Raw genomic sequence first — 85,291 nt, forward strand, 5'->3', positions numbered from 1 at the left:
GTGGGTGCTGCTGGCCGGCGCCGTGCAGGCCCTGTGCTTCGCCCCCGGCCCTCTGCCAGCCTGGAGCCTGCCCTTTGTGCAGATCGCCAGTCTGGCCATCCTGGCCGCCCATGTCTGGGGGGCCGCAGGACCGCGGCAGGCGGCGGCCTACGGCTGGCTGTTCGGGGTGGCCCAGTTCACCATCGGGGTGTACTGGCTGACCATCAGCATGCATCAGTTCGGCGGGCTGGCCCTGCCGCTGGCCATCGGCGCGCTGCTGCTGTTCGCCGCCGCCATGGCGCTGTACGCCGCAGGCGCCTGCGCGGTAAGCGCATGGCTGTGCGCGGCCCACAGAAACCCAGAGCAAACCGCCGGGCGGCAGATCTTGAACGCCGTCGCCTGGGCCTGCGCCTGGACCCTGTTCGAGTGGCTGCGCGGCACTTTGTTTACCGGTTTCACCTGGCTGAACGCAGGCTACGCGCATGCGGAAGGCATGTTCGCCGCCTGGGCGCCCTTTGTCGGCGTCTACGGCGTGGCATGGCTGTCCGCCTTTGCCGCCGGGGCCATCGCACTGATGGCGCGCGCCAAAGACACCCCTCCTTATGATCGCAGCGCGGCGGCCACGATCGCACTGGCGCTGCTGACCGGCCTGCTGGGCATCGCCTGGACTCACATCGATTGGTCGCACGCTCAGGGCGACCCCCTGTTGGTCCGCCTGGTGCAGCCCGCCACGCCGCAGTCGGAGAAATTCGATCCGACCAGTTTCGCGGCCACGCAGAACCATGTCCTGCGGCTGGCGGGCCTGCCTGCCAAGACTCCTCAGGACCAACCGGCGCTGATCATCCTGCCCGAAACCGTGATACCGATCTTCCAGGATCAGGCGCCGCCGGCGGTCTGGCAACCCTGGCTGGATCTGGCTCAGCGGATGAACGCCAGCCTGCTCCTGGGCTTGCCGCTGCACGAGCGTACCGCTGCAGGCGACCGCTACACCAATGGCGCCACCGTGATCAGCCCCGCAGACCGCCAACCGCCCTTGAGTCCTGGGCAATGGCGCTACGAGAAACACCATCTGGTCCCCTTCGGGGAGTTCATTCCGCCCGGCTTTCGCTGGTTCGTCCAGGCGCTGCAAATTCCACTGGGGGATTTTGACCAGGGGTCGCTACGCCAGCCGCCGCTCTCTTTGCACGGCCAATCTCTGGCACTGAACATCTGCTACGAAGATATTTTCGGCGAGGAGATCGCCACGGCGGTGGCGCCAGGCGCAGACGGCGCTCCCGGCGCCAGCATCCTGGTCAACCTGAGCAACCTGGCGTGGTTCGGCAACACCTGGGCCTTGCGCCAGCATCTGTGGATCGCCCGCATGCGGGCGCTGGAAACCGCGCGGCCCGTGATCCGCGCCACGAATACCGGCATGACCGCCGCCATCGACCCGAACGGCCAAGTGCGAGGCATGCTGGAGTCCGCCACCCCCGGCGTGATGGACGTGGAAATCCAGGGCGCCCAAGGGCTGACGCCCTATGTGCGCTGGGGCAACAACCCTATTCTGATCTGGACGCTGCTGGGCCTGCTGCTGGCTTGGCGCTACCGCCGCCCCGCCCGCGCAAACTGATTCAGACCTGCGCCGCTTTGGCGTCGCGCAGGTGCCGTTCGAAACTGTCCTGATCCAGGGGTTCGCCCAGCCAGAAACCCTGCCCGGCATCACACCCGATGTTGCGCAGCATGTTGTATTGCGCCTGATTGGCGATGCCCTCGGCAATGACGCGCATGCCCAGGCGATGCGCCAACGCCACCACGGATTCGCACACCAGCCGGGCGGCTTCGTTGTCGGACACCTGCTCGGTGACCTCGCGTTCCAGCTTCAGGGTCTCGAACAGCAAGTCACGAGACGCCAGCAACGCCGGCATCCCGACGGAGACCGCCCCGACGCTGAACCGCATGCCCAGACGATGCAGATCCTGCAGCCGGCTACGCACCAGCGGGCTGAGATTCATCAGCAGATGCTCGTTGAATTCCAGCGACAGGCAATCGGCAGGCAGGTTCTGGGCGCCCAACAGGTCCAGCACATTTTCCAGTCCGGACTGCGCCAGACTGAACTGGCCGGGCGACACATTCACGGTCAGGCGCAAATCGGGCGCCAGGTCCTGGTGCCAACGCCCCAACTGCTGAATGGATTCGCGAAACACCCAATCGCCCAGCGGCTGCATGAGCTGGCGTTCTTCGATGAAAGGGATGAAATCCATGGGCGCAATCACGCCAAAGGTCGGATGCCGCCAGCGCAGCAGGACTTCGGCCTGGATGAGTCGCCCAGTGCGGAAAGAGTAGATCGGCTGGTACAGCAGGAAGAACTGACCGGCTTCGATGGCGTCGGGCAGCGTCACCAACAAATCATGCTGCATGCGCGCCCGGTCCCGCATGGATTGGTCGAAATACTGATAGCCGTTGCGCCCGGCCGCCTTGGCCTGATACATGGCCATATCGACGTGCCGCATCAGCATTTCCGCGTTATCCGCATCCGCCGGATACACGGCAACCCCCAGGCTGGCGGAAATCTGGACCATGCTGCCCGCCAGCGGATAGGGTTCCGTGATGCAGTCCAGCAGGCGTTGGCACAAAACGTCCAGCTGCGGCCTGTCCAACTGCGTGCCGCCGGCTTTGTCCGCGACCAGAATCACGAATTCATCCCCGCCCAGGCGAGCGATGAAATGGCGGTCCTCGGTGCCGCGCCGCAGGCGCTCGGCAACTTCCACCAGCAAATGATCGCCCATTTCGTGTCCCATGGAATCATTGACCTCTTTGAACAGGTCCAGATCCAGGAACAGCAGGGCCACGGATTGCCCCTTGCGGTCCGCCTCATCCACCGACGCTTTCAGGTGTTCATGGAAATACTGGCGATTGGGCAAACTGGTCAGCGGGTCGTGGTGCGCCTGGTTCCAGATGGCGGTTTCCACCTGCTTTTTCTGCGTCACGTCGCTGAGCATCACGACGCGGCAATTGACCGAGCCGTCATGATTCCAGGCCGTATCCAGCACCACGCGCTGGGCGTATTCCTCGCCCGATTTGCGTTGCAGCCAGTATTCGCCTTCCCAGCGCCCCTTGGTATTGATGGCATGCCACATCTGATCGTAAAAATCCCGGTTATGGCGGCCGGGGCGCAGCAAGGTCAGCAATTCGCCGGCGACCTCGTCGGGCCAGTAACCCGTCATGCGGGAATACGCCGGATTGACGTCGATGATGACGCCGGTGGCATCGGTGATCGCAATGGCTTCGCTGCTGTTCTCGTAGGCGATGGCAGCCAGCTGGGCGGATGATTCGGCCTGCTTGCTTTCGGTGATGTCCTGCACCAGACCGATAATGGCGGCATCCTCGCCCGTTCCCACCAGCGTGATGAACGTTTCAATGTCGAACAGCGAGCCGTCCTTGCGGCGGCCATGACGCTCGAACCGCAAGGTCGAGACTTTCTGGCTGCGGCCGGATTTCAAGGCCTCGTCCACCAGATAGCGTTCCCTGGGGGCGATGATGGACAGCAGCGTCAGGTGTCCGATCATTTCGTCGGGCTGATACCCGAAGATATCGGCCATTTTCTGGCTGACGAAACTGAAGCGGTCATGGGCGATCAGGAAAATCCCCACCAGGGCGTTGGATGCCAGCCCCTGAAAAATGATTTCGGATCGCTGCAGGCCTTCCCGGTCCTCGCGCATCTGAGTCAGCAGTTTATGGATATGCTGGGCGCCCGCGTTATAGGCGCGACCGATTTCGATCAGTTCGTCAACCCCGGCAGGCACCACACGGGTGGTGTAATCGCCGCGCAACAGATCCCGTGACGCGCGGCGCAATACCCGCAACGGCAACAACACGCCGCGACGCACCAACAGAAACCCCGCGATCAGCAAGCCAAGATCCAGCATCACCAGGATCACCAACCACTTCAGCACCTGGGTTTTGGCATCATGCAGCACCGGCATTAACGCATCTGCAGCCGTATCGAGCGAGTTCAGCAGCGCGGCGGCATTATCCGCGATCCACTGCCGCTGGACGGCATGCGGAAAATCCCGCTTTTCGGCAAGGGTGTCTCCCCAGGCGTAGGAATCCAGCATCACCGCCTGCAAACGGCCCCGCAACACCACCCAGTCACGTTGAATTTTGGGCAGCGCCTGACGGACCAGCGGCTGATCCAGCGCTTCGATCTCGCGATCCCCCACGACGCCGCCCTGCCCCAGCGCCCGCAGGGCCAAGTCCATGGCATCGATTTCTTTGCTGATCTGCGCAGTCTGCGGCAGGCCGCCATCCGACAGCCGCATCGCCCGTACGGCCAGCAGCTGACTATAGGTACGCATGCTGCCCAGCGTCGCCGACTGGTCGAGCGCGGCATCGTAGCGCGACATGAGCGAATACACCAAAGCAGCATTGCCCAACACAAAGGCCAGCATCAGAATGCAAAATGCGGCTGCCAGCGACCTGAGCCCGAATAAGGCGTGGCCGGCAGACGCTGCTGGTTTTAAAAATCGTGGGCGCATGCGATCCTGGTGATTAAGGAATAGTGTCCTTTTTGTCGCCGCAAGGGATATTCCCCTGATGCCACCAAGCATGTTACCGGATATACCAACAAAGACAATTGAACAAAAGCTGGTTTCCTGACGGGAAATTAGGCTTTTGGATGTGATTTAAAAATAAAAAACCCTGCAAACATCCGTTTGCAGGGTTTTCGTATTTTTTGGCGGAGCGGACGGGACTCGAACCCGCGACCCCCGGCGTGACAGGCCGGTATTCTAACCAACTGAACTACCGCTCCGCAGCGGTGCCAGATAATCTGGCGTCCCCTAGGGGATTCGAACCCCTGTACCCACCGTGAAAGGGTGGTGTCCTAGGCCTCTAGACGAAGGGGACAGGACATTCGTTTATTGAAGAAGTTTGGTGGAGGTAAGCGGGATCGAACCGCTGACCTCTTGCATGCCATGCAAGCGCTCTCCCAGCTGAGCTATACCCCCAAAACAAGGTCTTCATCAACGAAGAAGCGAGATTATGCATGAAAATTTTCAAGTGTGCAAGCCGTGCTGATTTTTTTGTAGATGAGATGCCAACACCGCCAGAACGGTCGCCGTCAGGTGCCGCACATCGTCAGGCGGCATCACGAAAGCCGGTGTCAGATACACGGTGCGCCCCAAGGGCCGAACCCACACACCGGCTTGCAAAAAAGCCTCGCATAAAGCGGCACGGTCGGGCGCATGGTGCAGCTCGACCGCGCCAATCGCACCTTTCACGCGCACTGCCCGCACACCCGGCAAGTCACGACATGCGCCCAAGCCTTCGTTCAGCAGCGTCTCGATCGCCTCCACCTGCGCCAGCCTGGGTTCACTGTCGAATAGATCCAGCGAAGCATGGGCGGCCGCGCAGGCCAGCGCATTGCCCATATATGTCGGCCCATGCATCAAGGCATGCGAGGCATCATCGGACCAGAAAGCCTCGAACACGCGCTGGCTGGCAATCGTCGCCGCCAGGGGCAGCGTCCCGCCGGTCAGCGCCTTGGACAGAGTCAGGATGTCCGGGCGCACATCTGCCTGTTGAAAAGCGAACAGCGAGCCGGTGCGCCCGAAGCCGGTAAAGATCTCATCGAAGATCAGCAGGATGTCGTGCCGGTCCGCCACTCGGCGCAAGCGCCGCAAGACCTGGGGATCGTGCATCTGCATGCCCGCGGCCCCCTGCACCAGGGGTTCGATCAACACAGCAGCCACCCGATCCTGCTGGCGCTGCAGCGCATCATCCAGCAGAGCTTCACTTTGATCATCCTGCGGCAGCGGCAGCATGTCCTGGGCGGGCAACACAGCGCCAAACGCGGCATGCATGCCGATATCGGGATCGCACACGGCCATCGTGCCCAAGGTATCGCCGTGATATCCGCCCCGAAAGGACAAGATACGCCGCCGCTGCGACTCGCCCCGATTCAGCCAGTACTGAATCGCCATCTTCATCGCCACTTCGACGCTGACCGAACCAGATTCGGTGAAAAACACTCTGTCCAACCCGGCCCCCAGCCGCTCGCACAGCCGCTGCGCCAGCGTCAAGGCCGGTTCGTGCACCAGGCCGCCGAACATGATGTGAGGCATGCGTTCCAGCTGCTGCCGGACCGACTCGGCAATGTGGGGATGGTTATACCCGTGACAGGCAGTCCACCAGGAAGCCAGGCCATCAATCAGGACGCGGCCATCAGCCAGATAGATCCGGCAACCCTGGGTGGCCTGAACAGGAACCGGCAAGGCGGCGGTTTTCATCTGGGTATAAGGCAGCCAGATATGCGGATAGCCCTGATCCATCCAGGGCACGGAGGGGAGTGTCATATTTTGTTTCCACTGTGCGGCAGTGCGCCGAAGACCCGACATAGATGATCGAAGCGGGACGATGGAGCCTGTTGGTTTGAATTGTCATTAACTTTCATTTGTCGCTATTTTGTATCTATCTTCACTCAATTCCACTTTTTATCGTTCAAATTGATATTATCGCTTCCCACTGAACTATGTGCCGAAAGACCGGCCCCGCCCTGTCATGGACCCATTCGAGCCGCTTTACCAAGACGCTTTGCGCCGAATGGAACACCTGTCCCGTCGACGCACGCTAAGCACATGCGACACGGACCAGCGCGGCGACAGCGCCCAGGCCATCCTGAATTTCAGCAGCAACGACTATCTGGGACTGGCCTCACATCCTGCTCTGACGACTCGAGCCCGCGACTATGCCCAGCGCTACGGCGCCGGATCAACCGCCTCGCGCCTGATCTGCGGCACCCGCGACCACACGCTGGCGATTGAAGCAAAACTCGCGCACGCCAAAGGCGCCGAGGCCGCCCTGCTGTTCTCATCCGGCTGGCAAGCCAATGCCGCCGTCCTGCCGGCGCTGCTGCGGCTGCTGGGCCGCAACACCCAGGTCTATGTCGATCGCCTGGCGCATGCCAGCCTGCATCAGGGCTGCCGAGCAGCAGGCATTCAGGAAATCCGCTTTCGCCATCAGGACCTGGATCATCTGGAACATCTGATCCAGGCGCGCGATGACCGCGCCTCACACCGGATCATCGTGACGGAAAGCGTTTTCAGCATGGATGGCGACCTGTGCGACGTGCCCGGCCTGACGGCCATCGCCGAGCGATACGGCGCTTTTCTGTACCTGGACGAGGCGCATGCCACCGGCGTTCTGGGACCTGGCGGGATGGGGCTGTCCGGACTGGTCCCCGGTCGGGTCCACCTGGCCATGGGGACGTTCAGCAAGGCGCTGGGCGGCTTTGGCGCCTACGTGGCCGGCTCGCGGGCGTTGTGCGATTACTTGATCAACACCTGCTCGGGCTTCATTCACACCACCGCCTTGCCGCCCGCGGTTCTGGGCGCCATTGACGCCGCCCTGGATCTGGTTCCCGGCCTGCAGACCGAACGCGACCGGCTAGCGGCCCACGGCAAGCGTCTGCGGGCCGCTCTGCAGGACATGGGCATGGACACCGGCGCCTCCAGCACACACATCGTGCCGCTGATCCTCGGCGACGAGCAACGCGCCCTGACTTTCAGCCGCCGGCTGCACGCCCAAGGCATGCTGACCACGGCCATTCGCCCCCCCACGGTGCCGGTCGGCACCAGCCGTCTGCGCATCGCGCTGAGCGCGGCCCACACCGACGCCGATATCGATGCCTTGATCCTGGCCATTTCCGAAACCCATGAGGCCGTCGCATGAACCCAAGTCCGTCACCCGCCGCCAACGTTGCAGCAAGGCGTCAATGCGGCCACCGGCAGACCCGGCGCCTTGCGCAACGATTCGATGCCGCCGCCCCCGAATATGAACGATACGCCGGCGTACAGCCCGCCGTGGCGGACCATCTGCTGGCCTGCATCACGGAACAAACACTGCCGCCCGCGCCCCGCATCCTGGAAATCGGCTGTGGAACCGGCCTCCTGAGCAGGAAGCTGGCCGCGCGATTTCCCGACGCCACATGGACCATCACGGACCTGGCCCCGGCCATGCTCGAACAAGCCCGGCGATCTTTGCGACTGAATCAGGGCGCCCGGTTCCTGATCATGGACGGCGAACACCCCGAACCAAGCCTGGCCGATCCGGGGTTCGATCTGATCTGTTCGAGTATGGTCGTGCAATGGTTCAGCGCCCCCGCGCAAGGCATGGCCCGGCTGGCTGGCCTGCTGGCGCCCGGCGGTTGCCTGGCCGTCGCCGTCCCGGTCGAGGGCACCTGGACGGAATGGCGCGCTGCACATCGATCCCTAGGCCTGAGACCCGCCATGATTCCCTTGCCCTCCGCCGCCTGCCTGCAAGCGCCCCATGCCGCCTTTCAGGCGACCGTCCATACGCAGCGCTATATCGAAGCCTGCGACAGCGGCCTGGACTTCCTGCGGCGACTGCGCGGCATCGGCGCCACCGCCCCTCGCCCTGGCAGCCAGCCCATGACCGTGTCGCAGCTGCGACGCGTCTGCGCGGCATTCGAACAAGCAGGCGCGCAATCCTCATACCGGATTGCCTTCAGCCTGTGGCGCCGCCACGGCGCCGCGCGGCGTGCCGAGGAGACGCTCTGATGCGCAGCCATTCTGCCGCGCCACCGGCCCCAGGCGCCTTTGTGACGGGCACGGATACCGATGTCGGCAAGACTCTGGTATCCGCCATCCTGGTGAAAGCCTGGCAGGCCGACTATTGGAAACCCTATCAGACAGGGGTAGCCGATGCCTGCAGTGACACCGACACCGTCGCTGCCTTGCTGGGACCAGGCGGGCACACCCTGCACCCCCCGGCCTGCATCCTGCAGGCGCCGCTGGCGCCTTGGGCGGCGGCGCGCCTGGAAGGCGTCGCACTGAATGCCGCCGATCTGCGCCTGCCGCGCACGCAGGCGCCGCTGGTGGTCGAAGGGGCCGGCGGGCTTTACGTGCCCATCGATGAGCGGCACATGATGCTGGATCTGGCCGCCCGCCTGGGCCTGCCCCTCGTTCTGGTCACGCGCAGCACCCTGGGGACGATCAATCACACCCTGCTCAGCCTGCAGGCCTTGGCTGCACGCCAACTGCCCGTCATGGGGGTGATCATGAATGGCCCCCTGTCGCCCGGCAACCGCAAAGCGCTGGAACACTTTGGCCACACACGCATCCTGGCGGAAATTCCCCCGCTCCCCCGAGTGGATGCCGCCGCCATCGCCCGGATGGCGGCCGGCATCCCGCCACTGGCATCGATTCTGCCGTCTCCGCCGCCGTGCCGATCCCAGCCCGACGGCATTACAAAAAATTACACCTCAGCGCATCCACTCCCGGCGCAAGGCTTTTCGAATCACAAAAGCATTTAATGTTCTTTTGGTCAACAGATGAGCGAGATTAATAGAAATTGACATGAATTAAAGGCCATTTGAATATTTGTCATTCTCTTGATCCCGCCCTACCATCCCCGCTGTCGTTTCTTTTCCATCATTGCCATGTCTGCTTGTCTGCGCCACGAAACCCTTGATCCTGCCTGGTCCGTCCAGGCCATTCTGGATCTGTTCGAGCTACCCTTCAACGACCTGCTGCTGCAGGCCCAGACGGTGCACCGCCAGCACCATCCGGCCAACGCCGTGCAGCAATCCAGCCTGCTGTCGATCAAGACCGGCGCCTGCCCGGAAGACTGCGCCTACTGTCCGCAATCGTCCCGCTATGCAACTGCGGTGGAACAAGCCCCGCTGATGCCGCTGCCGCAAGTGCTGGCGGCAGCGCGACAGGCACAGGAAGCAGGCGCGCAACGGTTCTGCATGGGCGCGGCCTGGCGATCCCCCACGGAACGCCAGTTGGACGATGTGATCGAACACGTGCAAGCGGTCAAGGCGCTGGGCATGGAAACCTGCGTGACGCTGGGCATGCTCAAGCCCGGTCAGGCCGAACGCCTGAAGGCCGCCGGCCTGGACTACTACAACCACAACCTGGACACCTCGCCCGACTACTATGGCGAGATCATCCATACCCGGACTTATGACGACCGCCTGCAGACACTGCAGCGCGTGCGCGACGCCGGTCTGAAAGTCTGCTGCGGAGGCATCGTCGGCCTGGGGGAATCCCGCGAGGTCCGCGCCGGCCTGATCGCCGCGCTATCCAGCTTGAACCCCTACCCGGAATCCGTGCCGATCAATCAGTTGGTCAAAGTCCCCGGCACGCCGCTGGCTGACGCGCCCGACCTCGACCCTCTGGAATTCGTGCGCACCATCGCCGTGACCCGCATCGTCATGCCGAAAACGGTGGTGCGCTTGTCTGCCGGACGAGAATCCATGCATGACAGCACTCAGGCGCTGTGCTTCATGGCCGGCGCCAATTCGGTCTTTCACGGCGAACAGCTGCTGACCACGCCCAATCCGCAGACGCAGGCCGACGCCAGCCTGTTTCATCGCCTGGGCCTGAAACCCATGCCCCAGGCTGCCGAAGCCCATCTCGCCTAAGCCGCCATGCATACTCTGATCCTCAGCATCTCTTTCAGCGTACTGGTGTCGGTCTTCCTGAAACTCGCCCGGCGTTGTCAGGTGCGCGTCGACCAAGCCATCGCCATGAACTACGTCACGGCCTGCGCATTGTGCCTCTGGCTGCTGCGCCCACCCCTGGAATCACTGGGGCGGCAGACGCCATCGGGCTGGGTCCTGCTGGTGCTGCTGGGCGTGCTGCTGCCCGCCGTCTTCCTGATCATGGCAGCCGCCGTGCGCCAGGCGGGGATCGTGCTGAGCGATACCGCGCAGCGCCTGTCCCTGATCATTCCGGTGCTGGCGGCCTTCCTGGTGTTCCACGAAGCCCTGTCCGGCACAAAGGGCCTGGGCATCCTGCTGGCCCTGGGCGCCCTGGCCTGTCTGCTGCGACGCCCTGTCGCGCAGGATGCGGGCGCCACCCCCGGCGCACCGCCCCCGCCGGCCATGCCGTCCGGCGAACCCATTCAGACAGGCCGCCGGATCTGGCTGCCGCTGCTGGGTGTCTGGGCGGGTTACGGCCTGATCGACATCCTGTTCAAACAGATGGCCCGCACCGGGTCCGGCTTCACCAGCACACTGCTGCTGAGCTTCAGCCTGGCCGGCGTCCTGATGGGCTTATGGCTGCTGATCCGCCGCACGCAATGGCATGCCCGCAGCCTGGCATCCGGCGTTCTGCTGGGCGCGCTGAATTTCGGCAACATCTATTTCTACATCCGCGCCCATCAGACCTACCCGGAAAACCCCACGCTGGTATTCGCCGCCATGAACATCGGCGTGATTTCCATCGGCGCGCTGGTCGGCGCCGGTCTGTTCCGCGAACGCTTAAGCCGGACCAACCTGGCCGGCATCGGCTTGGCGCTGGCCGCCATCGTGCTGCTGTTCCCCCGCTGACGCCGCAAACGGCTCGTCTGCCGGTCGGGCGGGTGCATCGTCCGCCGGCAAGGTATCGTCCACCACGGGGTCGTGCGAAATATCATGCTGAATGTCGACACGGGGATCCAGCACCGCCATGACGTGGGCATTCTGCAGGGTATCCGCCATGGGGACGAACTGTGTGGGCGCATCGGGGCTGACGTGGGTGCCCTTGACCCGCTGTTCCCGGATGAACAGCACCAGCACGGCGGAACAGGCGGACACGAAGACAAAATACACATCGCTGCCCCAGACACGCATCAACAAGCCCGCCAGCAGCGGCCCCAGGCAGGCCCCCACCCCGTACACCATATAGAGCAAGGCGCTTAGGCCCACACGCCGTTCGGGGTCGACATTATCATTGGCAAAGGACGTGCCCATCGGGTACAGCGTGAACTGCACAATACCCAGGATCACGGAAAACGCCACCAGCGCCGGATAAGGAAACTGCAGCCAGCCCCAAAGGGGGATGCCCAGCGCCACCAGAATCAAGGCCCCGACACGAATCAGCTTGACCCGGCTGGTGCGGTCCGCCAGCCATCCCAGCGGCCACTGAAAGATCAGCCCCGCAGCCAGAGATGCAGCCAGAAAAATCCCCACCTGGTGGTTGTCCATGCCGTGCTGCAAGCCGTACACCGGCGCCAGACCATAAAAGGCCCCATTGAGCATGCCGGCAATAAACAGCACCGTCAGGGACATGGGCACACGGTTCATGTAGTAACGCAAAGCCAGCGGCGCAGGCACTTGCAGGGCCGGGTGCAGGCGCCGCGTCAGCGTGATCGGAATCAGGCTGAGCACGCTGCAGATTGCCACGAACACCAGGGGCTGGTAATTCAGGTCCGGGAACAGCCCCAGGGCCAGCTGCCCCAGGACGGTGCCCAAACAGGTGGCCACCATGTAAAAGGCAAAGACCGTCCCGCGAGCGGCATTTTCCGTCTGTTCATTGAGCCAGCTTTCGATGGCGACGAACAGACACACCATGGAAACGCCCGCCACGAAACGCAATGCCAGCCAGAACCACAGGTCGTGGATCAAAATCATGATCAGGACGGTGATCGTGGTCAGGCCGGCGCAGGCCGCATAGGTGCGAATATGACCGACCTGGATGATCAGCCGATAGCCGAAACGCGCCCCCAGGACCAGGCCCAGATAATAGGACGCGATCATGGCGCCCACCCAGACTTCGGACACCGACTGCGCCGTCAGCCGCAGTCCCAGATAGGTGTTGAACAGCCCCGAACTGAGCAACAGGATCAGAGTTGCCAGATACAGGGAAAAGAAGGCGCCGATTGTCTTGGCCATGGAAAAACCCGTTCAGGACCGGGCCGAATATCGGCAGCAGCCTGGATGAAATATCCGATATGATAGAACGATGAATACGATCGAAGTATCGCCCAGTCTGACTCATCTGGATGAAAACGGCCAGGTCCGAATGGTCGACGTCGGCGCCAAGGCCGCCACGGCCCGCACCGCCATCGCCGAAGGCCGCGTCCGGCTCAGCCCGCACGCCTGGCATCTGTTGTCCGCCCAGGACAACGCCAAAGGCGAAGTCCTGAATACCGCCCGCATTGCCGGCATCCTGGCCGCCAAACGCTGCGCTGAACTGATCCCGCTGTGCCACAGCCTGCCGCTCAGCTTCGTGGGCGTGGATTTCAGCGCCGACGACGCCAGCCACACCCTGACGGTTCGCAGCACCTGCCGCACCAACCACCAGACCGGCGTCGAAATGGAAGCCATGACCGCCTGCACGGTGGCGGCCCTGACCGTCTACGATATGTGCAAGGCCGCCGACAAAGGCATCGTCATCGAACAGGTCCGGCTGGTCTACAAATCCGGAGGTAAAAGCGGTGAATGGCGCAACGATTAAGGTCCTGTATTTCGCTCAGGTCGCCGAACACCTGGGCATCCGCCAGGAAACCCAGGCGCTGGACGCCCCGATCCAGGCTGGCGTCTGGCTGGACGCCCTGGCGACGCGCTGCCCGGCGCTGGGCGCGGCCAGCAGCCTGAAACTGGCCATCAACCAAGAACACGCCAGCCGGCAGGACACCATCCGGCCAGGCGATGAAATCGCGGTCTTCAACCCCGTCACCGGCGGTTGACCCGCGCGGCAGGGCTCTCGGCATGGTACTGATTCAAACTGAACGCTTCGACGTAGCCGCCCTGATCGACCGGCTGCAAGCCCGCACGGCGGGACAGGCGGGCGCCCTGGTGCATTTCCTGGGCACCGTGCGCGACTACAGCCCCGAATCCAATTCCCGCAGCCTGTTCCTGGAACACTATCCAGGCATGTGCGAACGCGAAATCCAGGCGCTGTGTGATCGCGCCAAACAACGCTGGGATATTCTGGACACGCTGGTGGTGCACCGCGTCGGCGAGCTGCCGCTGGGCGACCCCATCGTCTTTGTCGGGGTGGCCAGCGCGCACCGGGGCGAGGCCTTTCGCGCCTGTGAATACATCATCGACACCCTGAAAACCCAGGCCCCCTTCTGGAAGCGCGAAACGCTGGCCGACGGGCAGGCATTCTGGGTGCAGCAACAAGACGCCGACGCCCGTAAAACCGCACTGTGGGAGACTCCCTCCACGCCATGAAAGCCGATCCGACCCAACCCCCCGTCAGCCTGCGCTGCGCCATCCTGACCGTTTCCAGTCGCCGACAGGCCAAGGACGACACCAGCGGCGATTATCTGGATGCCGCTCTGCGGGACGCCGGTCACACAGTGCAGGCGCGCAGCCTATGTCCGGATGACCGTTACCAGATCCGCAAGATCCTCAGCGACTGGATCGCCGACCCCGACGTCCAGGTGATCCTGTGCAACGGCGGCACGGGCTTTTCCCACCGCAAATCCACCATCGCCGCCGTGACGCCCCTGCTGGATCAGGTGGTGCCCGGCTTCGGAGAACTGTTCCGCCACCTGTCCTGGCTGGATATCGGGGCCTCGTCCCTGCAGTCCGACGCTCTGGGCGGCACCGCCAACCAGACGCTGGTGTTCTGCCTGCCAGGGTCCACCGGCGCCTGCCGTCTGGCCTGGGAAAAAATCCTGCTGCCACAGCTCGACAGCCGCCAGCCGCCCTGCAATTTCGCCAGCGCCTACCGCGCCCACACCCCGGACTGACCATGCTGGATTTCGACACGGCTCAAGCCCAACTGGCGGCACGCACCCGCACTCCCGAACAACAGGACACCCTGCCACTGGCGGCGCTATCCGGTCGCGTCCTGGCTACCGACGTGCTGGCCACGCTGGACCTGCCGCCCGCCGACAACAGCGCCATGGACGGCTATGCCGTGCGGGCGGCGGACACCGCTGCGGCCCCGGCCACCCTGCCCATCCAGCAACGCTGCTTTGCCGGACAAGCACCCCAGGCCCTGCTGCCGGGCCAGGCAATCCGCCTGTTCACCGGCAGTCTGATCCCCGCTGGCGCCGACACGGTCGTCATGCAGGAAGACTGTCACGAAGACACCCGCGGCGTCACGTTTCCAGCGCCGGTCCCGGCTGGCCGGCATATCCGCCGCCGCGGCGAGGACATGCGCCAAGGCAGTCGCGTGCTGGCCCAAGGCGACCTGCTGGATGCGGCGCGGATCGCAATCCTGGCCGCCCAGGGCATCGCCCAGGCACCCGTCTATGCACAGCTGAAAGTCGGCATCCTGACCACCGGCGACGAGCTGATCCCGCCGGGCCAGCCGCTGCAGCCAGCCGCCATCTACAATTCCAACGCCCCCATGCTGGCCAGCCTGTGTCAGGGCCTGCAGACTGCGCCGGTGCAACTGCGCCATGCCCGCGACGAGGCCGACGCCACCGAAGCCGCCCTGCTTGAACTCAGCCGCAGCTGCGATCTGGTGCTAAGCGTTGGCGGGGCATCCGTGGGCGAAAAAGATCTGGTCAAACCCGCCATCGAATCCCTGGGCGGCAGCCTGGATCTGTGGCGGGTGCGCATGAAACCCGGCAAACCGGTCGCTCTGGCCGATCTGAACGGCAAACCCGTCGTCTGCCTGCCCGGCAATCCGGTGTCGGCCTTTGCGGTCTTCACCCTGCTGGTCAGCCCTCTGATCCGGGGCTTGCAGGGCCGCAAGCAGATCCTGCCACCCGTGCGGTATGGCGTCCTGCACACCGACTGCACACTGGGCAGCGACCGCGACGACTTCATCCGCATCCAGGCTGCGCTGACGCCGTCGGGAGAAACCCTCCTGACGCCGCACACGCAGCAAAGTTCGGGGGTGCTCAGCAGCCTGGCGTGGGCCGATGGATTGGCGCGCATTCCGGCCGGCAGCCAATTATCATCGGGCGCCGGCGTTACCTGGTACGCTCTGTCGGACTGGCTACGCTAAGCGCGTTGGCGCTGACAGGACACGCTGGCGGGCATCAGCCCGCGGCGGGACCATGGCCCCGACGCATCCAGCGATCCCAGTCCTGAGGCGTATTCAGATTGACCAAACAATCCTCGCCTGAAAAATCGACCGGCTGAGCGCCGCAATCCTGCAGCCAGGCCTGTACCTGGCGCCGGCCCGATTGCACAAAATCCCGCAGACCGCCCGCCAAGGAAGCATGCGCCACCAGGCACAAGGGATGCGGTCCATCCGGCGTGCGCGCGTAGGCGGGATGATCCGGGGTGGCGGCGGCAGTCAGGCGCGCCAGCAGATCCGGCGGCCAGCGCAACACGTCCACCGGCAGGATGAACAACCAAGGGGAAGACGCCTGCTGCAAGCCGGCCAGCACGCCAGCCAAAGGGCCGCTGTGCGACAGATCGGCGGCATCGGGTACCACATGGCCGTAGACGGCATAGGCCTCGCTGTGGCGATTGGCGCTGATATGGAGATGGGCGACGCCCTGGTCCTGCATGTACTGGCAGACCCAGGCCACCAGTGGTCGGCCCCGCCAGTTCCGCAGGCCTTTGTCGACATCCGGCATGGCGGATGTGCGCATGCGAAAGGACTGGCCGCCCGCCAGAATCAGGCCATCGATCCGCCCGGCTGTGGTGGGTTGCGCTGTATCAGCCAGAAGCCCGGCGGCTGCCGGAGCGCCCGCCGGGTCTGCGCTAGCCACCGATATAGCTCATTTCGATTTTGTGGTCGCGGTGGGCCTGGCCGCGCCGTTCGGAATATCGGTCGCCACGCACCTGCCAAATGCCGGCCAGGCGGTCGGCCAGCGCCTGATGATCGGCGCCCGAACGCAGCAAGGCCCGCAGATCGTGGCCCTGTTCGGCGAACAGACAGGTGAACAGCCGCCCTTCCGGCGACAGACGCAAGCGCGTGCAATCGCCGCAAAACGGCTGGGATACGCTGGTGATCAGGCCGATTTCCCCCGCCCCATCGCCATAGGCCCAACGGCTGGCGACCTCGCCGCGATAGTTGGCCCCGACCGGCTGCAAGGGGAATTCGCCCGAAATCAGGCGCACGATATCGGCCCCGGTGACGACTTCATCCATCCGCCAGCCATTGGTATTGCCGACGTCCATGTATTCGATGAAACGCAGCACATGCCCCGTACCCCGGAAATACCGGGCCATCGGCAGAATCTGAGCATCGTTCATGCCCCGGCGCACGACCATATTGACCTTGACCGGCCCCAGGCCCGCCTGGGCGGCGGCTTCGATGCCCTCGAGCACGGTGGCGACCGCCACACGGCTGTCGCTCATGCGCTCGAACAAGGCGTCATCCAGCGCATCCAGACTGACCGTGACGCGGTTCAGACCCGCCCGCGCCAGCGCATCGGCTTTTTTGGCCAATAGCGTGCCGTTGGTCGTGAGCGTGAGTTCGGGTGGCTGCCCATCTGGGGTGCGCAACTGCGCCAGCATGGCGATCAGGACTTCGATCTGTTTGCGCAGCAAGGGTTCGCCGCCGGTCAGACGGATTTTACGCACCCCTTGCGACAGCGCCACGGCGGCGACCTGAGTGATTTCCTCGAAGGAGAGCAAGGCGCTGGCGGGCAGGAATACATGATCCGCGCCGAAAATCTCGCGCGGCATGCAGTAGGTACAACGAAAATTACAGCGATCCGTAACCGAGATCCGCATATCCCGCAAAGGCCGCCCGTAGGTGTCGAGCACGGCCTCGCCAGGCGCCAATACTGGCGCCCGGTGAGCGGGGTCTTGGGTCTGATGGAAAATGACGCGGCTCATGACGGACACGCGACTAATCGTTTTCCTTGACGCGATAGACCAACGTGGCGACCTTTGCCAGGCCGAGGACTTTGACGGTGACGCTGCCCAACAGCAGACGCGACAAGCCGCTGCGACCATGGCTACCGATGAAGATCAGGTCGCAATCGAGTTCTTTTGCAGCATGGACGATGCCGTCGGCCACATTGAAATTGGACACGGCCTTGCTCGTGGCCTTGACCCCGGCCGTGGCGGCGCGATCCAGCACCTGCTGCAGGTACTTTTGCGCCTGCTCGGCCGCCGTGCGGTCGTAGTCTTCGTCCGTGATGGCATAGGCCGCAGCCATGCCATCGAACCCAACCGTCGCAGCAAAAGGCTGCGTGACGTGCAGCGCAACGACTTCGGCCCCGATAGTGCGAGCAAAGCAGACACCCTTGTTGGCCGCCTGGGCCGAAAGCTTGGAGCCGTCTGTAGGGATCAGGATTTTCTTGAACATATTCAGATCATCCAAAAAACTGAACAGGAGACTTCAGCATACCTGCTAGGCAGCTGAAAGGACAGTCGTATCAGCCCTGAGATTGATGTGACGCAGATTCTTTCGCTGCCTGAAATAATGTGGTGCAACGCCCGCCGGAGCGGCAAAAAGCCAACACCGGACCGGGGAGTTCCTGCAACAGATGGGAAAAATCCGCCACGTCGGCAGCCGTGATGGCGCCGCTGACCACCGGCTGATAGCGCGCCTGCAGCCCCGCTGCCTGCGCCGCCTGCAACACATCCGCCGACAGCGGCTGGCCGGGGCCGTCCTCGCCGTCAGGGCGATTGATGATGACGGATTTGAAACCCGCATCGGCCAGCGCCTGCATATCGGCTGGCTGCAATTGTCCGGCCACGGCAAAATCGGGGGCCAGGGATTGATAAGACACGCTCATGAGGGCTCCTTGCAGGGGTCTGTCCCTGCGATCGTCAAATGATGGTCGGCCAGCCGCTGCGCCATGCGCGCACTCGACAGCACGGCATATTCCGCCTGGCGCTGATCGCTCAGGGCATCGCGCGCATCCGTCCCCTGCGCGGGATGGCACATCAGCACATCGCCGTCCCGGGCCTGCGCCAGCCAACGCGACATCCAGGTTTCATAGGCAGAGACGCCGCCTGTGAAATCATACACGCCCAGAAATCCGGGATTCTGGATCAGACCGGCGGCCTGAACCCGACGACGCAGCCCGGCTGCCCCCAGACCGGCGATCACCCGCGCTTTGACACGCAACCGCCAGGGCAGGCCCGCCAGACGGGGACGACCGGTATCGCGGATCCAGGGTGTCGCAGCCCTGTCCTTCAATGCCTGCAGCAGCAGATCGCGCACGCCAGGCAATTGGTGCACATGCTGGTGACCATCGACATAATCCGGCAAACGGCCCGTCAGGTTCTGGAAACCGTCCAGCTGACGGCTAATCTCGGTGCGCACCTGATCCAGCGGCAGGCGGCGCAGATAGGCGGACTGGATCAGCGATTTCAACGGCTGGCAAAACCCCCGTTGACCAAAAGATTCCGTCAGGTTCAGATGCAGGCCGACCTGCAGATGGGTTGCCAGCAAGGCCGGCAAATTGTGCGCCGCGCTGGGGCCATCGACCAGCAGGCTGGTGGCCGACAGGCGACCCAGACCGGCGAGACCAAGGACGCCGGCATCCACGGTGGCGTTCATCCCGAAATCGTCGGCGCACACTACAATGCGGCGGTACTCGGAAGCGGGGCTGGCGCTTGGGCGTTCAGGATTCATGTTCAAAAAACTCTACACCCAGATCGGCTGGTTCGTCATTGTAGGCTGCGCGGCGGCGGCGACCCATTGGGCCGTCGCCGTCGCCTGCGTCGCCTGGGGCGGGCTGGCGCCTTTGCTGGCCAATGTGGCGGGCTGGCTGGTCGCCTTCGGCGTCTCGTTCGCTGGTCATTATCGCCTGACGTTCCGGCATCAGCACGCGCCTCTGCTGCGGTCCGCCCTGCGCTTTTTCCTGGTGTCGGCCTTGGGCTTCGCCGTCAATGAAGCCACCTACGCCGCACTGCTGGAAATCACGCCGATCCGCTATGACATCCTGCTGGCGTTGGTGCTGATCGGCATCGCCGGCATGACCTTCATTCTGGGGCGCTACTGGGCGTTTCAGCACAGCCGTTGACCGCATCCCCCGCCGCCAGCCGCCACAGTCCCATGCCACGCGTCTGCGCCACCGGCGCCTGCCCGGCCAGCGCCGGCAGGCGATGAGCCTCGTCGACCCACGCCATCAGCCAGGTGGTCGGATGGTCCGGGCGGCATAGAAAATCCTGCAAGCGCGAGGGCAGCCACAGGACATCCGCCCCGTGGTCCGGCATGAACAGGGCCGCATCGGCCAATTCGCGGCGCCAATCGTCGCCCCGCATCACATCGGGATCATCCCAGTTCGTCACGGCGACAATGGGAGACCGCCAGCCTGCATACATGGGCAGGTCGTACGCATACTGATTGAACATGACCAGCTGGTCGCCTGGCTCTGCGGACTGCGCCAGCACCTGCGCCAGCGGTTTGGAACTACGCTGCGGCGCCAACAGCAGGGCCACGACCGCTACCAGACAGATGCCGGCGGCGATCAGCGCATGCCGCACCAGACTGCGGCGCACGTTCGGCGCGGTTTCTTCCTTGCGCTGTTCGAAGGTTTCCTGAATGAACCAGGCCAGCGGCGGCAACGCAGCGATCACGTAGCCGACGAGCTTCGACGTAGGAATGGAGAAAAACACCAGCACAACCGCCAGCCACGACAGCATCAGACCGCGCAGCACCCGGCGATCCACCTGTTCCGCTCGGTTGGTCGGCGGCACGAAACTGGTGTGCAGGGGTCCATGCAGATGCAGCCAACGCCACAACTGGATCGACCAGGGCAGCGTCAAGCCCAGGATGACGGGCAGGTAGAACCAGAAGGGGTGTGGGTTGTTAAAACCGGTTTCCAGGAAACGCTGGAAATGTTGGTAGACGATGTAATAGTCAAAGAAGCCCGGATAGCGCATCTGCATGGCGACCATCCAGGGCAGGACCAGCGCCAGGAACAGCAGGATGCCGGGCCACCACAGCAAGCGTCCCATGGCCCGGTAGCGGCGCCGGCCCAGCAGCCAGAAAAACAGCACGCCCCCCGGCAGCACGACGCCGATCAGGCCCTTGGCCAGGAACCCGGCGGCAGCCAGCACATACATGCCCAGCACGGCGATGCGATCGGGGCGCTGCTGTTCGTGACGGAACACCGCATCGGCCCCGGCCATGACCGTCAGGCTGATCAGGGCGCCCACCAGCATATCCAGATTGGCGTAGTGCGCCGCGCCGAACAGAAAGGGTTGCACCGCCAGGATCAACACCGTACGGGTGGCGGCGGACAGCCGCGCATACCGGCGCAAAAAGGCATAGAACACCGTCACCGTCACGGTAGCGGCCAGGACCGAGACCAGACGGCCCGCCCAAGCATTGTCCCCGAACACCGCCAGCGCCCCGGCTGTCAGCCAATAGAACAGGGGCGGCTTATGAAAAAACGGCATGCCGTCCAGGCGCGGCGTCAGGTAATCGCCCGACACCAGCATGTGCCAGGCCACGCCTACATAACGCCCCTCGTCGGGCAGCAGCAGGGGATAGGCCCAGGTCGTCGCAGCCAGCCAGATGAACACGCAGGCCGCCACCCAACCCCAGGTCGCCCTGGCCTGCATGCACTGCCAGCCGTTTTCGCAGACGTCCATCACACGATGGCCTGCGCGGCAGATCTTGGCAACGGCGTTCATACGATCGATTCCGGCGGCACGTTGGATGGTTCCCGGCCTGCTTGCGCGGCAGACGCCGGATCCGAACGCAAGCCATTGCCAACCCGCTCGCGCAATAGATAAATGGGCCGTCCTTTCACTTCGGTGAAGATGCGCGCTATGTATTCGCCCACTACGCCCAGGGACATCAGGTTGACGCCGGAAAAGAACAGCACCGCCGTAATCAGCGTGGCCCAGCCGCGCACCGGATCGCCGAACAGCACATACGTGACGACGATCACCAGGCCGTAGAGAAAAGCCGCCATCGACAGGCAGGCACCCACCAAGCTCAGTACGCGCAGCGGCCAGGTCGTGAAGGCCGTGAGGCCGTCCACGGCAAAACGCAGCAGCTTCAAAGGATGAAACCGGCTGACGCCATGCCGACGCTGGGACGGTGTATAAGACATGGGTTCGGACTCGAACCCCACCCAGGCGAACAGGCCCTTCATGAAGCGGTCGCGCTCGGGCAGGCTGAGTAAAGCCTCGACCACCACCCGATCCATCAAGCGGAAATCACCGGCGTTGGGCGGCACGGTACGACCGTCGGAAGTCCGCATCAACGCATAAAACAGACGCGAACCGATCCGTTTGAAGGGGCTTTCATCCTGCCGCGTCGCCCGTACGGCATAGACCATCTGCACCCCCTCGCGCCAGCGATCCAGCATGGCCGGCACCATCTGCGGGGGATGCTGCATATCGGCATCCAGGCAGACGATGACATTGCCCTGAGCCGCTTCCAGGCCCGCCGTCAGCGCGGCTTCTTTGCCGAAATTGCGCGACAGGCGCAAATAAACGATTTGCGGATGCAGACTGCACCAGTGCCGCAACAGATCGGGTGTGCCGTCCGTGCTGCCATCATCGACCACGATGATTTCCAGGGCATCCACCCGGGATTCCAGTGTTGCCAGCAATTCGGGCAGCAAAATGCCCAGATTGGCCTGTTCATTCAGGCACGGCACAACGCACGACAGAGAGACTGGCTGAGGCATGGGGAATCAGATCGATGAGAACGGGCAATTCAGGCAATTGCCGCCAGGATGCTGATGATAACTGAAGCCCCGTCGGACAGGCCACTGTATCGACCAGCAAAAACCCTACAGTGCCCTTTGATCTGGGCGACTCTGCTTTACGCCCACCCATAAAGATTCCTATAATAGGTACCTTTAAAAATTCATGGACTGCGAGACCTGCATGGACGACGCCTTTGTCTGTACGGAAGATGACATCGTCACCCTCGTCCATCACTTCTACCGGCGCGTGCGCCAGGACGATGTGCTGGGGCCGATCTTCGATGCACACATCGACGACTGGGACGAACACCTGGAACGCATGGTGCGCTTCTGGTCTTCGTTGTTGCGCCGCAGCGGCACGTACAGCGGCACCCCTATGCCGCACCACATTGCGCTGCCGGGCCTGAACGGCCCCATGTTCGTCCGCTGGCTGGATCTGTTCCGGGATACGCTGGGCGAATTCGATAATCCGGCCTTCGTCCAACAGGCCCAGGATTTCGCTCACCGCATCGCCCGCAGCCTCTGGTACGGCTACCAGATCAATCACACCCCAGATCAACCCATCATGGAGTTCGATACCCATGTCTCGCCTGATGAACATTGAAGAAAGCCCGGCAGCGGCTCCGGCAGGTCCTTCCATGGCTGCTTTCCTGGCCTTGGGCTTTCGGCCTCTATACATCGCCGGCGCCGGCTGGGCGTTGATTTCCATCGCGCTCTGGATCTTCACCCCGCAACTGCTGGGCGAGCCCATGACGCTGGTCGCCTGGCATGCGCACGAGATGCTCTGGGGCTTCATCATCACCATTGCAGTGGGCTTCCTGTTGACCGCCAGCGCCACCTGGACAGGCTTCAATCCAATACAGGGCAAACCGCTCGCGGCGCTGTGCATTCTGTGGTGCATCGCCCGTATCGGTTTCCTGCTGGGCGGCCTGACGGGGTTCTGGATCGCTGCTGCGGCGGAACTGCTGTTCTTCCTGGCATCAGCCGTCGCGCTGGCGCGCGTCATGTTCAAAGGCCGCAGCCGACGCAACTACGGACTGCCCGCCCTGATTTTGATGCTGGGCGTCGCTGACCTGCTGTACTTGCTGGCCGTCCTGCAGGGCAACTATCTGGTGCTGATGGAACGCTTCTCTCTGGGATTGATCGGCATGGCGACCGTGGCGCTGCTGATCGCCCGTCGCGTGATTCCGTTCTTTGCCATGCGCATGGTCCAGGGTTTGCAGATTCCCATGCTGGTGCGTTCCGGCCACGCGCAGATGATCTTCAGCGTCCTGGCCCTGCTGGCCGGCGCACTGGCGCAGCTCACCCATACCCCCATGACGCCCGGCAGCGGTCCCCATGCCCTGCCCCTGATCATGGCGGCCAGCCTGGCCATCACCGGGATCATCAGCCTGGGCCAGCTGGCGTACTGGAAACCACTGGCCGTGCTGCGCAAGCCCATGCTGTGGATCCTGTATCTGGGCTACGCCTTTCTGGGCATCGGCCTGCTGGCCGCCGCCTGGCTATTCAGCAATCTGTTCGATCCCGCCATCCTGCGCGGCGTCCTGATCCGTAGCGCTACGTATGTGCACTTGATCGGCCTGGGGGGTTTCTGCATCCTGATCATCGGCATGCTGAACCGCACGGCTCTGGGCCACCTGGGGCGCCCCCTGGCGCTGGATCGCAGCATGCTGGCCGGACACTGGCTGATGGTCGCCGCGGTCGTCCTGCGCCTGGCCGCTTTGTGGCCGTCGACGGCCAGCCTGCACCTGCTGCATCTGGCGGCGCTGGCCTGGATCCTGTCACTGGGCCTGTATCTGTGGCGCTTCGTCCCGATGCTGATCCGCCCGCGCCCGGACAAACCCGCGCCGGTCGCCACGCCCAAAAAGGCAGCGGCAGCCCCTGCCGCTCAGGCCCGCTAATCATCGGACGCCCGCAACCATGCGCCTGACCAATATGAGCGACTACGCGGTGCGGCTGCTGATGTATCTCAGCGGCCACCGCGACCGCCTGTGCACCATCGCGGAAATCGCCCAGTTCTACGGCATTTCCGAACCGCACCTGATGAAAATCACGCACCGGCTGGCCCAGCATGGCTGGATACGCACGGTGCGCGGCAAAAACGGCGGCATGGAACTGGCCCACGAACCGCAGGACATCACGCTGGGCGCCTTGATCCGGGACATGGAAAACGACCTGGCCCTGGTCGAATGCATGGGGGCGGAAAACCACTGCATCCTGACCGGCCACTGCGGCCTGAAACCCGTGATCGCCGGCGCCCTGAAAGCATTCATGGATCATCTGGACAGCCACACCCTGGCCGACGTGCTGCCCCCGCCCCCTCTGGCGGGCTCTGCCGCGCAAGCGGTGCGAATCACCCCGCCGCCAACCCGCAAGATCGCCGGCGTCCGCTGATCCCCTGACTCGTCCGAACAGCGCAGCGCGGGGCCTTCATTGCACCAGCGGCGAGTCCGACCCCTGCATGGGAATGCCCTGTATCTGCGCCGATCCGACCAGCTGCTGCAGATACTGGTGGACCGCCCGCCGGTAGCTGGATTCCTCCAGCCAGGCGGCCAAGCGGTCCTGCACCTCTGAAAACGGCACCGCGCGGCCTTCGGCCTTGCGGCCTGTACGCACGATGTGAAAGCCGAAACGGGTCTCGACCAGTTCCCCGGCCAGCGTGTGTTCGGGCATGGCGAACACGGCCTTTTCGAATTCCGGCACCATCTCGCCGCGCGTCAGTTCACCCAGAGCGCCGCCTTCGGCCCCGGATGGGCAATTGGAATATTCCCGTGCGTACTGGGCGAACTGCCCCAGGCCTTTGCGGTGCAGTTCCGCCAAATGCAGATTGGCGCGTGCGCGCAGCTTCTGCACATCCAGGCCCGCCGTCGCCTGGAACAGAATGTGCCAGACCTCGATCAGATCGCCCTCGCGGAATTCCTCGGGGTGCTGTTCGTAATAGCGCCGACAACTGGCCTCGTCGGCCTGCGGGGTGCGCACGTCTTCGGCCAGCACCGCCGCCAGCAGGGCCTCGGCGGAATCGGCGTTCACGCCCAGTTCGGCGCCGCGCTGACGGATCAGCTCGCGCAGCACCAGTTCCTGCCCCGCCGCCAGGCGGGGATTGGTTTCCTGTTCGTGGCTGGGGACTTCGGCCAGAATGTCCGATTCGGTAATGACAACGTCATTGACAGTGATCATGATGTGCCCTTAGCGACGCGGACGGACCAGTTGCCACGGGCGCACCAGATAGGTGACCGAGGCGAAGCCCGACCAGACGTGCACCAGCCGCGTGAACGGAAAGATCACGAACAGCGTCATGCCCAGCACCATGTGCAAACGATAGACCGCCGGGACGCCTTCCATGGCGCCGACGGCCCCTGAACGAAAGGTGATGATGCGCTGCGCCCATTCACCCAACTGGACCATGACGGCGCCATCCGTGTGATGCACCGACGTGAACAGCGTCGCCAATCCCACGATCAGCACCAGCAAAATCCATAACAGGGTCACCCAGTCGGACACGGTGGAGTTATGCATGATGCGGATTTCCGACCAGCGACGGTGGATCAGCAACAGCAGGCCGATCAGGCAGATCACACCCAGGATGGCGCCGCCGATGATCGCCAGCAGCTGCTTGTTCTGCGTGCTGAGCCCCAAGGCGTGATACACCGCCGGCGGCGTCAACAGGCCGACCAGATGGGTGAAGAACAGGGAAATGATGCCGATGTGAAACAGGTTGCTGCCCCAGCGCAGCGACCCCGTGCGCAGCATCTGGCTGGAATCGCTTTTCCAGGTGTACTGCTCGCGTTCAAAGCGCACCAGGCTACCCAGCAGGAACACGGTCAGCGCAATATAGGGGTACACCCCGAAGAAAAACAGATCGAGCGTCTCTTTCATGATGGTCTCCTCAGGCCTGGCTGCCGTTGGGGTGGCTGGCCCGCGAACGGGGCGGATGGAACACAAGAGGTTGCGACTGATTGCCCTGGCGGCCCATCAGCAGCGGTTCGGTGCCATCGGCTTGCGGACCGAAGGTGATCATGGTTTCTTCCATTTCGCCTTCCGGCACGTCGGGCAGGACCTCGGGTTGCACGGTCGTCATGGTGCGCAACTGGGCGAACGCGCAGGCATAGGGGCTGTCGGATTCGCCCAGCTTGTCGCCCAGGCGGGCCAGCACGTGGATGGCATCCCCCAGCAGTTCTTCGGCTGCCTGGGGCGGAATCTGCCCCAGGAATTCCAGGAACAGCGGCACATAATCGGGCAGTTCGGTCGAAGCCGGTTCCAGGCCGTGTTTGCGGTATTCCTGCTGCAGATCGACCATGGCCTGGCCGCGGTCGCGGGATTCGCCATGCACGTGCTCGAACAGATGCAAGGAATGGGCGGCCCGCCGGTCGAACGTGGCCACGTAGTCCTCCTGCAGATCGATCAGGTCGTCGTAGCTTTCCAGAAAGGTGAACAAGGGGTCCAGCCGGGCCCGCACGGGCGTCGGCAGCGCAGCGGACAATTCCGGCAAGGCATCCAGCCAGTCCTGCTCGGGATAGCTGAGCAGGGCCGACAGGACGGAAAACACCGGCATATCCTGGGCAGTCAATGTGTGCGTCATGATCTCTCCTACGCCGTTCTGGCCGGATCCAGAAACACCACGGACGGCTTGCGCTTGCCGCGCGGCTTGCCGAACAACGATCCCTCGGAACTGCCGCCGGAACAACCATTGCCGAACGTAAAGCCGCAGCTGCCGCGCATCTCGAAGGCATTTTCAGCGCTTTCGCGATGCGCCGTGGGGATGACGAAGCGGTCTTCGTAATTGGCGATGGCCAGATAGCGGTGCATGTCCTCGACCTGATGCAGCGTCAGCCCCACCTGGTCCAGGATGTCGTGCCGTTCCTGGCGATCCACCGACCGCGCCCGCATGAAGGCGCGCATGGCCAGCATGCGTTCCAGCGCGACCTCGACGGGCGCCTCGTCGCCGGCCGTCAGCAGATTGGCCAGATAGCGCAGCGGAATCCGCAGCGATTTGACGTCGGGGATTTCACCAAAGGCGCCGATCTGGCCGCTGTTGGCCGCCGACTGAATGGGCGAAAGCGGCGGCACATACCAGACCATGGGCAGCGTGCGGTATTCCGGATGCAGCGGGAAGGCGATCTTCCAGTCCACCGCCATCTTGTAGACCGGCGAATTGCAGGCCGCATCCAGCCAGTTTTCGGGAATGCCGTCGGCCAGGGCCTGGCGGCGGACCTCGGGATCGTGCGGGTCCAGGAACAGATCCAGCTGAGCCTGATAGAGATCCTTTTCATTGGGCACGCTGGCGGCGGCCTCGATGCCGTCGGCGTCGTACAGCAGCACGCCCAGATAGCGGATGCGCCCGACGCAGGTTTCGGAACAGACCGTGGGCTGGCCGGCTTCGATGCGGGGATAGCAGAAGATGCACTTTTCCGCCTTGCCGGATTTCCAGTTGTAGTAGATTTTTTTATAGGGGCAGCCGGAAATGCACATGCGCCAGCCCCGGCATTTGTCCTGATCGATCAGCACGATGCCGTCCTCGGCCCGCTTGTAGATCGACCCCGACGGGCAGCTGGCCACGCAGGTGGGGTTCAGGCAGTGCTCGCACAGGCGCGGCAGGTACATCATGAAGGTATTTTCAAACTGCCCGTAGATGTCTTTCTGCACCGCCTCGAAGTTGTAGTCCTGGGACCGCTTGGCGAATTCACCCCCCAGGATTTCTTCCCAGTTCGGACCCCACTCGATCTTTTCCATGCGCTGGCCGGTGATCAGCGAACGCGGTCGGGCCACGGGCGGCGTCTTGCGTTCCGGGGCCTTTTGCAGATAGTCGTAATCGTAGGTGAAGGGTTCGTAGTAATCGTCGATCTGCGGCAGATTGGGGTTGGAAAAGATGCGTGACAGCAGCTTTAATTTGCCCCCCTGACGCGGCTCGATACGGCCATTGGCCTTGCGGTTCCAGCCGCCGTTCCAGCGGTCCTGGTTTTCCCAGTCTTTGGGGTAGCCCACGCCCGGTTTGGTTTCGACGTTGTTGAACCAGGCATATTCCATGCCCTCGCGAGACGTCCAGACGTTCTTGCAGGTGATAGAACAGGTGTGGCAGCCGATGCATTTGTCCAGATTCAGGACCATGGCGACTTGTGCGCGGATTTTCATGGGTGCGACTCCTTTCAGGCCTGCGTCTGGGCGGACACTTCGTGTGTTTCGTCCATCCAGTCGATTTTCTTCATTTTGCGGACCACGACGAACTCATCGCGGTTCGAGCCCACCGTCCCGTAATAGTTGAAGCCGTAGGACAACTGCGCATAGCCGCCGATCATGTGGGTGGGCTTGACGACCGTGCGCGTGACCGAATTGTGGATCCCGCCGCGCTTGCCGGTGATTTCCGACCCCGGTACGTTCACGATTTTTTCCTGAGCGTGATACATCATGGTCATGCCTTCGGGCACGCGCTGACTGACCACGGCCCGCGCCACCAGCGCGCCGTTGACGTTGAAGACCTCGATCCAGTCGTTGTCCACGATGCCGGCCTTGGCGGCATCGATTTCCGACATCCAGACGATGGGGCCGCCGCGCGACAGCGTCAGCATGATCAGATTGTCGGAATAGGTGGAGTGAATCCCCCATTTCTGGTGCGGCGTGATGAAATTCAGGACCACGTGCGGTTCGCCATTGCTGAATTGCTTGTCCAGCATGGGTTTGATGGTCTTGGTATCCACCGGCGGACGGTAGACGCACAGGGATTCGCCGAAATCCCGCATCCAGGGGTGATCCTGGTAGAGTTCCTGCCGCCCCGTCAGGGTGCGCCAGGGGATCAGTTCATGCACGTTGGTGTAGCCGGCGCTGTAGCTGACCTTGTCGGATTCGATGCCCGACCAGGTGGGCGAAGTCAGGATCTTGCGCGGCTGCGCCTGGATGTCGCGGAAGCGGATCTTTTCATGCTCGCTGGATCGGATCAGATGGGTATGATCGCGCCCGGTGATCTTCGACAGGGCCTCCCAGGCCTTCAGGGCCACGTGACCATTGGTTTCCGGCGCCAGGGTCAGGATGGTCTCGCAAGCATCGATGTCCGTGAAGATGCGCGGCTGGCCCTGGCCGACGCCGGGTTCACGCTCGCGGTAATTCAGTTTGCCCAGAAATTCGACTTCTTCCTTGGTGTCCCAGGAAATGCCCTTGCCGCCGTTGCCCAGCTTTTCAGCCAGCGGCCCCAGGGTGGTGAAGCGCTCGTAGACATGCTTGTAGTCGCGGTTGACCACCATCAGATTGGGCATGGTCTTGCCGGGGATCAGATCGCATTCGCCCTTGTGCCATTCGCGCACGGCATAGGGGTCGGTGAGTTCACCCGGTGAGTCGTGTTGCATGGGCTGCAGCACCAGGTCTTCATCGGGCAGATCGGCATCGGCGGCCAATTCGGAGAATTTCTTCGCCAGATTTTTGTAGATTTCCCAATCGCTGCGCGATTCCCAGATCGGGTCCACCGCCGCCGACAGCGGGTGGATGAAGGGATGCATGTCCGACGTATTCAAGTCGTTCTTTTCGTACCAGGTGGCCGTGGGCAGCACGATGTCGGAATAGACACAGGTGGTGGACATGCGGAAGTCCAGCGTCACCAGCAGATCGAGCTTGCCTTCGGGGGCATCGTCACGCCAGGCGACCTCTTGGGGTTTGCTTTCACCCATTTCCCCGAGGTCCTTGCCCTGCACGCCGTGCTGGGTGCCCAGCAGATGCTTCAGGAAGTATTCATGCCCCTTGCCCGACGATCCCAGGATATTGGAGCGCCAGATGAACAGGTTGCGCGGGAAGTTGTCGGGATTATCGGGGTCCTCGCAGGCGAATTTCAGTTTGCCATCGCGCAGGCCCTGCACGGCGTATTCCTTGGGGTCCATGCCGGCGGCCTGCGCATCGCGCACCACCTGCAGCGGATTGGTCTGCAATTGCGGCGCCGTGGGCAGCCAGCCCATGCGCTCGGCCTTCACGTTCATGTCGATCAGGCTGCCCTGATATTTCGAGGCATCGGCCAGCGGCGACAGCAGTTCGGAGACCTGCAGTTTTTCGTAGCGCCACTGATCAGAGTGCGCATAGAAGAACGAAGTGCCGTTCATGTGCCGGGGCGGGCGCAGCCAGTCCAGGGCGAAGGTCAGCATGGTCCACCCTGTCTGGGGACGCAATTTTTCCTGGCCCACGTAGTGGCACCAGCCGCCGCCCGACTGGCCCACGCAGCCGCACATCGACACCAGATTGATGATGCCCCGGTACGCCATGTCCATGTGATACCAGTGATTCAGGCCGGCGCCCAGAATCACCATGGACTTGCCTTCGGTCTTGTCGGCATTGTCCGCAAACTGGCGCGCCACCGTGATGACCTGTTCACGCGGCACACCGGTGATGCGTTCCTGCCAGGCCGGGGTATAAGGCACATCGTCATCGTAGGACGAGGCGGCATTGTCGCCGCCCAGGCCGCGATCGATCCCGTAGTTGGCCACGAACAGGTCGAATACCGTAGCAACCAGGACTTCGCCTTCGGCGGTCTGCACCCGTTTCACGGGCAGATTGCGCACCAGGACCTCGTCGTGATCCGTGCCCTTGAAGTAATCGTGAGGCACCCCGCCGAAATACGGAAAAGCCACCGGCACGACTTCGTCATGAGACGTCAGCAGGCTCAGGCGCGGCTGCACGTCATGGCCCCGCGCGTCCTTCAGTTCCAGGTTCCATTTGCCGGCGTCCTCGCCGTCTTTCTGGCCCCAACGAAAGCCGATGGACCCCTGCGGCACGATGAACTCACCGGTCTGCTCGTCGCAGGCGACGGTCTTCCATTCGGGGTTGTTCTGCTGACCCAGGCGATCGGAAAAATCCGCTGCCCGCAGCTTGCGATCCGGCACATAGCGGTCGCCCTGGCGCACCAGGCGCACCAGAAACGGCATGTCCGTGTACTGGCGGCAATAGCGGTCGAAATAGGCGCTTTTGCCTGCCAGGTGAAATTCTTTCAGAACCACGTGGCCCATGGCCAGCGCCAGGGCCGCATCGGTGCCCTGTTTCGGGTGCATCCACAGATCGCCGAATTTCGCGCCTTCGGCGTAGTCCGGAAAGACGGACACGACCTTGGCCCCGCGATACCGCGCCTCGACCATGAAGTGGGCGTCGGGCGTGCGCGTCTGCGGCACGTTCGAGCCCCACAGCATGATGAAAGTGGAGTTGTACCAATCGGCGGATTCACTGACGTCGGTCTGCTCGCCCCAGGTTTGCGGGCTGGACGGCGGCAGATCGCAGTACCAGTCGTAGAAGCTGAGCAGGGACCCGCCCAGCAGCGACAGATAGCGGCTGCCCGAGGCATACGACACCATGGACATGGCCGGAATCGGCGAGAAACCGGCGATGCGGTCCGGGCCGTGGCGCTTGATGGTGTGGATGTTGGCGGCGGCGATGATCTCATTGACCTCGTCCCAGTTGGAACGCACGAAACCACCCAGGCCGCGCACGGACTTATAGGCTTTGGATTTGTCGGGATCGGTGACGATGGCTTCCCAGGCCTGGACGGCGCCCATCGATTTGCGCTGTTCGCGCCACATCCGGGCCAGACGCCCGCGCAGCATGGGGTATTTCACCCGATTGGCGCTGTACAGATACCAGGAAAAAGTCGCCCCGCGCGGACAGCCGCGCGGCTCGTGGTTGGGCATGTCCGGTCGGGTGCGGGGATAGTCGGTTTGCTGCGTTTCCCAGGTGACGATGCCGCCTTTCACGTAGATCTTCCAGGAACAGGACCCCGTGCAGTTCACCCCGTGGGTAGAGCGCACGATCTTGTCGTGCTGCCAGCGATTGCGGTAGGCGTCTTCCCAGGTACGATCCTCGTGCACCACATTGCCATGCCCCTGGGAAAAGGGTTCTTTCGGACGAGAAAAATATTTCAGGCGATCGATGAAATGGCTCACGATGATTGCTCCGTTGGAAAGCGTTCGAAAAGGCGCCGCTCAGCGGCGCGGCCCGGACTGCAGGGCGGAATATCGATGGGCATCAGCACGGGATCTCCGCACGGCGCCGCGAGTAATACCACCAGGTGACGGCAATGGAAACGGCATAGAACACGACAAAGAACACCAGCGCCGCATTGGGCGAGCCTGTCAGGTCGAAGGACGTGCCGAAGCTCTTGGGGATGAAGAATCCGCCGTAAGCCCCCATGGCGCCGCTAAAGCCCAGGACGGCGGCGGATTCCTTCGCGCCTTCAGAGTCGGCCTGCGCCGATTGGCCGCCTGCGTGGCGGCGCTGCGCCAGTGTGGTGAAGATGACGGGGATCATGGCAAACGTTGAGCCATTGCCGATGCCGGTCAGGAAGAACAGGAACAGGAAAGCCAGCAGGAAACCCAGGAAGCTGCCGCCAGAGCCGCTTCCCGGCAGGGAAGCCATCACCCCCAGGACGCCCAGGATCATCCAGAAGAACGTCCAGAATGTGACCCTGGCGCCGCCCAGACGATCGGACAGCCAGCCCCCGAACGGTCGGGCCATCGCGCCGACCAGCGGCCCCAGCCACGCATATTGCAAAGGCCGGATGTCGGGGTACAGGTATTTGATCAGCAAGGGGAAACCGGCTGAAAAGCCGATGAAAGACCCGAAAGTGCCCAGATACAGAAAGCACATGATCCAGTTGTGCTTGCGCTGGAAGATGACTGCCTGTTCGCGGAAGGACGCCTTGGCATCCGCGATGTCGTGCATACCCACCCAGGCCAGCATGGAAACGATGATGATGAAGGGCGCCCAGATGAAGGCGGCATTCTGGGCCCAGACCTCGACCGGACCGCCATGCGTGCCGGACAACTGCGCCACCTGGGGGTCGCCGGCCCACGGCCCGAGAATGCCCATGGTGATCACCAACGGCGCCAGGAACTGCACCGAGGACACCCCCAGATTGCCCAGCCCCGCATTCAGCCCCAGGGCGGAACCCTTGCGTTCCTTGGGGAAGAAGAAACTGATGTTGGACATGGACGAGGAAAAATTACCGCCTCCCAGACCGCACAGCAACGCCAGCATCAGCATCGTGGAATATGGCGTGGAAGGGTCCTGAACGGCCAGCCCCACCCCGATGGTAGGCAGCAGCAGGCTGGCGGTGGTCAGAGCCGTCCAGCGCCGACCGCCGAACACCGGCACCATGAAGGAATAGAAAATGCGCAGCGTCGCGCCGGACAGCGCCGGCAGCGCCGCCAGCCAGAACAGTTCGTTTTCGGTGTAGTCGAACCCGAGATTGGGCAGGTTGACCGCAACGACGCTCCACATTTGCCAGACCGCAAAGGCCAGGAACAGCGCGGGAATCGAGATCCACAGATTGACGTTGGCAATGGCGCGGCCTTCGTGCGCCCAGAAAGCCTGGTCTTCAGGTGTCCAGACGGTCAGCAGGCGACCGCGACGGCGTGGATTGGCATCATCAGGCACGGTGCTCATGCAGGGGACTCCTGTAACAAGGACCCTTTACGATAAGCCCCATGATTGACAGGGGTAATGATCTGAATCAACCTCGCCGAAACTTCCGGCCGGCGCCCCTACATCCAACAACCGCGGCGCCAGGAAGGGTGAGCAGATCCTGCACGGGCAGGGTCTCGTGATCTGACTGAAGGACGGCCCCAGTATAAGTGCCTGAGCGGCAGAAGACCACCTTCCGCGCAAGGACATCGCCAGAAAAAAGGCCGCCCCTAGGGGCGGCCCTGCTGCGCTGCGCGAACAGGCCGATGGGCTTATTTGCGGCTTTTCATAGGACACGTGTTGACGCCCAGCAGCTGATAGAGCGGGCAAGAGCCGAACACGCCGGTCAGCAGCGGCACCACGCCCAGCCACCCCCACCAGCCCACGGTATTGCTGGCCGCCAGGGCGATCAGGACGATTCCAAGCAGCACACGCAACACACGATCAATACCGCCGACATTCGTTTTCATAAGGTCTCCAGACAATGGAAAGACTGTGGATCAAGGGCAGAAGATGTCCTTAAGCGTGGCGACGAGCTTGGCTACGCTGGGATCTTCGATACGGTAGTACAGCGTCTGCGCCTCGCGCCGGTAAGCGACAAGGCCCTTTTCGCGCATTCTGGCCAGATGCTGCGATAGCGCGGACGGGCTCAAAGGCACTTTGTCATTCAACGCCCCCACGCTCATTTCGCCTTCGGAGATCAATAGACACAGGACCAGCAAGCGTTGGGGATTGCCCACCGCCCGCAACAAGGCAGCCGCCTGTCCGGCACTATCCTGCAATCGCCCGAGATCGGATTTGCGCTGGATCATGAATTCAAGAAAAAGTCCGCACTTTAATTTAGAAAACCATTAATTTAGTATAATCTAAATTAAAGGACTTGGGAACACTCGAGCAACGGCACCGTGCCGGGTGGCCCCTCCATTGCACTCATTCGATATCAGGAGCTCTTCCATGACCGTATCGTCATACAAACAACTCACCCAGACGCTCTCCAGCAATCTCGCACCACTGCGCAAGACCCAGGCAGACCTGATGAAAGGCTTCAACGAGATGGGCGCCGCCGCGATGGCCGGCGGTTCGCTGGACCCAAAAACCAAAGAATTGATCGCCCTGGCCGTGGGCGTGGCCGCGCGCTGCGATGGCTGCATCGGATTTCATACCAAGGCCTTGGCGCGGCTGGGCGCTTCAACCGAGGAAGTCCATGAAGCGCTGGGCGTCGCCATCTACATGGGCGGCGGGCCGGCGGCGATGTACGCCGCCAATGCCGTGGCGGCGTTTCAGGAGTTCACGGCTCCGGTTCCCGCCTGAACGCAGCGCGGAAAGCCCGCGTGCGACAAGTCCCCCGCGACAGAGACGTGGGGGGCGTGACACAAGCCGCCGAAATCAGACGCGATCGCAGCGGATGGTGATGGGGTGGCGGCGCAAGCCTTCGACGACCTGGTCGGTGACTTCACCGTCGACATCGGTGATGGCGTAGCCGATCTTGCCGCGGGTCTGCAATTGCTGGCTGACGATGTTCAGCCCGAATTCACCCATCAGATTGCTGAGCGCCCCCATGGCCCCCGGCACGTTCTGGTGAATATGGATGATGCGGGCGGCGCCGGCCTGCTCGTGATAGGCGATTTCCGGGAAATTGACCGTGCCCTTGGTCGTGCCGCTGCTGATGAAACGCTTCAGCTTTTCGGCGACCTCGCGACCGATGTTTTCCTGGGATTCCTGGGTGCTGCCGCCGATGTGCGGGGTCAAGATGACGTTGTCCATGCCGCGCAGCGGGCTGTCCAGGGCTTCGTCGCGGCTTTTCGGTTCGGTCGGAAACACGTCGATGGCCGCGCCCGACAGATGGCCGGACTTCAGAGCGCGCTGCAGCGCCGGGATATCCACCACCGAACCGCGCGAGGCATTGATCAGGATGCTGCCCGGCTTCATGGCGGCGATGGCATCCGCGTCGATCAGATTGGCGGTGTCCTTGCCGCCTGGCACGTGCAGCGTCACCACATCGGCCTGAGCCAGGAATTTCTTCAGAGTGCTGGTGGCATGCGCATTGCCCAGAGGCAGCTTGGCCTCGATGTCGTGATACAGAACCCGCATGCCGAAGGATTCCGCCAGGATGCCGACCTGCGATCCGATATTGCCGTAGCCGACGATGCCCAAGGTCTTGCCGCGGGCCTCGTAGGCGCCGTCGGCGGTCTTGTCCCAGAAGCCGGCATGCACCCGCGCATTCTTTTCGGGGATCTTGCGCAGCAACAGGATGGCTTCGCCCAACACCAGTTCGGCTACCGAACGGGTGTTGGAATACGGCGCATTGAAGACCGGAATCCCGCGCAGGGCCGCCGTGTCCAGATCGACCTGATTGGTGCCGATGCAAAAGCAGCCGATGGCCCGCAGATCCGGCAGCTCGGACAGAATGCCCTGATCGAGATGGGTCCGGGAGCGGATCCCGGCGACATGCACCCCCTGCAAGGCGTCACGCAAGGCGTCGCCCGTGAGCGCGCCAGGGTAAGTGATGACTTCGTCAAACCCGGCGGCGACGAAGACTTCCTTGGCGCTGGCATGAATGTTTTCGAACAGGACGATGCGTGCCATCTTGATCCTTCTCAAGCAGTGAAAACGTCCATTGTGCGGTATTTCTGAGTCCGCGTCAGGGTCATCCCTAATGAAAGCAGGGTCAAATCAGGCCGATTATGTCGGTATCCTGTCCTTAACGGCATATGCTTATGCTCGATCTGGCTGGATCTTAGCCATACAAAGAAAAAATACACCCGTTTTTCAACGTCGTCACCCCCGTCATCACCATTCTGTCCTGCAAGGTGGTTCTTACGATGGTCACGTTTCCCGCCGGCGATCCCCCGCCCCCGCCCCCGCCACTGCGATTTCACCGCAGGACCCGCACCGCGCGCGACGCCGACGACCACGCGCACAACCTCAGCCAGTGGGAACAAAGCTACGACCAGTTTTCCTCCGGCTCCTTCCAGGGCCAGCTGACTGAATTGTGGCTGCCGCGCCTGCAGCTGTTCCAGGAATCCGCCAATCAAGCCCTGCACCAATCGTGCGCAGCCTGGTCGGATTCCTTATGGTTCGGCTTGCCCGCGCCCCACCCGGCCATATCCCGCCTGGACGCTCAACCCATCCCTGGCCACACCCTGCTGTTTCGTCCCGGCGCGCGCCAGTTCGAGCTCTGCACTCCCCAGGATTACGATATTTTCGGCATTGTGGTGGATCAGGATCTGCTGCGCGAACACCTGACCCCTCTGGACGAAGACGCCTGCGACCGGTTGGGCGAAGGCGGCACCCTGACGCTGTCGCCCGCGCTATACCAGCACATGATCCACACCCTGGGGCAGGCTTTGTTCGCCCCCCAGTCGGCCCACACCGCGCCGACCGCAGACGAGCTGCAAGAAACCGTGCTGGACTTGCTCTGCACCGCCATGACCCAGGGAAACCGGCCCACGCCGGACCCGCATTATTCCCGTATCCGGCATAACCGCCAGATCGTGCAACAAGCACGGGAATTGGTGCTGGCTCAGGCCAGCCACCGGCTGTCGATCACCGACATCTGCCGCCAACTGCACGTCAGCCGACGCACCTTGCAGTACAGCTTCCAGGCCGTGGTCGGGCTGTCTCCCTTGGCCTATCTGCGCATCTTGAAGCTCAACCAGGTCCGCCGACGGTTGCATAATACGCAGGACTTCTCCAGCCGCGTCACCCAGGTCGCCACGACATGGGGCTTCGAACACCTGGGCCAGTTTTCCCAAGACTACAGACGTCTGTTCGGGGAATGCCCTTCCGCCACCCTGAAGCACATTCCGGGGTAAGGCACGCGCCACCCCACCCCCTGAGGCACCGGGGATAACCCTGGTTTTGCCGAAATCCGATAAGGCATTGCCGATTCTTGATAAGGCAGTGCCGTTTTCAGATAGGCACCTCGCCTGGCACGCGCAATCATAGACCTCACCAATCAGCGGCAGCGGCCCAACAGCAGGCTGCCTCAGGAGGAGGAGCGTGCCACACATCATCAAGCTGTACGTGCGCTGGGTAGACCGGATCAACCGCGTCATCGGGCGCTTCGCCATGCACTTCGTGCTCGTCATGATGTTCGGCTTTCTGTATTCGGCCTTCATGCGCATGGCGTTCAACGTCTATTTCAACTGGATGATGGAAAGCGCCCAGTTTCTGCTGTCGGCCTACTACCTGCTGGGCGGCGGCTATTCCATGCAGCTCGACTCCCACGTCCGCATGGATCTGCTCTATTCACGCTGGGGGCCGCGCACGCGCGCCTGCATCGACATTGTCACGATCTGGCTGGTGGTGATCTTTCTGGTGTTTCTGCTGCTGGGCGGCATTTCCAGCACCGAATACGCCCTGGTCAACGACCAGCGCAACTACACCGCCTGGGCACCTCCGTTAGCGCCCATCAAGATCATCATGACCTTCGGCATCTTCATGATGCTGCTGCAGACCCTGGCGACATTCTTCCGGGATCTGGCCACTGCGCTTGGGAAATCCATCGAATGAGCCACGAACTGATCACCCTCACGATGTTTTCATCCCTGCTGGTCCTGATGACCACCGGCCAGCGGGTCTACGGAGTCGTCGGCTTCATCGGCGCTACGGCGGCCTATTTTCTCTGGGGCGGCAACGACATCGAAATGCCGTTCAACGCCACCTTCACGGTGCTGAACTGGTTTGCCCTGCTGACCTTGCCCTTGTTCGTCTTCATGGGTTTCATGCTGTCGGAATCAGGCTTGGCCGACAAGCTGTACCGCATGTTCCACGTCTGGATGGGCCCCCTGCCCGGTGGCCTGGGCATCGGCACCATCGGCCTGATGGTGCTGATTTCCGCCATGAACGGACTGAGCGTGGCCGGCATGGCGATCGGCGCCAGCGTCGCCCTGCCCCAGATGATGCAGCGCGGCTACGACAAGGTCATGGTCACCGGCGTGATCCAGGCCGGCAGTTCACTGGGGATCCTGATTCCCCCCAGCATCGTGCTGGTGCTGTACGCCATGATCGCCCGCCAGCCGGTGCTGCAGCTTTGGATCGCCGGCATTCTGCCGGGCCTGTTGATGGCTGCGCTGTTCACCATCTACATCTACATCCGCTGCCGCATGAACCCGGAACTCGGGCCGCCGCTTTCCGCAGCCGAACGCAAGGCCGAAGAACCGGAAAAATGGCGGCTGCTGGGCGAAGGCATCCTGCCGGTCGTGATCTTCGCCGTCATGATGGGATGCTTCATGACGGGCGTCACCAGCCTGGTCGAAACATCCGCCTTGGGCGCCGGGCTGGCCACGATCGCCGCCGCATTCAAGGGGCGTCTGAACGGCCAGGTCATGGAAGCCTGCCTGCGCCAGACGCTCAGCGTGAGTTGCATGTTCATGTGGATCATCCTGGCTGCGCTCTGCTTTGGCGCGGTCTACGACGGCCTGGGCGCCATCAAGGCCATCGAGAAACTGTTCCTGAACGACATGGGCCTGGACCGCTGGACCATCCTGATCATCATGATGCTGTCCTTCATCGTGCTAGGCATGTTCCTGGACGACACCGCCATGCTGGTGATCGTCGCGCCCTTGTATATCCCGCTGGTCAAAACACTGGGCTTCAGCCCGATCTGGTTCGGCATTCTGTACACCATCACCTGCCAGCTGGCCTACATCATCCCGCCCTTTGGCTACAACCTATTCCTGATGCGGGCCATGGCGCCGCCGGAAATCACCATCATCGACATCTACAAATCGATCGTGCCGTTCGCCTTCCTGATGATGCTCACCCTGGCCATCATCATGATCTTCCCGGAAATCGCCCTGTGGCTGCCGGATATGTATTCAAACCGCGCCCGCTAGGCCCCAAAAGCCTGCATCTGTAAAAACACGGGGCGGCACGGCGCGGCGTGCCCTCCACCCAAGCGGAGGTCAGAGACAATGACTCAAAGACGTGAATTCCTGAAACTGGCAGGAGGCGCCGCCCTGGGGGCCGGCGCTATCGCGGCGCCTGCCATCGTACGCGCGGACGCCCCGATCAAATGGCGGCTGCAGACCTATGCGGGCCCGGCCTTGGCGGCCCATGTCATCAAACCATCCATCGATGCCTTCAATAAGGCCGCCAATGGACAGATGGAAATCGAACTGTACACCGCCGACCAGCTGGTGCCCCAGGGCGAGCTGTTTCGCGCCGTGCAAAAGGGCACCATCGACGCGGCGCAAAGCGACGACGATTCCATGGCGGCGCCGGTGGACGTGGCCATCTTCGCCGCGTATTTCCCCCTGGCCTCGCGCTACAGTCTGGACGTGCCTGCGCTCTGGAACTGGTACGGCCTGAACGATATCTGGAAAGAAGCCTACAGCCAGGTCGAAAACGTCACGTGGCTGGGCACGGGCGCCTGGGATCCCTGCAATATGGCGACCACGAAACCGATCAAGTCGCTGAACGACCTGAAGGGCCTGCGCCTGTATACCTTTCCGACAGGCGGTCGGTTCCTGTCGCGGCTAGGCGTGGTGCCCGTCACCCTGCCCTACGAAGACGTGCAGGTGGCGCTGCAAACAGGCGAACTGGATGGGGTGTGCTGGTCCGGCATCACCGAGGTCTACACCGTGGGTTGGGCCGACGTCACCAAATACTATCTGACCAACAACGTCTCGGGCGCCTGGGCGGGGTCCTACATCGCCAACACCGAGAAATGGAATGCGGTGCCCGAGCACCTGAAAACCCTGTTCCAACTGTGCATGGACAGCTCGCACTACTACCGCCAGCACTGGTACTGGTGGGGCGAGGCCCATTACCGCACTCAGGGCGGCAAACTGGAACTGACCACCATTCCCGAATCGGAATGGAAGGCGGTTGAAACCGAAGCCCACAAATTCTGGGATGAGATCGCTCAGAAAAGCCCCCGTGACGCCAAGGTCGTGGGCATCCTGAAGCAATATGCGGAAATCATGGACAAGGCCGGCCCTCCGTACCGATTCGCCTGATTCTGATTGGCAGGTCCGGGGGGTGTGCCCTGCATCGCCCCCCGATTCATCGACGCGGCACAAAGGTGCAATATGCAAGAACGTACCCTCCAGACCATCGACGACGCCATCGCCCTGGTCAAGCAAAGCAGTCTGTCCCACATCAAACTGGGGCTCTCCGACATTGACGGCGTCATCCGCGGCAAGTACATGCGCAAGGATAAATTCATCAGCGCTCTGCAATCCGGCTTTGCTTTCTGCGATGTCGTGATGGGCTGGGATTCGAACGACCAGCTCTATGACAACACAACGTTCACCGGTTGGCATACCGCTTACCCGGACGCCGCCGCCCGCATCGACCCCAGCACCTGCCGCCGGCTGCCGCTGGAACGCAACGCCCAGGGCGAAGACATGCTGTTCTTCATCGCCGAACTGGACGGCGCCGCCGCCGAGGTCTGCCCTCGGCGCCTATTGCATCGCATCATCCAGCGCGCCGCCGATCTGGGATTCGATGCCCATGCCGCGCTGGAATATGAATTCTTCATGTTCGACGAAACCCCGGATTCGATCCGTGAAAAGCAATATCGCAACCTGAAGAACTGGACACCCGGCAATTTCGGTTATTCGGTCCTGCGCAGCACCGTCCACGCCGACTTCTACGAAGAACTGATGGATCTGTGCGAGAACATGGATATTCCCATCGAAAGTCTGCACACCGAAACCGGCCCTGGCGTACTGGAAGCCGCCATTGCCGTGGACCGCATCGACCATGCCGCCGACAAGGGCTTTCTATTCAAGACCTTCACCAAAGCCCTGGCCGAGCAACAGGGGCTGATGGCAACGTTCATGGCGAAATGGTCGCATCACTGCGCCGGACAAAGCGGCCACATCCACCTGTCTCTGACCGACCGCAAGACCGGCGTCAATGTCTTTCACGACCCGAAGGCGGATCATTTCATGAGCCCCCTGCACCGGCACTTTGCGGCGGGCCTGCAGACCTATATGCCCGAGCTGATGGCCATGTACGCCCAGACCATCAACAGCTACACCCGTCTGGTGCCGGGCTATTGGGCGCCGCTGGAAGCCAGCCTGGGCATCGAAAACCGCACCACGGCGCTGCGCGTGATTCCCGGCGGGCCCAAAGCCCAGCGCATCGAAGTCCGCATCGGCTCCGCCGACGCCAATCCCTATATCGCCCTGGCAGCCGCTCTCGGATCGGGCCTGCTTGGAATCGAACAGAAGCTGGAACCCTCCTTCACGTCGGGCAATGCCTATACCCAGGAATTCCCCGACGCGATCAAATTCCCCCAGACACTCTGGGAGGCCGCCCAGCGCCTGCGCCGCTCGCAGGCGGCCCGCTCGCTGTTTGGCGATACCTTCGTGGACCACATGGCGGCCACCCGCGAATGGGAAGAGCGGAAATTCAGGGAATACGTAACCGACTGGGAACTCCAGCGCTATTTTGAAATCATCTGACTATCAGGACAGGCGTTCATCATGAGCGAACTCATCACCATCAGCCCGATCGACGGGCAAGAACTGCTGCGCCGGCCTCATGCCACTGCGGCGGATCTCGATCGCATCACCCAGGCCGCCAGACGAGCCCAACGCGACTGGGCCCGCCAGCCGCTTGCGGTGCGTGTGGATAGGCTGGAACAAGCCATCAGCACCGTGGTCGCACGCACCGAGACCTTCGCCAAGGCCATCACGGAACAGATGGGCCGCCCCATCAGCCAGGCCCCCGGTGAGCTGCGCGGTTTTGCCGAGCGTGGACGCCATATGCTGTCCGTGGCGGCAGAGGCCCTGGCGTCGCGTGATCTGCCAGAGCAAGACAATCTGCACCGGTCCATCGTGCGCGAGCCCGTCGGCGTCGTGCTGACCATCGCCCCCTGGAACTACCCGCTGCTGACAGCCGTCAACAGCATCGTGCCGGCACTGGCCGCCGGCAATGCCGTGATCCTCAAACATTCGGACCAGACGCCCCTGTGCGCCGAACAATTGGTCCAGGCCTTTGGCGATGCCGGGCTGCCCGCCGGTCTGTTCCAATACATTCACGCCACGCATGACACCATCCGCGCGCTGATCCAGTCACCCGCCATCGACTATGTGGCCTTCACCGGATCGGTGCGCGGGGGCGCCGCCGTGGAAGAAGCCGCGGCGGGCCGCTTCATCGGCCGGGGGCTGGAATTGGGCGGTAACGACCCGGCATATGTGCGCGCCGATGCCGATCTGACGCAGGCCGTCGACACCCTGGTCGATGGCGCTTTTTTCAATTCCGGGCAGTCTTGCTGCGGCATTCAGCGCATCTACGTCCACCAATCCCATTACCGGGCCTTCGTCGACCAAGCCGTCGCGCTGACGGAACAATACCGCCTGGGCGATCCTCTGGACCCGAACATCAATCTGGGGCCGGTCGTGCGCTTGCGAGCCGCCGAAGAAATCCGCACCGTGCTGGCCCGGTCCATCGAGATGGGCGCCCGCGACTGCGTGGACCCAGGACGATTTCCCATGGCGCTGCCCGGCAGCACCTATCTGGCGCCCAGCATCCTGACGCAGGTCAACCACGAGATGCCGGTCATGAACGAAGAATGCTTCGGCCCGGTGGTCGGCATCATGCCCGTGGCATCCGATGAGCAAGCCGTGGCGCTGATGAACGATTGCCGCTATGGCCTGACGGCGGCGATCTTCACCCAGGACATCGAAGCGGCCCGCCATCTGGGATCACAGATCGAAACCGGGACGCTGTTCATGAATCGCTGCGATTACCTGGACCCGGCCTTAGCCTGGACCGGCGTGAAAAACACCGGCCACGGCATCTCGCTATCCGTTTACGGCTATCACATGCTGACGCGTGTGAAGTCCTACCACCTGCGCACGCTATAGGAATGCCCGTCATGAACAAGCTGACTGCCAACTGGAACTACCCCACGGCCATCAAAGCCGGCCCAGGGCGCATCCGCGAACTGCCGCAACACTGCCGGGCGCTGGGCATGCACCGCCCCATGCTGATCACCGACCCCGGCCTGGCCGGCCTGGACATCGTCACCCAGGCCGTGCAATCCTGCCGGGATGCCGGCCTGGTCTGCGGCCTGTTTTCCCACATCAAAGGCAACCCCACCGGCCAGAACGTCAGCGATGGCGTGACGGCCTTTCATTCCGGCGCCCATGACGGCGTCATCGCCTTTGGCGGCGGCTCGGCGCTGGATGCGGCCAAGGCCATTGCGCTGATGGCCGGACAGAACCGGCCTCTGTGGGATTTCGAGGACATCGGCGACAACTACACCCGCGTCAATGTCGACGGCATGGCCCCTGTCGTGGCGGTGCCCACGACGGCGGGCACCGGCTCCGAGGTCGGTCGCGCATCGGTCATCACCGACGACCAGGCTCACGTCAAACGCATCATCTTCCATGCCCGCATGCTGCCGGCCATCGTCATCCTGGATGCCGAACTGACCACCGCCCTGCCCGCCCGCCTGACGGCGGCAACCGGCATGGATGCGCTGTCTCATAACCTGGAAGCCCTGTGCTCGCCGGTTCTCCATCCCATGGCGACCGGCATCGGCATGGAAGGCAGCCGCCTGGTGCATCACTATCTGAAGCGCGCCGTGGACGACGGCACCGATCTGGAAGCCCGCCATTTCATGCTGGTGGCGTCCAGCATGGGCGCGACCGCCTTCCAGAAGGGGCTGGGCGCCATGCACGCGCTGGCCCACCCCCTGGGGGCGCTGTACGATGCCCATCACGGCATGCTCAATGCCATTCTGATGCCCTATGTGCTCAAAGCCAACCAGGCCGTGATCACCGACACCATGACCCTGCTGGCCCGCTATCTGGGCCTGGACAAACCCGGCTTTGCCGCCACCCTGGACTGGGTGCTGAACCTGCGTGAATCCATCCACATTCCGCATGGCTTGGCCGACATCGGCATCCCTGCCGAAGCCGTGGGCAAAGTGGGCGCCATGGCCGTGCTGGATGGCTCTGCCGCCACCAATCCGATTCCTTTCACGCCCGCCCAATACGATGCGATCCTGAGCGACGCGATTCAGGGCAAACTCTGACCATGGCCCGCATCGGCGTCCTGGGGTTTCTGCACGAAACCAATACCTTCGCCCCCGGCCCGACCGAATTGGCACGCTTCATCGAAGCCGATGCCTGGCCCGGTCTGGTCGAGGGCCAGGCGCTGCTGGACGCCACCGGCGCCATGAATCTGGCGGTCAGCGGCTTTGTCGCTGCCATGCGGGATACCGGCCACATCCTGGCGCCGCTGCTCTGGTGTTCCGCCAACCCTTCCGGCCCCGTGGCGGACGCGGCGTTCGACACCATCGTGTCGCGCATGGAAACCCTGCTGCGCCAGGCAGGCCCGCTGGACGCGCTGTTCCTGGATCTGCACGGATCGATGGTGACGGAACACCTGGACGACGCCGAAGGCGAACTGCTGCAGCGGCTGCGGCGCATCACCGGCCCCGCCATCCCGTACGTTGCCGCGCTGGACTTTCATGCCATCATCACCCAGGCCATGGTCGACCAGACCCAGGCGATGGTGGCCTATCACAGCTATCCCCACGTGGACATGGCTGACACGGGCGCCAGGGCAGCCCGCATGATGCAACGCCTGCTGGCCGGCGAATCCTTTCACGCCGCCTGGCAAAAACTGGATTTCCTGGTGTCCATGCCCTGGCAAAGCACCCTGGGCGACGAGCCTGCCGGCAAGATCATGGCCCAGGCCAGGGCGCTGGAAACCCTGGATCGCCCCGAAGTCCAGTTCATTCCCGGTTTCCCCAATTCGGACACCCCCGAATCCGGGCCGGCCATCCTGGCGTATGCCAGCACGCCCGCTCGGGCCCAGGCGGGCGTACAAGCGCTGGCCCAGCGGGTCTCCGGCCTGCAGCAGGCGTTCAGCGGCACCCTGCATACGCCGGATCAAGCGCTGCAAATCGCCCGCACACACGCCAGTCTGCGCTACATCCTGGCGGATACCCAAGACAACCCCGGCGGAGGCGCAGCAGGGGATACCACCGGCATCCTGCACGCGCTGCTGGATCAACAGCTATCCGGCGCTGCCGTGGCGCTGCTCTGCGATGCACCATTCGCGCTGGCCGCCCATCAGGCCGGCACCGGCTCGACGATCCGCCTGCCACTGGGGGGCCGCAGCACACCGGGCGATCCGCCGGTAGAAGGAGATTTCGAGATCCTGGCCCTGGGCGACGGGAAATTCGTCGGCACTGGCCCGTTTTATCAAGGCTGCCGCATGGAATTGGGCCTGATGGCGCGTGCGCGGATTCAAGGCGTCGACGTCCTGGTTTCCAGCCGCAAACAGCAGGCAGCCGATCAAGCCATGTTCCGCCATCTGGGCGCCGATCCCCAGGATTACCGCATCCTGGTGCTGAAAAGCTCAGTTCACTTCCGGGCCGATTTCAGCGCCCTGGCGGATCACATCCTGATGGTGAAAGCCCCTGGCGCCAACACCGCAGACCTGCGCGAACTGCGCTATACCCGGCTGCGCCCCGGGGTTACGATCCTGTAAGGCAATGCAGCGCTTGCTGATGCAAACGGGCATTGGTGGCGGCCACCACTCGACCGTCGGACTGCGCCGTCAGCGCCCGCCCCTGCCAATCGCTGATGACGCCCCCTGCCTCCTGAATGACCGGGATCAGCGGCAGATAGTCATAAGGCATCAGATTCGTCTCCACGACCAGGTCGACATGCCCGCTGGCCAACAGGGCGTAGGCATAACAATCACCGCCGAAGCGGCGCAAATACACGGCCTTGCTCAGGCGCTCAAAGTCTTGATGGTCGGCGGCCCCGAACAAATCCGGCGACGTCGCCTGCAGCACCGCCTGCGCCAGATCCGTCACCGCCCGGGTGCGGCAGCGTTCGCCATTCATCCAGCAGCCGCGACCGCGCACCGCGACCCAGCGCTCGGCGGTATAGGGGATGTCGATGATCCCCAGCAAGGGCTGCTGCTCGTGCAGCACCGCCAGCAGACAGCCCCACAAGGGATTGCCGGTGATGAAACTGCGGGTGCCGTCGATCGGGTCGATCGACCACAGGACGGCGGCATCCGCAGCCTGCACGCCAAATTCCTCGCCCAGCACGCCATGATCGGGATAACGGCGCGCGATTTCACGACGCAGGAATTCTTCGACCCCGCGATCCGCCACCGTCACCGGACTGGCATCCGCCTTGACCTCGATATCCGGGTGATGGCGAAACCAGCGCAGGGCAATCGATCTGGCCTGACCCGCCAGGCTCTGGGCAAAATCGAGGACCTCATCCGTCCAGGGCGGCACCACTGATGACATCGGCATGACAGGCTCCCGAAACCATGAATAGGACATCGCTGCAAAAGAATTCTGAAGGCTATTGCATGTTTTTGCAAATTTCCACAAAATAACAACTCAGGCGCTCCGGCACGTTATTCGTAGGACCGCAGTACGCCATGCATCGCCGTAGCGACTCCCAATGATCCGGCATCAGACCGGTTCCCCACGACCGCAGGAGACACGCATGCAACGATTTACACACAACGTCCTGGCCGCAGCCGTCGCTCTCGTCGGCGCCAGTCTGATCCAGACCGCCCACGCCAAATCCCTGACCATCTATACCGCCCTGGAAGACGACGAAGTCACCGACTACATGGGCGCCGCCAAGGCCGCCATGCCCGACGTGGAATTCCATGTCCTGCGCCTGTCGACCGGAGACATGGCCGCCCGCTTGCTGGCGGAAATTAAAAACCCCCGTGCCGATGTCATCTGGGGCTTTGCCGTCACCAATATGCTGGACCCCCGGATTCACGGCGAACTGATGCAATACGAACCCGTCGCCGCCAAAAAACTGCCTGCCATCTATCGCGGCAAAGACGGCACCTGGTTTGCCGCCACCGGCTATATGGCGGCGTTCTGTGTCAATACCGAACGCCTGAAATCCAAGAACCTGCCCATGCCGGCTTCCTGGGAAGACCTGACGAAACCGGTCTACAAAGGCGAGATCGTGATGCCCAATCCAGCGGCATCGGGCACGGGCTGGCTGCAGATCGCCGCCATCCTGCAAGGCTTGGGCAACGACAAAGGCTGGGATCTGATCAAAGGCCTGAACCAGAACATCGCCCAATACACCAGTTCCGGCTCGAAACCCTGCAAGATGGCCCGCACCGGCGAATACGCCATCGGCGCCTCGTTTGCTTTCCCCGCCATGCAATCCATCGAAGCCGGCTTCCCCGTCAAAATGGTGGTGCCATCGGACTGGGTCGGCTACGAACTGGAAGCCTCCGGCGTGGTCAAGACCACTAAAAACCCGGAAGACGCCAAACGATTCCTGGACTGGACCTTGTCGCCGCAGGCTGCCGGCCTCTACAAAAAATACAAGGAAATCGTCACGATCCCAGGGGCTGAACCGTCCGAACAGTTGATCAAGGCCGGTCTGCCCACCAACGTGGACAAAATTCTGTATCCCATCGACTTCGAAAAATCCGCCGCCGAACGGGCCGACGTCCTGAAGCAGTGGCAACAAGTCACCGCACGCTGAACGACCGCCACCCATCAACAGGCCGGGTCCGCCCGGCCTTCTCCGGAGGGCTGCATGAGCCTGGAACTCTCACACATCGACAAATCATTCGGCGACTTTCCGGCGCTCAAAGACATCAACCTGACCGTCGGACCGCATGATTTCGTCTGTTTACTGGGCCCCAGCGGCTGCGGCAAAACGACGCTGCTGAGAATCATTGCCGGGCTGCTGCAGGCTGACGCAGGACAACTGACGCTCGACGGCCAGGATCTGGGACAAATACCGCCGCGCACCCGCAATTTCGGCATCGTTTTTCAATCCTATTCGCTCTTTCCCAATATGACGGTGTACGACAACATCGCCTACGGCTTACGCATCCGCAAGGAACCCGCCCAGCAGATTCGCGCGCGCGTGGACGAACTGCTGCAGTTGATCCGCATTCCCACCATGGCTGAACGCTTTCCCTGGCAACTGTCAGGCGGCCAGCAGCAGCGCGTGGCTCTGGCGCGGGCGCTGGCCGTCAACCCGCGCCTTATTTTGCTGGATGAACCGCTTTCTGCACTGGACGCCCGGGTGCGCAACGAAATGCGCCACGAGATCCGCGAGGTCCAGCGCCGTCTGAAAATCCCCACCATCATGGTGACGCACGACCAGGAAGAAGCCCTGATGCTGGCCGACACCGTCGTCTGCATGAACAATGGCATGATCGAACAAGCCGGGTCGCCGCAAACGCTGTATCGCGCACCCAAAACACGTTTTGTGGCGGACTTCATCGGCCTGAGCAATCTGCTGCCCGCCGATTGGCTTCAAGCGCATACGCCAGGCATTCTGGACCAGCTGCCGGCCCCGGCGCATGCCCAGGACGCCCTGCTCTGCATCCGGCCCGAACACATTCAGCTCAGCGCCGACGCCGCCGGCCCCGCAACCATCCAGAACATCACCTTCCTGGGCAATCTGTGCCGTATGACGCTGCGCTGGGGGGAACGCGAACTGCTGGTGGAACAGCACGCCAGCACAAACTACCAAGAAGGCGATCGCGTGCGCCTGGCGATCAGCCCGGGCCAGGGCTGCTGGGTCACCGCCTAGGAGCCCGTCATGAGCACATCCCAGACAGCCGCCTTGCCCGCCGCCGACCATCGCTGGCAACTGCCCGGCACCTCAGAACAATGGCTGGTCTGGGTCTGCGTGGCCATCCCCACGCTGGCGCTGATCCTGTTTTTCGGCTACCCGCTGCTGACCATCTTCTGGCAAAGCTTCGTGCTGTTCGACGGCACGCTGGGGCTGGACAATTACGCATCGATTACGTCGACGCCGGGGCTGATCACCGCCGGCATCAACAGCCTGAACATCAGCGTCAGCACGACGCTGGTCTGCCTGGTGCTGGGCTTTCCCATCGCCTATGCGCTGGAACGCAGCACCATCCTGGGCAAACCCTGGGTGCGGCTTAGTCTGCTGCTGCCCCTGCTGGCGCCCTCGCTGGTCCAGGGGCTGGGATTGCTGTTTCTATTGGGGCGTAATGGCCTGCTCTACCGCTGGACCGGCATAGAACAGAATATCTACGGCTACTGGGGACTACTGCTGTCGGACGTCTTTTACGCGCTGCCGCAGGCCATCATGATCATCCAGGCGGCGCTGCGCAATGCCGACGCCCGCTACTACGACGCCGCCACCGTCATGGGCGCCACGCCGCTGCAGCAGTTCTTTCACATCACGCTGCCCAATTGCAAATTTGGCCTGCTCAGCGCAGGATTCGTGGTCTTCACCATCACCATCACCGATTTCGGCAATGCCGCCGTGATCGCGGGCGACTACCGGGTGCTGGCCACTGAAATTTTCAACCAGGTGTCGGGTCAGCAAAATTTCGGCATGGGGTCGGTGGTGGGCATCATTCTGCTGCTGCCTGCCTTGCTATCGGTGTATATCGAACGCGTGGCATCCCAGAAGCAATTCGGCGGCAGTTCGGAAAATCGCATCCCGCTGCAGCCGGCCCCCGCCCCTGGGCGCGATCTCGTGCTGGGCCTGATCACGTACCTGAGCTGTCTGGCCATCTGGGCCATCCTGGTGGTCGTGATCTTTGCCAGCTTCGTCAAGCTCTGGCCCTACAACATGACGCTGACGCTGGCGAATTTCAACGTCAACATCTCGACCGGCTACCAGCCCATCTGGACCACGCTCTATGTGTCCGTCGCCGCTGCGCTGATCGGGATCGTGCTGCTGTTCCTGCTGGCCTACGGCGTGCGCAACCTGAGCGGGCGCCTGGCCAAAGCCGTCTACCTGCTGGCCGTGCTGCCGGTCGGCGTGCCCGGCCTGGTCATGGGCCTGTCGTATATCTTCACCTTCAATGACCCGACCTACCCCCTGCACTGGCTGTACGGCACCGCGCTGCTGATTGCCCTGTGCAATTTCTACCACTACCATACGCAGGGCTTTCTCACCATGGCCACCGGCATGCGCATGGTGCCCCAGGCGCTGGAAGAAGCCGCTGCCTGCCTGGGCGGACGCGTGCGTCATATCATGGGTGATGCCATCCTGCCCGTCATCGCCCCCACGGTGCTGGCGGTGTTCTTCTTTCTGTTCATGCGATCCATGGTCACCCTATCCGCTGTCATTTTCCTGGTCACGCCCGAATTGAACGTCGCCGCCGTATCGGTCATGCACTTGAACGAATCCGGCTTTGTCTCTCAGGCAGCGGCCTTCTCTACCATCATCATTCTCGTGGTGGCGGTCGCCATGCTGCTCATGCGGGCGCTGGTCCATTACGTGCGCCCGAACCTGAGCGCAGGAATGCACTGAGATGTGGGCGGAAGCGCGTCACCAGAAAATCCGTTCCCTGTTGCAGCGGCATGAACGCCTGACCACGGAACACGCCATGCGGGAACTCGGCGTCTCGCGCGAAACCGTGCGCCGCGACTTTCTGGAAATGGAAGCCCTGGGATTGCTGCAACGCGTGCATGGTGGCGCCATCCACCTGAGCGACGAACCCCCTCTGGATAAACGCAACACCATCCACGTCGCCGCCAAAAAGACGATTGCGCGGGCGGTGGCGCAACACCTGCGCACCCCGCTGACGCTCTTCATGGATGCCGGCAGCACCACGACCATCCTGGCGCGGGAACTGGCGCAACTCAGCGGTCTGACACTGATCACCAATTCCCTCAGCGCGGCGGCCTGCTTCACGGAATCCCGCCCGGCGCCGGACAGCCAGGTCATCATCCTGCCCGGCACGCTGAACACCGAACTGTTTTCGACCACAGGATCCTCGACCATTCTGAAGATCCAGGATTTCCATGCCGACATCGCCCTGCTGTCGCCCGTGGCCGTCAATGCGCGGCAAGGCGCGGCCAGCTTTCTGCACGACGAAGCCGTGATCGCCCGCGCCATGTCCGAAGGGGCGGACGAAACCTGGATTCTGGCTGACCACAGCAAAATCGGCATCGCCAGCCGGGAAACATTCTGCACCGCCAACCGTATCGCCCGCCTGTTTTCCAACCATGCCGCCCAGGAATCGGACGGCTACGATGCCTTACGGAGCCAGGTCGGCCAGACCATCCTGGTCTGAATCAATCACCATGCGATCCCGCCCGGCATCCTTGGCGCGATACAGACAGGCATCGGCCCGCCGGAACAGGGATTCAGCGGTGTCCCCCGGCTGCCAGGCCGCCACGCCCGCGCTGAGCGTCAGCGACAAGCGACGGCCATCTTCCAGTGCGACCGCGTGTTCCCGCACATGATCCAGCACCCGCTGGATCAGGACGGCAGCGTCCGCTATCGCGGTGTCGGGCAGCAGCACGACGAATTCCTCGCCGCCGAAGCGGGCCAGCACGTCCGCCCGGCGCCGCAACAGATTGCGCAAGACCTCGGCCACCCACTTCAACACGGCATCGCCCACGTCGTGGCCATGCTCATCATTCACACGCTTGAAATAGTCCAGATCGAAGACGGCCAGCACAGCATGGCGACCGGGCAGATCCGGATGTTTCAGCATCTGTTCCAGGGATTCATCCAGGCCGCGCCGGTTCATCAGGCCGGTCAAGGGGTCATGCAAGGTCAGTTCGCGCAATTGCTGGTTGGCTTGTCGCAAAGCCCCCATCGTGGCGCGCAGATCGGCGGTTCGGGCCTGCACCTGGTGCTGCAAGGAGCTGCGGGCCGAGGATTCAATTTGCAGAGCGCGGTCCAGGAGATCGCGCAACTGCATGACTTCGGCATAGGTCAGCAGAAAGATCTGGCTGCCCAGCGCCATCTGCATCCAGCGTTCCTGGGCCATGAAGCCGGGGATGTAGCCAAAGGCCGCCAGGCCATAGAACAGGAACCCGGCATAAAACACCAGCCAGGACACCACATACCAACGCGCAGCGCGTTCGCCTGATCGCTGGTGCCAGATCCCGATGGTGAACATCCCCAGCATGCAGGCCAGGGCATACACGGTATTGAGCTTGATGATGAGGGAATACGGCGCCCAAAAGCTGAGGGCCAGCAGCAGCACCCCGATCCCAAAGAAAATCCGGATCAGCTGTGCCTGGCGCGGCCAGCCATCGGCGCGCACATCCAGAAAGGCCCGCGTGAACAGCAGCAGACTGAGAATCGCCAGCACTTCCGTCACCGGCACGGAGACATTGGCCAGCCAGGGGAATTGCGGCCACAGGTACTGGAAACTGAGCCCCGACATCGAGGTCAGGAACAGCCCGCCGCACAGAATGTAGGCCGCGTTATACAAGGGCTGCAAGATGCGCAGGCGCAAGAACAGGGTCAGATTGAAGACCGCCAGCAGCAGCATCGCCCCCATGAACATGCCTTGCGCCAGGCTGTGGTCCTGGGTACCGGCCACCGCCGATTCGGCGGTATGCAAGGAAAGGGGAATATTGATGGCGCCGCTGCTGTGCACCCGGATCACCACCCCCAAGGATTGCTTGGGCCTGAAATCCAGCGGCAGCAGGAACAGGCGGTGACGCACGGGGCGCATGTCAAAGCGCCGGGCGTCCCCCATGCGTTCGGCATGCAGCAAGACAGGCGGGGCGACGCCTTCCGGGTCCAGATCGTAGATCCAGAAGTCGACCTCGTCGAGCAGGGGGTAGTCCAGCTGCAAGAACCAGGTGTGCTCAGACGAATCGGGGTTGTGCAACGGCACATATACCCAGTACGCGGCCCGCGTGTGAGTGAAAACCAGTTGGTCGGCATCACGACGCTGGATCGGCCAACGCCCGCTGAGCAGATCATCGGGCCCCAGTTTCCGTTGGTCATCCTGGATGAAACACAGACCGGGCAGCGTCGGCAGGTCGGGCTGCAGCAAGGACAGAGACCGGGTTGGACAGAGCGCATCCAGCGACTGGGCCGCGACGGTCGCCGGCCCGGCCAGCATCAGCCAGGTGCCCAGCAGGCACCGCATGAGCACCCACAGCCAACCCGCGCGCGTCCGCTCGCACGCAGCATGCTGTGCCCCATCGACCGTCTGCCTGCTCCCCCACCCCATACCTGTTCAGGTCCCATGAAACGTATCAGGGTTATGCTGCATCTAGATAACATTATGCATGTGAAGCTTAAGCCATGCGCTTTCAGTACGGCAATGGTAGGCTAAAGCATTCACTCGCCACCCTTTCGTCCGGACATCTCTCATGCCTTCTACCGCGACCCCGCTTTCCTCTGCCCCGGCCCCTGCGACTTCTGCGCGATTCATGCGCACGCCGAACCTGGCAGAACCGGACACCGACCGGCTGCGAGCATCGATCCGCCAGTATTTTCTGGAAACCTTCGACCGTTACGAATCGCTGTTCCAGTGCCTGGCCAACGACGAAGCCTATGTCGTCAAACCCATCTCGCTGCGCCATCCCCTGATTTTTTATTTTGGCCACACCGCGACATTTTTCGTCAACAAGCTGCTCTTGACCCGCCTGATCGATCAGCGACTGGATCAGCGGCTGGAATCGATCTTCGCCGTCGGGGTCGACGAAATGAGCTGGGATGACCTGGATGATCGCAATTACGATTGGCCCAGCGTGGCCGAGGTCCGGGCCTATCGCCAGCAGGTGCGCCGCCTGATCTGCGATCTGATCGACCACGCGCCGCTGCAATCCCCCATCGATTGGCAAAATCCCTGGTGGGCCATCATCATGGGGATAGAGCACGAACGCATCCACCTGGAAACCTCGTCGGTCCTGATCCGTCAGCATGCCCTGAAATATGTGCAACCGGCCCCTGGCTGGGAACCCCAGACCAGCACCAACGCCGCCGCCCCTCAAAACGAACCGGTGCGAGTGCCGGGCGGCACGATTCAAGTCGGCAAAGACTTTTCCAGCCCCCAATACGGCTGGGACAATGAATACGGCAGCCACAGCGCCGAGGTCGAATCCTTCCAGGCCAGCCGCTACCTGGTCAGCAACCAGGAATTTCTGGACTTCGTCGAGGCCGGCGGCTATCGCAACCATCGCGACTGGACCGAAGAAGGCCGTCAGTGGCTGGCCTTCAGCCAGGCCGAGCACCCCACGTTCTGGGTGAAGAAAACCCAAGGCTGGGCGCTACGCCTGATGACGGGCGAAATTCCCATGCCCTGGTCCTGGCCGGTCGAAGTCAACTACCTGGAAGCAAAAGCCTTCTGCAACTGGAAAGCCGCCGAAACCGGCCAGCCCGTGCGCCTGCCCACCGAGGACGAATGGTATCGGCTATACGACGCCGCCGGCCTGCACGATCCCGACGATCAACCCTGCGCCGCCAACCTGCACCTGGACCACGGGGCCTCGTCCTGCCCGGTCGATCGCCATGCCCACGGCGATTGGTTCGATGTGGTGGGCAACGTCTGGCAGTGGACGGAAACCCCCACCTATCCGTTCAACGGCTTTGACGTGCACCCGATCTACGACGATTTCACGACGCCGACCTTCGACGGCCAGCACAACCTGATGAAAGGCGGCTCCTGGATCGCCTGCGGCAACGAAGCCGTGCGGGCGTCGCGCTACGCTTTTCGGCGGCATTTCTTTCAGCATGCAGGGTTTCGCTACGTGATTTCACATGCCCCGGCCGAAGCCCCCGCCGCCTACTACGAAACCGACAAACTGATGTCCGAATACGCCGAATTCCACTACGGCGACACCTACTTTGACGTGCCGAATTTCTCGCGGGCCCTGGCGCAACACGCCATCGCCGCCATGGGCGACCATCCCCGGCGCCATGCCCTGGATCTGGGCTGCGCCTCGGGGCGCGCCACCTTCGAATTGGCACGCGTCTTTGAACAAGTCACCGGGGTGGACTTCTCGGCCCGTTTCATCAACCAGGGCGTGCAGCTGATCCAATCCGGGCAGTTGCGCTACACCCTGACCGACGAGGGCGAACTCGTGTCCTACAAGGCCCGCAGCCTGGCGGACCTGGATCTGCAGGACACGGTCGAGCGGGTCGAGTTCTACCAGGGCGACGCCTGCAACCTGAAGCCTCAGTTCACCGGATACGATCTGGTGCTGGCCGCCAACCTGATCGACCGCCTGTACGACCCGGCCCGATTCCTGGACCAGATCCACGAGCGCATCGTATCCGGCGGTCTACTGGTGATCGCCTCGCCCTATACCTGGCTGGAAGAGCACACGCCGCGTCAGGCCTGGATCGGCGGGTTCAAGAAGGACGCAGAAAACTACACCACGCTGGACGGCCTGCAAGATCACCTGGGCGCCCATTTCGATCTGGTGTCCGGTCCTGTGAATGTGCCGTTCGTCATTCGCGAGACCCGTCGGAAATTCCAGCACACCCTGTCGGAAATGACGATCTGGAAAAAGCGCTGATCCGTCGGCGGCGTCAGTTCGCCCGAGACGACTGACGCGCCAGCACAAAGGCCGCGAACTCGTCCGCCGGCAACGGTCGGCTGTAGTAATACCCCTGGGCTTCTTCGCAGCCCCTGGACTTCAGGAATTCCTGCTGTTCCGCCGTTTCCACGCCTTCGGCAATCGTGCGCAGCCCCAGGCTATGCGACAGCTGGATGATAGCGATGGCGATCGCTTGGTCATCTGCATCGACCGTAATGTCGCGCACAAAAGACTGATCAATTTTGAGCTTATGCAGATGGAAGCGCTTCAGATAGCTGAGCGACGAATACCCTGTGCCGAAATCATCGATCACGAAACGCACACCGCACGCAGCCAATTCTTCCATGCGTTGCGCAGCGGCTTCGGGTGATTTCATGGCCACGGCTTCCGTCAGCTCCAGTTCCAGGAGATGCGCAGGCACCTGGGTATCGGCCAGGATCTGCTGAACCAGGTTTAGCAGATCGGGTTGATTGAACTGCACCGCGGACAGGTTCACGGCGATCCGCAGGGCAGGCATGCCCTGATCCAGCCATAAGCGCAGCTGCTGCATGGCAGCACGCAGCACCCATTCACCGATGGGAACGATCAGGCCGCTGGTCTCGGCCAGGGGAATGAATTCGCTGGGCGGCACCGATCCCCATTGCGAAGATTCCCAGCGCAACAGGGCTTCGGCCCCCAGGATCGCGCCATCGTTCAGTGCCAACTGCGGCTGATAGACCAGCGACAGCTCACGGTTACGCAAAGCCTGCTTCAGTGCGCTGATCAGCGCCAATTCACGGCTGACGCGAGCCTGCATTTCGACGGTGAAAAATCCCACTTGATGGCGACCATCACTTTTAGCCCGGTACATAGCGGTCTCGGCGCTTTTGAGCAAGGCGTCGAATTCCGCAGCATCATCCGGATAGTGCGCCACACCGACCGTGGCGGAGCTGAAGATGTCCTGGCCACCCAGCTGCAGCGGCAAGGCGATTTCCTGCTGCAGAGCCTGGGCCTGCGCCAGCGCCTGTTGCCGGGTAGCTCCGGGCAGTACCACCACGAAATCATCGCCCGAATAGCGCGACAACAACGCCGATTTCGGCAAGCACGTGCGCAGCCGCTGCGCCATTTCCTGCAGCAAAGCGTCGCCCATGTGATGGCCCAGAGAATCATTGACGGCCTTGAAATGATCCAAGTCGATCCATAAGGCGGCCAGACTCATGCCGCGGCGTATGGCGTCGCCGCACTGCTCGCGCAGCAAGGCGCGATTGGGCAAACCAGTCAACTGATCGTATTGCGACAGCATCCGAACGCGATCGACCGCCTGGCGCTTTTCGGTGATGTCCTCGTTGTGCGCCAGATAATTGGTGACCCGGCCCTGAACATCGCGTACCGGGTAGATCAGCACGGACTCGATGTATTCGCGACCGCTTTTACTGAGATTGACCCATTCCCCACGCCAGGCCTTGCCCTGCGCCAACTGCGCCCACATGGCGCGGAACGTCAAGGCAGGCGTACGGGCCGGTTTCAAGCGACGCAGATTGCGCCCCAGGACTTCCTGTGCAGCATAGCCGCTGACGCGCGTGAACGCCGCATTGACGTATTCCACCCTGGCATGGCGATCGGTGATGATGATGGACACGGGGCTTTGAACCACAGCGGTCGACAAAGTGCGCAAGGCCTGTTCGCTTGTCAGGCGGTCCGTGATGTCGCGCGATATCACGACAAACTGCGGCGGCTGCCCCTGAGCGGTCGCCTTGCGGGCGACCGACAGCTCGAAGCTGCGTCTCTGATCCGAGCCGACACCCAGGGTAATGACGCTGCCCCGCGACTGCCCTTGCTCGGCGGCTTGCTGTAACGCGGCCAGCACGACCTCGGCATCCCTGGGCGACAGCACGTCGTGTACCGTCCGGCCCAGCAACTGATCCGCAGGAGAAGACAGGTCCGCAGGACGGCTGGTATGCACCGACAGATAGCGGCCATCGGCATCCATGTCGAACACCAGGTCGGGCATCGCGTCGAGCGTCGCCTGCAAACGATCCTGCGATTTCTGCAGCAAAGCATAGGGACGCTGCACGGCCTCGGAAAAAACAGCCCGGTACAGAAAACAGCAGGCCAGCACCTTGTACACATGACCGACCAAGCTGTAGATGTCCGTCACGTCCGAGTACAGCGTCAGAAAATATTCCCCCTGCGCCATGACACAGGCGCTGACGAACAGATCGCCGACATTGGTGCGGCGCGGTCGGCCCAGGCGCAACCAGAATAGCAGCGCAGCCAGCAGGTAAAGGACGATCAGACCGTATTCGGCGCCGACCTTGAACGCTGTCAGCCCCTGCCCGTCGATGAACATCCTGGGCATCCAGCCGGGCGACAGAAAGTACAGGACCGTCAGCCCGGTGATCATCGCCGACATGGCGATCACCTGCTTCCCCAAAGGAATGCGGGTGTGGCTGTCGATCCAGGTCAGGCCAGCGGCCGCCAACAAGCCCAGCGCACTGAGCAGACGCGCCAGCAACCAGAAATAGATGGATTTGTCCGGATCGTTGGGTGTGATGAAATCTGGCATGCCCGGATAAGACAGCACATGCAGCAAATCCAGCAATCCCACCCCGAAGAAGGTGCCGCCCAGCAAGACCAGACTGCCGGGCAGGATTTCGCGACGACTGCCCCAGAGCACTGCAAAGATCAGCGCCGCGACCACCACGGATGCGATTTCAGCCAGACTATGCAGCGGCAGATAATAGTCAAACTGATTGAATGAGGCGGGGAAGTTCAGATTGGCAAGTAAAACCAGCCCCACCATCAGCACACCGACGGAACGGATGGCACGACGCGCGTCTGCCTGATAGTCTGAATGTATCCACATGTCTTTCAGCAGTGAACCCTGCCGCCAATGTAGCCGTCGGCCCCCAGTTATGGCAAGGCATGCCCTGGCGGACTGCCGCGGCGATGCTGGGATATCCTGGTAGCACTCCCGCCTGCCAAAATTACTAAATAACCCTTTGCCATATGCTTAAAGTCTGAAAAGCTTTGCAGCCGTCATGCGGCCTGGATAGAATTAAAAGCCATAAAGAATGCTGTTGATATAACGGCATTGATTAAATTCCCGCCGTCCGGGCTTTCTGTTCCAGGCGGCGGAGTTCCTACTACCGAGACCTGCCCATGAAAAAACTTTCCGCTCTCGTCCTGGCCGCCGCCCTGCCCCTGCTGGCGATGGCCCCCGCCACCCAAGCCGCGACCGATGATCTGGCTGCCATCCAGAAGGCCGGCGTCATCCGCATCGGCACCGAAGGCACCTATGCCCCCTTTTCCTTCCACGAACAAAAGGACAACAAGCTGGTGGGATTTGACGTGGACATTGGCCGCGCCATCGCCAAGCAGTTGGGCGTCAAGGCTGAGTTCGTCGAGGGCAAGTGGGACGGCTTGATCGCCGGTCTGAACGTCAATCGCTACGACGTCGTCATCAACCAAGTCGGCATCACGCCGGAACGTCAGGCCAAATACGACTTTTCCAAGCCGTACATTTCCTCGGCTGCTGCGCTGATCGTGCGAGACGACAACACCTCGATCCATAGCTTCCAGGATTTGAAAGGCAAACGGTCCGCCAACACCATCACCAGCAATTTCGGCAAACTGGCCCAGAGCCACGGCGCCGAGGTCGTGCCGGTACAGGGCTTTAACGACGCTATCGCGCTGCTGACCTCGGGCCGGGTAGACGCCACCGTGAATGATGAGCTGTCCTTCCTGGACTTCAAGAAGCAGCAGCCTGCCGCCAAGGTCAAGGTCGTCGCGACCGATGACAGCACCGAATTCAGCCAATCCGGCGTTTTGCTGCGCAAGGACCAGCCGGCGCTGCAAACGGCGGTGAACAAGGCACTGGACGCCATCCGGGCCGATGGTGAATATAAGGCGATCTCGGAGCGCTATTTCGGCGCCGATCTGTCCTCTCGGGTGAAATAGGACCGCCCTTTCCCCCTGCGACACGATCTGAAAGGAGTCCCCGACCGTGCCGGACTGGCTGCATCTCATGGCAAATTCCCTCTGGCCGCTGTTGGTCGGAGGGATTCAATTCACCGTCCCGCTGGCAATCCTGTCCTTTCTGATCGGGCTGGCGCTGGCATTTCTGGCGGCCATCGCCCGGTTGTTCGGCCCGCCCCCGCTGGTCGCCCTGGTGCGCTTCTACATCTGGCTGATCCGGGGCACGCCTCTGCTGGTGCAGCTGTTCCTGATTTTTTACGGCCTGCCCAGCATCGGCTTTGTCCTGGATCCGCTGCCTGCCGCCCTGATCGGCTTTTCGCTGAACGTCGGGGCCTACAACGCGGAAGTCATCCGAGGGGCCATCGAAGCCATCCCCAAAGGCCAATGGGACGCTGCGTATTCCCTGAGCATGACCCGCGCCCAGGCCTTGCGGCGCACCATCCTGCCGCAAGCCGCCCGCGTGGCTGTACCGCCGCTGTCCAATTCCTTTATCGCGCTGGTCAAGGACACGTCTCTGGCCGCCGTGATCACCGTGCCGGAAATTTTCCAGGCGGCGCAGCGCATCGCATCCGTCACCTATGAACCGCTGATCCTATATACGGAAGCCGCCCTGATTTACCTGGTGCTGTGCTCTTTCCTGTCGGCGGCGCAGACCCGGATGGAACGCTATTTTGGCCAACACGCCGTTTTTTCCGAGGGCCAGCGATGATCCAGCTGCAAGACATCCGCAAATCCTTTGGCGGACACGAGGTCCTGAAGACCGTCAGCGTCGCGATCCCGGAAGGCCAGGTCACGGCCCTGATCGGCCCATCCGGCAGCGGCAAAAGCACCCTGCTGCGCTGCGTGAACCTGCTGGAAACCCCGGATTCAGGCACACTGAGCATAGGCACGGAAACGATCCAGTTCCAGACGGGGCATCATCCGAACCGCGCCGCCGTACAGCGTATCCGCCAGCAGACCGGCATGGTCTTCCAGAATTTCCAGCTGTTTCCGCACCAGACGGCCATCCAGAACGTGATGGAAGGCCTGATCACCGTCAAGCGGTGGGCGCGCGACCGGGCCCAGGCCCGAGCCTGTGAACTGCTGGACAAGGTCGGTCTACGTGACAAAGCCGATGCCTGGCCCGCCAGCCTGTCGGGCGGGCAGCAGCAGCGCATTGCCATCGCCCGCGCCTTGGCGCCTGAACCCCGGGTGCTGCTGTGCGACGAACCGACATCCGCCCTGGACCCCGGCCTGGCGGCAGAGGTCGTGGCCGTACTGGGCGACCTGGCCCAGGAAGGCATGACCATGCTGATGGCGACTCATGATTTGCGACTGGCCGCCCAGATCGCCAGCCAGACGGTATTTCTGGAAGACGGCAGCATCGTGGAATCCGGACCGTCCCAGGATCTGTTCCAGCACCCGAAAGACCCCAGGACACAGCGTTTCGTCATCACGCTGCAAGGCTGAGCCCGTCACACGTCCACCGTGTCAGACCGATGCCCCCGGGGCAGGCGTCGGCGCGGCAGCCGTGTATTTCGCCCCCGCCACGCAGGCCACGACAAACGCCGTGACGGCGATCATCGTCACGGTCACGGATTCCCCCAACAGCCAGGCCGACAGCAGCAAGCCCATGAAAGGCTGCAGCAGCTGCAGCTGCCCCACGGCGGCAATGCCGCCCAGGGCCAGCCCTCGGTACCAGAAAATAAAGCCGACCAGCATGCTGAACACCGCGACATAGGCCAATCCCGCCCACGCGGATGCGGGCACGACAGACCAGTCCGCCGGCTGCAGGATGACCGACAGCGGCAGGCTGATGGGCAGCGACAGCACCAGCACCCAGCAGATCACCTGCCAGCCGCCCAGGCGGCGCGACAGACGACCGCCTTCGGCATAGCCGTAGCCGCAGCTCAGAATGGCGCCCATCATCAAGGCATCCGCGCCCAGCGACCCGGACTCATCCTGGCTGAAAGCAAAGCCCGCCACCGATGCCGCCCCCAGCACCGCAAAAGCCCAGAACGCGCGGGAAGGGCGTTCGCCCCCCAACCAGGTGCCGAAAATCGCCGTCGCCAAGGGCAGAAGGCCGATGAACACCAGCGAATGCGCCGACGTGATGGTGCGCAGCGCCAGCGCCGTGAACAAGGGGAATCCCAACACGACGCCCAAGGCGACCAAAGCCAGCGTCCGCCATTCCGCTCCCGTCGGACGTTGATTGCGCCCGATCAGCAACAGCACGACCGCCAGGATGCCTGCCAGCGCCGCCCGGGCCGCCGTGACGAACAAAGGGTCCAGACCCAGCACCGCCACGCGGGTCGCCGGCAGCGAACCGCTGAAAATCGCCACGCCCAGCGCGCCATTGAGCCATCCGCGAGTGCTTGCCTGCATCATTCTTCCTGTGTCTGTCTGCACCGATTGGATGACACTATGCAGGTCCGGTCTTTTCCATTCCAGATACAGTCTGGTACAGTAAGCGAAAACTGTACTGGTTTCGATTTCCCCATGTCCCTGTCCCCCGCCAAAACGGGCCGCACCCTGCACGTCATGCAGTACGTCCACCAGCGCATTGCCGCGCGGGAATGGCAGCCGGGCGCGCGCCTGCCGTCCCTGCGGTCCATGGCCCGCCATCAGGGGGTGTCCAAATCCACGGTCGTCGAGGCCTACGAGCGACTGGTGGCCAACGGAGTCATCCGCTCCCAGGCAGGGTCGGGCTTTTACGTCGCCGGGCCGTTGGCCCCCCTGGCATTGGCGGAAATCGGCCCGCAACTGGATCGCCAGATAGACCCGCTCTGGGTGGCCCGCCAGTCGCTGGACATGAGCACCAGCGCCATGAAGCCGGGCTGCGGCTGGCTGCCTGCCGACTGGATGCCGGCAGACGCCATCCGGGATGCGCTGCGGTATGCCGCGCGAGACCCCGCCGCCGCCTTGACCGACTATGCTGCCGCTCTGGGGCTGCCCGCCCTGCGAACCGCCATCGCGCAACAGTTGATGGCGCGCGGCCAGCACGTCGACCCCCGGCAGATTCTGGTGACGGATTCCGGCACCCAGGCCGTCGACCTGCTGTGCCGCTTCCTGATCCGGCCAGGGGACACCGTGCTGATCGACGACCCCTGTTATTACAACTTTCTGGCGCTGCTGCGCGCCCACCAGGCGAACATCGTCAGCGTGCCCTACCAGCCCGACGGCCCCGACATGGATCAGTTCCAGCAGGCGCTGGCCATGCATCGCCCGCGCTTGTATCTCAGCAATTCCGGCCTGCACAATCCCACCGGCGCCAGCCTGTCCGACCGCAAGGCGCGGCAGATTCTGGATCTGGCCCAGGCGCATGACCTGATCGTGGTGGAAGACGACATCTTCAGCGCCTTCGAGCCGGCGCCTGCCGCCCACCTGGCCCGTCTGGATGGACTGAACCGGGTGATCCAGGTGGGCAGCTTTTCCAAAACCCTGTCGGCCAGTCTGCGCTGCGGCTATCTGGCGGTGCGCGCAGACTGGGTGGATGCGCTGGCGGACCTGCGCACGGCCACGACTTTTTCCGGCGCCGGGCTGACCCAGTCCATCATCTGCCGCCTGCTGCAGGATCCCGTCTGGCCGCGCCATATCGGCTTGCTGCGTCAGCGTCTGAGCCAGGCCATGCACCGGGCCGTCCCCCTGCTGCGGTCATTGGGACTGCACCCCTGGCATGTGCCGTCCGGCGGCATGTTCCTATGGTGCAGACTGCCGGACGGCATCGACAGCACCCGGCTGGCCACACTGGGACTGCAGCACGGCCTGGTTCTGGCGCCTGGCAACATCTTCAGTCGGTCCCAGACGGCGGGCGCCATGCTGCGATTCAATGTCTCGCAAATGGACGACCCCCGGCTGCCAGGTCTGCTGACGACGCTGATGATCCAGGCGCACAATGCTTCCGGCGCAGCCGGATCGCCCCTTTCCCTATCCCTGACGAATGCATGATGAATGCCCCATCCCCCAGCACTGAAGTCCTGAACGCTTTTTCAGGATCTCTGCAGACGCAGATCGCCTCTTTGCCCACCGCCTGGCGCACCACGCTGGAAGCGCCGCACCTGCAGAACGTATTGAACAATCTGGATGCCATGCTGGCGGAACGCCTGGCAGCCGGCGCGCAGATATTCCCGTTGCGCCCGTTTCGCGCCCTGCTCGAAACCCCGCCCGAATCCGTCCAGGTCGTCATCGTCGGGCAGGACCCGTATCACGGCCCCAATCAGGCTCAGGGCCTGGCCTTTTCCGTGCCGGATTTCTGCCCCGCACCGCCCAGCCTGCGCAATATGTTCAAGGAACTGGCCCTGGAATACGGCACACCCACCCAGGCACCACGCAACAGCCTGGTGCGCTGGGCCCGCCAAGGCGTACTGCTGCTGAACACATCGCTGACGGTGGAAGCCCATCAGCCAGCCTCGCATGCCAAAAAAGGCTGGGAACACATCACGGACGCCCTGATCATGCGGGTGCTGCGCGAACCCCGCCCCAAAGTCCTGCTGCTGTGGGGTTCGCACGCCCAGGCGCGCCGCCAACTGCTGGACATGCAGGCGCCGGCTGGTCCAGTGCAGGTGTTGACCGCCAACCACCCCTCGCCGCTATCGGCCCTGAGACCGCCCCGCCCCTTCATCGGCTGCGGCCACTTTCAGCAGGCCAACGACTGGCTGCAAGCGCAAGGCGAATCAGGCATCGATTGGATGCTGGCCAAGTCGCCCGCCGCCGCTGCGGGATACGGGGACTGAATGGATCGGGTGCGCGCGACATCCTGAGATAATGGCGACATGACATTTCAGCCCCCTCCCTCTCTTTCCATTACCAGCCTGACAGCGCCTGTCGCCATGGGTTACATCCCGCTGGGCGCCGTCTTCGGATTCCTGTTCGTCCAGGCGGGCGGCGACGCCTGGCTGGCGATAGCGTCCAGTCTGCTGATCTATGCCGGCGCCGCCCAGTTCATGATGGTGCCCATGCTGGCCGCGGGCCTGCCCATCGGCGCAATTGCGCTGGCCACGCTGGTGCTGAACCTGCGCCATGTCTTCTATGGCCTGTCCCTGCTGAACCACATGCCCGTCAGCCGCTGGCAGCGCTGGTACGGTATTTTCGCGCTGACCGACGAAACCTATTCCGTCCTGACCGCCCTGCCGCCCCACGCCCGCGCCCGGCGCATGGCCCTGATCTGCGCCCTGAATCAGGGATGGTGGGTGCTGGGCACCGTACTGGGGGTCCTGCTGGGTTCCCAAGTGCAAATCGGCCTGACGGGGCTGGATTTCGTGCTGGCTGCGCTTTTCGCCGTTCTGGCGGTCGAACAATGGCGCGCCCGGCATGACGTGCAGCCCATCTGGATCGCCCTGGCCGCCTACGCCATCGCGCTGCTGGTCTTCCCCGCCCAGGCGCTGGCGCTGTCCATCGCGCTCAGCCTGCTGGCCGCCGCCCTGCGGCCCGCCAGACAGTCGGCCCACGTCACCCACAAACAAGCAGACGCCTCATGAGCAACACCAGCTACGTTCTGATCGCCATCGGCGCGATGGCCGCCATCACCCTGGCGCTGCGGGCACTGCCCTTCATCGGCGGACACTGGTTGCGCCGGCATCCCCTGGTCCACAAGCTAGGCGATACGCTGCCACTGTCCATCATGGTGCTGCTGCTGGTGGACACCGTCACCGCTCATGCCCGAACCAACCCGCTGGGACCCTGGCAGGAACTGCTGGCCATAGCGCTGGTCGTGCTGATGCAATGGCGCACGCGCCAGACTCTGCTGAGCATCGTCGCCGGCACTGCCGCCTATGTGGCGCTACGCGCCCTGTAATGCCGTTTGCACACCCGACCTTCTACAATCGGCCTATTGCACTCTTGTCCAGGATATTCTCATGCCCAGTTTTGACGTTGTTTCCGAAGTCGATAAACACGAACTGACCAACGCCGTCGACCAAGCCAGCCGCGAACTGGCGACCCGCTTCGATTTCAAGGGCACGGACGCCCGCTTCGAACTGGACGGCTATGTGATCAACCAGTCCGCCTCCAGCGCCTTTCAGCTAGGCCAGATGCTGGACATCCTGCGCGGGCGCCTGTCGGCCCGTGGTATCGACGTGCGCTGCCTGGACGTGGCGGACCCCCTGGAAAACCTGGGTGGCGCCCGCCAGAAAGTCACGGTGCGCCAGGGGATCGAGCAGGCCACCGCCAAAAAACTGATCGCCGCCATCAAGCAGGCCAAACTCAAGGTCGAAACCCAGATCAACGGCGACAAGCTGCGCGTCTCGGGCAAAAAACGCGACGATCTGCAGCAAGCCATCGCCCTGCTGCGCAAGACCGACGTGGAACTGCCGCTGCAATACGAGAACTTCCGCGATTGAGCGCCGCACCGGCCTCCGTTCGCCGGTTTGAGCGATACCCCTGCCGCCATCTCCTGAAAGCCGCCGCCGCGCAGTCGCCCGACCTATACTCTGTTCAGCGTTCCGCCTTGCACGACGAGAACACCTACTGTGATCGACTGTACGGAAAGAGGCCTGCAATGACGACATACGATGTCAAGCTCATCAGCAAACGGGAAGTAGCCGAAGGCACGATGGAATTCACGCTGGAAAAACCTGCCGGTCTGGATCTCCGCGCCGGGCAGTTCTGCGATGTGAAGCTGCCCAGCCCGGAAGGCACCCCCAAACACGACGGCATGCACGGTTTTTCCTTCGTCAACGCGCCCTTCGAACCCCACATCGCGGTCGCCACCCGCATGCGCGGCACGCCCTTCAAAAACGCCTTCGCCAAGACGCCGGACGGCACCACGGTCAAACTGATCGCCCCGTTCGGGGACTTCACCCTGCACAAAACCGACTCCGTACCGGCAGTCTTCATCATTGGCGGCATCGGCATCACCCCGGTGCGCAGCATGATCGCGCAGGCCTTGCACGACAAGACCGCCCACCGCCTGACCCTGATCTACGCCAACCGCACCCCGGCGCAGGCGGCCTATGCCGACGAACTGCAGCAATGGGCCAGCCAGCATGCGAATTTCACCTATGTGCCGGTCTATACCCAGGCGCAAGCCAACGGTGCGGAACACGGGCGCGTGGATGCGGACATGATCCGGCGTCACGTCCCCGATCTGGCCACCCCGCGCTTTTACCTGGCCGGCCCCGAAGGCATGGTCAAGGCCACGCGGGCGCTGCTGATCGCCATTGGCGCCAACGAAGACAATATCCGCACCGAGGAATTCGAGGGCTATTGATCGCCCGAAAGACCAGTGACCCCCTATGAAAATCGGTTTACTGCAATGTGACGATGTTGCCGCCCCCCTGATCGGGGCGCACGGCAACTACCCCGACATGATCCAGTCCCTGCTGAGCCAGGTAGACCCTGAACTCAGTTTCGAGGTCTTCGCCTGCCATCAGGGACAGTTCCCCGACGCCGCCAGCCGTGTGGACGGCTGGATCACCACCGGATCCAAATGCGGCGCCAATGACGATGCCGACTGGATCGCGCAGCTGGAACATGTCATCCGCATGCTGTGGCAGACACGCCAACCCCTGGTGGGCATCTGCTTTGGTCACCAGATGATCGCCAAGGCGCTGGGCGGGCGCGTGGAACGCAGCGCCTTGGGCTGGGGCCTGGGTATCTATCCCACCCGGCTGGAACAGCAGGAACCCTGGATGACGCCGTGGCGTTCATCTACTCTGCAACTGCTGGCCAGCCATCAGGACCAGGTCTGTGAACTGCCGCCCCAGGGCAGAGTGCTGGCGGGCAGCGGATTCTGCCCGATCCATATGATGCAGGTCGGCGAAACCGTTCTTGGCATCCAGGGGCATCCGGAATTTTCCCGCGCCTACCTGGCCGACCTGCTGGAAACACGGCGGGACCAAATTTCCGCCACACGCCTGCAAGCTGCGCGGCACAGCTTGCGTGCACACGCCGACGATCTGCTGGTGGGGCGCTGGATCCTGAATTTCATCCAGCAGGGCAAACGACACGGTCATACCTCTGGATGACGACGAGCCGTCGGTCATGACTGTCCCGCTGTCACGCGCCTAGGGCGCGTCCGGCGGGCGGCTCAGCACCTGTTCCAGAGTCTGCGCCTGGCCGTCATCCAGTCGGCCTGCCCGGCGGGCCAGGACCACACCTCGAAGACATAATTGATCATATAAATCGCGCATGGCTGGATCCACCGCCTGCAGCGCCTGCCGATGCAGGCCCACGGTGCCGGCATCCCCGCGCGACACCGGTCCCGGCATGCCAGCCGCCACGCCGCTGCGGGCCGCCGACGCCAGGGTGCCGCGCAGCAAGGGCAGCAAGGCATCCAAGGCCTGTTGCTCCGTCGCCCCCCAGGATTGCCACAGACGCACGGCCTCGGCCAGCAAGACATGCACATGCTGCGAGGCATAGCCGCCCGAAGCGTGATAGCGCGCCCGCGCGCCCGGTGGCAATGTCAGGCCCACGCAGCCTAACCGGGACGTCAGTTGATGCAGGCGGGCAGCCAGCGCCGGATCAGCCGCCTCGATCGCCACAGTGCAGCCCGGCAGACTGCGCACCGCTGCCTGCGGATCAGCGCCGAAGGCCTGCATGGGATGAAACCCGCCGATCCGCGCACCCGCATCCGCCGCCGGCTGCAACGCCGCCACGGATGTCGCCCCGCTGCAATGCACGACCCCTTGGCCGGCGCGCCAGGCCACCGCTCCGGCCACCGGAGCGATCGCCGCATCCGGCGTTGCAATGAATACCAGATCGCACTGGTCGGTCACTTCCTGGGGATCGCAGGCCTGGCAGGCCGACAGCATGCCCGCCATGACACGGGCGCTTTCCAGACGGCGACTGCCGACGCGCGCCACCGGCAAACCGGCCTGCTGCAAAGCCAATGCCAGCGCCTGCGCCAGGCGGCCAGCGCCGATGAAACCCAGCCGCAGCTCTGCCGACGGATGTTCAGACACACGTGTCACGATCGATGTTTCCTTTTTCGAGCCTGCCGCCACCAGAAGACGCGCACCCCCAGCAGGACAGTCAACAGCACAGCATACAGACGCGGTTCCAGAAAATCGTTCTTGCCCGCCCGCATCCATTCAAAATGCAGAACGGACAATACCGCAGCGGGATAGATCAACCAATGCAAGCGTTTCCACCCGCGCCCCAGGCGCCGCATCCAGCCTTGGGTGGACGTCAGCGCCAAGGGCGCCAGCAGCAGCACGGCCACCGTGCCTACGCCGATGAAATCCCGCTGCCAGATGTCGGCCCACATGGCGGCAGGGACACCGCCGCGATCCCAGATTGCCCAGGCGATCACGTGCAGCACCGTGTAGAAAAAAGCATACAGCCCCAAGGCCCGACGATGCTTCACCAGCCGCCCCCAACCGGCCAGACGACGCAGGGGCGTGACGCACAGCACGATCCACAACAGTGCCAGCGCCCAGATGCCGGATGATCGGGTCAGGAATTCCTGCGGATTGACGCCCAGGCCCTGGACAGCCCCCAACACCCCCCAGCGCAGCAGGGGAAACAGGCCCAGGCCGTGAATGCAGATGCCAAGCCATCTATCGGAACGCATCAGAAATTCTGCTTCAGATCCATGCCGGCATACAGCGCGGCGACCTGGTCCGCATAGCCGTTGAAAGGCTGCGTCTGCCGACGGGGCGCGAAAAAGCCGGAACCGATCCGCTGTTCGGTAGCCTGGCTCCAGCGCGGATGCGGCACATCTGGATTGACGTTGGCGTAAAAGCCGTATTCCCGGGGCGCCGCCCGCATCCAGCTGGTCACGGGCGGTTCGGACTGCAGACGGATGTGCACCAGGGATTTAGCGGACTTGAACCCGTATTTCCAGGGCACGATCACCCGCAACGGGGCGCCGTTCTGCGGCGGCAGTTCCCGCCCGTACACCCCGAACGTCAACAGCGTCAAGGGATGCATGGCCTCGTCCATCCTCAGGCCCTCGGTATAGGGCCAATCCAGTATCCCCTGGCGCACGCCAGGCATGACGTCAGGCTGCAGGACGGTGGTGAACACGGCATAACGAGCATCTGCGGTCGGCTCAGCCCGTTTCAGCAGATGCGACAGCGAATAACCGATCCAGGGAATGACCATGGACCAGGCTTCCACGCAACGCAGCCGATAGATGCGTTCTTCCTGGGGCGCCAGCCGGCGCAGATCGTCCAGGTCCAATGTCAGGGGGTGCTGCACGGCGCCATCGATCTGCACGGCCCAGGGCTGCAGCGCCATGCGTCCGGCCTGGGCGGACGGATCGTCCTTGCCCGTGCCGAACTCGTAGAAATTGTTGTAGGTGGTGATGTCGCGCCAGGTATTGGGCTTTTCCAGTGTGGACCACTGCGCATTCATCGACGCATCCAGCGCCTGCCCTGCAGGGGCATCGCTGTCGGCTGCCCGCCCCGGCCCGGCGGCCCCTAGCGCTAAAGCCCCCAGCGCTGCTTGCTGCAGCCACCGTCGCCGCCCAAGCCAGACGGCTTCGGGCGTGATGTCGGACGGCGGAATCAAGGGTTCCTGTTTCGTGCGCATGATGATCAACCTCCGGGCTGCGGGCGCCGCCGGCCCTGTTTCAACTATCCCAGCTTTTCTGCAAACTGCACCAGGCGACGGGCCTGATAGCCGATGGCCGCTTTCACGTCATCCGTGAACGGAGCGCCCTGGGTATGGCTGTAGCCATAGGGGTTGCCGCCCACCTTGAAAATGGATGGATCGGTAAAGCCGGGTGCCACCACGATGCTGCCCCAGTGGCAGACGGTCGCATAGAAGGACAGGATGGTGGCTTCTTGCCCGCCATGCGTATTTTGCGCCGACGACATGGCCGACACGGCCTTGTTGGCCAGGCCGCCCTTGGCCCAGACGCCACCCAGCGTATCGATGAAAGCCCGCATCTGGCTGGCCATGACGCCAAAGCGCGTGGGGCAGGAAAACAGGTAGGCATTGGCCCATTCCATGTCTGCTGCCGTGACGACGGGAATGTCGGCGGTCTTGTCTGCCTGAGCCTTCCAGGCTTCCTGACCAGCTACCACCTGGGCCGGCGCAGTTTCCGCAGCCTTCAACAGGCGAACTTCAGCGCCTGCGGCCTTGGCGGCCTCGGCGGCGATGGAAGCCATCTGATAGTTGGTGCCATAGGTCGAGTAGTACACAACAGCAAGCCGAACGCTCATGCGAATCTCCTGAAAATGTAGACCAAGGCCGCCCGCATAGCGGCTCTTTGACTGTACGCCAAATCAATCCATGTGTCGCGGTCTGCCCGGCTACAAGTCGCGAGTGCCCAGGCTTCACCTTCTAAACATCTTTTTAGATACAATGATGTATCTTGATGGATCCACCATCCCCCGATAAGACCCACCCTTGTTTTTTGTAAAAATACCCCTCTTATGTCCCACGTACACACACGCCTTCGCCCGTTCCGCCGTTCCCCCCTGCGCCTGGGGCTGGCCCCCATCTTGCTGAGCCTGACCGTCTCAGGCATTGCTCAGGCGGATGACCGCGTCACCCTGGGCGCCGGCGTGGCCGTCATCCCGCGCTACGAGGGATCCAGCGAATATGCCGGCAAAGGGGTGCCTGTCATCGATGCACAGATCGGGTCCTTTTATGCCCGCACGGACCAAGGCATCGGCCTGAACCTGATCCAGACGCCCGGCCTGACCCTCAGCGCCGGCGCCAATATGCTGTGGGGCTACGGCAGCGACGTCATGCCGCGCGGCATCGGCGGCTTGTCGGACGAGGTCGGCGCCCGCCTGGGCCTGTCGATGAAGATTGCAGACACGGTGTTCAGCGTCTCGGCGCTGCAGGCGGTCACGGACAGCGATCGGGGCATGGTCGCCCACGCCCGCCTGGCCTATCCGCTCTTTGCGGGCGACCGCCTGCACTTTACCCCCAGCATCGCCACCAGCTGGGCCACCGAGAAATACATGGATAGCTACTTCGGTATCACGGCAGGGGAATCCTACCGATCCGGCCTGGCGCAATACCAGCCGACCTCGGGGTTCAAGGATGTATCGGCCCGCATGGCCTTCAACTATGCACTGACCGAGCGGCTGAGCCTGATGGGTTCCGTCGGCGTCATCCGGCTGGTCGGCGAAGCAGCCGACAGTCCCCTGGTCGAACAGAAAACCCAGACCTACACCCTGATCGGCGGCAGCTACTCATTCTGATTTTCGCACCAAAGGCAGGAACACCTCGTCCACCCAGGCGATACACAAGCCCTGGGGGGGCGCGGCCCGGTGCAGCAGCACGTAGTTACCCAGCAGGTCATTCAGTAAAGCCATGACGGCCTGCGTCAACCGGGCTTGTTCCAATTCCCCGCGGCGGATCGCCCGCTCGACAATGATGGCAAATGCGTCCTGCCGGCCTCTCATGAGCGCATCGCGCAAGTCCTGGGGAGACGCATACGTTTCCCGGAACGACGCATCCAGCAGCATGGAGAAAATCAGGCCGATCACATCCGCAAGTTCGCTGATCCGCTGCAGATAATCCAGCAGTTCCACCCTGACACCGCCCAGATCCGGCGCGTCGAACGGACGCTGATCCAATTCATGCCGAACGGCGGCGACGGCCAGATCCGCCTTGCCGGACCAACGGCGGGCCAGTACGGTCCGGCTGGTGCCGGATCGTTCCGCCACCCTGGCCAGGGTCAGGCCCGCATAGCCGTGGTCCAGCAATTCTGCCCAAGCCTGCCCCAAAATGGCCTGTTCCAGCACGGCATCGCGGCGGCGGCGTTTGACGGGGGAATCGGTCGGCATCGGGCTGGGTGTCTCCCGCGCTGGCGCACCGCGTCAACGCACTATGAACATGCGAATCATTCTACCTGCTGGCCAGCCGGCCACATCGCCAGCGCCTGATCGGCAATGGCCATCAACATATCCCGCCCGACGCCCGCCTTGGCCTGAACCGCCATGCCATGCAGCACCGTCATCACAAACCCCGCCAGCACCGCGCAATCCGCGGTGCCGGGCAGATCGCCGGCTTGCCTGGCTTGTTCGAAGCGCTGGCGCAGCGAGGCTTCCGCCGCTGCGCGCGTCTCGATCAGAACACGCCGGATCGGGTCCGACTCGCCGGACCCGGCCAGCGCGCCATTGATCGCCAGACACCCTGCGTGATCCGGGCATTGGGTATGCAGCTCGACGGCGCCGTACAGGATCTGCGCGACCACCTGCCGCGCCCGCGCCTGTTTCAGCGCCTCGGGAAAATAGCTCAAGTACCGCTCGTCATAGCGCTCCAGCGCCCGGCGAAACAGGGATTCCTTATTGCCGAATGCCGAATACAGCGCAGGCCGTTCCACACCGGTCGCCTGCGTCAGATCCGTGTACGTGGCGCCCTCGTACCCCTTGGCCCAAAACACCGTCAGTGCGGCATCCAGCGCCCGATCCACATCGAATTCGCGGCGACGTCCCATCTGCACCCCATTCCGTTGATTTCATAACGATCGATATTAAAACCGTTGACACGACACGTCCAATTTCATACCATTCATTATCATAATAGCCGTTACGAAATAGAAATCCCACCTGAACCGACCTCCTGCTTTCATAAGAGATCCCTATGACCACTCTGTTCGATTCCTTCGACCTTTCCGGCCTGACGCTGGCCAACCGGATCGTGATGGCGCCGCTGACGCGCAACCGATCGCCCCGCGCTGTGCCGCTACCCATCACCGCGACCTACTACGCGCAGCGCGCCAGCGCCGGCTTGTTGATCACCGAAGCCACCGCCATTTCCCACCAGGGACAAGGCTATGCCAACGTCCCCGGCCTGTACACCGCCGAGGCCATCGCCGGCTGGCGCGCCGTGACGGATGCCGTGCACGCCCAAGGCGGCAAGATCGTCGTGCAGCTATGGCATGTCGGTCGGGTCTCGCACACCACGCTGCAGCCCGACGGCCAGGCGCCGGTCGCGCCGTCCTCCATCCAGGCCAAGGCGAACACCTATCTGATCGACGCCGATGGCAGCGGCAGCTTCGCCGCCACATCGCAGCCCCGCGCCCTGAATGCCGAAGAACTGCCCGGCATCGTCGAGGACTACCGCCGCGCCGCACGCGCCGCGATAGACGCTGGCTTTGACGGCGTCGAAATCCACGCCGCCAACGGCTACCTGATCGATCAATTCCTGCGCAGCGGTTCCAACCAGCGCACCGATGCCTATGGCGGTTCGATCGCCAACCGCGCCCGCTTTCTGTTCGATGTGGTCGAGGCTGTCACCGCTGAAATCGGCTCGGCACGCACCGGCATCCGGCTGTCGCCGGTCACGCCGGCCAACGACAGCTTCGACCCGGCGCCGCAGCCGTTGTTCGAATACGTGGTGCACAAACTGGCTGCCTACGCGCTGTCCTACGTGCACGTGATCGAAGGCGCCACCGGCGGGCCGCGCGATCATCAGCAAGGCGACACGCCATTCGACTACGCCGCGCTCAAGCAGGCCTACCGCCAGGCCGGCGGCCAGGGCGCCTGGATGGTCAACAACGGCTATGACAGGGATCAGGCGGAACAGGCCATCGCCAGCGGCGCCGCCGATCTGGTAGCTTTCGGCAAACCCTTCATCAGCAACCCCGACCTGGTCGAGCGGCTGCGCCGGGGCGACGCCTTGAATCCGGGGGACAGCAGCACCTACTATGGCGGCGGCGAGCGCGGGTATACCGACTATCCGGTGTTGGCCGAGCACGCCTAGCCGGCAGGCTCTGCTATGTGCGGGCCGCCTTGGAAAGCGGCCACCGCACCAGCCCCAGCGCCAGGGCGGTCCCCACCAGGACCACGGCGGCCCCGGCCATGATCTGCTGCGTCACGACCTCGTCCAGGAACCATACCCCCCACAGCACCCCGAACACCGGCACCAGGAAAGTGACGCTGACCGCGCCGGTGGGCCCGACGCTGGCGATCAGGCGAAAGAAAATGACATAGGCCAGGCTGGTGCACAACAGCGCCAGCGCAATGGTGGCTGCCCAGGCATTCCACGAGACGGCGTGGGACGGCCAGTCGGCAACCGCCAGCGGCGCCAGCAACAGCGCCGCCGTCAGCATGCTGCCGGTGGCATTGGATAGCGCATCGACGCCGCTCAGGAAACGTTTGGTCCAGTTGGCGGCAATGCCATAGAACAAGGGCGCGGCGACGGACGCCAGCACCGCGGGGCCGTCACCGCCCGCGCCGAAATCCAGCTTGTCCCATACCAGCACCACAATGCCCAGCAGCGCAATGGCCAGACCCAGCGCACGCCCCCAGGGAAGGCGGTCCTTCAGCCACAGCCAGGCGATCACCGCCCCCCACACCGGCGTCACGGCATTGGTCACCGCCATGAAGCCGGCCCCCAGCGACTGGGCGGCATAGGCATACAGCAAGAAGGGAATGGCGGCATTCAAGGCGCCCACCACCAGAATCGCTTTCCATCTGCGCAGCATCAGCGGCAAACGGCCACGCAGGATGACAAGCGGCAGCAGCGCCAGAGCCGCTAGCCCCACGCGCAATTCCATCAAGGGACCGGGGCCGAATTCGGGGACCGCCACCCGCATGAACAGAAAAGACCCGCCCCACATCGCCGCCAACAGCAGCAAAGCCAGTAAATCGTGACGACGCATGATGTCGGGGTTCCAGTCAGGAGGCGCGCCGGTTTTGCCAGCACAGATCGGGGGGTTTTCGATTGTACACAGCGAACCGAACCATACGATATGAGCATAGCAAGGCCCGGCAACCCCCTGAGAATAGTCCAAAAATCCTGGTTTTTTCCTCTATTTCCCTGCCCAACCCTCAGTCATGTCATGCATTATCTGCATAAATCGACAAAGCGGCGCCAGGTCCGGAAATGATCAAGGAAGTGCTGGACGGAGGCGGGCCAGGCGCCACCGCTACAATACCGACACACTTTGAGACAGAGAACGGCTGCGCAGCAGGTGCTCTGCCTCTATCGGTTCCACGAATCCATGGATGTTTTCAACCGGGCGGAGGAAACGACCCCGGGAGATCTCAACCCTCTGAAGACCATCTAAGTCGGACTCGATCGAACACTCGAAACCGGCATGCGCTGCTGCATCAGCTCGATCACCCAATCCATGAACACCCGCAGCTTTGCGCTGACATGCCGGTTCGGTGGAAACGCGATATGCATCGGCATGGGGTCCAGGCGCCAGTCCTGGAACAAGGGGATCAGGCCGCCGGACTCACTGTGCATGTCGGCCATATAAGTCGGCAACCACAGCACGCCCAGTCCGGCCAATCCGGCGGCAATATAAGCATTGCCGTCATCCACCACCACATCATGGCGGCCTTGTATCGTCAGACTTTCGCCCGCGCGATGCAGGGTCCAGGCCAGCACGCGACCGGCGCGCGACCCGGCAAAACCGACAATGCGGTGGCGGGATTCTTCCAGTTCGCGCGGGTGGGCCGGCGCGCCAGCCGATGCCAGATAGGCGGGCGCCGCATACGCGCCGAGCTGCAGATCGCCCACATGCCGCGCCACCAGCGATAAATTGTCGATTTCGCCCCCGCGTATCACGCAATCCACATTTTCATCGATCAAATCCACCACGCGATCGCTGACACCCAGGTGTAGCTGGATATCGGGATACCGGGCATGAAATGCGGGCAAGGCCGGGACAAGGACCATGCTGGCAAACGGACTGGGCACATCCACCCGCAGCCGACCGCGCGCCACCGCCGAGGCGCTGGACAGGCTGGTCTCGGCATCCTCCAGGTCCGCCAGCAACCGCAGCACCCGTTCGTAATAGACGGCGCCATCGGCTGTGACATTGACCTTGCGCGTGGTGCGATTGAGCAGCCGGACACGCAAGCGCGCCTCCAACTGCTGCACCAGCTGGGTCACGCTGGTCCGGCTCATATGAAGCGTATCCGCCGCCTTGGTGAAGCTGCCGGTTTCCACGACGCGGACGAATGCCCGCATGGCATCGAAACGGTCCATTCCTGCTCCAGTGCTTTGATTGTTTGGATTGCGCAAACAATGTTGAGTGTGATTGCCAGTTTATCCCCATGGCCCCGACCGCTACAGTGCCCGATATGCAACATCGGTCACTTCCGACCGGTTGACGATTGATGGAGAGATGCAATGCCCGCACGCGACGTCGTTTTCCCGCCCGGACGCCAGGCACTATACGAGCGCAACCGCTATTCCCCGGCCATCCGGTCCAACGGCTTTTTATTCGTGTCCGGCCAGGTCGGCAGCCGCGAGGACGGCTCGCCAGAACCGGATCTGGAACGACAGACCCGATTGGCGTTCGACAATCTGAATGCCATCCTGACAAGCGCCGGCTGCCGTTTCGACGATGTGATCGACGTGACGGTATTCATGACCGATCCCGAATCGAAATTCGAGACGATCTGGAAAGTCGTGCCCGACTACTGGGGCGAAGCACCCCACCCCACCTTGACCGCAGTCGGCGTCACCTGGCTGTATGGCTTCGACGTCGAGATCAAAGTCATTGCAAAGCTGCCGCAAGCGGCAGACCAGCCAGGAACATAAAAAATAGCGGACAATCGTGGCCATAGGCACGGCGGCCCACGCTGCCTTGCCCGCTGAAAAACCGGCGTCGGATGCCAAGCCGCAAAACGCATGGCGCCGATCACCGCCGCTCGTTTGACCGAAGGCCCACCTTGTCACGCACCGAATCCGCAACCGCACACCTTGAATCCGCTGAACTATCCGCCCAGGATCAACGCAGCAACATCGCGCGCCTGACGGTCGCTCAGGCGCTGGCCGGCGCCAACGCGGTCGTGGTGTATGCCACAGGCGCCATCATCGGCAATATGCTGGCGCCGGACAAGACGCTGGCCACCTTGCCGATTTCCATTTTCGTGGTCGGCATGGCCGCCTGCATCCTGCCGGCTGGCGCCATCGCGCGGCGCCATGGCCGCCGCATGGCATTCCTGGCAGGCACCGGCTGCGGCGTCCTGGTGGGACTGCTGGCCGCGCTGGCGGTGATGATCGGCTCGTTCTGGCTGTTCTGTTGCGCCACTTTCTTTGGCGGCGCCTACGCGGCGGTCGTCCTGTCGTTCCGGTTCGCCGCTGCCGACGGCGTCGGCCCTGCCGCCAGACCGCGCGCCCTGTCCTTCGTCATGGGCGGCGGCGTGGCAGCGGGCATCGTCGGACCGCAATTGGTCACTTACACCATGAACCTGTGGCCGCCCCATCTGTTCGCCGCCACCTTCATCGCACAAGCCGTGGCGGCAGCGCTGTCCGCCGTTGTGCTGTACGGGGTCAAGCTGCCCATGCCCACCGCCGCCGAACGCGCGGGCGGCAGGCCGATGCGCGTGATCGCGCGCCAGCCCCTGTTCGCGACCGCCGTGATCTGCGGCGCCGTCTCGTACATGCTCATGAACTTCCTGATGACCGTCGCCCCTCTGGCCATGCACCTGAGCGGCCACACCCAGACGGATTCCAACCTGGGTCTGCAATGGCACGTCATCGCCATGTACGCGCCCAGCTTTTTCACCGGTCGGCTGATTACCCGCTTTGGCGCCGGGCGCATCGTCATGACGGGGCTGCTGCTCAGCGGCCTGTCCGCTGCCGTGGGCCTGACCGGCATCGACGTCTCTCATTTCTGGCTGACGCTGATCCTGCTGGGCGTGGGATGGAATTTCGGCTTTATCGGCGCCTCGGCGCTGGTGCTGGAATGCCACCGCCCCGAAGAAAAAACACGGGTCCAGTCCCTGAACGACTTCATCGTGTTCGGGACCATGGCGATCGGGTCATTTGCCTCCGGCGGGATATTGGCCGTCTACGATTGGGATATGGTGTTGTGGGTGTCGTTCGTACCGCTGGTGTTGGCGATTATTGCGCTAATGTGGCAGTGGGGGCATGCGAACCAGCCGGCGGGAACTGCGGCGTAGCACGCGGGTGCAACTTGATGGTGGGCTTGATGCGCCAGCACGCGCATTAAGTGCCATGCACCGCAGAATACTCAAGCACATCCACCCATAGATTTGACATAATACAATAATACTGATATTTTATACAGCAATAGTGGCGGCACACGGTGTGCTGCCACGTTGCTTTGGGAGAACACCATGTCTACACCTAAACGTGTCGCCTGGAAGGATATCGTCGCGCCGCCGCTTAACTGGAAAGCCCCAAAGATATCCGACAAACAGTCCAAATCCAGCGAACCCAAGCAGGATAAGGAAGAGCAGGACCCCGACAAGTAAGTAGTTTGTCGCCGGGCACCGCAATTCTCACTGCGGATCGCAGCTTTGACTGAAGCTTAGGGAAATCTGCGGGGAAACCGCATGAATGCTGATGGTGCCCGGGGCCGGAATCGAACCGGCACGCCTTGCGGCGGGGGATTTTGAGTCGGTGATTTACAGTGTTTCTACAGGGAAATGGGGCGAATTCTAGCGTAGGTTGAAATAGGTAAAACAAGTTTTAAATCAGTAGGTTAGCGTATTTTACCTGAATTGGTGAAAACTGGTCACTGTACCTGTACTGTACCTCGGTTCGGTACAGTTGCATGACTAAGATAACGGCCAGGGGGGCAGATAAACCACTCAATTCTCGCAAGTTTTCCTGATGTTGATACTTTCGATTTTTAAAAGTTACCTACTTCTATAAAACTACAATTCTTCATCAATATAACTTTCTAAATCGAACTCAGAGCCTAGCTGAAGGAAGTTTTGGTGTGCTTCGCTAAGGATTTTCTTTTTTTGGGCCACATATGCATTGTTTGGTTCTATTTGTAGCCAATAGTTTAGTTTTCCCAGCGTGCGTTCATAGACTAGCGGATCTAGGTTATTCGCACCAGAAAGTTTGCCAATGTTTCTTTCTAGATAATGCACTGTTGCTCTCGTAGAGCGGACAAACGAGCGAGGTGCTTTCAATGCGCCACTGCTAATAGATATCCCAGTAATTATCTTCTTGGCGCCTTTAATTTTAAGTGCTGTTTTTTCATGATTTAATTTATAACCTTTGTCATAGATGATTTTTCCTATTGTCTTGGGAAGACTCCTTGGGATGTTTTCCCCGGAAAAGGCAAGGTCGTCAGCGTAGCGTGTGTATGTAATGTCGAGACTAGCAGCAAGACGCGCCAATCTTTTATCTAGTGGGCTAAAAACCGCATTACTCAACAGCGGACTGGTTGATGCTCCTTGCGGCAGAACACCTTGATGCGTCGCAATTAATGACGCAAGATGTGAAAAATTACGTTCGAAATTGGCCAGCAATAACGTTTGATGGACTTGTTGTCGCGTTATTGAGCCAAAAAAATTTTCTATATCAATAGTTAAAAGTTCATCGCATCCCAAATGATTTGATGCATGCATAATTGCATTCTTTCCGCGGCAATAGGCATAAGCATATTCACTTATGCCGCAATGATGCTGCAATTTGAGAAGTAGTTTTTGTTGGATCTGGGCTAGAACAGGGTAGGGAGAAAGGATTGTCCGATTGCCGCCACGCCGTTTAGCTATCTCGAAGGTACGGTAGTATTTCGATGAATCTGCCAAGATTCCATAAAGTATTTGGATCGAAAAGTCTTTAATTTCCCAGAGATCCAGATCTTCGGCAAATGACGATAGGCTAGTCATGTGAGTGGCTGCGCGTAAGTATTACTAACTATTATTTATCACTTCTTTCTATTCACGTTAGTGAATAGAAAGACTCTTCTTCTTCCGCAGGAAGGAGAAGAGTACTTCAGTTCAGTGGCTAAAAGTAGCCTTACCGAACGGAGGCGAGTGCACCTCCTATTGCTAATACTCACGCGCAGCGTAACCATTATAACAGATTTTCCATTTTTTAATATTTTGGGTTGTAGTTTTTTAGCTGTGAAGGCCGCGTTGATTTATACAGCTGGTTCATTATGGAAAGCTTTTTTTCATCCAAATTTTCCTGAATACGATACTTAGTGTCTTGCCTCTCTACTATTCCTATTTTTTGCAATGCAATAACCGCCTCATAAATTTCAATTGGGCTGAGCCGAAATCTGGAATGGGCTTCATATAAAGAATGCCATTGCCTATCATCTATGATTTTCAGTAACTCTGATATGGCGGTGCGATATTTCATGATTTTTGCTATCCAGCCCTCTGTAGCAATGTTCTAAACAAGGTGCCGTCTTTTTTTCTAGGCCACCAGAATATTGGGAAGACGTTGTTCGGGCAGTTATCGTTTGTTGCGCAATAAAGGGCCTCACTTTGATTAAATCCTAGTGAAAATTCGTCAATATTTTTTTTCTTATATGTTTGTGAAAGTTTCCCCTCAATGTCTTTCATAATCCTAATTGCCGTCTCAAGCTCTTTTTCTTTATAGCGATCACTAATTCCACGCCTCAATAAAATAGAAGCAAATACAGGGATTTTTAGCTCATCTTTTATGTGTTGAATCCCTAACTCCATTCCGCTAAAGCACGAGCAAAAAATATTTGTTTTATCAACACCCTGTCCTGCAAGCAGTCTTTTTAGCCACGCATCTTTTCTAACGATTTTTTTACCAGAGCCAATAAAGTCATCGAACAGCACAATGCTGTCTCCGTTTTTTATTTTTTTTATTGACTCAGGTATGTTCGAAATGAAGCGAGCGTGCCAATCTTCATAGGGTAATACTTTGTTTTTTAGCTTCTGTAGTCCGGCACTTGACCCATCAACTTCATTCGCATCAGCCACTGCTACTATCCAGGTAGACCGCGGTATTAATTCCCACTGATGGATTTGTTCATTAAATTGCTTGCAGGCTTTTGCTTCTAGTTCCGCATCAAACATGCAGAAATGCATAAGCAGGTCTTTGATCAATATCTGCTGCTCTCTCAATGTGCAAAGGCTCCACAATTCAGCCAACTCTTCATGAAAGGGTTTTATCCATGATTGGGAGTCGAAGAGTTGCATCATGTCGCCAAGAGCTTCGGCTGATATGCTGGCAGCAGCTATAGACATTTTGTGTTGTACCGTTGTTGTTAATGTGTTAATGCCGTGAGTAGTTTGGTGAGCTTTGGCACAATATTTTCCGTGGAGTGCTTTCCAGACTGAATTTCGTGTGCCACAAAAACCGGCGACAGCCTATCCTGCACTAGCTTCAATCACCTATATTTTCTTCGTCATGACTAAGCTTTTGGGTTTGCCAAGGCACTACGCGGTTGCACAAATTCTTCGAGGTCAATGTCCCCGTCGATGAACCGTTGAGCATTTTCTTCATCTGCTGCACCGAGCGAGAATCCCTCCAAACCGACTGATGCGCGTGCGTAATTGACGGCCTCTATACGTCGGTCGCGCTCGGCACCGGATATCGTTTTACTTAGTTCCGTTTCGTGCGAACCCATCTCAGCCATGGTTGTCTCCCGTGCTTTAGGTAACGCTATTTTACAAGGTGTGGGATTTTTTTGGTGCTTTGTAGAGAAAACAGGCAAAAAGGTTTCACGCAGAAATTGTCTTGTTTTTGTGGCTATCAATAGGTTTTCCCGATTGACGGCAGTATTGGCCGCCATCCGTGATGGACACTTCCCAAAGAGGCTTTGCCTCTCTGGACTCTCCACCCTCGCCGGCGGGAGCCTCGGGGGCAGGGGTTACGGGCCTATGGCCCTGAACACCTCCCCCGGGCATAGCGTGTGGGCACTCCTGACGCGTCAAGGGGCCGTGTCCTCGCCCGTAGGGCTGCGGGCCGCACCAACCCCTTGACCCGTCATCCGCGCTGTCTATGGCGCGATTCGACATGTAGGTGAATGATTCTGGCTGGAAGAGGTGTCAAGGGCGGGACCGGAGGCCGCAGCCCGGAGCAAAGCGTAGGGAACGGGTGAGGATGCCGGGCGCAGCCTTCACCCTTGACGCATCTGGAGACCATGCAGCCTGTTGGCAAGGGGTAGGAACAAGGCAAAGCCGCCGGGCCTGCCCCCGCAGCCAGTCCGGCAAGAACGGACGCGGGATGCAACCGAAGAGGTTGCCCAAGCGAAGCGCGGAGAGATGTGCAGCAGTAAATGAAGAGGCCTCGCCGATGGCGAGGCCGTTGTAGATGTCAGCGTGAAAGTCATTTTCCGTCGACAGAGCCACCGGATGCCGGCCCCCAGTTCTTGCCCATGTTCTGCAAGACATGTTGCTTGTAAGCAGGGTTCCACATGGTGTTGCCCGCTATGAGGTGGTTGGTTCGCCCGGCTGTGACCATTTGCCCAGATTGCATATCTCGGCGTGTCGTTTTCGGATTTACAACATCGCCAACGCCCTGCGCCATGCTTCTGAACGTCACGGCTCCAAACGCTATGCCTTCCGCTAGTTGCGCACCCAATCCGCTCGTTTTTCTCAGAGCAAAGAAGACGATGATGGCCAACGCGATGATATGAACGAAGGAATTAATAGGGTTGTCTGTGTTCGTGGATATCACCTTGTCAAACAGTGACTTGAAGAGTCCCACACCGACAGACACAACAACCATCGTGATTGCAATTTCAAGAATGTAAGCCATCACCTGCTGAAACCATTTGTCGAACCATTTTGCGGTGACTGGGAACATCAACGCGGCTACGAATAGAGGGCCGAGACCCAAAAGAACTCCTAGGCCGAGCTTGGCAAGAATGATGGTGGCGGCGGCTGGTAAGTGGATAAGAAACACGGCGACGGCCATTAGCAGCGCATTCGCGTAATCCCAAAACATATGAGCGATTTCGTAGAACTCGCGCTTTGCGGCTTTGCTCGTCATGTCATATGCAATGTTGAGGCCCTTGTCCGCCGAGTGATCCAGCACCTGATAGATATTCGCTGCTTGAGGATTTGACGTAGACATGATGTCCGCGAGACCCGTTTCCAAACCATGAATAGCAGACACAACTGTTGTTGTGTAGGAATCTGCCGTCATACAAAAAGCAGCAATGATGATGATCTTCAAACACTGCTTGAGAAACGTCTGGAAAGGGGCTTCAACCGCGCCTGACCGCAGCGTATTGCTGCTTCATCTGGTCGATCTGGCTGACCATCTGGTCGTACTGCATCTTCCACTTCGCCATCGTTTCGATCTGGTTTTCCACGCTCTTGGCGATGGAAGCACCATCCGTTACGGGGATTTGTGCGAAGGCGGCTGACGACGCGGCAATGCCGACGGCCAGAATGCAAGAGGCTGATAATTTCTTCATGTTCGCCACTCCTGAGAGGTTGAGGGCGAACGTAGGACCGTGCTGTCCGGTCTGTCGGTCTGTTCAGGGACCGCGCCCAGTACGGCTATGCGTTCTTGGGGCGACTAAGCGGCCGATCTGCTCTCGGCGGTCGGAACCCTTCTTTTCGGGTCGGCATCTGCGATGTAGTTGATTGCGCGGTCTGGCGCTACATCCACAAAATCTGAATACTCTGAATGGCCTGACGCTGGTCACTCCGTTCCCCGTTTCTTGGTGTACCCACCACGGGGGCATTAGGTTTGCTGTGCCGATTTACTGAGATTTACCCGAAGCGGCCGCGATGCGGTCCAGCTTCTGCACCAAGTCTTCGGCGCGAAGATGCGTATAGCGTTTGAGCATCTGCATTGACTTGTGGCCGCTGATGGCCGACACCTCCTGATCGCTCAAGCCAGCTTCCACGAACCGGCTGACAGCCTCGTGCCGCAGGTCGTGAAAGCGGAAGTCTTCAAGGCCTGCCGCGCGCTTGGCATCGGTCCATGCTTTGTCGAACAGATAGGGGCGGCGTATGCCATCCCGGCCGGGTTCGCCGAAGAACACCAATTCGGTTTCAGCAGGTCGCACGGGGTTGGCAAGCGCCTCGGTGAACACGCGCGTTGCCTCGGCCGTCAGCGGGACGGTACGGGGCGAAGAGTTCTTGGTGTGCTCCAGCCGGACTACGCGCCGCTCGATGTCCACTTGCCGAATGCGCAGCGTTGCAATCTCAGACAGCCGCATACCGGTCTGCACGGCAATACGGACAATCCAGCCGAACATCGGGTTCGAGTGCTTATCCACGGCTTGCAGCAGGCGGTTCTGTTCTTCTGGGGTCAATCGTCGGTTGCGGCCCGAGCCGGGAGCCGGGCGGCGAATGTTGGATACCGGATTGAAGGGCAAACCAATGCCCCATTCCTTGATCGCGACGGTAAACAGGTGGCCCAGCAGCGCCAGTTCCAAGCGTACCGTGTTGTTACTTCGGGGTCGTAGCTTGCCGTTTTTGTCCGGGTCGCCCGCTAGCCGTGTGTCGCGGAACTGCGCAACGATCTCGGCGTTCAGGGCGGCCAATGAATACTTGCCAAGATGCCGGATGATGACTTGCGCCTTCTTGTGTTCTCCGGCTTGGGTCGAGGCCCGCTTGGTGGGGGTGACTTCCTTGAGGTAGCGGGTCAGCGCCGCTTCGACAGTCATGCGCTCGGCGGGCGCTCGCTGGATGTATACGCCGCGTACCATTTCGTCTTCGGTACGGCGCGCCCAATCTTCGGCGTCCCGCTTGGTGCGGAATGACTTGGCCGTGGACGGCCAGCCGGTCTTGCGGATGAGGGCTTTCCAAGTGCCCGAGGATGTCGGCTCTACATCATTAACGGGGGACACCGGCATTCATTAGACTTGTTTTTGCGAAGAACACGTTTAATGGAGCAATGCCGATGTCCCCAATCGATTCTATCCTAGGGATCCACGGCCTGGTGGTCCAG

82 protein-coding genes and 3 tRNA genes are annotated in these 85,291 nt (G+C 62.0%); 44 read left to right on the plus strand and 41 right to left on the minus strand.

Going from position 1 to position 85,291, the window contains the following annotated elements:
• The first annotated feature begins 4 nt into the window (after positions 1 to 4).
• Positions 5 to 1,588, plus strand: a complete 1,584-nt coding sequence (lnt, locus tag WBF69_RS04205) for an apolipoprotein N-acyltransferase (protein WP_424261699.1) — start codon at positions 5 to 7, stop codon at positions 1,586 to 1,588.
• A 1-nt stretch (position 1,589) separates the two neighbouring features.
• Here the strand turns inward: lnt and WBF69_RS04210 are convergent, their stop codons facing one another.
• The 5 genes from WBF69_RS04210 to WBF69_RS04230 all read right to left on the minus strand — a co-directional run bounded on the left by WBF69_RS04210 (position 1,590) and on the right by WBF69_RS04230 (position 6,311).
• Positions 1,590 to 4,406: an EAL domain-containing protein gene (locus WBF69_RS04210; RefSeq protein WP_424261545.1), complete on the minus strand. Its 2,817-nt coding sequence runs from the start codon at positions 4,404 to 4,406 to the stop codon at positions 1,590 to 1,592.
• Between the two features lie 285 nt (positions 4,407 to 4,691).
• A tRNA-Asp gene (locus WBF69_RS04215) sits at positions 4,692 to 4,768 on the minus strand.
• Between the two features lie 19 nt (positions 4,769 to 4,787).
• Positions 4,788 to 4,863 (minus strand) — tRNA-Glu (locus tag WBF69_RS04220).
• 25 nt (positions 4,864 to 4,888) lie between these two features.
• Positions 4,889 to 4,964 (minus strand) — tRNA-Ala (locus WBF69_RS04225).
• 48 nt (positions 4,965 to 5,012) lie between these two features.
• Positions 5,013 to 6,311, minus strand: coding sequence for an adenosylmethionine--8-amino-7-oxononanoate transaminase (locus WBF69_RS04230; protein ID WP_424261547.1), 1,299 nt, complete (start codon positions 6,309 to 6,311; stop codon positions 5,013 to 5,015).
• Between the two features lie 205 nt (positions 6,312 to 6,516).
• On the opposite strand from WBF69_RS04230, the gene WBF69_RS04235 reads away from it, so the two are divergent.
• The 5 genes from WBF69_RS04235 (at position 6,517) to WBF69_RS04255 (ending at position 11,314) form a co-directional block, all read left to right on the plus strand.
• Entirely contained in the window at positions 6,517 to 7,686 is a 1,170-nt protein-coding gene (locus WBF69_RS04235; protein ID WP_424261549.1) for an aminotransferase class I/II-fold pyridoxal phosphate-dependent enzyme, read from the plus strand.
• Positions 7,683 to 8,534: a methyltransferase gene (locus tag WBF69_RS04240; protein ID WP_424261551.1), complete on the plus strand. Its 852-nt coding sequence runs from the start codon at positions 7,683 to 7,685 to the stop codon at positions 8,532 to 8,534. The genes WBF69_RS04235 and WBF69_RS04240 overlap by 4 nt, the downstream gene beginning before the upstream one ends.
• A complete protein-coding gene (gene bioD / locus WBF69_RS04245) occupies positions 8,534 to 9,289 on the plus strand; it encodes a dethiobiotin synthase (RefSeq protein ID WP_424261553.1) in 756 nt (251 codons plus the stop codon). The genes WBF69_RS04240 and bioD overlap by 1 nt, the downstream gene beginning before the upstream one ends.
• A gap of 126 nt (positions 9,290 to 9,415) precedes the next feature.
• Positions 9,416 to 10,405, plus strand: a complete 990-nt coding sequence (bioB, locus tag WBF69_RS04250) for a biotin synthase BioB (RefSeq protein ID WP_424261555.1) — start codon at positions 9,416 to 9,418, stop codon at positions 10,403 to 10,405.
• Positions 10,406 to 10,411: 6 nt separating this feature from the next.
• Positions 10,412 to 11,314 (plus strand): EamA/RhaT family transporter, encoded by a 903-nt coding sequence (locus tag WBF69_RS04255; RefSeq protein WP_424261557.1) that lies wholly within the window; start codon positions 10,412 to 10,414, stop codon positions 11,312 to 11,314.
• On the opposite strand, the gene WBF69_RS04260 is transcribed toward WBF69_RS04255, so the two are convergent.
• A complete protein-coding gene (locus WBF69_RS04260) occupies positions 11,246 to 12,637 on the minus strand; it encodes an MFS transporter (RefSeq protein WP_424261559.1) in 1,392 nt (463 codons plus the stop codon). The two genes, WBF69_RS04255 and WBF69_RS04260, sit on opposite strands and share 69 nt — an antisense overlap.
• Before the next feature lie 70 nt (positions 12,638 to 12,707).
• On the opposite strand from WBF69_RS04260, the gene moaC reads away from it, so the two are divergent.
• The 5 genes from moaC to glp are packed head-to-tail and all read left to right on the plus strand — an operon-like array spanning position 12,708 to position 15,659.
• Entirely contained in the window at positions 12,708 to 13,202 is a 495-nt protein-coding gene (moaC, locus tag WBF69_RS04265) for a cyclic pyranopterin monophosphate synthase MoaC (RefSeq protein WP_424261561.1), read from the plus strand.
• Positions 13,183 to 13,434 carry a MoaD/ThiS family protein gene (locus tag WBF69_RS04270; protein WP_424261563.1) on the plus strand — a complete coding sequence of 84 codons (252 nt, stop codon included), beginning with the start codon at positions 13,183 to 13,185 and terminating at the stop codon, positions 13,432 to 13,434. The genes moaC and WBF69_RS04270 overlap by 20 nt, the downstream gene beginning before the upstream one ends.
• 22 nt (positions 13,435 to 13,456) lie before the next feature.
• Complete coding sequence (locus tag WBF69_RS04275; protein ID WP_424261565.1) at positions 13,457 to 13,924, plus strand: molybdenum cofactor biosynthesis protein MoaE; 468 nt, start codon at positions 13,457 to 13,459, stop codon at positions 13,922 to 13,924.
• On the plus strand, positions 13,921 to 14,448 hold the full coding sequence (gene moaB / locus WBF69_RS04280; RefSeq protein WP_424261567.1) for a molybdenum cofactor biosynthesis protein B: 528 nt from the start codon (positions 13,921 to 13,923) through the stop codon (positions 14,446 to 14,448). Before WBF69_RS04275 ends, moaB begins: the two co-directional genes overlap by 4 nt.
• Before the next feature lie 2 nt (positions 14,449 to 14,450).
• The gene (gene glp, locus WBF69_RS04285; RefSeq protein WP_424261569.1) at positions 14,451 to 15,659 is read left to right on the plus strand and encodes a gephyrin-like molybdotransferase Glp; all 1,209 of its coding nucleotides are present in this window, start codon (positions 14,451 to 14,453) and stop codon (positions 15,657 to 15,659) included.
• A gap of 34 nt (positions 15,660 to 15,693) precedes the next feature.
• On the opposite strand, the gene mobA is transcribed toward glp, so the two are convergent.
• The 5 genes from mobA to WBF69_RS04310 form a co-directional block, all read right to left on the minus strand.
• Positions 15,694 to 16,374, minus strand: coding sequence for a molybdenum cofactor guanylyltransferase (gene mobA / locus WBF69_RS04290; protein WP_424261571.1), 681 nt, complete (start codon positions 16,372 to 16,374; stop codon positions 15,694 to 15,696).
• Positions 16,367 to 17,449 (minus strand): GTP 3',8-cyclase MoaA, encoded by a 1,083-nt coding sequence (gene moaA / locus WBF69_RS04295; protein ID WP_424261573.1) that lies wholly within the window; start codon positions 17,447 to 17,449, stop codon positions 16,367 to 16,369. Before moaA ends, mobA begins: the two co-directional genes overlap by 8 nt.
• 13 nt (positions 17,450 to 17,462) lie before the next feature.
• On the minus strand, positions 17,463 to 17,924 hold the full coding sequence (locus tag WBF69_RS04300) for a universal stress protein (protein ID WP_424261575.1): 462 nt from the start codon (positions 17,922 to 17,924) through the stop codon (positions 17,463 to 17,465).
• A 70-nt stretch (positions 17,925 to 17,994) separates the two neighbouring features.
• Positions 17,995 to 18,357 (minus strand): TIGR01244 family sulfur transferase, encoded by a 363-nt coding sequence (locus WBF69_RS04305; protein ID WP_424261577.1) that lies wholly within the window; start codon positions 18,355 to 18,357, stop codon positions 17,995 to 17,997.
• Positions 18,354 to 19,202 carry a ChbG/HpnK family deacetylase gene (locus WBF69_RS04310; RefSeq protein ID WP_424261579.1) on the minus strand — a complete coding sequence of 283 codons (849 nt, stop codon included), beginning with the start codon at positions 19,200 to 19,202 and terminating at the stop codon, positions 18,354 to 18,356. The genes WBF69_RS04305 and WBF69_RS04310 overlap by 4 nt, the downstream gene beginning before the upstream one ends.
• Here WBF69_RS04310 and WBF69_RS04315 point away from each other — a divergent pair.
• The gene (locus tag WBF69_RS04315; protein ID WP_424261581.1) at positions 19,201 to 19,593 is read left to right on the plus strand and encodes a GtrA family protein; all 393 of its coding nucleotides are present in this window, start codon (positions 19,201 to 19,203) and stop codon (positions 19,591 to 19,593) included. The genes WBF69_RS04310 and WBF69_RS04315 overlap by 2 nt on opposite strands.
• Here the strand turns inward: WBF69_RS04315 and WBF69_RS04320 are convergent.
• Positions 19,553 to 21,211: an ArnT family glycosyltransferase gene (locus WBF69_RS04320; protein WP_424261583.1), complete on the minus strand. Its 1,659-nt coding sequence runs from the start codon at positions 21,209 to 21,211 to the stop codon at positions 19,553 to 19,555. The genes WBF69_RS04315 and WBF69_RS04320 overlap by 41 nt on opposite strands.
• On the minus strand, positions 21,208 to 22,218 hold the full coding sequence (locus tag WBF69_RS04325; protein ID WP_424261585.1) for a glycosyltransferase family 2 protein: 1,011 nt from the start codon (positions 22,216 to 22,218) through the stop codon (positions 21,208 to 21,210). The genes WBF69_RS04320 and WBF69_RS04325 overlap by 4 nt, the downstream gene beginning before the upstream one ends.
• A gap of 202 nt (positions 22,219 to 22,420) precedes the next feature.
• Between WBF69_RS04325 and WBF69_RS04330 the strand changes: the two genes are divergently transcribed.
• From WBF69_RS04330 to WBF69_RS04340, 3 genes are read left to right on the plus strand one after another with little or no spacing between them, the layout of a single operon-like run.
• A complete protein-coding gene (locus tag WBF69_RS04330; protein WP_424261587.1) occupies positions 22,421 to 22,843 on the plus strand; it encodes a group III truncated hemoglobin in 423 nt (140 codons plus the stop codon).
• On the plus strand, positions 22,821 to 24,140 hold the full coding sequence (locus tag WBF69_RS04335) for an NnrS family protein (protein WP_424261589.1): 1,320 nt from the start codon (positions 22,821 to 22,823) through the stop codon (positions 24,138 to 24,140). The genes WBF69_RS04330 and WBF69_RS04335 overlap by 23 nt, the downstream gene beginning before the upstream one ends.
• Before the next feature lie 19 nt (positions 24,141 to 24,159).
• The gene (locus tag WBF69_RS04340; RefSeq protein ID WP_424261591.1) at positions 24,160 to 24,633 is read left to right on the plus strand and encodes an RrF2 family transcriptional regulator; all 474 of its coding nucleotides are present in this window, start codon (positions 24,160 to 24,162) and stop codon (positions 24,631 to 24,633) included.
• A gap of 36 nt (positions 24,634 to 24,669) precedes the next feature.
• On the opposite strand, the gene WBF69_RS04345 is transcribed toward WBF69_RS04340, so the two are convergent.
• The 8 genes from WBF69_RS04345 to WBF69_RS04380 form a co-directional block, all read right to left on the minus strand.
• Entirely contained in the window at positions 24,670 to 25,416 is a 747-nt protein-coding gene (locus WBF69_RS04345) for a peptidylprolyl isomerase (protein WP_424261593.1), read from the minus strand.
• Between the two features lie 9 nt (positions 25,417 to 25,425).
• A complete protein-coding gene (narI, locus tag WBF69_RS04350; protein ID WP_424261595.1) occupies positions 25,426 to 26,115 on the minus strand; it encodes a respiratory nitrate reductase subunit gamma in 690 nt (229 codons plus the stop codon).
• A gap of 10 nt (positions 26,116 to 26,125) precedes the next feature.
• The gene (gene narJ, locus WBF69_RS04355; protein ID WP_424261701.1) at positions 26,126 to 26,791 is read right to left on the minus strand and encodes a nitrate reductase molybdenum cofactor assembly chaperone; all 666 of its coding nucleotides are present in this window, start codon (positions 26,789 to 26,791) and stop codon (positions 26,126 to 26,128) included.
• Positions 26,792 to 26,826: 35 nt separating this feature from the next.
• Positions 26,827 to 28,368, minus strand: coding sequence for a nitrate reductase subunit beta (gene narH, locus WBF69_RS04360; protein ID WP_424261597.1), 1,542 nt, complete (start codon positions 28,366 to 28,368; stop codon positions 26,827 to 26,829).
• A gap of 14 nt (positions 28,369 to 28,382) precedes the next feature.
• On the minus strand, positions 28,383 to 32,138 hold the full coding sequence (locus WBF69_RS04365; protein ID WP_424261599.1) for a nitrate reductase subunit alpha: 3,756 nt from the start codon (positions 32,136 to 32,138) through the stop codon (positions 28,383 to 28,385).
• Between the two features lie 82 nt (positions 32,139 to 32,220).
• Positions 32,221 to 33,639 carry a NarK family nitrate/nitrite MFS transporter gene (locus WBF69_RS04370; protein WP_424261601.1) on the minus strand — a complete coding sequence of 473 codons (1,419 nt, stop codon included), beginning with the start codon at positions 33,637 to 33,639 and terminating at the stop codon, positions 32,221 to 32,223.
• Positions 33,640 to 33,929: 290 nt separating this feature from the next.
• Positions 33,930 to 34,127, minus strand: a complete 198-nt coding sequence (locus WBF69_RS04375) for a YgaP family membrane protein (RefSeq protein WP_424261603.1) — start codon at positions 34,125 to 34,127, stop codon at positions 33,930 to 33,932.
• Between the two features lie 30 nt (positions 34,128 to 34,157).
• Positions 34,158 to 34,469, minus strand: a complete 312-nt coding sequence (locus tag WBF69_RS04380) for an ArsR/SmtB family transcription factor (protein ID WP_424261605.1) — start codon at positions 34,467 to 34,469, stop codon at positions 34,158 to 34,160.
• Positions 34,470 to 34,611: 142 nt separating this feature from the next.
• Here WBF69_RS04380 and WBF69_RS04385 point away from each other — a divergent pair, with 142 nt between their 5' ends.
• The gene (locus tag WBF69_RS04385) at positions 34,612 to 34,968 is read left to right on the plus strand and encodes a carboxymuconolactone decarboxylase family protein (RefSeq protein ID WP_424261606.1); all 357 of its coding nucleotides are present in this window, start codon (positions 34,612 to 34,614) and stop codon (positions 34,966 to 34,968) included.
• A 75-nt stretch (positions 34,969 to 35,043) separates the two neighbouring features.
• Here the strand turns inward: WBF69_RS04385 and serA are convergent, their stop codons facing one another.
• Positions 35,044 to 36,243 (minus strand): phosphoglycerate dehydrogenase, encoded by a 1,200-nt coding sequence (serA, locus tag WBF69_RS04390; RefSeq protein WP_424261607.1) that lies wholly within the window; start codon positions 36,241 to 36,243, stop codon positions 35,044 to 35,046.
• A 236-nt stretch (positions 36,244 to 36,479) separates the two neighbouring features.
• Between serA and WBF69_RS04395 the strand changes: the two genes are divergently transcribed.
• The 8 genes from WBF69_RS04395 to WBF69_RS04430 all read left to right on the plus strand — a co-directional run bounded on the left by WBF69_RS04395 (position 36,480) and on the right by WBF69_RS04430 (position 46,125).
• Complete coding sequence (locus WBF69_RS04395) at positions 36,480 to 37,472, plus strand: helix-turn-helix domain-containing protein (protein ID WP_424261608.1); 993 nt, start codon at positions 36,480 to 36,482, stop codon at positions 37,470 to 37,472.
• Between the two features lie 187 nt (positions 37,473 to 37,659).
• On the plus strand, positions 37,660 to 38,172 hold the full coding sequence (locus WBF69_RS04400) for a TRAP transporter small permease subunit (protein WP_424261610.1): 513 nt from the start codon (positions 37,660 to 37,662) through the stop codon (positions 38,170 to 38,172).
• On the plus strand, positions 38,169 to 39,497 hold the full coding sequence (locus WBF69_RS04405; RefSeq protein ID WP_424261612.1) for a TRAP transporter large permease: 1,329 nt from the start codon (positions 38,169 to 38,171) through the stop codon (positions 39,495 to 39,497). Before WBF69_RS04400 ends, WBF69_RS04405 begins: the two co-directional genes overlap by 4 nt.
• A 78-nt stretch (positions 39,498 to 39,575) precedes the next feature.
• The gene (locus WBF69_RS04410; RefSeq protein WP_424261614.1) at positions 39,576 to 40,622 is read left to right on the plus strand and encodes a TRAP transporter substrate-binding protein; all 1,047 of its coding nucleotides are present in this window, start codon (positions 39,576 to 39,578) and stop codon (positions 40,620 to 40,622) included.
• A gap of 72 nt (positions 40,623 to 40,694) precedes the next feature.
• A complete protein-coding gene (locus tag WBF69_RS04415; protein WP_424261616.1) occupies positions 40,695 to 42,077 on the plus strand; it encodes a glutamine synthetase family protein in 1,383 nt (460 codons plus the stop codon).
• An 18-nt stretch (positions 42,078 to 42,095) separates the two neighbouring features.
• Entirely contained in the window at positions 42,096 to 43,484 is a 1,389-nt protein-coding gene (locus WBF69_RS04420) for an aldehyde dehydrogenase family protein (protein WP_424261703.1), read from the plus strand.
• 11 nt (positions 43,485 to 43,495) lie between these two features.
• Positions 43,496 to 44,659, plus strand: a complete 1,164-nt coding sequence (locus WBF69_RS04425; protein ID WP_424261618.1) for an iron-containing alcohol dehydrogenase — start codon at positions 43,496 to 43,498, stop codon at positions 44,657 to 44,659.
• Positions 44,660 to 44,661: 2 nt separating this feature from the next.
• Complete coding sequence (locus WBF69_RS04430) at positions 44,662 to 46,125, plus strand: M81 family metallopeptidase (protein WP_424261620.1); 1,464 nt, start codon at positions 44,662 to 44,664, stop codon at positions 46,123 to 46,125.
• Here the strand turns inward: WBF69_RS04430 and hisN are convergent.
• On the minus strand, positions 46,112 to 46,909 hold the full coding sequence (gene hisN, locus WBF69_RS04435; RefSeq protein WP_424261622.1) for a histidinol-phosphatase: 798 nt from the start codon (positions 46,907 to 46,909) through the stop codon (positions 46,112 to 46,114). The two genes, WBF69_RS04430 and hisN, sit on opposite strands and share 14 nt — an antisense overlap.
• Positions 46,910 to 47,108: 199 nt before the next feature.
• On the opposite strand from hisN, the gene WBF69_RS04440 reads away from it, so the two are divergent.
• From WBF69_RS04440 to WBF69_RS04455, 4 genes are read left to right on the plus strand one after another with little or no spacing between them, the layout of a single operon-like run.
• On the plus strand, positions 47,109 to 48,125 hold the full coding sequence (locus WBF69_RS04440; RefSeq protein WP_424261624.1) for an ABC transporter substrate-binding protein: 1,017 nt from the start codon (positions 47,109 to 47,111) through the stop codon (positions 48,123 to 48,125).
• A 54-nt stretch (positions 48,126 to 48,179) separates the two neighbouring features.
• Positions 48,180 to 49,190, plus strand: coding sequence for an ABC transporter ATP-binding protein (locus WBF69_RS04445; protein WP_424261626.1), 1,011 nt, complete (start codon positions 48,180 to 48,182; stop codon positions 49,188 to 49,190).
• 9 nt (positions 49,191 to 49,199) lie between these two features.
• Positions 49,200 to 50,897, plus strand: a complete 1,698-nt coding sequence (locus WBF69_RS04450; protein ID WP_424261628.1) for an ABC transporter permease subunit — start codon at positions 49,200 to 49,202, stop codon at positions 50,895 to 50,897.
• A gap of 1 nt (position 50,898) precedes the next feature.
• Positions 50,899 to 51,663: a DeoR/GlpR family DNA-binding transcription regulator gene (locus tag WBF69_RS04455; protein ID WP_424261630.1), complete on the plus strand. Its 765-nt coding sequence runs from the start codon at positions 50,899 to 50,901 to the stop codon at positions 51,661 to 51,663.
• Here WBF69_RS04455 and WBF69_RS04460 read toward each other — a convergent pair.
• Positions 51,628 to 53,487 carry a sensor domain-containing diguanylate cyclase gene (locus WBF69_RS04460; protein WP_424261632.1) on the minus strand — a complete coding sequence of 620 codons (1,860 nt, stop codon included), beginning with the start codon at positions 53,485 to 53,487 and terminating at the stop codon, positions 51,628 to 51,630. The genes WBF69_RS04455 and WBF69_RS04460 overlap by 36 nt on opposite strands.
• 286 nt (positions 53,488 to 53,773) lie before the next feature.
• On the opposite strand from WBF69_RS04460, the gene ovoA reads away from it, so the two are divergent.
• Entirely contained in the window at positions 53,774 to 55,864 is a 2,091-nt protein-coding gene (ovoA, locus tag WBF69_RS04465; protein ID WP_424261634.1) for a 5-histidylcysteine sulfoxide synthase, read from the plus strand.
• 13 nt (positions 55,865 to 55,877) lie between these two features.
• Here ovoA and WBF69_RS04470 read toward each other — a convergent pair whose 3' ends face one another.
• A complete protein-coding gene (locus tag WBF69_RS04470; protein WP_424261636.1) occupies positions 55,878 to 58,730 on the minus strand; it encodes a bifunctional diguanylate cyclase/phosphodiesterase in 2,853 nt (950 codons plus the stop codon).
• A gap of 296 nt (positions 58,731 to 59,026) precedes the next feature.
• Between WBF69_RS04470 and WBF69_RS04475 the strand changes: the two genes are divergently transcribed.
• Genes WBF69_RS04475 through WBF69_RS04485 form a run of 3 tightly spaced genes read left to right on the plus strand, consistent with a single transcriptional unit; the run spans position 59,027 to position 61,291 of the window.
• Positions 59,027 to 59,824 (plus strand): amino acid ABC transporter substrate-binding protein, encoded by a 798-nt coding sequence (locus tag WBF69_RS04475; protein ID WP_424261638.1) that lies wholly within the window; start codon positions 59,027 to 59,029, stop codon positions 59,822 to 59,824.
• A gap of 46 nt (positions 59,825 to 59,870) precedes the next feature.
• Positions 59,871 to 60,551, plus strand: coding sequence for an amino acid ABC transporter permease (locus WBF69_RS04480; RefSeq protein WP_424261640.1), 681 nt, complete (start codon positions 59,871 to 59,873; stop codon positions 60,549 to 60,551).
• Positions 60,548 to 61,291 (plus strand): amino acid ABC transporter ATP-binding protein, encoded by a 744-nt coding sequence (locus WBF69_RS04485; RefSeq protein ID WP_424261642.1) that lies wholly within the window; start codon positions 60,548 to 60,550, stop codon positions 61,289 to 61,291. The genes WBF69_RS04480 and WBF69_RS04485 overlap by 4 nt, the downstream gene beginning before the upstream one ends.
• A gap of 21 nt (positions 61,292 to 61,312) precedes the next feature.
• On the opposite strand, the gene WBF69_RS04490 is transcribed toward WBF69_RS04485, so the two are convergent.
• Positions 61,313 to 62,206: a DMT family transporter gene (locus tag WBF69_RS04490; protein WP_424261644.1), complete on the minus strand. Its 894-nt coding sequence runs from the start codon at positions 62,204 to 62,206 to the stop codon at positions 61,313 to 61,315.
• A gap of 114 nt (positions 62,207 to 62,320) precedes the next feature.
• Here WBF69_RS04490 and WBF69_RS04495 point away from each other — a divergent pair, with 114 nt between their 5' ends.
• The 7 genes from WBF69_RS04495 to WBF69_RS04525 all read left to right on the plus strand — a co-directional run bounded on the left by WBF69_RS04495 (position 62,321) and on the right by WBF69_RS04525 (position 67,785).
• Positions 62,321 to 63,769 carry a PLP-dependent aminotransferase family protein gene (locus WBF69_RS04495; protein WP_424261646.1) on the plus strand — a complete coding sequence of 483 codons (1,449 nt, stop codon included), beginning with the start codon at positions 62,321 to 62,323 and terminating at the stop codon, positions 63,767 to 63,769.
• Complete coding sequence (locus WBF69_RS04500; RefSeq protein WP_424261648.1) at positions 63,766 to 64,554, plus strand: uracil-DNA glycosylase; 789 nt, start codon at positions 63,766 to 63,768, stop codon at positions 64,552 to 64,554. Before WBF69_RS04495 ends, WBF69_RS04500 begins: the two co-directional genes overlap by 4 nt.
• Positions 64,555 to 64,593: 39 nt before the next feature.
• Positions 64,594 to 65,298, plus strand: coding sequence for an AzlC family ABC transporter permease (locus WBF69_RS04505; RefSeq protein ID WP_424261650.1), 705 nt, complete (start codon positions 64,594 to 64,596; stop codon positions 65,296 to 65,298).
• Complete coding sequence (locus WBF69_RS04510; protein ID WP_424261652.1) at positions 65,295 to 65,615, plus strand: branched-chain amino acid transporter permease; 321 nt, start codon at positions 65,295 to 65,297, stop codon at positions 65,613 to 65,615. The genes WBF69_RS04505 and WBF69_RS04510 overlap by 4 nt, the downstream gene beginning before the upstream one ends.
• A 61-nt stretch (positions 65,616 to 65,676) precedes the next feature.
• A complete protein-coding gene (locus tag WBF69_RS04515; RefSeq protein WP_424261654.1) occupies positions 65,677 to 66,159 on the plus strand; it encodes a YajQ family cyclic di-GMP-binding protein in 483 nt (160 codons plus the stop codon).
• A 158-nt stretch (positions 66,160 to 66,317) separates the two neighbouring features.
• Entirely contained in the window at positions 66,318 to 67,028 is a 711-nt protein-coding gene (locus WBF69_RS04520) for a ferredoxin--NADP reductase (RefSeq protein WP_424261656.1), read from the plus strand.
• Between the two features lie 25 nt (positions 67,029 to 67,053).
• The gene (locus tag WBF69_RS04525; RefSeq protein ID WP_424261658.1) at positions 67,054 to 67,785 is read left to right on the plus strand and encodes a glutamine amidotransferase-related protein; all 732 of its coding nucleotides are present in this window, start codon (positions 67,054 to 67,056) and stop codon (positions 67,783 to 67,785) included.
• Between the two features lie 39 nt (positions 67,786 to 67,824).
• Here WBF69_RS04525 and WBF69_RS04530 read toward each other — a convergent pair whose 3' ends face one another.
• Genes WBF69_RS04530 through wrbA form a run of 4 tightly spaced genes read right to left on the minus strand, consistent with a single transcriptional unit; the run spans position 67,825 to position 70,929 of the window.
• Positions 67,825 to 68,730 (minus strand): Rossmann-like and DUF2520 domain-containing protein, encoded by a 906-nt coding sequence (locus WBF69_RS04530; protein WP_424261660.1) that lies wholly within the window; start codon positions 68,728 to 68,730, stop codon positions 67,825 to 67,827.
• A complete protein-coding gene (locus WBF69_RS04535; RefSeq protein ID WP_424261662.1) occupies positions 68,727 to 69,332 on the minus strand; it encodes a sulfite oxidase heme-binding subunit YedZ in 606 nt (201 codons plus the stop codon). The genes WBF69_RS04530 and WBF69_RS04535 overlap by 4 nt, the downstream gene beginning before the upstream one ends.
• Positions 69,332 to 70,294 (minus strand): protein-methionine-sulfoxide reductase catalytic subunit MsrP, encoded by a 963-nt coding sequence (gene msrP / locus WBF69_RS04540; RefSeq protein WP_424261664.1) that lies wholly within the window; start codon positions 70,292 to 70,294, stop codon positions 69,332 to 69,334. Before msrP ends, WBF69_RS04535 begins: the two co-directional genes overlap by 1 nt.
• A gap of 44 nt (positions 70,295 to 70,338) precedes the next feature.
• Positions 70,339 to 70,929, minus strand: a complete 591-nt coding sequence (gene wrbA, locus WBF69_RS04545) for an NAD(P)H:quinone oxidoreductase (protein ID WP_424261666.1) — start codon at positions 70,927 to 70,929, stop codon at positions 70,339 to 70,341.
• 213 nt (positions 70,930 to 71,142) lie between these two features.
• Between wrbA and WBF69_RS04550 the strand changes: the two genes are divergently transcribed.
• Complete coding sequence (locus tag WBF69_RS04550; protein ID WP_424261668.1) at positions 71,143 to 71,922, plus strand: MipA/OmpV family protein; 780 nt, start codon at positions 71,143 to 71,145, stop codon at positions 71,920 to 71,922.
• Here WBF69_RS04550 and WBF69_RS04555 read toward each other — a convergent pair.
• Both WBF69_RS04555 and WBF69_RS04560 read right to left on the minus strand, forming a co-directional pair.
• On the minus strand, positions 71,914 to 72,510 hold the full coding sequence (locus WBF69_RS04555) for a TetR/AcrR family transcriptional regulator (RefSeq protein ID WP_424261670.1): 597 nt from the start codon (positions 72,508 to 72,510) through the stop codon (positions 71,914 to 71,916). The genes WBF69_RS04550 and WBF69_RS04555 overlap by 9 nt on opposite strands.
• 56 nt (positions 72,511 to 72,566) lie before the next feature.
• Positions 72,567 to 73,163 carry a TetR/AcrR family transcriptional regulator gene (locus WBF69_RS04560; RefSeq protein WP_424261672.1) on the minus strand — a complete coding sequence of 199 codons (597 nt, stop codon included), beginning with the start codon at positions 73,161 to 73,163 and terminating at the stop codon, positions 72,567 to 72,569.
• A 146-nt stretch (positions 73,164 to 73,309) separates the two neighbouring features.
• On the opposite strand from WBF69_RS04560, the gene WBF69_RS04565 reads away from it, so the two are divergent.
• Positions 73,310 to 74,431 carry an alkene reductase gene (locus WBF69_RS04565; RefSeq protein WP_424261674.1) on the plus strand — a complete coding sequence of 374 codons (1,122 nt, stop codon included), beginning with the start codon at positions 73,310 to 73,312 and terminating at the stop codon, positions 74,429 to 74,431.
• A 13-nt stretch (positions 74,432 to 74,444) separates the two neighbouring features.
• Here the strand turns inward: WBF69_RS04565 and WBF69_RS04570 are convergent, their stop codons facing one another.
• Positions 74,445 to 75,332, minus strand: coding sequence for a DMT family transporter (locus WBF69_RS04570; protein ID WP_424261676.1), 888 nt, complete (start codon positions 75,330 to 75,332; stop codon positions 74,445 to 74,447).
• Positions 75,333 to 75,736: 404 nt separating this feature from the next.
• Positions 75,737 to 76,669, minus strand: a complete 933-nt coding sequence (locus WBF69_RS04575) for a LysR substrate-binding domain-containing protein (protein WP_424261678.1) — start codon at positions 76,667 to 76,669, stop codon at positions 75,737 to 75,739.
• Positions 76,670 to 76,813: 144 nt separating this feature from the next.
• Between WBF69_RS04575 and WBF69_RS04580 the strand changes: the two genes are divergently transcribed.
• From WBF69_RS04580 to WBF69_RS04590, 3 genes are all read left to right on the plus strand, one after another.
• Complete coding sequence (locus tag WBF69_RS04580; RefSeq protein ID WP_424261680.1) at positions 76,814 to 77,227, plus strand: RidA family protein; 414 nt, start codon at positions 76,814 to 76,816, stop codon at positions 77,225 to 77,227.
• Positions 77,228 to 77,298: 71 nt separating this feature from the next.
• The gene (locus tag WBF69_RS04585) at positions 77,299 to 78,594 is read left to right on the plus strand and encodes an MFS transporter (RefSeq protein WP_424261682.1); all 1,296 of its coding nucleotides are present in this window, start codon (positions 77,299 to 77,301) and stop codon (positions 78,592 to 78,594) included.
• A 177-nt stretch (positions 78,595 to 78,771) separates the two neighbouring features.
• Positions 78,772 to 78,909 carry a hypothetical protein gene (locus WBF69_RS04590; protein ID WP_424261684.1) on the plus strand — a complete coding sequence of 46 codons (138 nt, stop codon included), beginning with the start codon at positions 78,772 to 78,774 and terminating at the stop codon, positions 78,907 to 78,909.
• 405 nt (positions 78,910 to 79,314) lie between these two features.
• On the opposite strand, the gene WBF69_RS04595 is transcribed toward WBF69_RS04590, so the two are convergent.
• The 7 genes from WBF69_RS04595 to WBF69_RS04625 form a co-directional block, all read right to left on the minus strand.
• Entirely contained in the window at positions 79,315 to 80,283 is a 969-nt protein-coding gene (locus tag WBF69_RS04595) for a reverse transcriptase family protein (RefSeq protein WP_424261686.1), read from the minus strand.
• Positions 80,284 to 80,491: 208 nt separating this feature from the next.
• On the minus strand, positions 80,492 to 80,761 hold the full coding sequence (locus tag WBF69_RS04600) for a hypothetical protein (RefSeq protein ID WP_424261688.1): 270 nt from the start codon (positions 80,759 to 80,761) through the stop codon (positions 80,492 to 80,494).
• 8 nt (positions 80,762 to 80,769) lie between these two features.
• Entirely contained in the window at positions 80,770 to 81,624 is an 855-nt protein-coding gene (locus WBF69_RS04605; protein ID WP_424261690.1) for a phosphoribosyltransferase-like protein, read from the minus strand.
• 167 nt (positions 81,625 to 81,791) lie between these two features.
• Positions 81,792 to 82,172: an antitoxin VbhA family protein gene (locus WBF69_RS04610; protein ID WP_424261691.1), complete on the minus strand. Its 381-nt coding sequence runs from the start codon at positions 82,170 to 82,172 to the stop codon at positions 81,792 to 81,794.
• A 536-nt stretch (positions 82,173 to 82,708) separates the two neighbouring features.
• Complete coding sequence (locus WBF69_RS04615) at positions 82,709 to 83,560, minus strand: type IV secretion system protein (RefSeq protein WP_424261693.1); 852 nt, start codon at positions 83,558 to 83,560, stop codon at positions 82,709 to 82,711.
• 31 nt (positions 83,561 to 83,591) lie between these two features.
• On the minus strand, positions 83,592 to 83,804 hold the full coding sequence (locus WBF69_RS04620; RefSeq protein ID WP_424261695.1) for a type IV secretion system protein: 213 nt from the start codon (positions 83,802 to 83,804) through the stop codon (positions 83,592 to 83,594).
• 291 nt (positions 83,805 to 84,095) lie between these two features.
• Entirely contained in the window at positions 84,096 to 85,196 is a 1,101-nt protein-coding gene (locus WBF69_RS04625) for a site-specific integrase (RefSeq protein ID WP_424261697.1), read from the minus strand.
• Positions 85,197 to 85,291: the final 95 nt, after the last annotated feature.

The organism is Castellaniella sp. (genome assembly GCF_049673105.1).
Classification (GTDB): Bacteria; Pseudomonadota; Gammaproteobacteria; order Burkholderiales; family Burkholderiaceae_B; genus Castellaniella.

What these genes read in the sequence shown, in the direction of transcription:
- WBF69_RS04525 (WP_424261658.1), top strand. Translation starts at nt 67,054, where the DNA reads ATGAAAATCGGTTTACTGCAATGTGACGATGTTGCCGCCCCCCTGATC.
- glp (WP_424261569.1), top strand. Translation starts at nt 14,451, where the DNA reads ATGCTGGATTTCGACACGGCTCAAGCCCAACTGGCGGCACGCACCCGC.
- WBF69_RS04535 (WP_424261662.1), bottom strand. Translation starts at nt 69,332, where the DNA reads ATGCGTTCCGATAGATGGCTTGGCATCTGCATTCACGGCCTGGGCCTG.
- WBF69_RS04305 (WP_424261577.1), bottom strand. Translation starts at nt 18,357, where the DNA reads ATGAGCGTGTCTTATCAATCCCTGGCCCCCGATTTTGCCGTGGCCGGA.
- hisN (WP_424261622.1), bottom strand. Translation starts at nt 46,909, where the DNA reads ATGCCGATGTCATCAGTGGTGCCGCCCTGGACGGATGAGGTCCTCGAT.
- moaC (WP_424261561.1), top strand. Translation starts at nt 12,708, where the DNA reads ATGAATACGATCGAAGTATCGCCCAGTCTGACTCATCTGGATGAAAAC.
- WBF69_RS04230 (WP_424261547.1), bottom strand. Translation starts at nt 6,311, where the DNA reads ATGACACTCCCCTCCGTGCCCTGGATGGATCAGGGCTATCCGCATATC.
- WBF69_RS04585 (WP_424261682.1), top strand. Translation starts at nt 77,299, where the DNA reads ATGCCAAGCCGCAAAACGCATGGCGCCGATCACCGCCGCTCGTTTGAC.
- WBF69_RS04600 (WP_424261688.1), bottom strand. Translation starts at nt 80,761, where the DNA reads ATGAAATATCGCACCGCCATATCAGAGTTACTGAAAATCATAGATGAT.
- WBF69_RS04490 (WP_424261644.1), bottom strand. Translation starts at nt 62,206, where the DNA reads ATGCAGGCAAGCACTCGCGGATGGCTCAATGGCGCGCTGGGCGTGGCG.
- WBF69_RS04415 (WP_424261616.1), top strand. Translation starts at nt 40,695, where the DNA reads ATGCAAGAACGTACCCTCCAGACCATCGACGACGCCATCGCCCTGGTC.
- WBF69_RS04575 (WP_424261678.1), bottom strand. Translation starts at nt 76,669, where the DNA reads ATGGACCGTTTCGATGCCATGCGGGCATTCGTCCGCGTCGTGGAAACC.
- narH (WP_424261597.1), bottom strand. Translation starts at nt 28,368, where the DNA reads ATGAAAATCCGCGCACAAGTCGCCATGGTCCTGAATCTGGACAAATGC.
- WBF69_RS04335 (WP_424261589.1), top strand. Translation starts at nt 22,821, where the DNA reads ATGTCTCGCCTGATGAACATTGAAGAAAGCCCGGCAGCGGCTCCGGCA.
- WBF69_RS04485 (WP_424261642.1), top strand. Translation starts at nt 60,548, where the DNA reads ATGATCCAGCTGCAAGACATCCGCAAATCCTTTGGCGGACACGAGGTC.
- WBF69_RS04570 (WP_424261676.1), bottom strand. Translation starts at nt 75,332, where the DNA reads ATGCGTCGTCACGATTTACTGGCTTTGCTGCTGTTGGCGGCGATGTGG.
- WBF69_RS04380 (WP_424261605.1), bottom strand. Translation starts at nt 34,469, where the DNA reads ATGATCCAGCGCAAATCCGATCTCGGGCGATTGCAGGATAGTGCCGGA.
- WBF69_RS04405 (WP_424261612.1), top strand. Translation starts at nt 38,169, where the DNA reads ATGAGCCACGAACTGATCACCCTCACGATGTTTTCATCCCTGCTGGTC.
- WBF69_RS04240 (WP_424261551.1), top strand. Translation starts at nt 7,683, where the DNA reads ATGAACCCAAGTCCGTCACCCGCCGCCAACGTTGCAGCAAGGCGTCAA.
- WBF69_RS04500 (WP_424261648.1), top strand. Translation starts at nt 63,766, where the DNA reads ATGATGAATGCCCCATCCCCCAGCACTGAAGTCCTGAACGCTTTTTCA.
- WBF69_RS04620 (WP_424261695.1), bottom strand. Translation starts at nt 83,804, where the DNA reads ATGAAGAAATTATCAGCCTCTTGCATTCTGGCCGTCGGCATTGCCGCG.
- WBF69_RS04505 (WP_424261650.1), top strand. Translation starts at nt 64,594, where the DNA reads ATGACATTTCAGCCCCCTCCCTCTCTTTCCATTACCAGCCTGACAGCG.
- WBF69_RS04555 (WP_424261670.1), bottom strand. Translation starts at nt 72,510, where the DNA reads ATGCCGACCGATTCCCCCGTCAAACGCCGCCGCCGCGATGCCGTGCTG.
- WBF69_RS04260 (WP_424261559.1), bottom strand. Translation starts at nt 12,637, where the DNA reads ATGGCCAAGACAATCGGCGCCTTCTTTTCCCTGTATCTGGCAACTCTG.
- WBF69_RS04450 (WP_424261628.1), top strand. Translation starts at nt 49,200, where the DNA reads ATGAGCACATCCCAGACAGCCGCCTTGCCCGCCGCCGACCATCGCTGG.
- WBF69_RS04595 (WP_424261686.1), bottom strand. Translation starts at nt 80,283, where the DNA reads ATGACTAGCCTATCGTCATTTGCCGAAGATCTGGATCTCTGGGAAATT.
- WBF69_RS04515 (WP_424261654.1), top strand. Translation starts at nt 65,677, where the DNA reads ATGCCCAGTTTTGACGTTGTTTCCGAAGTCGATAAACACGAACTGACC.
- WBF69_RS04315 (WP_424261581.1), top strand. Translation starts at nt 19,201, where the DNA reads ATGTTCAAAAAACTCTACACCCAGATCGGCTGGTTCGTCATTGTAGGC.
- WBF69_RS04345 (WP_424261593.1), bottom strand. Translation starts at nt 25,416, where the DNA reads ATGATCACTGTCAATGACGTTGTCATTACCGAATCGGACATTCTGGCC.
- wrbA (WP_424261666.1), bottom strand. Translation starts at nt 70,929, where the DNA reads ATGAGCGTTCGGCTTGCTGTTGTGTACTACTCGACCTATGGCACCAAC.
- narJ (WP_424261701.1), bottom strand. Translation starts at nt 26,791, where the DNA reads ATGCCGGTGTTTTCCGTCCTGTCGGCCCTGCTCAGCTATCCCGAGCAG.
- WBF69_RS04235 (WP_424261549.1), top strand. Translation starts at nt 6,517, where the DNA reads ATGGACCCATTCGAGCCGCTTTACCAAGACGCTTTGCGCCGAATGGAA.
- bioD (WP_424261553.1), top strand. Translation starts at nt 8,534, where the DNA reads ATGCGCAGCCATTCTGCCGCGCCACCGGCCCCAGGCGCCTTTGTGACG.
- WBF69_RS04520 (WP_424261656.1), top strand. Translation starts at nt 66,318, where the DNA reads ATGACGACATACGATGTCAAGCTCATCAGCAAACGGGAAGTAGCCGAA.
- bioB (WP_424261555.1), top strand. Translation starts at nt 9,416, where the DNA reads ATGTCTGCTTGTCTGCGCCACGAAACCCTTGATCCTGCCTGGTCCGTC.
- WBF69_RS04210 (WP_424261545.1), bottom strand. Translation starts at nt 4,406, where the DNA reads ATGCTGGCCTTTGTGTTGGGCAATGCTGCTTTGGTGTATTCGCTCATG.
- WBF69_RS04455 (WP_424261630.1), top strand. Translation starts at nt 50,899, where the DNA reads ATGTGGGCGGAAGCGCGTCACCAGAAAATCCGTTCCCTGTTGCAGCGG.
- WBF69_RS04340 (WP_424261591.1), top strand. Translation starts at nt 24,160, where the DNA reads ATGCGCCTGACCAATATGAGCGACTACGCGGTGCGGCTGCTGATGTAT.
- WBF69_RS04625 (WP_424261697.1), bottom strand. Translation starts at nt 85,196, where the DNA reads ATGCCGGTGTCCCCCGTTAATGATGTAGAGCCGACATCCTCGGGCACT.
- WBF69_RS04470 (WP_424261636.1), bottom strand. Translation starts at nt 58,730, where the DNA reads ATGTGGATACATTCAGACTATCAGGCAGACGCGCGTCGTGCCATCCGT.
- WBF69_RS04605 (WP_424261690.1), bottom strand. Translation starts at nt 81,624, where the DNA reads ATGTCTATAGCTGCTGCCAGCATATCAGCCGAAGCTCTTGGCGACATG.
- moaA (WP_424261573.1), bottom strand. Translation starts at nt 17,449, where the DNA reads ATGAGCCGCGTCATTTTCCATCAGACCCAAGACCCCGCTCACCGGGCG.
- WBF69_RS04610 (WP_424261691.1), bottom strand. Translation starts at nt 82,172, where the DNA reads ATGGCGGCCAATACTGCCGTCAATCGGGAAAACCTATTGATAGCCACA.
- narI (WP_424261595.1), bottom strand. Translation starts at nt 26,115, where the DNA reads ATGAAAGAGACGCTCGATCTGTTTTTCTTCGGGGTGTACCCCTATATT.
- WBF69_RS04330 (WP_424261587.1), top strand. Translation starts at nt 22,421, where the DNA reads ATGGACGACGCCTTTGTCTGTACGGAAGATGACATCGTCACCCTCGTC.
- WBF69_RS04560 (WP_424261672.1), bottom strand. Translation starts at nt 73,163, where the DNA reads ATGGGACGTCGCCGCGAATTCGATGTGGATCGGGCGCTGGATGCCGCA.
- WBF69_RS04580 (WP_424261680.1), top strand. Translation starts at nt 76,814, where the DNA reads ATGCCCGCACGCGACGTCGTTTTCCCGCCCGGACGCCAGGCACTATAC.
- WBF69_RS04590 (WP_424261684.1), top strand. Translation starts at nt 78,772, where the DNA reads ATGTCTACACCTAAACGTGTCGCCTGGAAGGATATCGTCGCGCCGCCG.
- WBF69_RS04445 (WP_424261626.1), top strand. Translation starts at nt 48,180, where the DNA reads ATGAGCCTGGAACTCTCACACATCGACAAATCATTCGGCGACTTTCCG.
- WBF69_RS04300 (WP_424261575.1), bottom strand. Translation starts at nt 17,924, where the DNA reads ATGTTCAAGAAAATCCTGATCCCTACAGACGGCTCCAAGCTTTCGGCC.
- WBF69_RS04255 (WP_424261557.1), top strand. Translation starts at nt 10,412, where the DNA reads ATGCATACTCTGATCCTCAGCATCTCTTTCAGCGTACTGGTGTCGGTC.
- msrP (WP_424261664.1), bottom strand. Translation starts at nt 70,294, where the DNA reads ATGCGCACGAAACAGGAACCCTTGATTCCGCCGTCCGACATCACGCCC.
- WBF69_RS04375 (WP_424261603.1), bottom strand. Translation starts at nt 34,127, where the DNA reads ATGAAAACGAATGTCGGCGGTATTGATCGTGTGTTGCGTGTGCTGCTT.
- moaB (WP_424261567.1), top strand. Translation starts at nt 13,921, where the DNA reads ATGAAAGCCGATCCGACCCAACCCCCCGTCAGCCTGCGCTGCGCCATC.
- WBF69_RS04475 (WP_424261638.1), top strand. Translation starts at nt 59,027, where the DNA reads ATGAAAAAACTTTCCGCTCTCGTCCTGGCCGCCGCCCTGCCCCTGCTG.
- WBF69_RS04325 (WP_424261585.1), bottom strand. Translation starts at nt 22,218, where the DNA reads ATGCCTCAGCCAGTCTCTCTGTCGTGCGTTGTGCCGTGCCTGAATGAA.
- WBF69_RS04310 (WP_424261579.1), bottom strand. Translation starts at nt 19,202, where the DNA reads ATGAATCCTGAACGCCCAAGCGCCAGCCCCGCTTCCGAGTACCGCCGC.
- ovoA (WP_424261634.1), top strand. Translation starts at nt 53,774, where the DNA reads ATGCGCACGCCGAACCTGGCAGAACCGGACACCGACCGGCTGCGAGCA.
- serA (WP_424261607.1), bottom strand. Translation starts at nt 36,243, where the DNA reads ATGGCACGCATCGTCCTGTTCGAAAACATTCATGCCAGCGCCAAGGAA.
- WBF69_RS04385 (WP_424261606.1), top strand. Translation starts at nt 34,612, where the DNA reads ATGACCGTATCGTCATACAAACAACTCACCCAGACGCTCTCCAGCAAT.
- WBF69_RS04275 (WP_424261565.1), top strand. Translation starts at nt 13,457, where the DNA reads ATGGTACTGATTCAAACTGAACGCTTCGACGTAGCCGCCCTGATCGAC.
- WBF69_RS04550 (WP_424261668.1), top strand. Translation starts at nt 71,143, where the DNA reads ATGTCCCACGTACACACACGCCTTCGCCCGTTCCGCCGTTCCCCCCTG.
- WBF69_RS04430 (WP_424261620.1), top strand. Translation starts at nt 44,662, where the DNA reads ATGGCCCGCATCGGCGTCCTGGGGTTTCTGCACGAAACCAATACCTTC.
- WBF69_RS04460 (WP_424261632.1), bottom strand. Translation starts at nt 53,487, where the DNA reads ATGCGGTGCCTGCTGGGCACCTGGCTGATGCTGGCCGGGCCGGCGACC.
- WBF69_RS04425 (WP_424261618.1), top strand. Translation starts at nt 43,496, where the DNA reads ATGAACAAGCTGACTGCCAACTGGAACTACCCCACGGCCATCAAAGCC.
- WBF69_RS04410 (WP_424261614.1), top strand. Translation starts at nt 39,576, where the DNA reads ATGACTCAAAGACGTGAATTCCTGAAACTGGCAGGAGGCGCCGCCCTG.
- WBF69_RS04510 (WP_424261652.1), top strand. Translation starts at nt 65,295, where the DNA reads ATGAGCAACACCAGCTACGTTCTGATCGCCATCGGCGCGATGGCCGCC.
- WBF69_RS04495 (WP_424261646.1), top strand. Translation starts at nt 62,321, where the DNA reads ATGTCCCTGTCCCCCGCCAAAACGGGCCGCACCCTGCACGTCATGCAG.
- WBF69_RS04395 (WP_424261608.1), top strand. Translation starts at nt 36,480, where the DNA reads ATGGTCACGTTTCCCGCCGGCGATCCCCCGCCCCCGCCCCCGCCACTG.
- WBF69_RS04565 (WP_424261674.1), top strand. Translation starts at nt 73,310, where the DNA reads ATGACCACTCTGTTCGATTCCTTCGACCTTTCCGGCCTGACGCTGGCC.
- WBF69_RS04320 (WP_424261583.1), bottom strand. Translation starts at nt 21,211, where the DNA reads ATGAACGCCGTTGCCAAGATCTGCCGCGCAGGCCATCGTGTGATGGAC.
- WBF69_RS04440 (WP_424261624.1), top strand. Translation starts at nt 47,109, where the DNA reads ATGCAACGATTTACACACAACGTCCTGGCCGCAGCCGTCGCTCTCGTC.
- WBF69_RS04370 (WP_424261601.1), bottom strand. Translation starts at nt 33,639, where the DNA reads ATGAGCACCGTGCCTGATGATGCCAATCCACGCCGTCGCGGTCGCCTG.